The sequence below is a fragment of the Arthrobacter zhaoguopingii genome (assembly GCF_009828595.1).
Taxonomy (GTDB): domain Bacteria; phylum Actinomycetota; class Actinomycetes; order Actinomycetales; family Micrococcaceae; genus Arthrobacter_D; species Arthrobacter_D zhaoguopingii.
Map to the genome: position 1 here is coordinate 57,672 of NZ_WPNY01000003.1, position 111,174 is coordinate 168,845.

The window sequence follows — 111,174 nt, forward strand, 5'->3', positions numbered from 1 at the left end:
TCGGCGCCGTCGTCGTCGACCCGGACGGCACCGTGGTCGGCATTGGGTGGAACCAGCGCGAGGAACTGGGCGACCCGACCGCCCACGCGGAGGTTCAGGCGATCCGGCAGGCCGCCGGGGTGCTGGGAAGCTGGCGGCTCGAGGGCTGCACGCTGGTGGTGACCCTGGAGCCGTGCGCCATGTGTGCGGGGGCCTCGGTGCTCGCCCGGATCCCTCGCGTCGTCTTCGGCGCCTGGGATCCCAAGGCCGGGGCCTCCGGATCGGTGTTCGACGTGCTGCGCGAGCGGCGGCTGAACCACTGGACCGAGGTCTTCCCGGGCGTGCGCGAAGCCGAATGCGCCGCATTGCTCAAGGACTTTTTTGCCGCTCACCGCCCGGGTGCCGCCGACGCGCGCTGATGCCTAGGCTGGAAGTTCAGCACAGTAGTTTCAGCGCAGAAGGTTCAGCGCAGCCGAGAAGCGAAGGAGCACCAATGGATACCCAGCAGGAAGGCATCCAGGAACTGCGGAAGATCCTGGATAAGGCCGACATCGCCATCCTCACCACGACCAACGCGCAGGGGCAGCTGGTCAGCCGCCCGCTGGCGGTGCACGGCAAGGACTTCGACGGCGACTTGTGGTTCTTCACGGAGGACCCCTCGCCGAAGGCCGACGAGATTCGGGCCAATCCGCAGGTGAACGTCTCGATCAGCACGGGGAAGGGCTACCTCTCGATCGCCGGCACCGCCTCCCTGACCCGCGACCAGGCGAAGATCGACGAGCTGTGGGGGCCTTCGGTGTCGGCGTGGTTCGAGAACGGCAGGGACGATCCCGCCGTCGCCCTGATCAAGGTCGACGCCGACACCGCCGAGTACTGGTCGATGGACGCCCCGCGGGTCGTTTCGGCGGTCAAGATGGTGAAGGGGCTTGTTACCGGAAGCAAGCCGGACGTGGGGAAGAACGAGGTCATCGACCTCTGACGGCCGCGTCGTTCGGCCTGCGCGGCGCCGGGTTTTGGGTTCGGGCCCCTCAACCCGGTAAAGTAGCGGCGTTGGTGACGTGTCCGAGCGGCCGAAGGTGCAACACTCGAAATGTTGTTTGGTGTAAAAGCCAACGTGGGTTCAAATCCCACCGTCACCGCCAGCGAAAACCCCCGGTAACCCGGGGGTTTTCTGCATTCTCGGGACCTTCGTGGTGCATTTTGGTGCAGATTTCGAAGAATCATGGCCGGTTCGAGGTCCCACCCCACGCGCTGTAGTGCGCTGATGGTCTCGATGGCGGTGGCACTCACCTGTACCTCAGCCGATCACGGCGGGGCAGATCAGGGGTTTTGTTCCGTGAGGCTCTCGGTCTGCTGGAGGAAGCGGCCCTGCCGGCGGAAGTCACGCACGATGAGGAACATGCCCGTCAGCATGATGATGGCTACGCCGGCAACCATCCACCATAGGTTCTGCGATCCGACGAGGAACAGGTAGGACGGCATGATCAGCAGGAAGGTCCCTGTCCGCTTGCGCATCTGCACGGCGGCGGCCCGCACCACGGTCAGGTGTTCCTGGTCCGGGGGCTCTTTGCCAGCGATCTGCCGCCGCACGGAAGCCTGATCGGTCTTGTTGAGCGCGATCGCGACATCTGCCCTGCCCAAATCAACCCGGAGCTTGAGCCGCTTGGCGTTGTAGACAAGACCGCCAATCATGGAGCCGGTGGCCATCAGTAACACGCCGAACTCAAGCTGCTCGAACCAGGAGATCTGCCTGCCCCACAGCAGGTAGGAACCTACGGTCCCCACAATGAGGAGAAGCAGGGCACCGGCGGGGAAATACCGGGTGTAGTAGATCCGGATTTCCTCGCCCATGCCGTGGTCTTGGGTGCCGGCCGCCCACCGCTCAGCCGTCACCCACCGGCTGGGTGGTTCCTCGCTCTTGTCTGTGCCCGCCACATATCCCCCTGGTTCAGTGCCGTTGCTGGCGCCTAGTCTGGCACGGGCTGGCCCCCCAAGGCGTAGCGCATAATGAACTCGGGCTGCTTTCTGAGCGATTACTTCACTCCCGACCAACGTGAGGTGGGCCCATGCGTGATTACGACTACTTCATCGCCGCCCTGAGCGACGTCACCACCGACATCGCCCGGATCTCCGTGGAGGGTGAAGGAGGGTCTGCCCAGGTAATCGTCCAGGCCATGGATGGGAGGCATCTGCCTTTCGACGGCACGCTTGATGACGTCTACACCGCGGTTGAGAACACGGACGCGGAGGGTTTGTATTCGGGCGAGGACGCCTCGTCGATAGACACCAAGCTCAAGCTCTTCTCGGTTCACATCGATGAGGCGCTGGAAACCGCTTCTGGCAGCGCCAAGCGTCTCAGCCTGCGCCCCTCCGGAGTGAAGGCCGTCTAACAGTGTTCCGCCGGGACCCCAGCCGTGGGTGGCTGGGGGTCCCTTCTGTCCGCGGAGTTCAGGGCAAGTCGGCCGGTTTTCAGGAGGCGTTTCGATTCCTGGGCCATGGGGGCTTGATCCCCAGCTTTAAGGAGCACTTGATCCAGAAGAACGGCCCGTCGATAACACGCACGGCGGCCAGGACTATGTGTGCGGCTGCAATGATTTACCTGCTCGAATTCCTCAAGGGCGCGGCGGGGTGAACGACGTGGCTCCAATACTCTGAATTCGTAGGAATTACCCGTTTTGCCAAGATCTCGGGAATCGCGGTGCGCAGTCGTCCGCCAAGACGTACCGTAATCCGAACCGCACACGACAAAGGAGGGCAATTGGAGGAATTCTTCCTGTGGTGCGGCTACGGATTGACGATATGTTCGGTGACGATGGCCTGCTGGTGGCTGCGACGGGGGACACGCACGAGCGCTCTCCTGTCCCGTGGGCAGTATTTCCTCGTGCTCGGACTTATGGCTGCGGCCATGGGGTCGCTTTTCGCTTGGACGATGGTATGAGCCTGCTGGATGCGCGGGGCGGAGATTCAGGTCTGATTCGGGCTGAGGAAGTCCTGTGATGGCATACCGGCGTCGAGTGGCACTGGTTATCGCTTTGATGTCGCTGGCTGCCCTCGCCATGCTCGTCCTGCCGGATCTCATCGAAGGAGCGCAGGGCCGTGAAGCGCGACCCCGCTATGGGTCCCTAGGCATGCTCGTGATGTGCTTCCTCTTCGCATACTTGATCGCTTTCAGGCAATCGCTGATCTTCACACGATCCGAAAAGAAGTGGAAAAGGATTGCCATCTGGGGACTGCCTGTCCTGGCCCTTGTCTTGCTTCTGATCACTGGGTTCTCTGTCGAATGGATGGGATCCGTTTTAGCACTCGTCACTTTTTCTCTGTGTTGTCTGTGGTTTGACTCGGATGTCGCCAATCCAGAGCCCGAGACGGATTGATGGGAGCGCAGTCAGTAAGAATCAGTCGGGCGAGTGGAGGCGGCTATGGAAGGAATCCTGATCACAGTTTTCGGGGCGGCGTTGATTATCTGGCGCCGGCACTACGAAAAGTTCATGTGGGCCAACTTCAAGGACTACTCGGTCGTAAAGAGACACGAGTCAGCAGTAAAGAAACTCATCGCCCAAACAACCCTGACTTTCGGAATCCTCTGCGTCACCGTCGGGGTTGCCCTCACTGTTCGGGAACTGATGGCTCGATGACGATCTCCACGACACTGGTCGCAGTGAACCTCGACGTAACGCGGGGTGGGACGGTTCCGCGTTGCAAGCCGGAGAGTTCGCGGGGTGAGTCGCGTGACTGATGAAGGGCAGGAGCCAGCGAGAGGGCGGGAGTACTGGATCCGGTCTGCCCGCGGCGGGCTGCGCTTTGGCTGGTTCGTGTGGCTGACAATCGGCCTGATCCTCTGGGCGGAGGGCGGATCACGATCGACCGTGGGAGTCCTGTTGGTTGGGGCGGCAGCCCAGTATGTCCTTGCTCTCTACCTGAGCACGAGACTGCCCCGCCCTGCCCGAAGAAATGGCGCTACCCTGTCTGGCCGATGCACAGCACGTCCCGTCACGCCGACCGAGCGCTTTGCCGCCCGGATCGGGCCATGGGTATCTGCCGTCATGCTGCTCTCCTCATCCGTCACCCTGCTTACCGGTGAGTATGCGCGGGGAACACCTCTGATGATCATCTCGCTCGGCCTCGTCGCTGCAGCGGTGCACGCACGTCGAACAGTCCGAAACAAGGAACCGGGATGAGCCGTCCAGCCCGCGGCCAACCAGGAAAGCCGAAAAACCGAGGAGTTGCAGTGGCGAACCGGAAGATTGCATTGTTCTGCACACAGCTCGCGTTGATCCTCGCGCTGATAGCTACGGGGGCTGGGTGGCCGATTTGATACCGGTTAGCGCCTGGTCCTTGCTGGCGGTGGTTATCGCCGGACTGCTGGTGCTGCACCTCCTACACCGTCCGTCGCGAAACAACCACCACTAGAGAGGAGGTGCGCAGATGCTAGTAACGATTTCACTCCTCATCGGATTCGGAATCGCCTACCTTACTGATATTCGGAGGCCCGGTGAACATCAACTAGCTAGGAAACTCTCCTGGTCAGGAGCCGCAGCCGCCTGGATGGCATTCCTGTTTCTTGCCGCTAGCGGCCCCGGCACTCTCATGGTTCCAATTGTGGCGTTAGGGGTCGGGCTCGCTGGCGGGTACGTGGTGAGACTCCTTCAACATAGGAGTCACCAGCAGCCATCGAAAGGCCGCAGAAAGGAGCGATTGAGGAGGACCTGTGGCAAACCGGACAGCTACCCTGATCTACGCCCTGCTCGGCATGATCCTCGCCTTGGCAGTTATCGGGATACTGATACCGGAGCTGATTCCGGTTATGACCTGGCCCATGGGGGCCGCGGCTTTCGCACAACGACGACTGCTGGGTGCCGCGGATCGCTGACTCGTTCGGTCTCCACTCGGACCGGGTACGCGAGGCGCTCGCCGCCGACGCTACTGCGCCTACCGTCAAGGCCTCCCTCGACGCAACAACCCGCACGGTGAGCGTTGCGGCGGAGGACAACACGGGCATGGCCCGGATCGAGGACTCCTTAAACCGGAACAACGGCTCGTTCGCCGCCTATGAGGCCCATCACCATCGGAGACCAGGCCGTGACGGCCTATGTGCGTGCGGTCGACGCCGCGGGCACCGTGAGCGGCGTTGTCACGGAGAAGTTCCTCTCGTCGAAGGCGCAGGGCGGCAAGCGCTGACCTGCACTGGACAAGCGACCGGCGGCCGCCCCGTTCTTAGGGCGGCCGCCGGTTTCCGTGCTCTGCACGCGTTGGTGCGCTGTAGGCCTAATGCTCCGCTGCTGCGTCAGCCTTCTTGGCTTCTTTCTCCGCGTCCTTTTCGGCACGCAGAGCCGCCGCCTCGTGCTGCTCCTCAGCCTTTTCCTGGTGGATGACCTCCGCTAGGAGCTTTTCCATCTCCTTGGCCACGCCGGCGGCTGAGGCGGGGTTCTGCCCGGTCACCAGGCGCTCGTCCACCACGACCTTCTCCTCGAAGACATCGGCGGAGACATGGGTAGCACCCTGCTCCTCAAGCCGGTCGGCCAAGAAGAACGGGATCACCTTGTCCTTGCCCGCGGCGACCTCCTCCTCGTTTGTGAAGGCCGCGACCCTCCGCCCCTCGACGAGGCGGAACCCGTTGTCCAGTTCCACGTTCACCAGACCGGCCGGTCCGTGGCAGACGGCTCCCACCACGCCGCCGGCGTTGTAGACGCTCGCCACCAGGTTCTGCAGGCCTTCGCTGTCCGGGAAGTCCCACATGGTGCCGTGACCTCCAACGAGGTAGACGCCGTCGTACTGGTCGGCATTGACGACATCGACGCGGGCGGTGTTGTAGAGCCCGGCACGCGTGGTCTCGTCCTCCGTGAAGGCAACCTGGATGGGATCATCCTTATCCACCTCGTCGCGCGGAGGCTGGCCGCCCTTGATTGAGGCAAAGTCGACGAAATGCCCGGAATCCTTGAAGACCTTCCAGGGGTGTGCAGCTTCGGCCACGTTGTAGCCGGTCTTCTCCCCGGTGTCGCCGATCTCGGAAACGCTGGTCAGTACCATGAGGATTTTCTTCATGAAGTGCTCCTTTCGTCCGACCTCCACCCTACGCCCCGCCCTCTCCGGGCTCTCCCTCTCACACTTTCACTCCTGAGGAGTAAGACTTCGCGGGCTGTTCCCTCGGCTGATCTGTGCCGATAGGGTGATCTCAGCGTCATGCACCGCCCAGCGGGGTGATCAGGTACGAGGAGTATTCGACTCTCAGGAGGAAATATGACTGAACCACAGCAGGATCCCAGCGAGCAGGAACTCGCGGCGGGCGGTGACACGACCGGTGTCCCAAGTATTCAGGACGGCGGGGGAGCCGACGGCGGTGCAGACGGCGGTGCCGATGGAGGCGCAGACGGCGGTGCTGATGGCGGGGCCGACGGTGGCGCGGACGGGGGTGCAGACGGCGGCGCTGACGGCGGAGCCGATGGCGGGGCCGATGGAGGTGCAGCCGGCGGTGCCGACGGTGGGGCCGATGGAGGTGCAGACGGCGGCGCCGACGCGGGTGCGGGCATCTGAGCTTGAGTACTCCTCCTGACGACCCCACGCGTTCTGGCGCTGGGGTTCTGGAGTCACGCCTGATCGACATCGACCGCGAGAAGTTCGCCCGCGAGTTCTGGGGGCAAACAGCGTTGCTCACGCGCGGCGCCGGCGACTTCTCGGACCTGTTCTCCGCCGACGCCGTCGACGAACTGATCTCCCGCCGTGGCCTGCGCACGCCCTTCCTCCGCGTCGCTAAGGAGGGCACGACCTTTCCCGACTCATCATTCACAGCACCGGCCGGCGTCGGCGCCACTATCTCTGACCAACTCGACGACACCGCGCTGTGGCGGAAGTTTGCCGACGGCGCCACCCTGGTCCTGCAAGCACTGCACCGCACCTGGGAACCCATCGCGGAGTTCAACGCCCGGCTGAGCACCGAACTCGGACATCCGGTGCAGGCCAACGCCTACATCACCCCGCCGCAGAACCGCGGGTTCGACGACCACTACGACGTCCACGACGTCTTCGTCCTGCAGATCGAGGGCACCAAGCGCTGGATCATCCACGAACCGGTCCTTCCCGACCCGCTACGTGATCAGGTGTGGACCGACCGCCGCGCCGCCGTCGCCGACGCCGCAAAAGGCGAGGCTTACATCGACACCGTGCTCGAGCCCGGCGACGTCCTCTACCTGCCGCGCGGCTGGCTGCATGCCGCCCAGGCGCAGGGCGAGGTTTCCATCCACCTCACGCTCGGCATCCACAGCTGGACCCGCTACGCGCTGGCCGAACAGCTCGCCCAGGCCGCGCTTGCGCTGCTCCGCGACGATCCCGAGATGCGCCGGACGCTTCCCCTGGGCGTCGACGGACCGGCCGGGGAGGTCGACGTCGTCCGGAAACGCCTGGCCGCCGCCGTCGCCGAGGCCGATTCCGCTCCCCTGTTCCACCGCACCCGGCGGGGACAGGGACGCCCGGCCCCGCTGGGACCGCTGGCCCAGCTCGCCGCCGTCGAGGGCCTCGGGCCCGAGTCCACAGTGCGGCTTCGCAGCGCGCTTGACGCACGGCTCGAGGGATCACGCCTGAGCACCCGGGTGGGGTGGCTCGATTTCCCCGAGGCCGATCTGCCATCCGTGGAGCGCCTGCTCGACGGCGGGACTCACACCGTGCACGATCTCGGCAGCGGACTCGTCGAGAGGCTGCTGCGCGCCGGGGTCCTCGTCCCCGCGGAACAATGACGTCGCGGTGACCGCTCCCGAACGCTTTTTCTGCGCCACCAGTGCCCGGGTGCGGGACGACCCGATGGCGGGCACGGCGCCGAACGACGTCGTCTGGGTGCTCATCGAGTACCGCGGCAGGTGGCCGTTCAACGGCTTCGACGGCCTCACCCTTGAGCCGGACGCGAAAGCCCTCGTGATCGCCGCCGCGCAGGCCGCGAGGGCGCGGGTTCTGCTGGTGCGGCGGCACGGCCGCCGTCGGCGCGAAGGGCCTCAGCGATGGGCCGTCCTGCGCTATGACGGTTCCGGTGCCCATCGGCAGCTTTGGGGGTCGTGGACGCAGGAAGAAGACCTGGCGGACATTGCCGCTGCCCTCAGCAGACCGGGCGAACTCGGCCACCCGCCGGTCCTCCTCGTCTGCGCCCACGGTCTGCACGACACCTGCTGCGCGGTTCGCGGACGCCCCGTGGGACGTGCCCTGGAGGAGCGCTGGCCCGAGCTGGTGTGGGAATGTTCGCACGTCGGCGGCGACCGGTTCGCGGCCAATGTCGTCATCGCCCCCGACGGCGTGTACTACGGCGGCCTCGATGCCGAGTCGTCGGTAGCCACGGTCGAAGGGCACCTCGCCGACTCCATCCAGGCAGAGTACCTGCGCGGCTACACCGATCTCCTCCAGCCCCAGCAGGCCGCGGTCGCTGCCGCGCTCGAACGCTTCGGTCCGGCGGGAAGGCTCGACTATACGGTCGTCGGGACCACCCGCCACGGTGACCGCTGGCGGATCCGCCTCACCGCTCCCCCGCCCCATCCGGCACAGATCGACGTCGAACTGCGGACCTACCGCGCCCCGCCGGAACGGCTGACCTGCCGCGCACCGGCGCCCGGCTCGGTCATCGTGTACGAAACGGTTTCGATCACTGCAGAGTGAAGCGTCGGTGCGTCCACCGGCCGGAAGCTTCAGGCTCCTACTCGACCGCACCCTGGTAGAGAGCGTCCTCGCCGGCCGCGGTTGGATCCGTAATCTCCAGCTGGATCAGGTCCGCATCATCAGCGGCGATGCCGTAGGCAAACTGCGCCGTTTGCGTTTCGCCGGGCGGGATCGTCGAAAACAGTTCCCCGCCGATGCCCGTGTCTGAATCAACCACGGGCTGAACCGCTGTTCCGGAGTCGCCGGCGCGAACGGTGGGCAGGTTCATCAGGCCGCCGTCCACTTCTGCCTCTCCGTTGTTGACCACCGTGATCTCGAAGACCGCATAGCGGCCTTCTACCGCGCCGGGGGCACTGCCGGAAGCGGACTGGAAGCCTCGGGATTCGACGGTCACCTCCACGCCCCCTTCGAAAGTCACGGTGTCGCCGAACGCCGCACTCTGATTGGCGGGCATCTCCCCGATGGCGTCCTGGGTCGCGGAAGGCACGCCCCCGGGTGATTCTGTGGGGTCCGCACCGTTGCATGCCGACAGACCGATTCCGAGCAATAGAGCAGCGGTAAGGGCGAATGAGTTCTTCATGATTCCTCCAAGATGGAGCCGCTGACGGGAACCCTGGCAGCGTACCTACATCCTAATTTCCGGATCCTCCGGTTTCACCTACATTTCCCGGCCCACAAAGGTGGAACCGAGAGCCCCTGACTCGCCTGTCAAGGGAACCACCGTACTGCAGCAGCCGTAACCACGGGGCGTAGGCTTCCGCCATGAGAGATGACCGCGCCAATGACGCTGAGGTGTGGGCGAAGCTTTCCCCGCGCACCCAGGACCTCCTCAAAGCCGATCCAAATGCACCGCTGACCGCCGACACCCTGGAAGAGCTCACGCACGTCGGCACAGCAGACTGGTGGACCAGCGTATCCCGGGACTCCGGACAGCTCCGGCTGCCCGGGCACTTCCAGGATTACGTCACGTCTCTGGACCGGCGCGGCGACGACGTCAACAGCTGAGCCTCGGTTCCGGTGGCGGGCAGTTCGGGGGGGGGCCAGCTTCCGGCAGCATCACCGCTTGCGGATCGTGCCGCCCACACCCGCAATCCCCAGCCGCCGCTGCACCTCCTCGGGGGAAACGTACTGCCCCACCGTCGGAAAAGAGCCAATCGGCACCACCGAGTTGATGATCGTACCCGGGTAGACATGCACCAGGTTGAGGGCCTGGGCACCGTCCCGCCCCCGTGATCCACCCAGCTCCACGCTGAGGTCCTGCGTGTAGCAGGTGGCCGAGGCCACCGACACCGGAATCCCGGCGAAGGTCCCGGCGGAGGAGTAGTGGAGGTGCCCGCCGAGGATCAGCCGGACGTCCGAATCGCGAAGCGCCGCCTCAAGCAGGTCCTGGCGCCGCAGCTCCGTCAGGACGGCGAGGTCCTGGATCATCGGCACCGGCGGGTGGTGCATGGCCAGGACGGTTCCCTCCGGGGCGGGATGGGCGAGCTGCTCAGCCAGCCACTCGAACTGCTCGGCGCAGATCTCCCCGTGGTGGTATCCCGGGACCGAGGTGTCCAGCGTGATCACGCGCAGTCCGCCCAGCCGGTAGCTTCCGTAGAGCGGCGCCTCCTCCGGGGGCTGTCCGAGCAGGCCGGTGCGCATCCCGGCCCGGTCGTCGTGGTTTCCCATCAACCAGATCGGCTGCGCACCGAGGCGTTCCGCGATCGGCTCGACGATGCCGCGCAGCCTCGCGTACGCCTCCGGATGCCCCTTGTCCGCCAGGTCGCCGGTGAAGATCAGGGCCTCCGGCTCGATGCCGGAGGCCTCCATCTGCTCAAGGAGCGCAGCCAGCCGCGCCCCGCTGTCAACCCCGCCGTACAGCAGCCCATCCGCCACCATATGGGTGTCGCTGAGATGCAGAATCACGTGATCTGCCGGTGGATGCTCTCGCGACACCGCGGGTCTCACTCGATACTCCTTCTGCTCAGGCCGTCGCTTCCTCCGTCTCGGCGGGATGCATCCGGCGCGAGAACACAAGCTTCTCCATCGAGCCGGCGATCCGGTCCCAGTGGTGGTGTCGAAGCAGCCGTTTCAGCTCGGCTGACGGCGCACGGCCGGCCCGACCCACAAGCCGACGGCACGCGGCGGCGAACCCTTCGCCGTCGTCCTGGAGGTCGACGACGCCGGTGAAGTCGGCGACAACGTCGGGAACCCGGGTCGACACCACAGGCAGCCCGCAGGCGAGGTACTCGAGCGTCTTGGTGGGGCTGATCGAGCGGGTCGCCTCATTGAGGGCGAACGGCATCAGGGCGACGTCGAGTTCGGCCATCAGCCCGGGAAGATCCGCGTAGGACTGTTGCCCGAGGTAGGAGATGTTCGGCGCCTGCGGCAGGTCGGCCGGGTCGATCTTGCACACCGGCCCGATCATGTGGATGTCCCACTCCGGCAGCCGGGCCGCGAGGTCCGCCAGGAGCCCGAGGTCGAGCCTTTCGTCGAGGACACCGACGTACCCGGCCACTGGGCGCTCCCGGTTCCGCTTGGCATGCCGGCCCGCGGCGGCGTAGTGCTCGGTCGAAACGCCGCTGGGCACGAGGTGCGCATCCTCCCGCCCCTGCCTCACCACCGAACGGTGAAGTGAGCGGCCGCCGGCGAAGACGACGTCGGCGCGGCGGAGCGCCTGGCGCTGGCGCACGATGAGCTCCGGTGCCGCGTCCTTGAATGCCGCGAGGTCGTCCATCACGTCGTAGACGAGCGTTGTGGGCGCCAGGGCCAGCGCGGCCTCGAGGGCCAGCGGAGTGTAGATCCAGACGACCCGCTCTCCGGTAGGCTCGCCCATCAGCTGCGGGAGCTGCTCGATGTAGTCCGGCATCACCTCGTCGAAGAAGCCGACGTGTCTTCCCTGTTCGGGAATCTCGAGCCAGACACGGGTCAGCCCATCCATCTCGGAGGTGCCGAGGCGGTTCCGGGTCACCTCGACGCCGGCCGGGGTGAGGGGCTCCTCGACAAACCAGGTGGTGCGGGCCGGAGCCTTGCCCAGCCGCGACATGAGCTGCTGCGGGCGCTGCCAGACCCAATCCCACCGCAGGTGCGACAGCACGATGAGTTCACTTTGCATCGACGATCCTCAATTCCATTCGAGTGGTGGTACGGGGAAGGCTGGAACCGATATCGGTGCTCGGGGGCACCGAGAAGTTCCAGTGGGACATCTGCGGGAAGTACCCGCGCAGCCACGTATTCACGGGCTCCGCGAAGGAGTAGGCCGGCAGGTCGACGGCCCTCACGCCGGCGGCGGCACGGGCATACGCGGTGGACATCACCGATTCACGGCGGTCCAGCTGTTCATCGAGCCAGTAGACGCCGACCGGGTCGATGTGCCCGTCGCAGCGGAACAGCAGCGAGTCCCAGTCGGTCGAGTCGATAACGGGGAACCAGCACAGGCCGTCGACGACGACGCCGCGCGCCTGCGCCTCCTCGCACTGCTCCAGCACATACTTGAGCCAGCTCGCCCGGTCGCCCGTGTGTCCGCGGACGTTCGTTTCGGTGATGGCGCAGGGAAGACCGTAGCGCTCCCAGTACTGCCCGATCTGGTCGGCCAGCGGAAGCGGCGTCGGGGTCGGGGCCGTCCCGCCGTCCACGGAGAAGTTCCACTGGCAGTGGGCGTAGTAGTCGAGGCCGAGCACGTCCACGAAGCCCGGCTCAAGGCCCTGCAGCCGCTCCCCTCCCACCGGGGCGAGGTCGCGGCCGAGCTGGCTCTCGGGGTCATAGCCCCGCCCAAGGAAGCTGTCGAGCACGAGGAAGCGGCGCTCGTTGGCCATGTCGGCGTACGCCCGGCCGGGGGCATCGGATCCGGTATGGAACTCGCAGGTGTCCACCCAGACGTGCCGGGCCTCCGGCAGCAGCTCCCGGTAGAGGCGGCTCGCCTCGGCCACGGCGGGCAGGACGTTGGCGAGAAGGTCGATGAAGCCCTGGAGTCCCGAGTGGTAGGGCGGCCAGATGGCTTCGTGCCCGGACAGGAACAGGGTTGAGAAGGGCTCGTTGAAAAGCGTGTACTCCTCCACCCACGGGTAGCGGCGGGCGAAGGCCTCGGCGTAGCGCAGGTAGGCCGGACCGAACCCGGAATCGGCGAAGCCGCCCTCCAGCCAGGTGGGATAGCTGGTGTGGTGGACGAGGTCGACGATGGGCCGGAAGCCGTTATCGCGCAGGTGGTTCAGCACCTCGTCCGTCGCCGACCAATCGAACACTCCCTGAACCGCCTCGACACGGTGCCACCGGACCGGGTAGCGCAGCCGGGTGATCCCCGAGCGGCGCAGCAGATCGAGGTCCTCCCGCCAACGGACATCGTGTTCGGTGGTTTCAAAGATGTCGCGGTCATGGGCCGGCAGGAACGTGCTCTCGAACCCGCCGATGATTTCGATGGGCGGTCCGGGCGGGTTGGTGCTGAATGCCATGCGGCCCTCCTGACGGTTGCGGAGGCGGAAAGGCCTCCGGCTGAAGCTGAATCTCCGAACAGTGAAATGGCTTACTATTCGAGGGCGAGGAAAAGTCGTGCTTACCTTTCGACCCGGTCACACCGGGCGCCGGCCAAGCTCCTCGTAGACGGTGTCGAGAAGTTCGGCGGCGCGCAGGTTGAGCCGGCGCGACTCGTCCAGATCCGCATCGAGGCGGATCACCTCGGAACGCAGGTCCTCGACCTCCCGCTGGAGGGCGGGGATGGCGTCGACTCTCCCCAGGATCCCGGGAACCGCCGCCCGGAGCAGTTTCCGCCCCGGCCCCCTCAATCTCGCAAGCACAGCATTCACGATTCCATCCTCCTGACAATCACCCTGCGAACCTCGGCCCCTGCCGATTCCGACAACGGAACATCCGCTCGTTCGTCGATCTCCATCCCGTACCGGGCCAGCTGCTCTTCGAACCGGCGCCACTCAACGGGCCGGTACTCGATCCAGCTTGGGGATCCGACCTCGCCGCCGATTCCGACCTCGAAGTGGGCCCGTGCCCCCGGCTCCGCCAGCAGGTTCTTCACGAGTTGGAGGGTCGTGTCCCAGCCGAGCGGGCTGAGCGCGTTGAAGAGCTGGTTTCCATACACCTGAACCGGCCCCGGCAGCTCCGTGCACTGCCTGCGCAGGCGCATCGCGTCCCGGGCCATGTAGAGATTCGTGTGCTCGTACCGGAGCCGCCCGCCCTCGTCCCCCGCGCTGCGGGCGAATACCAGGGCGGGCCTGCTGTAATCCACCCCGAGCACCGCATGTCCCTGCCCGGCGAGGTATCGGGCATCGGCGCCGAGGCCGCAGCCGAGGTCGAGCACGGAGGACCCGGGAGCGAGCCGGCCCGCGGTCGAGCGTGCGAAGGCCGACGGCGGCGGCGGCGGCGTGGGATCGGCGGAGATCTCGGCCCGGTGGTGGTCCTCCCAGTTCTCGCGGTCGACGTCGAAATGGTTGAGCCACCAATAGAACCGCCGCCCGGCCGACGGCGGAGTGACGAACCGGAAGGCCGGGTCGGGGGTCCGCCAGCCGGGACCGTAGATGGCGGTGAGCATCTGTTCCGGCTCCGCGGGACCCGGAAGCATCCTGCCGTTGACGTTCACCGGCTTCAGCGGCAGGACGGTCACCTCGTCGGCGCGTTCACGGGCGTGGAAGGTGCCGTGGAACCAGCCGGAACAGACGAAGTAGGTGAAGATGTCGAGGTAGAAGCGGTCGGTGACGGTTCCGCCCGGGTACATCAGCTGCAGGTGCCCGCTGGAGTGCCGCACCACCTCGTGGCCCTCCGCCACGAGCATCCGCTCAAGCTCATAGCTTTCGAGGGCGACGTCGGAGGGATTTTCGTGCCGGCTGAGGTAAGCAAGGTCGGCGTCGTCGTCGCTGGGGAGAATCCGTCCGTCGCGCACCGGGCCCAGCAGGGTTCCCCCGGTGACGAAGAGCTCGATCCCGGCCCGGTTCCGGACCAGCTCAATGAGCCGTTCGGCTTCGTCAAGGACCCCCTCAAGGAGTGAGGCCTCGCGCCCCTCGAATGAGCGCGCGATCCTGCCCCATTTATTGACCACCAGCGGGATGCCGGTGGCCGGCTCGCACAGCAGCAGCTCGGTGTCGCTCTCGTCGAACTGGACGGGCTGCTCGCCACCGATCAGGGTGCCGTCGCGTTCCACCGCCAGCCGCGCCCTGCCCCGAAGCCGTTCTGCAAGCGCCGGGGGCCATTCGACCGTCACGCCGTCCCAGCCGGAGCCTTCCTCGGGTACCCGGAACGTCCAGATGCGCCGCCCCGCGAGCAGGACCGAGACGGCCGAGCCCGGGGCGAGCTCCGTTCCGGTGACGGTCAGGCTCTTGGTGTCGGCGGCAAAAAAGGCGCTCACTTCGCGGTTTCCAGCGGGACGTGCAGCGGATCGGTTGCGGGCAGCCGGACGTCGAAGACCTGCCCGGTGAGGTCCGAGGCCAGCACCTGCGCGCTGACACGGGCAACCTCCCCGGCCTGGACCAGCGAGTGCTCATCCTCGACGCCGAAGGCCTTCACGCGCATGGGCGTCGCCGTCCGGCTGGGGCTGATGCAGTTCACCCGGACGCGGTCCTCACCCCACTCGTCGGCGAGCGCCTGCGTGAGATTGACGACGGCGGCCTTCGTCGCCGAGTACACGGTGTACTTGGCCCGGCCGCGCGTGTACGAACTCGAGGAGTAGAGCAGCAGCGAGCCCTGCGAACCGGAGAGATACGAATAAGACTCCTGGGCGACGACGAACGCGGCCATCAGGTTGACGTCGACGTCGTGCCGGATCTGCTCGTCGCTGAGTTCGGCCAGGGCCCCGATGGTCAGCACGCCTGCGGTCAGGACGACATGGTCGATCCGCCCATACGTCGCCGACACTCCGGCGAGCGCCCGGGCCACCGAGGTGCGGTCCTCAACGAAGGTGCCCGAGCCGGTGCGGCTGTGGCAGACGACATTGGCACCCTCGGCGTCGAGCTGTCGGGCCAGTTCCTCGCCAATGCCTGAACTGCCGCCGAAGATGACGACGGTGGCACCGCGCAGGCTGGAAACCGGGAACGGCACCGGTTCGGCCGTCTGGTTCTTCAGCTGGAACAGCTTGTCCGCCAAGTGGATGTCGATGGGGTGGGTGATCTTGATGTTCGCCTCATGGCCGGGGACGACGATGATCGGCACGTCCGGGCGGTACTTCAGCACGACGGAGCAGTCATCGGTGGCCGTGAAGTCGGGATCCTGCCGGGCCCGGGTGTAGGCGTCCAGAATGGTGTCCCAGCGGAAGGCCTGGGGAGTCTGCCCGCGGCGCAGCGAGGACCGCGGCGGAACCGCCCGGATGATGTTCGACTCGTCGACCTCGATGATGGTGTCGGCCGACGGGATGCCGGTGTCGACTGCCTCATAGGTGTCGAGGGCTTCAATGCAGGCGCGGATGATTGAGGAATCGACGAGCGGGCGCACCGCGTCGTGGAAGATCACCTTCGCGCCGGGCTCCGCGATGGCCTGCAGCGCCCGGAAGGAGGTGTCGTTGCGGTCGAGGCCCCCCTCCAGGATCGAGGAGAGCCGGGGAAAACGGGAAGCGGGCAGGAGTTCCCGGGCGCGGGCCATGCTGCCGGGGTCCATCATCACCAGGATCTCGTCGATGCCCGGGCAGGTCGAGAAGATTTCGACGGTGTGCTCAAGGCTGGTCCTGCCGGCGATGGGGACGAGCTGTTTGGGGATGTCGAGCCCCATCCGTGTGCCGACTCCCCCGGCGAGGATGACGGCGATCGTCCGCCCGCCGGGCGCTGATCCTCCACCCGGTAGCTGTTTGCTGTCCTTGGAATGCGCCATCTCTCCACCTGCCTTCGGGTTCCATCGGAATTTGGTAAGCGTACTGATATTTTTCTGCGGGGTCATTGTTTTTGTTCACCTCCACGACGGTTGCGCTTTGCCCCCCGTTAACCCTTCGGGGGAGCCCCCTTCCGGGGCGGTAGCCTGAGGAAATGGCAATCCGAGTACTGGCCGTGGGCCGGAAACATGAGAGCTGGGTTTCCGACGGAATTGCCCGCTACGAGAAGCGCCTCAAGAAACCCTTCGACCTGTTCTGGCAGTTCCTCCCGCACTCGGCCCGCGAGGGGGACGCCGCCCGGGCCGAGGAATCGGAGCGGCTCCTGGCCAAGACCACCGAGGCGCGCGAGTACGTGATCCTGCTTGACGAGCGGGGCAGGTCCATCGACTCGCCCGCCTTCTCCCGCACCCTGGGCGGCGCCCTGGACGCCTCCCGTCCGGTGACCTTTCTCATTGGCGGCGCCTACGGCGTCGATGACACGGTGCACCGGCGCGCCGATTTCGTCCTGTCGCTGTCGAAGCTCGTGTTCCCCCACCAGCTGGTCCGGCTCATCCTCGCCGAGCAGGTCTACCGTGCGCAGGAGATCGCCGGGCGGCGCTCCTACCATCACGAGTAGGTCCCTTCCATAACGATCGGGGAACTCAATCGGCGGCACGGGCTCCGCCTCGTGCGTCACACGGGCACCACGTCTAGTGTTGCTTCATGACTTCGGGTAAACCGCACTGGATTATCGCCGCAGCGGCCATCGGCACCGCCACCCTGCTTGGCGCGTGCGCGCCGGCGGCCTCCGAACCGACCGGGGCGCAGGCCCCGGCGGCCTCGGAGACAGCGTCGGCGTCGCCCTCGGAGACAGCGTCGGAGGCGCCTTCGGCAACGCCCGCGCCGTCGCCCTCCTCGTCGCCCTCGTCGACTCCTGAGGCGGATCCCGAACCGACCGCCGGCGACGGCGGGGTGTGCACCGCGGCCGAGCTGTCCGGCGCGGTGACCACCGAGCCGGGTGCAGGCGCCGCCGGCAGTGTCTACCGGACCCTGACGCTCACGAACACCTCCGGTGCCGCCTGCGACGTGGCCGGCTACCCAGGGGTCTCCTACGTTGACGCGGCCGGCGCACAGATCGGCGCGCCCGCCGACCGGGGTGAGCCGGGCACGGCCTTCTCACTCGAGCCCGGCGCCTCAGCGACGGCGGTGCTGCGTCAGGTCAACGCGGGCAACTACGGCGCCGACTGCGGTGCGGTGCCCGCCGCCGGGGTGCGCGTCTACCCTCCCGGCGCCACCGACTCCCTCGTCCTGCCGCAGGAGACCACCGCCTGCTCCGCCTCATCGATCGTCCTGATGACCGTGGGCGCCCTGCAGCCCGCGGGCTGACCCGGCGGCCGCCCCTTCCATCCCACGCCGGGGGGGCCCGGAGTGAGGAATGTCAGCAGACTCGAATGTCGGCGATCTGGGGGATGATGTTGGGGTGACATCGGTGTTGAGCAGGTTCACGCCGGCGACCTCGGAGTGGTTCGCCGGCGCTTTCTCCGCGCCCACCCCGGCTCAGGAGGGCGCCTGGAAGGCCATTTCAGCCGGATCGAATGCCCTGGTGGTGGCGCCGACCGGATCGGGCAAGACTCTCGCGGCGTTCCTCTGGGCCCTTGACCGCCTGCTGGTGGATGGGGAGCATGACGCACCCGCCTCGAACGGCTCCCCCGGCTCGAAGAAGGCACCGGCGGTGCCGGCCCGCAGCACCCGCGTGCTCTATATCTCCCCGCTGAAGGCGCTCGGAGTCGACGTCGAACGCAACCTCCGCGCCCCGCTGATCGGCATCACCCAGACGGCCCGGCGGCTTGGCCTTCCGGCGCCCTCCATCACCGTCGGGGTGCGTTCGGGTGACACCCCGCAGGCCGAACGGCGCGCACTGCTCACCCGCCCGCCCGACATCCTCATCACCACACCCGAGTCGCTCTTCCTGATGCTCACGTCGAAGGCCCGGGAAACCCTTTCCGAGGTCCACACCGTCATTGTCGACGAGGTGCATGCCGTCGCCGGCACCAAGCGCGGCGCGCACCTGGCCGTGTCCCTGGCCCGGCTCGATGCCCTGCTGGGCAAGCCGGTGCAGCGGATCGGGCTCTCGGCCACCGTCGAGCCCCGGGAGACCGTGGCACGGTTCCTCTCCGGCAACGCCCCGGTGGAGATCGTCGCTCCGCCCTCGGCCAAGAAATGGGACCTGACCGTCTCCGTGCCGGTGGAGGACATGACCGAGCTGGGCGGTGCCACCGGGGGTCCCGGCGGGACCGACGGCGACGCGGTCCCGCAGGCGAGCATCTGGCCGCACGTCGAGGAACGCATCGTCGACCTGATCGAGGAGAACCGCTCCACCATCGTCTTCGCGAACTCCCGCCGGCTCGCCGAGCGCCTCACGGCCCGGCTCAATGAGATCCATGCCGAACGCCTCGAGCGCAACTCCGTCTGGGCCGCCGGGGACGCGCCGGCCGGAGACGCGTCCGCCGGAGACGGCCCCGGCGGGGCAGCCGATGCGGTACCGGGTGCCGCAGAACTGGACGCCGCTGGACCGTTTTCCCGCGGCGTACCGGCCGCGGCGCCCGTTTCACCGCCGGCCCAGATTCTGGCGCAGGCAGGCCAGAGCGCGGGCGCCGAGCCGCTGCTCGCCCGCGCCCACCACGGGTCCGTGTCCAAGGACCAGCGCGCCCTGATCGAGGACGACCTGAAGTCCGGGCGGCTGCGCTGCGTGGTGGCGACCAGCTCCCTTGAGCTGGGCATCGACATGGGCGCCGTCGACCTCGTGGTGCAGGTCGAATCGCCGCACTCAGTGGCCAGCGGCCTGCAGCGGGTGGGCCGGGCAGGGCACCAGGTCGGCGAGGTCTCCCAGGGTGTGCTCTTCCCGAAGCACCGGGGCGACCTGGTGAACACCACGGTGACGGTGGAGCGGATGCTGGCGGGAAAGATCGAACCCCTCGCCATTCCGGCCAACCCGCTGGACATCCTGGCCCAGCAGACCGTGGCCGCCGCCGCGCTGGGCACCATCGACGTCGAGGAATGGTTCGACGTCGTGCGCCGGTCCGCGCCGTTTGCCACCCTGCCCCGCTCGGCCTTCGACGCCACCCTCGACCTGCTCGCCGGGAGGTACCCCTCCGATGAGTTTGCCGGGCTGCGCCCACGGATCATCTGGGACCGGACCGAGGGGACGATCACCGGGCGCCCCGGCGCCCAGCGCCTCGCCGTCACCTCCGGCGGCACCATCCCCGACCGCGGCCTGTTCGGCGTCTTCCTCGTCGGCTCTGAGGGTGAGGGGGCGCGTGCCGGCGGCCGGCGGGTCGGGGAGCTGGACGAGGAGATGGTCTACGAATCGCGGGTGGGCGACGTCTTCGCCCTCGGTGCCACCAGCTGGCGGATCGAGGAGATCACCCACGACCGGGTCCTCGTCTCCCCCGCCTTCGGCCAGCCCGGCAAGCTGCCGTTCTGGAAGGGCGACTCCCTGGGCCGGCCCGTCGAGCTGGGCCGGGCGCTGGGCGCCTTCGTCCGCGAGATGTCCTACGCGCCGGAGGACCAGGCCCGCGAGCGCTGCCAGCGGATCGGGCTCGACGAGTGGGCCTCGGGGAACCTGCTGACCTACCTTCGGGAGCAGCGCGAAGCCACCGAGGTGGTGCCGAACGACCGCACGCTCGTCGTCGAACGCTTCCACGACGAGCTCGGCGACTGGCGCGTGGTCCTGCACAGCCCGTTCGGCATGCCGGTGCACGCCCCCTGGGCGCTCGCCGTCGGGGCGCGGCTCGAACAGCGGTACGGCATCGAGGGCTCCGCCATGGCCTCCGACGACGGCATCGTGCTGCGCGTGCCCCTGATGGAGGACGAGCCGCCCGGCGCCGACCTCTTCCTCTTCGACGCCGACGAGCTCGACGGGATCGTCACGGCCGAGGTGGGTGGCTCCGCCCTGTTCGCCTCCCGGTTCCGCGAGTGCGCCGCCCGGGCGCTGCTGCTGCCCCGGCAGAACCCCAGCAAGCGCAGCCCGCTGTGGCAGCAGCGGCAGCGGTCGGCGCAGCTGCTCGACGTCGCCAAGAAATACCCGACCTTCCCGATCGTCCTTGAGACCGTGAGGGAGGTCCTCCAGGACGTCTACGACCTGCCCGCCCTGAAGGAGCTTGCCGCCTCCCTTGAGCGCCGCGAACTGCGGATGGTCGAGGTCACCACGCAGCAGGCCTCCCCCTTCGCCCGCTCGATGCTCTTCGGCTACGTTGCCTCCTTCCTGTACGAGGGGGATTCCCCCCTCGCGGAGCGCCGGGCCGCCGCCCTCTCGCTGGATCCCACTCTCCTCAACGAGCTCCTGGGCCGGGCCGAACTGCGCGAGCTGCTCGACGCGAAGGTCATCGCCGACACCGAAAGCGAGCTGCAGCGCCTCCGCCCGGACCGGCGCGCCCGCGGCATGGAAGGGGTGGCGGACCTCCTGCGCCTCCTGGGCCCGCTGAGCATCGCCGAGATCGCCGAACGGCTCGAAGGCCCCACCGAGCGCCTCGAGGACACTGCGGTGGCCGACGGCGAAGCCGCCGCCGCGCCGCGGGCCACCGAGGCCGAGGCGGCCGCCCTAGTTGAGCCGCTGCTGCGCGCGAACCGTGCCCTTCGGGTGTCCATCGCCGGCGTGGAACGGATCTCGGCCGTCGAGGACGCCGCCCGGCTGCGCGACGCCCTCGGGGTCCCCCTGCCGATGGGGATCCCGCTGGCCTTCATCGAACCCGTCGCCGATCCACTGGGGGACCTTGTCAGCCGGTATGCCCGCACCCACGGGCCCTTCACCGCCGCGGAAGCGGCGGCCCGGCTCGGCCTCGGCGTCGCCATCGTGGCGACCGCCCTGCAGCGCCTCGCCGCCGACGGGCGCACCGTCGAGGGCGAGTTCCGGCCCGCCGAGGCCGCCCCGGATGACGGGGAGACCACCGTCGTCCACCCGGCCGCCCCGAGCGAATGGTGCGACGTCGAGGTCCTGCGCCGGCTGCGGCGGCGCTCCCTTGCGGCCTTGCGGCAGGAGGTGGAGCCGGTCGACCCGGCCGCCTACGGACGGTTCCTTCCGGTCTGGCAGCATGTCGGCTCCACCCTGCGCGGACTCGACGGTGTGGCAACGGTGGTGGACCAGCTCTCCGGCGTGCCGATTCCCGCCTCGGCCTGGGAGCCGCTCATCCTGGGCCAGCGGGTAGCCAACTACTCTCCGGCCATGCTCGATGAGCTCACCGCCACCGGGGAGGTGGTCTGGTCGGGTGCCGGATCGCTCGCCGGAAACGACGGGTGGATCGCCCTGCACCTCGCGGAAAACGCGCCTTTGACCCTCCGCCCCGACCCGGCGTACGAGCCCTCGCCGCTCTCCGCGGCGCTGCTCGAACTGCTCGGCGGCGGCGGAGGCTACTTCCTGCGCCAGCTGAGCACCGCCCTCGACGTCGACAGCGTCCCCTCCGAGGCCGACCTCGTCACCGCCCTGTGGGACCTGGTGTGGGCCGGGCGCGTCAGCAATGACACCTTCACCCCGGTCCGGGCACTGCTGGCCGGCGGCCGGACCGCGCACAAGCAGCGCCAGCCCCCGGCACGCGCCCGCACCTCCCGGGCGGGGCGGCTGGGGCGCGCACCGGGGCGTTCCCTCACGAACAGTTCAATGAGCCTGGCCGGCGGGCCCGACGGCGTCTCCGGGTACCAGCGCGCCACCCCGCCGGTCGCGGCGGGACGCTGGAACCTGCTGCCGCCGGTTGAGCACGAGTCAACCCTCCACGCCCACGCCACCGCCGAACTGCTCCTTGACCGCTACGGTGTGGTCACCCGCGGAGCGGTGGGCAGCGAAGGGGTGCCCGGCGGGTTCGGCCTGATGTACAAGGTGCTTGCACGCCTTGAGGAGATGGGCCGGTGCCGACGCGGCTACTTCATCGAGAAGCTCGGCGCGGCCCAGTTCGCGGTGCCCTCGACCGTGGACCGGCTGCGTTCCTTCAGCGCTGACAACGATCCGCGCTCGGAGGCCGCCGGGGGGCCGTCGCCCACGGCGACGGCCCTGGCCGCGACCGACCCGGCCAACCCGTACGGCGCCGCCCTCGCCTGGCCGCAGGCCGAGGGAGGGCACCGGCCCGGCCGCAAGGCCGGCGCCCTGGTCGTGCTCGTCGACGGTGAACTGGTGCTCTACGTCGAGCGGGGAGGCAAGACGCTGCTGGTCTTCACCGAGGACCAGCCCACCCTCGACGCGGCCGCCGCCGCCCTCGTCGGCGTCATCCGGCGGGGCGCGGCCGACAAGATGGCGCTGGAGAAGGTCAACGGCGGGGAGATCCTCGACACCGGGGTGGGCTCCGCCTTGGCCGCCGCCGGTTTCTACACAACACCCAAGGGGCTGAGGATCCGTGCTTAGAAAACGCATCGGCGTCCGGCGGCACATCAACACTCAAGGGGAAATCCGTGCCTGAGGGGGATACCGTCTGGCGGGCCGCCCGCGACCTTCACGCGGCCCTCGCCGGAAAGGCGTTGACCCGGTGCGACATTAGGGTGCCGCGCTTTGCCACGGTGGACTTCACCGGTGACACCGTCGAGGAGGTGGTCTCCCGGGGCAAGCACCTGCTGATCCGCGGAGGCGGCGGCGGAGACGCGGAAGGGTGGGACATCCACTCCCACCTGAAGATGGAAGGGCTCTGGCACGTGTACGCCCACGGCTCCAAGTGGCGCCGGCCCGGTTTCAAGGCCCGGTGCGTGCTCGAGACGGCCGACAACGTCGTCGTCGGCTTCGAATTGGGTTTCCTGCGGGTCCTGCCTCGCTCGGGCGAGGAGGAGGCCGTGGGCTACCTCGGGCCGGACCTGCTCGGCGCGGACTGGGACCCCGCCGAGGCGCTGCGGCGGCTCTCCCTTCAGCCGGAACGGCCGCTCGGCCTGGCCCTGCTCGATCAGCGCAACCTGGCGGGCATCGGCAACGTCTACCGCTGCGAGCTGTGTTTCCTGGCCGGGGTCCACCCGCTGACGCCCGTCGGCGAGGTCCGGAACCTGCCCCGCATCGTCGACCTGGCCAAGAAGCTGCTCGAGGCGAACAAGCTGCGAAGCACCCGCGCCACCACCGGCAACCTGCGCGGCAACAACCTGTGGGTGTACGGCCGCTCGAACCGCGGCTGTCTGCGCTGCGGCACCCCGGTGGTCCTCGAACAGCTTGGAGACAACGAACTCGAACTGCGGGACCTCTACTACTGCCCCCACTGCCAGCCGCCCGGCGGCGGTGGCCGTACCCTTGAAAGGTGATGAAGTCCCCCCTTCCGGTGCGCAACGGAGTCAATGCGACCCGCCTCCGCCTGCCCGACGAAGGGCCGTGGTCCACGGCCCTCGAGTACATCCTTAACCGCTTCGACCATGTGAACCCCGACGGCATCGCCGAGCGGTTCGACCGCGGCGAGGTGGTGGCCCTGGGTGGAACCGTGCTCACCCGGGAGACCCCGCTGACCGACCACACCTTCATCTGGTACTACCGCGAGCTTCCCGTCGAGGAGCGGCTCCCGGTGGAACTCGGCATCCTCCACCAGGACGATGACCTGCTGGTGGTCGACAAACCCCACTTCCTGCCGACGACCCCCGGCGGAATGTACGTCGCGGAGTCGGCGCTGGTGCGCCTGCGGGTGCAGCTGGGCCTGCCCGACCTGATCCCCATGCACCGGCTCGACCGCATGACCGCCGGCATTTTGATGTTCTCGGTGAACCCGGCGACGCGCGGCAAGTACCAGCTACTCTTCGAGAACCGCCAGATCCGCAAGGAGTACGAGGCAATCGCCCCGGTGCGGCCGGAGCTCGGACTGGATGCGGCGCCCCTCACGGTGCGCAGCCGCATCGTGAAGTCCCGCACCTACCTGCTGGCCCAGGAGGTCGAGGGCGCCCCCAACACCGAGACGGCGGTGAGCCTCCTCGAGCAGGCGGCAGGCGCGGGCCGGTACCGGCTGCAGCCGCACACCGGCAAGACCCACCAGCTTCGGCTGCACATGGCCGGGCTGGGGCTGGGCATCCTCAACGACCCCTTCTACCCCGTCCTGAAGCCGCAGGCGGCCGATGACTACTCGAAGCCGCTGCAGCTGCTCGCCAGAAGCATCTCCTTCACCGACCCGCTCAGCGGCGCCGAGGCCTTCTTCGAATCATCGCTGCGGCTCTCGGAGTTCCCCCCGAATTAACCGGGGCTTGGCCCGACGCCTCTGCTTTCCCCACCGGCGGCCTGTAGGTTGGGTGAGTGGAGATCCCCGGCCCCGACCTGGCTATGCCGCTCTACTTCCTGCTCATGTTCACCATCATCGTCGTGGACGTGATCCTCCCCATCGTGCCCTCGGAACTGATGGTGATCGCCGCCGGCACCATGGCCTCGCATGGGAACCTCTTCCTGCCTGCGGCCGTCCTCGTGGCGACCACCGGCAGCTGGGTCGGCGACCTCGCGCTGTTTGTGCTCTTCCGCCGCCGCCTGACGCACTGGCTCGACCGCTTCCGCTGGGGCCGGTCGGTCCACGGCGGGCTCCGCCGCGCAGTTGAGAAGGCCGGCAAGTCGCCGACCTACGCCGGGCTGGTCGCTGTGCGGTTCCTGCCCGGCGGCCGGACCGCCAGCGTCGCGGCGGCCGGCATCGCCGAGGTCGCGCTCCGCCCCTTCATGGTCCTGACCGCCCTGGGCGCGTGCCTGTGGGCCGCGTGGCTCCTGGGCCTTGGCTACCTCACCGGCGCCTCCACCGGACTGCCGCTCTGGGTGAGCGTCGTGCTGGGAACCGCCGTCGGGACCCTTGTGGGGCTCGTGACCGCAGCCGTTCTTGGCCTGCGCCAGCGCCGGAGGGCCAGGGCCGCCGGCGCCGGGGAGACCGGAGGGACGGCCGGCGCGGATTCGCCATGATCCCGCCCGGCACTTCCGCCCGCCGCCGCGCGGAAGTGGGTAGGCTGAACGCGAGCGCGCCGGACAACCCGCAGCGCAGCACCCGTCGAAAGGGAGGCAGTGAAGCCGACGCATGAGGTGAAGGTCCCGCCTGCGCCCTCGGTTCCTCCGACGGTGTCCGCGGCTGAAGAGGGTCCCAGTGGCCCGGGCGGCGGGGCTCGCCGCCGATTCCGAACCGTGGCCTCCGCCCTTGGAGGGCCCCGGGCTCGCGGACGGATCCACGGCATGACCTCCGCCCTTGGAGGGCACCGGGCTCGCGGACGGATCCGGGCCGCGACCTCCGCCCTTGGAGGGCCCCGGGCTCGCGGACGGATCCGGGCCGTGACCTCCGCCCTTGGACCGGGCGGGGGACGCCGACGGGAATCGTCCCGGCCGGCCGCGCCGCGCGGCAGCGGGCGGGGAAGAATGCCCGCCTGGACGGCCGCGCCTCAGAATCGCCTTGCGGCCGCTGCCGCCCACGTCAGAGCCTGGGATCCGGACCTGCTGCGCGCTGTTCTGGTCTCGCTGGCCGCAGTGGCCTGGCTCCTTGCGCCGGGCGGACGCGCGTGGGATCCATTCCAGTCCGGGCCGCCGCTGCCGGGACCGACCCTGCTTCTTCCCGCCGCGGGTGCCCTGTGGATCCGGGTCCTCATCGACCTGGCTCTATGCGTCTACGTGCTGTACCAGTGGCTGCCCTCGCAGCGCCGTAAGGAGCGTCAGCGCCGGCTCGGCTGGACTCTCGCCTCGGCATTCGTGCTCCTCATCGCGATCCGGCTGAGCGGCCCGGAGGAGCTGCAGACCCTGGCGGCGGCGATCGTCGTCCTGCTTCTCGGCGTGCTGCTGACCACCCTGGGCACCCTGCACCGCTACCCGGCGGAGGGCCGGATTGAAGGCGCTGCAGTCGATGTACCCCTCGGCCTGCTGCTGGGCTGGACCATCATCGAGACAGCGGTGCACGCCGCCGCGCTGGCCGACCGGCAGGGGACGGATCTGTTCGACCTTGGCGCTCAGACCTGGGCCCTGATCGCCGTCGGGCTGGTGACCGTCGGCACGGCGGTCCTGTGCAGCATGGGCAGGGGGCACCTCAGCGTCGCCCTGGCGGTGGTCTGGGGGCTCATCTGGCTCCTCTTCGACCGGCTCTTCGGCGAACCCGCGTCCGCACCGGTTGCCTTCGCGGCCGGCCTCGCCGTCTTCCTGCTGCTGATCACCGCCGGTTCCCGGAGGCACCGGGTGGACCATGAGCGCCGGCGGCGGCTGCGCGCTCTTCAGGACGCCGCCCGGCCTCCCCTCAACCTCGCCGGATAGCACCGGAAGGCCATGGCCCAGTCCGGTGGTTCAGTCCGGTGGTTCAGTCCGGTGCCTCTGTTGCGTCGGGCCGTTTCAGCCAGTCGAGCGCGCTGTCCCGCGAGGTGAAGAAATGGGTGGGGCACGGCGGGCTGTGAAGGCCGAGGAAGAAGTTGGCAAGGAGCCGGTCGACCGGCGAGGAGCCCAGCAGCGCAATCCGTGAGGCACCGCACGGGATGGAAAAAGTGCTGCGGGCTCCCCTGCTGACCGACCGGGTGGTCTCCATGTCGACGAGCATGGGGTGGGAGGTGTCCGCGCAGAGCAGGTTGACGACGTCCATGGCCGCCCGGGCATCGGCCGAGGCGATGTGGATGCCGCGGTCCCACTTCAGGTGCAGGACGCCGTCCGGCCGGAGTTCAAGCGTGCCCTTCCCGCCTTCGATCGGCAGGGGCGCCGTGGATTCTCCCGACGGGGTTTCCATTCAGGCCTCCTTCCGCGGCTGCAGCACCGCAAAGTATCCGGGGATCGGTGTTGACTCGGCGGTCTCGGAGGGAACGGCGTGGATGACGGCCGGTCCGTCGGCGAGAAGCTTCCATTGGTCTTCGGGGAAGGCGGCCCCGCGTTCGGTGGCGCCGAAGTGGCCGGGGCGCGGAAGTCCGGCGATGGCGCGCTTCAGGCCCGCCGGGATATACCCGGGGGCGGCCCCGAGCCGTTCGACGTACTCAAGGGAGCTTCCCGGAAAGTTGGTTTCGGTGAGGAATACCCGCCCGCCGCGCACGGAGGTGCGGAGATTGGCGGCCATCACCGCCTGTGACCGGGGCGGCAGGACGTGAAGGACCCCGCGGACGAAGACATTGCATGCCCCACGGTGGGGGGAGACTGCGGCGCCCGGTTCGGTGGCATCGACGACGGCGAAGGAGACATTGGCCAGGCCCGCGGCCTCCGCCTCGGCACGGGCGATAGCACTGGGAGACACATCGACGCCGAGCGCCTCGGGAAAGATGCCGGCCAGCCAGCGGGTGAACGACCCGTTGCCGCAGCCGACGTCGATGACCGGCAGCGACGTGTCGAGGTGGGCCCGAAGTGCGTCGGCGTACTGTTCCCGCTCCGCATCGGAAGCGGAATCCCAGAGCACCTGCCCGCCGGCACCCGTGGTCCGGATGTCCTTCCAGTACCCCTCCCACGCCCGGTGGGGATCCCGGGGCGCCCGCGCGGCAAGCCACGCGATCCTCGGCACCAGCCGTGCCCTGTTCAGCAGTCGAACGGCCGCGCTATCTCCTTTTGTCACATGCGTCACTTTGCCACTTCGGCAGGGGTGCGGCCAGCCCGACCCGCCGGTGCCTGCCGGGCGGCGGGGTTAGGCTGGCGGGGTGAACACGCAGGCCCGGGCCCTTCCCGCCCGTTCCGGCGGCGCAGCGGAGCGCGGACCGGAGCTGCCGCCCCTCGCCCGCTTCCCGGTGTTCGCCGCGATGGCCGCCCTCGGCGTTCTCCTCACAGTGTCCAGCGCGGCGTACGGCTACCACCGCGATGAACTGTACTTCCGCATGCTTCCCCCGGCGTGGGGCTACGTGGACCAGCCCCCGCTCACCCCGCTGCTGGTGAGGCTGTTCGGCTTCCTCGTCGCCGATGAGGTGTGGGCCATCCGGATTCCGGCGACGCTCGCCGCCGTCACTTCGGTCCTCGTGGTCGTGCTCATCACCCGGGAACTGGGCGGCGGCCGGGCCGCCCAGTCGCTGTGCGCGTGGGCCTACGCGTTCGCGACGGCGCCGCTGCTGTTTGGGCATGTTCTGCTTACCTCTTCCCTCGACCTGGTGTTCTGGCCCGCCGTCGTCCTGCTGATGATGCGCGCCGTCCTGCGGGAGCAGCCGGCGTGGTGGCTTGCAGCGGGCGTCGTCGTCGGACTGGCCATGTACAACAAGCTGCTGATCGCCGGGCTGCTGGTGTCCCTGGCCGTGGGCCTGCTCCTTGCCGGCCCGCGGCGGGTGTTCCGCTCGGGCTGGGTCTGGGGTGCGGCGGCGCTGGCACTCGCCATTGGTTCGCCGAACCTCATCTACCAGGCGGCGCACGGCTGGCCGCAGCTTGAGATGGGGGCGGCGCTCGCGGAGAACAACGCGGCCGAAACCCGGGTGCTGATGTGGCCCTTCTTGTTTCTGACGCTCGGGCCTCCCCTCGCCGCGGTCTGGGCCGCGGGCGCCGTTGCCCTGCTGCGCCGGCCGCAGTGGCGGACGGTCCGGTTCACCGCCGCCGCCCTGCCCGTCCTGCTGGCCCTGACCTTCCTTGCGGGCGGGCAGATCTACTACCCCTCGGGCCTGCTGACAGTGCTGTTCGCGGCCGGCTGCGTGCCCACCGCTGCCTTCCTGGCCGCCGCCCGGGTCCGGTGGCGGGCGCTTGCCGCGGGAGCCGTCGCCCTCAATGCGGCGGTGGCGGCCGTCATCTCCCTGCCGGTGCTGCCGGTGCCCGCCCTGGCTGCGAGCCCGGTTCCGGACATCAACCAGGTGGCTGCGGACTCGGTGGGCTGGCCGGTGTACGTGGAGCAGGTCGCCGCCGTGTACCGCTCCCTGCCCGGGAAGGACGCCGAGGGTGCCGTCCTCATCGCGAGCAACTACGGCGAAGCCGGGGCACTGGCGAGGTACGGACCCGCGCTGGGGCTGCCTCCTGCCTACAGCGGGCACAACGAACTCCAGTTCCGCGGGAGACCGCCGGACACCGGCGGCGCGGTGATCGTCGTCGGGGGCCAGGCGTCGCTGGCGCGCACCCTCCTTGAGAACTGCCGGAGCGCCGGAGTGCTCGATAACCGCGTCAGCGTCGACAACGAGGAGCAGGGCCAGGAAATTCTCGTCTGTTCCTCCCCTACATCCGGCTGGCGGGAGCTGTGGCCGGCCTTCGCCCACTACGACTAACGGTGGAACTGCCGGTAGAGGAGGATGGTCGGATGACACCGACAGCGAATCCCTGGCGTTCCTCCGCGGCAGGGGCCGGGGACGTCCGGCTCGTGCGCCTGCCACCGGCCGCCATCCATGCCCTGGCCGACGGCGACCTTGCCGCCGCGCAGCGCCTGACGCCCGAGGCGCTGACGGACCATGTCGTCTCCACCGGCTGCCGCGCCGTGTGGCGGATGCGCAGCCGTCAGCTCCTCGCGTCCCCGGGCGACGCGGACTGGATCACCCGGCTCATCGTCGATGCCTCCGGGACCACCGTGGGGCGGGCGGGCTTCCACGGACCGCCCGTCGACGGGATGGTCGAGGTTGGATACGAGGTGGATCCCGGGCACCGGCGGCGCGGCCACGCGCGGGCGGCCCTTCGGATCCTCCTCGACATCGCCGACGGCGAACCCGGAGTTCACACGGTCCGCGCCTCGGTCCGGCCGGACAACCTGCCCTCACAGCGCCTGGTCGACGCCTTCGGTTTCCAGGCGGTGGGCCGGCAGTGGGATGAGGACGACGGATGGGAAACGGTGCTTGAACTGGGCCTGGCCTGACCTGGGCGGCAGGGGCCCTATGCCAGCGGGCGGCTGAGCACCACCCGCGGCCACCGGGCCAGACCGGCGGCGGCCTCCTCTGCAACGACCTGTTTCAGGCCGGGCCCCAGCGCGTCGTCCGGCACGTCCCGGAAGCCCAGCCGCCGGTAGTACGGGGCGTTCCAGGGGACCTCACTAAAGGTGGTCAGCGTGAGGTTTCCAAGCCCCTGCCCGCGGCCCCAGTCCGCAGCGGTGTCGAGGAGGCGCCGTCCGACCCCCTGCCGGGCGCAGGAGGGGTGCACGCTGACCTGTTCGACGTGGGCATTGGCGCCGACCCGCTTGACCAGCAGGTAGCCCACCGGGGAGCCGTCGGCATCGACGGCGGCCCAGGCCCGGCCGTCCGCGGAGAACACGGCGAGCTCGCCCACCGACAGCGGCTCGTCCTCGGCGATCTCCACCATGCCGAGCGCCCGGAACGACTCCCCTGCGGCGCGCTCAATCTCGCGCAGGGCCTCAAGCTCGGAGAGTGCCGCGCTCCGGATCCGCACTCCAGGCGGCGCGGCGTCCTGTGTCAGGGGTTCCCCGGCTTGGGGTCGAGTTCCTGGAAGAGGGTGAGCTGGATCCCTGCCGGGGCGTCGAGCCGGGAGTTCAGCGAACGCCACGGCGTCTCGCGTGGTTCGGCGATCAGTTCGGCTCCGGCCTCGACGAGCCGGTGCGTGGTGCCGGCGGCGTCGTCGACCTCAAAAGCGATCCGGATCCGCGCGCTCGGCCGGCCCTCTGCCTCGACGCCGTCGATCAGTCGCACCTGGGCCGGATTCGACAGTTCGAGGGTGGCACGGCCGGCGTCCAGGATGATCACGCGGGCGCCGCCGGCACCCTCGTAGGCCTCCTCCTCGGGCATGCCCAGCACGTCCCGGTAGAACGCCAGCGCCGCGTCGTAGTCCTCCGCACGCACCACGACCCGCAGCTGCCGCACCGGACGGGCGGGCTCCTTCTCCGTCATGGCCGCAGTCTAATCCTCTCCGGCGGCTCAGACGATGGCCGAAAGCCCTGTGAGGGCCCGCCCCACAATGAGGGTGTTGATCTCGTAGGAACCCTCATAGGTGTAGATGGCCTCGGCATCGGCGAAGATTTTCGCCATACCGTAGTCGGTCACGATCCCGTTGCCGCCAAGAATGCTCCGCCCAAGGGCGACAGTCTCACGCATGCGGGCCGTCGTGTAGGACTTCGCCAGGGCCGCCTGGGGCATGCCCGGGCCCTCCGGGGTGCCCGGCGATCCCGGGCCGTCCTGCAGCTGGGCGTTCCGGGCCATGAGGGCCAGGCTCGCCGTCGTATTGCCGAGCATCGTCACCAGCTGGTCCTGGATCAGCTGGAAGCTGCCCAGCGGGCGGCCGAACTGGTAGCGCTCCAGCGCGTACCGGCGGGCGACGTCGTACGCGGCCAGCTGCTGTCCCACCGCCTGCCAGCCCACGAGGATGCGCGAGCCAAGGAGCAGGCGCCGGGTGTCGGAGAAACTGTCGATCCCCTCGAAGCGGTCGGCTTCGGCCACCCGCACATCCTCGAGGACGATATCGGCATTCTGCACGGTGCGCAGGGCGATCTTGTTCTCGATCGGGGTCCGGGTGACGCCGGGCAGGGTGGCGTCGAGGATGAAGCCGCGCACCGCCGACGTCTCGGTGTCGCGCGCCCACAGCAGCATGTAGTCGCAGAACGTCCCGTTGCCGATCCACCGCTTGGCTCCGTTGAGGATCCAGGTGTCCCCGTCGCGGGTGGCCGTGGTGGCCATCCCGCCTGCGATATCGGATCCGTGCTGCGGCTCGGTCAGGGCGAACGCCCCGGTGATGCGCAGGTCCATGGCGGCCTGGAGGAGCCGGCGCTTCTGGTCCGGGGACCCGAACTGGTGGAGCGCCTCGACGAAGAGGTCGTGGTGGACCATGAAGAAGGTGGCCAGGGAGGTATCGGCGCGCGTCATCTCCGCGATGACCATTCCGCCGAAGAGGTGGCTGTAGCCCTGCTGCACCGGTGTGCTCAGTTCGAGTGCCGCAAGTTTCGGCAGGATGTCGTGCGGGAATTCGGCCCGGTTCCACCAATCCCCCGCCGACGGTGCCACCTCCTTGGCGAGGAAGTCGCGCACGTCGTCAAGTTTCGCCCGCTCGGAGGCGCTCAGCAGCGATTCGAAGCCGAGGAAGTCAGCGGCCGGAAGGTTACTGGTGTCGAACTGGCTCTCCATTGAGCAGTCCTTTCGGTTGGGCGGCCGGAGGCCGGGAAGGAGTTACCGCGGACCCATGCGGATGGCGCCGTCGAGCCGGATGGTCTCGCCGTTGAGCATCTGGTTCGCGACGATCGAGGACACCAGCGCGGCGTACTCGGAGGGCTTGCCCAGCCGGGAGGGGTGGGGCACCTGGCTGCCGAGGGAGTCCTGGGCCTCCTGCGGCAGGCCCGCCATCATCGGGGTCTCGAAGATGCCCGGGGCGATGGTGACGACCCGGATCAGGTGCCGGGCGAGCTCCCGCGCCAGGGGAAGCGTCATGGCGGCGACCCCGCCCTTCGAAGCGGCGTAGGCGGGCTGGCCGATCTGGCCGTCGAAGGCCGCGACGGAGGCCGTATTGATGATCACTCCGCGCTCCGGGGAACCTCCAGCCCCCTCAACGGGTTCGACGGCGGCCATCGCCTCGGCCGCCAGCCGGATGACGTTGAAGGTGCCGGTGAGGTTCACGGCAATCACCCGCTCGAACTGCTCCAGCGGCAGCACCCCCTCACGGCCGAGGACCTTCCCGGGGGTGGCGATGCCCGCGCAGTTCACCAGGACCCGCAGGGGTGCCCGTTCCCCCGCGGCCGCGACCGCTGCGCCGACCTGCGCGGCGTCGGCGACGTCGGCCGGGACAAACTGAGCGCGCGGGCCGAGCCGGCCGGCGGCCTCGGCCCCGGCGGAGGAGGGAAGGTCAAGGAGGACGACGAAGGCGCCCTCGTCGATCAGCCGCTGGGCCGTGGCCAGCCCCAGCCCGGAGGCGCCGCCGGTGACCAGTGCCGCCGAACCCGCTACATCCATGAAAGAGCCCCCTGAAGAAATGTGCATGCTGCCCCATTCAGCGTACTGTGATGCCGCCCACACCGCATCCTGGGGAGGCAGAACTGGGCAGAATGCTCAATCCGGCAGCGGAGCCGGTTGGCTAGGGTGGTCTTATGCTCACCCCGCCGGATTCTCCGGGGCCGGACACGCCTGCGTCGCGGGCACAGGCGGCCGCCGAGAGCGTCGAAACCCTCTTCGCCGCCCGCGCGTTCGGCCTGCCCGGCAACCGCCTGGGCCGGATCGCCTTTCCCCGTCCCGGCGGGCGCGGCCTCGCCTGGCACTACTGGTGGCAGGCACACTATCTCGATGCCCTCCTCGACGGGCACCTGCGCCTGCGCACCCCGAATCCGGCAGGTGCGGACGCCGCCCTGCGGCGCGCGGTGCGGCTGGCCCGGGGCATCCGGCTGCGGAACGGCGCACGGTGGACCAACTCCTACTTCGACGACATGGCCTGGCTCGCGCTCGCCCTCCAGCGGCTCGACGGCTGCCTCATCGACGCCGGCCGGCGCCCCCGCCACCGGCGGGCCCGGGCCGCCCTCGGGGCGGCGCTGCGCTCGGCCGTCACGCCGGAGCTCGGTGGAGGGGTCTACTGGAATACGCGGCGCGACTTCAAGAACACCCCGGCAACAGCCCCGGCCGCCCTGTATTTCGCCCGCGCCGGAGATTCGAAGCAGGCCGCCGGGCTTCTGGCCTGGCTGCGCCTGCGGCTCTGGGACGCGCAGTCGGGGCTTTACCTCGACGGCATCCAGCGCACCGCCGACGGCGAAAAACTGAGGCGGGCGGTCTACACCTACAACCAAGGGCCCGTTCTGGGCGCCCTGACCTCCTTAGGCGGCGGGCACAACCTGCGGCAGGCGGAATCCCTCATCGCCGCGGTGCGGGCCCGGCTCACCACCCCGGAGGGTTCCCTCCGCACGCACGGGTCCGGCGACGGCGGCCTGTTCACCGGCATCCTCACCCGCTACCTCGCGGAGGCGGCGCTCACGCCGGGCCTGGCACCCGATGCCGCGGGGACCGCCCGGAGCCTTGTCGAGGCGACGGCGGCCGCCCTGTGGGAGGGCCGCCGCAGCGTTGGGGGCGCTTCGATCTTCCCTTCGGCACCCGGGACCGCCGCCGCCCCGCCGGTCGACCTCTCGACTCAGCTCCAGGCCCTTTTGGTCTTTGAAGCCGAGGCACGGATCGAACGGCAGGCCGTAGGATCTCGCGGGTTCCGCAGGCGCATGGTGGAGGAATAAATACGTCACACGAACGTGACGAAAAAGGTGTGATTTCCGACACCTAAGTGGTGAAATAGGAATAAGTTAGGACATGCTTACCTATGTGTGAGGGTTCACACTCCAGTCCTGCCGGTCCAGCCCAGCCGCTGCCGCCCGCCGTTTTGTTGAAAGGCTCCAATGATTTTCAGTTCCAAGCAGGTTCAGCCCGCCGCGCTCACGGCCGCCCTGCTTCTTGCCCTGACAGCCTGCGGCTCGGGAGCGGCCTCCGAACCCGCCGCCGAAGAGGGTTCGGACTCGGCCGCCGAACTCACCGTGTACAACGCGCAGCACGAGTCGATGACCCAGGCCTGGGTCGATGAATTCACCGAAGAAACCGGGATCGAAGTGACGGTCCGCCAGGGCAGCGACACCGAAATGAGCAACCAGATCCTGCAGGAGGGCGAGAAGTCCCCCGCCGACGTGTTCATCACCGAAAACTCCCCGGCCATGACCCAGGTAGAGAACGCCGGACTGTTCGCCGACATCCCCGCGGCCGTCCAGGAGAACGTTCCCGAGGAGTACCGTCCCACCACCGGCAAGTGGACCGGCGTCGCCGCCCGCTCCACACTGTTCGTCTACAACCCGGACAAGATCTCCGAGGCCGACCTGCCAACGTCGATTATGGACCTCTCCGACCCGAAGTGGGCCGGACGCTGGGGCGCCGCTGCCGGGGGCGCGGACTTCCAGGCGATCGTCTCGGCCATGCTCGAGCTTGAGGGCGAGGAGGCCACCGCCGAGTGGCTCGCCGCCATGAAGGACGGCGCCAAGATCTACCCGAAGAACGGTGCCGCCATGAAGGCAGTGAACGCCGGCGAAGTCGATGCCGCCGTGATCTACCACTACTACTACACCGCCGACCAGGCGGGCACCGGCGAGAACTCAAGCGACCTCGAGCCCTACTACTTCAAGGGCTCCGACGCCGGAGCGTTCGTCTCGATCTCCGGAGCGGGGGTGCTGAAGTCCTCCGACAACCAGGACGCCGCCAACCAGTTCCTTGAGTTCATCACCAGCAAGGAAGGCCAGGAGACCCTGAGCACCGGCAGTGACTTTGAATACCCGGTCAGCGCCGAGGTCACCCCCCGCGAGGGCCTCGTCCCGCTCGCCGAGCTTGAGGCGCCGGTGGTCGATCCGGCCAAGCTCAACGGCGAAAAGGTCGTCGAATTGATGACCGACGCCGGGCTCCTCTAAGGGGCGGGAAGGCACAACCGGGCCACCATGGCCACAGCTGAGCGTATCCGCGAAACGGCGGGCAGGAGCACCGGCTCCCGCCCGCCTTTCGGCGTTTCCGCGACGGCCGTGCTCGTCACCCTGGGAACGCTGATCCCGCTCGGCTTCGTGGTCACGGTCACCGCCACCACCGGCTGGGAGACCGCCGTCGACCTGATCGTGCGGCCCCGGGTGGGTGAGCTGCTGTTCAATACGGTCGCCCTGGTCGTCCTGACGGTTCCGGCCTGCATCGTCCTCGGGGTGGCCGCGGCCTGGCTCGTCGAGCGTACCGACCTCCCAGGGGCGCGGACCGCCTCGCTGCTGCTGGCCGCCCCGCTAGCCGTGCCGGCGTTCGTCAACAGCTACGCCTGGGCCGGCACTGTCCCGTCGCTCTCGGGCATTCCCGGCGGCGTCCTGATCTCGGTGCTGAGCTACTACCCGCTGGTGTACATCCCGGCGGCGGCAATGCTGCGGCGGCTCGATTCCGGCCTTGAGCAGTCGGCGGCCTCCCTCGGAATGGGCCCCTGGCGGGTCTTCTTCCGTGTGGTCCTTCCCCAGCTCCGGCTCGCCGTCGGCGGGGGCGCCCTCCTGGTGGGCCTGCATCTGCTGGCCGAATACGGGGCCTACTCGATGATCCGGTTCGACACCTTCACCACGGCGATCCTCCAGCAGTTCCAGTCGACCTTCAACAGCGCCGCCGCAAACATGCTCGCCAGCGTCCTGGTGGTTCTCTGCCTGCTCCTGCTGCTGGCCGAGTCCACTGCCCGCGGCAACGCCCGCTACGCCCGGATCGGGCCGGGGGTCGCCGCGGCCCCGGCCGCCCGGCCGCTGGCCCGGTGGAAACCCGCGGGGGTCCTGTTCGTGCTGGCGCTCATCGTGCTGGCACTGGGCGTGCCGCTGGTCAACGTGGTCCGCTGGCTCATCGCCGGCGGCACGGCGGTCTGGGAGGTCGACGAGCTCGCCACCGCCCTGTTCCAGACCCTCGGGTACGGCGTCACCGGTGCCGCCGTCACGGTTCTCGCCGCGTTCCCCATCGCGTGGCTCGCCGTGCGCTACGGCGGCCGGTTCGCCCGGTTCCTCGAGAGCAGCAACTACATCACCAGCTCAATGCCGGGGATTGTTGTGGCGCTGGCGTTCGTGACGGTCACCATCAACTTCGCCTACCCGCTCTACCAGGAAACCCCGGTGGTGATCGCGGCCTATGCGCTGCTGTTCCTGCCCAGGGCCCTGGTCAACCTGCGTGCCGGCTTCGCGCAGGCCCCCCGCGAGCTCGAGGAGGCCGCACAGGCGCTGGGCACGCGCCCGCTGGGCGCCTTCATCAAGGTCACCCTGCGCCTCACCGCCCCGGCGGCCGCCGCGGGGGCAGCGCTGGTCTTCCTCGCCGTCTCCACCGAGCTGACCGCCACCCTGGTGCTGGCACCCTCGGGCGTCACGACCCTCGCCACCCGGTTCTGGGCGCTCAGCTCCGAGATCGACTACGCCGGGGCGGCCCCGTACGCCCTGCTGCTGATACTGCTGTCCCTGCCCATGACCTACCTGCTGTACCGGCAGTCCCAGAAGGCGGTTGGCCAGTGAGCGGGGATGGCACGGCATGACCACCTCCCCCCTGCTCCCGGCCGTGAACCACCTCGAACTGCTGGACGTCACCAAGTCCTTCGGCAGTACCGAGGTGCTGCGCGGGCTGACCCTGTCGGTGCAGAAGGGCATCACCACGGCCATTGTTGGACCCTCAGGATCCGGAAAGACGACACTGCTGCGCATCATCGCCGGTTTCGAGTCCCCTGACTCGGGCGTCGTGGAGTTCGAGGGCGGCATCGTCGCGGGCGGGCCCGGGCACCCCGTGCCGGCCCACAAGCGCAACATCGGCTACGTGGCGCAGGACGGCGCCCTGTTCCCCCACCTCTCGGTCGGCGAGAACGTGTCGTTCGGCCTGGACCGCCGCGACTTCCCGCGCCGGGCCGCCCGCGCGCGCGTCGCGGAGCTGCTCGGCATGGTCTCGCTCGAGGCCGGCTACGCGGACCGCCGGCCGGACCAGCTCTCGGGCGGCCAGCAGCAGCGGGTGGCGCTGGCCCGGGCCCTGGCCCGGGAGCCCTCCCTGATGCTCCTCGACGAGCCGTTCTCCGCCCTCGACGCGGGCCTGCGGGTCGCCACCCGCAAGACCGTGGCGAAGACCCTCGCCGAAACCGGCGTGACGACCATCCTCGTGACCCATGACCAGTCCGAAGCACTCTCCTTCGCCGACCAGGTCGCCGTGATGCGCGGAGGTGTCCTGGCGCAGGTGGGAAACCCCTTCGTCGTCTACACCCGTCCGGCCGACCGGGCGACGGCGGAGTTCCTTGGTGACGCCGTCATTCTCGAGGCCCACCTCCAGGGCTCGCTTGCCATGTGCGCGCTCGGTGGCATCCCGGTGCGCCGGCCCACCTGCCAGGGCAGGGTGCAGCTCATGCTGCGTCCCGAACAGATCCGGATTGCCGAGGACGGTAATATCCGCGGCACCGTCGTGGAGACCGATTTCTTCGGCCCCGAGGTGACGGTGAAGATCCGCCTGCACGGCAGCGCAGGGCCCACCGGGGACGGTACGCAGGGCATGAACGGCCAGACGGTGACCATCCGGCACTGGAACGCCGCCATGGCGCGGGTGGGCACCGAACTGCGCCTCCGCGTGGTCGGCGAGGGCGTCGCCTTCCCCGCCTAGGCACGGCGGGGCGGCGCCGAGGCCCTACCGCTTCTGCGGGTACGGTGTTTCCCCGCGCTCGAGCATCCCCACGAAGCGTTCGACCGCCCGCTGCCGCCCCGCCGGGGTGTGTACCTGCCCCAGCCGAAAGATCAGGGCATACCGGTTCTGGGAGGACAGCCCGTCGAAGGCCGCCTGCGCCGGGGGGCTGGCGGCCACCGCGGCGGCGAGGTCGTCGGGCACCACCGCCGTGGCCGGGCCGGCGTACGCGCGGTCCCACCGCCCGTCCGCCCGTGCCGCCTCGACCGCTGCGAGGCCGGCCGGCCGCATCCTCCCCTCGGCGGTGAGCCGCTCGATGGAGGCGCAGTTGCGGATCGACCAGATGCTCTTCGGCGTGCGCGGTGTGAACCGTTGGAGGTAGCTCTCGGAGTCCCTGCCCCGCCGCTGCCCGTCGATCCAGCCGAAGCAGAGCACCTCGTCGAGCGCCTCCGCGTAGGTCAGGGTGGTGAGCGTGCCGCCCTTCTTCGTGAGGATCAGCCACACCCCACGGGAATCCGCGTGCTCCGCCTCAAGCCACTGCGTCCACTCCCGGACGCCGGGGAGGAAAAGTTCGGGCAGATCGTCGGCCATGGCGCCACTGTATGCCCGCCCGGTGCCGCGCGCCAGCGCCGGAAACGCCTGCCGGGAGGACCGAAACTGCACCTCCCGAAACGGAAAGCGGGACGGCCCGGGCTTTCAGCCGAGGGCCGAAGGATAGCGCGCCGCTGTTCTCCGGGGCCGTTCCTGCTATAAAACTTGGTTATGAATGTGCGCACTCCCGACCCCAATCCAGGCTGGCTCTCCGAAGAGGATCTTTACGAGGCCCGCCGCCGGCTCCCGATGGTCTACGTTGAGGCGATCCCGGTCCGGTGCGATGCCCTGGGCTACGTCAACGAGGTCGGGCTGCTCCTGCAGGCCAACGCCGAGGGCGAGATGGTGCGCACCTTCGTCTCCGGGCGGGTGATGTACCGGGAGACCATCCGCGCCGCTCTCCTGCGCCATCTCGAAAAGGACCTCGGCCCCCTCGCCCTGCCGCAGCTCCCGCCGTCGGTGCTGCCGTTCACCATCGCCGAATACTTCCCCTCCCCCTCAGAGACCGGCCTGACCGACGACCGCCAGCACGCCGTCGCCCTGGCCTACCTGATCCCGGTCACCGGGGAGTGCAGTCCGCGCCAGGACGCCCTCGAACTGTCCTGGCTGACGCCCTCGGAAGCCCTCAGCCCCTCCATCCAGGCGGAGCTGTCAGGCGGCCGCGCGGACCTGCTCCGGCAGGCCCTGGCCCATGCCGGGTGGGGCCGCTAGTCGGGCTTCGGGACGCCGTTCCCGTATCTTTATTTAGGCACAGGTCAGCGGAACGCCCTGATGCCACACGCGGGGGCAGCTGAGCGAGGTACGAAAAAAGTGGAAAAAAACACTCTCCAGGCACGGCCCGTCGTGGCCGAGGCTGTCGCCGCCGGCCAGCGCATCGCGCTTCCGGACGGCTCCGGTTACGTCGAGGTGGGCAGCGTCGACATCGAGTCCGATGACTTCGGCGTTCCCGCCGTCGTCGTCGCCACCCTGGCCGGTGGGCGGACGCTGCGCATCGCCAGCGGATCGGTGGTGTCGGTGGAGGCCGCAGGAGGCGCCCCGCTGGTTCCCGCGGTGGCCGCCGACGACGGCTCGCCCGAGGAGCTGGTGGCCCAGGTCGCCGTACTCCACCCCGGCAGTGAGCGCGTCGGCGAACTGGCCGAGCGGCTGGCGCGGGGCATCAACTTCAAGTCGGGCTCGAACCTCCAGGACCTTCACGACCTCGCGCTGACCCTCTTCGTCGACCGGGGCGACACCGACAGCGCCCTGAAGACCGCGGACCTGCTCACGGACCTCGGGTTCGATGGCAACTTCGGCCGCTGGAAGTGGATCGAGAGCGCGCTGGCCATGGCCGCGTACCTGACCCGCGGTGACGAGGCGCGGTCCGCGGCCTACTCCGCGGCGCTGAGGGTGGCCGATGAGTCCGAGACCGACCCGCTGCGCGCCAAGGTCAATGCGGCGGTGCGGCAGCGCCAGCTGAACGACCCCAACCTTTACGACCCGGAGATCCTGCGGGCCACCGCTGCCGGCAACCGGGCGGCCGAGAAGGACTGGCGGGTGCTGCGCCTCGGCGTCCTGCTGTACCTGCGGGCGCACGGCGGCTCCGAGACGCTCAGCCGCGAGGTGCTCGACCGGCGCATCGCCAACGAGCTCAGCGCCGTCGCGGGCCTCGCCAGCGCCTCCTGAGCCGCACCGCGGACGGGAGGGCCCACGGTAGCTGGCAAAATGGACAGGTGCATCCACAGTCCCAGCAGTCCTCCTTCTCGTTCACCGTCGGCGCCCGGTTGGAGGAAACCACCGGCCGCCCCGACGGGCAGGCACGGCGGCACGGCCGCACCGGGGTGATTTCGACCCCGCACGGGGAGATCGCCACCCCGGCGTTCATCCCCGTCGGCACCAAGGCGACCGTCAAGTCCGTCCTGCCCGAGTCGATGAAGGACCTCGGCGCCCAGGCGCTGCTCGCCAACGCCTACCACCTGTACCTGCAGCCGGGCCCCGATATCCTCGACGAGGCCGGCGGCCTGGGCGCCTTCATGAACTGGCCCGGGCCCACCTTCACCGACTCGGGCGGCTTCCAGGTGATGAGCCTTGGATCCGGGTTCAAGAAGGTCATCAATATGGACGTCCCCTCCGGGTCGGAGGCGGCCGGCGCCGACGACCGGGTGGCCGCCGGCAAGGAACGCCTGGCGCACATCGACGACGACGGCGTCTGGTTCAAGTCCCACCTCAACGGCGACCGGCACCGCTTCAGCCCGGAAATCTCAATGCAGGTCCAGCACCAGCTCGGCGCCGACGTCATGTTCGCCTTCGATGAGCTCACCACGCTGATGAACTCCCGCGGCTACCAGGAGGAATCGCTGGAGCGCACCCGGTTGTGGGCAGAGCGGTGCATCGTCGAACACGAGCGGCTCTCCAAGGAGCGCAGCCACCGGCCATACCAGGCCCTCTTCGGGGTGATCCAGGGCGCCCAGTACGAGGACCTGCGCCGGAAGGCCTCCCAAGACCTCGGCTCAATGAACTTCGACGGCTTCGGGATCGGCGGGGCCCTGGAGAAGGAAAACCTTGGCACGATCCTTGGCTGGTGCAGCGAGGAGCTGCCGGAGGACAAGCCACGGCACCTGCTGGGCATCTCGGAGCCGGACGACCTGTTCACCGGGATCGAGAACGGCGCCGACACCTTCGACTGCGTCTCTCCCACCAGGGTTGCGCGGAATTCGGCGTTCTACACCCCCGACGGCCGCTGGAACCTCTCCAACGCGCGCTTCCGGCGGGACTTCACGCCGCTCGTCGAGGGCTGCGACTGCTACACGTGCACCAGCTACACCCGCGCCTACATCCACCACCTGTTCAAGGCGAAGGAAATGGTCTCGGCCACCCTGATCTCGATCCACAACGAGCGCTTCGTGGTGCGGATGGTCGACGACGCGCGGGCCGCCATCGCCGACGGGACGTTCTACGACCTCAAGGCCGAAATCCTCGGGCGCTACTACGCCTCGTCCCCGGCACGCTGATCCGCGGCGCCACCGCTCTCCCGGTTCAGGCCGGCGGTCATTGCGCGGGTGCCGGCGTCGCCGGCGCGAAGCAGACGAGGCCGCCCGGGGCCTTGTCGACGCTCTCCGCGGGGGCGATCGCGGAGAAGCCCGAGCCGAGGACAATGTCGATGGTGCGCCCCTTCCGCTTGTCCACGACATAGACAGATTCGGGAATGGTGCGCTGGAGGGTGAAGGCATTGGCCGTCCCGTCCGGGCCGGAGACGATGATGGCCGTCATCCCGGTGGGATCGACCGCCCGGTTACCGACCTCGGCGACCACGAAGGCGCGCTCCCGCAGCTGGCCCGCGGCGGTGCCGGCAAGGCCCTCGATGTCGGTGCTGTTGTACACATTGACGGTCACCGAACTGGGGTCCTGATAGTCGAACGGGCCGGCCGGGCAGGATTCGGTGGCCCGCGGCGTGGGCTCGAGTGCGGCGATGCGGATGTCCCCGCGGTTGATGCCTACCGCCGTGAAGGCCGCAGCGCCCAGCAGCCCCACCAGCAGCAGCAGGACGATGCCGTGGCGGATCCGTTTTGAGTTGAGGGCGCGCCGGTCCCGCTCCTCCGCGGCGAAGACGGCTCCGAGGTCGGTCTCGGTCACGATCCGCTGTCCGTGCCACTCCGTCGGGTCCCTGCGGGCGAGGGCCCGGGCGCGGCGGCCCGAAGGCTCCTCAGCCATCGATCACAAGCACCCGCGCGTGCAGGATGGTGCGCTGGTGAAGGGCCGTGCGGACGGCCCGGTGCAGCCCGTCCTCGAGGTACAGGGTGTCCTGCCACTGGACGACATGGGGGAAGAGATCCCCGAAGAATGTTGAATCCTCCGCGAGCAGGGCCTCAAGGTCAAGGGTGGTTTTCGTCGTCACCAGCTCATCGAGCCGGACCTGCCGGGGAGGGACCTCTGCCCAGTCCCTTGGGGACACATGTCCGTGGTCGGGGTAGGGTCGGCCATCGCTCACAGCTTTAAAGATCACTGATACAGCCTATGGAAAACAGGCGCGCAATGGAATATAAGCCCCCGCGGCCGCCGATCCGTGGCCAAAGGGTTACCTTTGGCCACGGATCGTCCGCCTAGAAATCCACTCCGGATTGAAGGACCACGTTGGCGTACGGGGTGGCCTCCCCGGTGCGGATCACCAGCCGCGCCGTGGGCAGCAGGGCCTTGAGGTCCTCGTGCGGAATGGCGCGGGGAGTGAGCCCCTCGGCCCGCACCCACTCCCCGGCCACGCCGTCCTGCGCTTCGGTGGCGATGATGCTGTCTTCGACGACGATCTCTGCCAGCACCGCCCGCAGCACTTCCGTGAACCGGGGGATTCCCCGGACCAGGGTGAGGTCGACGGTCTGGACCGTTGCGGGGATGGGCAGGCCGCTGTCGGCGATGACGACGAGGTGGCCGTGGCCGAGGCCCGCGATGGCCGCGCTGAGGGCGGGGTTCAGGATGCCGCTGCGTTTCACTGGACTGGCTCCGCTTTGCTTGGCTGTCCTTCGCCCGGCTCCCCCGGCAGGACTTCGCCCAAGGCCGGGTAGGAGGGCTGCGCGCCCGCGGACCGGACGGCGTATGCCCCCACCCGGGCGGCGAAGGCCGCTCCCTCCATCAGCGAGTCGCCTGCGGCGAGCCGGGCGGCCAGCGCTCCGACGAAGGCGTCACCGGCCCCGGTCGTGTCCACCGCGGCCACCTTGGGCGCCGGGACCGCCCGGATGCTGCCATCGGCGGCCACCAGCGCGCCCTCCGCGCCGAGCGTGACGACGACCGAGGGGAAGCCGGCCGCGGCAAGGCCCTCGATGACGCGGCGGTGATCCCCCGGCGCGGGCGGGTCCGGAACCCCGAGCTGGGCCAGTACCAGCGTGCCCTCGTGCTCGTTGACCACCAGCGGGTCGGCGGCCAGCATCGCTGACCGGTCGAGGTCGATCACCGGGGCGAGGTTGAGGATCACGCGACCCGTCGCCAGCCGGATGGCTTCGGCCACCGCGGCGGCCGGGATTTCGCCCTGCAGCACGACGACGCCGGCACCCGAGATCAGCTCCCCGCTGGCACGCACCACGTCGCTTGTGACCTCGGCATTCGCCCCGGGAATCACGACGATCGAGTTTTCGCCGTCATCGGACACTTCGACCACCGCCACCCCGGTGCCTGCCTCCGCCGGGTGCAGGGCGAGGTCGACGCCGGCGGCCCGCAGCCCGGCCAGGGCCGCATCCGCGTACGCGTCGCCGCCGACGGCGCCGATCATCGTGACCGGCGCCCCCAGCTTCGCGGCCGCTACGGCCTGGTTCGCGCCCTTCCCACCGGGCAGGACGGTCATGGACCGCCCCAGAACGGTCTCACCCGGTTGCGGGTGGCGTTCCAGCGTCACGACGAGGTCCGCGTTGATGGACCCGACGACGACGATGCCCGATGCCTTGGTGCTCATTCGGTGAATTCCCCGACGTTCTCCTCGTTGACGGTGGTCACCGGCACGGGGACCGTGGACTCGACCTCTTCGTCGTTGAGGAGCTGTGCAAGGACCTCGACGGACCGCTTGCCGAGCTCGGCGGGCTGCTGGGCGATCGTCGCCGTCATCGTGCCGGCCTCGATCGCAGCAAGGCCTTCCTCGGTGCCGTCGAAGCCGACAACGCTGACCTCGCTACCGGCCCGGTCACCCAGTGCCTGGATCGCGCCCAGGGCCATCTCGTCGTTTTCAGCGAAGATGCCGGTGACATCGGGGTTGGACTGCAGCAGGTTGGTCGCCACGTTGAGCGCTTCGGCGCGGTCGAAATTCGCCGTCTGCTGTGCCACGACCTCGATGTCAGGGTAGGCCGCGAGCCCTTCGGTGAACCCGGCGCCGCGGTCACGGCTTGCCGAGGTGCCGGCCACGCCCTGGAGGACGATCACCTTCCCCTTCTCGCCCATCGCGCGGGCGAGTTCCTCGGCTGCCTGCTTGCCGCCTGCAACGTTGTCGCTGGAGACGAGCGACTGCACCTCGGCGCCGTTGACCGCACGGTCGACGGCCACGACGGGCGTCCCGTCCTCGACGAGGGGGCTCACCGCGGCCGCTGCGGCGTCGGAGTCGACGGGATTGATGATGACGCCGTCGGTGCCGCTGGTGGCGGCGGTGGCGAGCTGGTTGGTCTGCGTCGCGGAGTCGTTCTGGGCATCGATGACATCCAGGGTGATGCCGGCCTCGTCCGCCGCCTCCTGGGCGCCGTCGCGCAGTTCAACGAAGAAGGGGTTGTTGAGGGTTGAGACAGCGAGGGTGACGCTGTCGCCTTCGGAGGCGGTGTCGCCGCCTCCGCGGTTGCAGGCGGTGGCGGTGAGCAGGAGTGCGACCGACATCGTCAGCGCGGTTGCCTGGGAGGAGGAGAACTTCATTGTTGGATCCTTTGTTGGTGGGTTGGACGGTGGGAAAAGGTCTAGTGGCGTGCGCTCTTTCTCCGCAGCGAGTCGACGCCCACGGCGAGGGCGATCACGACGCCGATGACCACCTGCTGCCAGAAGGAGGAGACGTTGAGCAGGTTGAGGCCGTTGCGGATGACCACAAGGACCAGCGCGCCGATCAGGGTGCCGCTGATCCGGCCCACTCCGCCGGCGAGGGAGGCACCTCCGATGACGACGGCGGCAATGGCGTCAAGTTCGTAACCGACGGCCGCCTGCGGCTGCGCCGAGTCCAGCCGCCCGGACAGCAGCAGCCCCGCCAGCGCGGCGAACAATCCGGAGAGGGCGAAGACGGTGACCAGCACGCGGCGCACCGGGATCCCGGAGAGCCGGGCGGCTTCGGTGTTCCCGCCAACGGCATACATGTAACGGCCGATGACCGTGAAATTGAGGATCGCGGCAGCAACGAGTCCCGCGATAACGAGGACGACGATCGGCATGGGTACCGGTCCGATGTTGCTGCCGAGGAACGACACCGCAGGGGCGGTGGGGATGGGGCGCCCTTCGGAGAGGACGAGAGTGAGGCCACGGGCGATGCTGAGCATCGCAAGGGTGGCGATGAACGAGGGGAGCCGGCCGAACGCCACGGCGAGGCCGCTGACGGCGCCGCTGAGCGCTCCAAAGAGAAGCCCTCCGCCAAGCGCAAGCCATCCGGGCAGATCCGCCTGTGAAAAAATCCACGCCGATCCCATCGCGGAGAGCGCAGCGACGGATCCGACGGAGAGGTCGATTCCACCGGCAACGATCACGAAGGTGAGCCCGAAGGCCAACACCGCGATCACTGAGGCCTGGATCCCGATATTGAGCAGGTTCGGGCCGGTGAGGAAGTCCGGTGTGGCGATGAAGAGCGCGAGCCCGAGGACAAACAGTCCAACCAATGCTCCATTGTTGGCGAGGAACTTCGCGAACGTCGCCCCTCCGAGCCCTCGTCGGGCAGCTACCTTGTTCATGATTCGTCCTTCATCTGCTTGTCTTCGAGTTCGCGCTTTACGTCACGGACGGCAAGGGACATCACGGCGTCCTGGGTGGCGGACTCCGCCGGCACTTCTCCCGCGATATGCCCCCCGCTCATCACCAGGATCCGATCGGCCATGCCGAGCACCTCCGGCAGTTCGCTGGAGACCATGACGACGGCACCTCCGGCCGCGGTGATCGCGTTGATCAGTTCGTAAATTTCGACTTTGGCACCGACGTCGACGCCGCGGGTTGGTTCGTCGAGCAGCAGGACAGTCGATCCTGCGACGATCCACCGGGCGAACACAGTCTTCTGCTGGTTGCCTCCGGACAGTGCTCCGACCGCCTGGTCGAGCCCGGACATCCGGATCCGCAGCCTGTCGGCGACCTCCTGCGCCCGCCGGCGTTGACCTGCAAAGTCGACAATGCCTGCCTTCGCCGTCGCAGCGAGCGTTGCGTAGCCGATGTTCTCGTTGACGGCGGCACCGAGCACGAGTCCCTGCACCTTGCGGTCCTCGGGAACATGGCCGAGTCCGGCGCGGACCGCAGCACCAACGTTGAGCGGTGGGAGCTTCTTGCCCCGGACCCTCACGGAGCCCGAGGTGTACGGGTCGATCCCGGCGATCGCCCGGACCACTTCGGTGCGACCGGCACCCACGAGTCCTGCGAGTGCGACAACCTCGCCTGCGTGCACCGAGAAGGAGACGTTGTTCACCATCCCCTTCGTGCTGAGGCCGCTGACCTCGAGGAGGGTCTCCGGCGCGCCGCTGAACTCCCGGCGCCGAGGGAACTGCTTGTCGATATCACGGCCCACCATCAGGCGCACGAGTTCGTCTTCGCTCGTTGTCGCGGGCACTTCAGCAATAAATTTCCCGTCGCGCAGCACGGAGACCGAATCCCCGATCGCTTCGATCTCGTCGAGGTGGTGGCTGATGAAGACCATGCCCACGCCGCGCTCCCGGAGGTCCTCGACCACCGAAAACAGCGCCGAGATTTCACGCTTGGTCAGTGCCGCGGTGGGCTCGTCGAGGATCAGCATCCGGGCGTTGAGGCTCAGCGCCTTCGCGATCTCGACGAGTTGCTGACGGGCGATGCCCAGTCCGCCCACGTGCTGGTCGACGTCGAGGTCGAGGCCGATGAGGGCCAGGGCCGCACGGGCGTCGTCTTTCATTTTGCGTTTGTCCACGAGGCCGAAGCGGCTGGGCATCCGTCCCAGCGCTATATTTTCGGCGATGCTCATCGACCCCACGAGATTGAGTTCCTGGTGGATGGTGGCGATACCGTGCTTCTCCGACGCTTTTGTGTCGGGGAGGTGGACTTCCTTGCCGTCAATGAGGATCCTGCCGCCGTCGGGCTGGTGGACTCCGGCCATCATCTTGATCAGCGTCGACTTGCCCGCGCCGTTCTCGCCCAGCAGCACCTGCACCCTGCCTGGCAGCACGTTGACGCTCACGCCGTCAATCACTGTCACAGGGCCGAACTTCTTGGTCACATTGTCGAGGGTCAGGATGGGGTTGCCACTCATGGGTGTTGTCCTCTCTCGGGTTCAGGGGTGGAACCGCGGACGATCAGGCGGCTTGGGAGCACGCGGGAGGCGGGCGACCCGCCAGCGATGACGCTCGTGAGCATTTCAACGGCGATCCGTCCCATCGCGTCGACGTCGTGCGCGATGACTGTGAGGGCGGGATTGAGGAGGGTGAAGGCCTCGATGTCGTCGTAGCCGACGAAGGAAATGCCCGAGCCGATGGCCACACCGCGCTGGTTGCAGACAGCGATGGCGCCAATGCTCATCAGGCTGTCCGCCGCGAGCAGTGCCGTGGGAGGGTCTGCCAGCTCGAGGAGCGTCCGCGCTCCCGCCGCTCCGCTCGCGGCCTGGAAGTCTCCGAAGAATATGAGCTCCTCGGCGTCGTCCGCTCCGGTGCCGGCGATCGCCTGCCGGTAGGCGGTAAGGCGTTCCCTCCCGGTGGAGCTTGACTGGGGGCCGGCGATGTAACCGATGCGGCGGTGCCCCTGGGAGGCGAGGTGGCGGACGGCCTCATGGATGCCGGTGACATTGTCGGGGGTGACACTGGGAACGTCGGCGTTGTCGAGGACGCGGTCCACGAACACCACAGGGACGCCGCTGCCCAGCAGATTGGCGAGGTTTTCCTCGTCTCCCTGCGGAGCGGCGATCACGCCGTCGACCCGCTGGGACAGCATGACTTCGATGTAGCGGTCCTGCTGCTCGACACTTTCGTTGGCGTTGCCGAACAGGGTGAGGTAGCCGAAGTCCCGGGCCCGCTGTTCCACGGCGTGGGCGAGGTCGGCGAAGAAGGGGTTGCGGACGTCGGGCAGGAGAAGTCCGATCGTCTGCGTGCGGGTTTTCCGGAGGGATCTCGCCTGCGCATTGGGCCGGAAACCGAGGTGTTCCACGGCGGCCCCGACGGCCTTGCGCGCATTGGGTGAGGTGGCAGGGTGGCCGGAGAGGACGCGGGACGCCGTGGCCTTGGAGACACCGGCCGCCTTGGCGACGTCCTCGATCGTTACGGCCCGCACCTGTGCTCCCTACGCCATTGTGGAATCGATTCCATGGAACCGATTCCACAAGTATGGGCGAGATCACGTGGATCGTCAACTGGGTGCAGGGGCTCGGGCGGAACATAATGGAGCATGCCCTCCTCTTTCGCTCCGCTCGGCCTGCTCCTCGACGTCGACGGCCCCGTCGCCAGCCCCCTCACCCGCACAGTCCCGTCTCAGATCATCGACAATCTACTCACGCTGGCGGCCGCTGGCTGGCCCGTGATTTTCAACACCGGCCGTTCGGATGCGTTCATCCGGGAACAGGTGATGGAACCGATGATGGCCGCCGGAATCCCGGCCGGAGTCCGCTTCCACGCGGTGTGCGAAAAAGGGGCATCCTGGTTCAGCTTCGACGCCGACGGTGCCGATGAAGTGCACGTGGACGGGGAACTTGCCCTGCCCGCAAGCTTCGGCGACGACGTCCGGGACCTCGTGGAGGAGAAGTACTCGGCGCTGATGTTCTTCGATGAGACCAAGCGCGCGATGGTCTCGGTTGAGCAGTCGCTCGACGTCAGCAGCGCCGACTACCTGGCCGGCCAGACCGAATTCGACGCCGATGCACTCGACATCCTTGCGAGCTACGACATGGGCGGAGTCCGGCTGGGCCATGAGCGGCCCGACAGCAACGGAGAGATCGGCTACCGCATCGACCCCACCATCATCTCCACCGACATCGAATCGGTCCGGCTGGGCAAGGACCTCGGCGCGGAGCGGGCACTGACCCTGCTGGCTCCCTTTGGTGAGGTTCCCACCACCTGGCGGACCGTCGGTGACTCACGGACCGACTACGCGATGGCGGACTACCTCTTCGCCAAGGGTTACGACGTCGCCCACGTCGACGTCCGGCCCTCAGACGGAGTGCCGGAGAAGCCGTACCCGATCCTCATCGAGGAGGGCCTGGTCAACGAGGAGGCCGGAGCGGCCTTCCTCGCAGGCTGCGTCACCGTCCTCGCCCGGTAGGGCGCCGCTTAGGCGGCGGCCTTTCGACAGGACTCGATCGCAGCGGCAATCTGGGGGGCGTCGGGCTCCACGGTGGGGGCGAATCGGTCGATGATGACCCCTTCACGGTTGATGAGGAACTTCTCGAAGTTCCACCTCACCAGCCCGGGCAGCACCGACTTCGACAGGCCGGCGCCCTTGTACTCGGTCAGCCGGGCGTACAGCGGGTGCTGGTTCTTCCCGCGCACATCTGCCTTGCGCGTAAGGGGGAAGGTGACGCCGAAATTCATCGAGCAGAAGGACCGGATTTCGTCGTCGCTCGCCGGTTCCTGATTCATGAACTGGTTGCAGGGAACGCCGAGCACGACGAAGCCATCCGCCTCGTACCTCCGGTACAGCCGCTCAAGTCCCTCGTACTGGGGAGTGAACCCGCAGTTCGACGCCACATTGACCACCAGGACGATGCTGCCCCGGAAGTCACCGAAGGACCGCGTGGTGCCGTCATTCATGGCCAACTCGATGTCGTAGAGGTCACTTGTGGGCATGGCTGCTCCTCACTGGTCGTTACCGGTGAAGGATCTTCGTTCTTGGGCGCCCTTCGGATGGGATGCCCGGGCAGGGAACTTAGGGCAGGGAACTCAGGCAGGGAGTTCAGGCAGGGAACTCCGCGGCCGTGGCCTTCGTGAAAGAGGTCAGCGGCATTTCTGCCCGCGCCGGTTTTTCAGGGAGACCTATGCTGATGGATCTTGTTGCGGCATGGCGCACTCAGCTGCGCACCACGTTCACCGCGGGCGATCCTGCTATTCCGCAGTGGCAGTTGGATCTGGAACAGGGCGACGACGTCGGTTACTTCGTTCCCGGGTCGGCTGTGTGGGCGGTTAACGGCTCGATGACCCCGCTCGTCGCCGGGATCCGCGCATTGCTGCTCCAGACCCTCCATCCCGGCGCCATGGCAGGCGTCCATGCGCACTCCTCATTTCGGGAGGACCCCCTGGGGCGGCTGGCCAACACCATCCGGTGGATCTTCACCGTCACCTACGGATCCCGGCGCACAGCGCAGGAGGGATCCGCCTTCGTCCAGCGGCTGCATCAACGGGTCCGTGGCACCTACGTCGACAGCCGCGGCACCACCCGGGAGTATTCCGCCGCTGATCCTGCGCTCATCCGCTGGGTTCACCTCGCATTCACCGATGCGTTCCTCGCCGCGCACAAGGCCTACGGGGGGCCCATCCCCGGCGGGGGCGACCAGTACGTCGCCGAATGGGCGCAGGCCGGTGAGCTCATGGGGGTTGAGTCGCCACCGCGTTCGGAAGCGGAGCTGGCAGCACAACTGTCGGCCTTCGACCCTGAGCTGACGAACAGCGATCAGGTCCAGGAGGCCCTCGCGTACATCAGGCGCCCTCCCCTGCCTGCCTCGCAGCGGCTCGGCTATCGAGTGCTGTTCGCTGCGGCGGTCGCGACCCTTGAGCCGCGCCACCGGGAGATGCTCGGGTTGCGGGTGCCTTCCCTCGGGCCGATCCCGCTACCGGTCAAGGCGGCAACCCATGTTGTCCTGAAGGTGGTGCGACTCGGGCTGGGGCCGGAGGGGCCGAGCGAGGCCGCCGCCCGCCGGCGGATCGCGCGGGTAAGGGCAGCCGGATCCAGCCGACGGACCGCGTGACGGAGGCTCCAGGCCCGGGACGGAGGCTCCAGGCCCGGGACGGACGCCGGACTGAGGACCACGAGTTGATGAATCGAGGCTTCCGGCTCTCAGGTACCTGCCTCCCTGAGGGCATGAAACAAGCCCCGGCCGTTGAAGACCGGGGCTTATTTTCTGCGGAGGATGGGGGATTTGAACCCCCGAGGGCGTTAACCCAACACGCGTTCCAGGCGTGCGCCATAGGCCGCTAGGCGAATCCTCCTAATTTGGAGCAGATACCAGAATACCTAAACATGGGTCAGGTTCCGAATCGGCGCCATCCGCCTGTTTTGTCAGAGGGAGGTGATGGACTATAGGCATGGTCCAGCCAGCACCGGAAACCAAGGCCGACGAAGCCTTCGATCCAGAGTGGACGGCGCCCAGTTCGACCCTCGAGGACGGCTTGTTCTCGTACCTCGAGAACGAGCCGCTGTGGCTTGCGCACGAGCTTACGGCCCTTGACCCTGCCGCCATCGCTGAGCTGAATGCCGGTGAGGCTGTTGGCACCCTTGAGAAGGTTGCGCGGCTGGAGAGGTGGCTTTCCGCCCTGAAGGCCCAAATCGTTCACCGCGTCGGCACCTCGATGACCGAACGCGCGCCGTCCGGAGTCGAGCACCGCCTGGCTTCGATGAACGCCGTCAGTGAGACCGCGTGCGTCCTCAACATTCCTGAGGGTACCGCCGGATTCCTCCTCAATGAATCGACCGCACTGGTCGAAGACTTCCCAACTTCACTCGAGGCGTTGAGCTCAGGGACGATCAACTACCAGCACGCACAGGTGATCATCCGGGAAAGCACTGGCATTCCTGCTGACGAACGGGCCGGGTATGAGGAATCCCTTTTGAGGGTGGCCCCGGACCTGACCCGTCCGCAGCTCGCGGTCCGGGCCCGACGGCTGCGGGAGAAGATGTGCCCTGAGGCAGCCGCCGAACGACGCACCAAGGCCGAGGCCGACCGGGCCGTCTGGCTGGAACCGGCTCCGGACGGCATGGCCTACCTCAGCGCGTTCCTGGGCGCCGAAACTGCCGTTGCCATGTTCGACCGGCTGACCCGTGCCGCACGCGCCGCGCAGGGCCCGAACGAGGCGCGGACCCTGGCCCAGCTGCGTGCGGATGCGCTTGCAGGTCTGGTGATCCAGGACAACCCGTCCCTGCAGGAGGAGGGGATTCTGAGCGGCATTCGGCCCCAGGTGCTCGTAACGGTTCCGGTGCTGTCCCTGCTTGGAGAGAGCAAGATGCCCGGCGACCTTGAGGGGTACGGCCCGATCCCGGCAAGTATCGCCCGGAAACTCGCGGCGAATGCACCTTCCCTGCTGCGGCTGCTCACCGATCCGGTGGATTCGGCGGTGCTCGACGTCGGCCGGCGCCGCTATCGGGTACCGACGGACCTGAAAACCTACCTGCGCGCCCGCGACAAGACCTGCAGGTATCCGGGATGTAACCGGTCAGCGGCCACGGCGGACCTCGACCACACGGTCCCCTGGGAAGACGGCGGAAGCACCCGGCCCGGGAACCTCGCCTGCCTCTGTCCCAAGCACCACCGCATGAAACACGAGGCCGGATGGTCGGTGCGGCAGCATCCCGGAGGGGTGCTCGCCTGGACGTCGCCAACCGGAAGGAACTACTCGACGAGACCGGAGGATCCCCCTGCCGCGGTGCACCCCGATGCCGGACAGGCGTCGGCGTCGGCCCGGGTGTCGGGGCGGACACCCGGGTCGGCCTGGCACCCGCCGCCAGCTGAGGATCCACCGCCGTTCTAGCCTTCTTCGCACCCTCCGGAGACCCATGGATACCCGACCTGACGGTCTCCACGGACTGACGACCCACCGCCGTTCTAGTCTTCTTCGCACCCTCCGGAGACCCATGGATACCCGACCTGACGGTCACCGTCGCCTGACGACCCACCGCCGTCCTAGTCATGTCACCCGCCGGAGACCCATGGACGCCCGACCTGACGGTCGCCGTCGACTGACGACCCACCGCCGTCCTAGTCATGCAACCCGCCGGAATGGTAAGCGCGCGGCCATACCGCCGTCGCCGTTGCCCACTGGAGGTGCCCAAATTGAAGCGCAACGCGGGGCCAGCGTCGGGCTCAGGAGCAGTCCTGAAGTTCCTGTAGACTATTTCCCGGCCCCTCATGTGGTGTCATCCTGTGAACTCCCCCAGGACCGGAAGGTAGCAAGGGTAAGCGGGCTCTGGCAGGTGCATGGGGGGTCTTCACTTTAACCGTCGGCCGAATGGGCCGACCCCCTGGCAGGGAATGCGGCGAGGGAGCTAGACCATGGAGACGATCTCAGGGGCGGGACGCTTTGCGCCAAGCCCTTCCGGCGAGCTGCACCTCGGCAACCTACGGACGGCGATCCTCGCCTGGCTGTTCGCCCGGTCCACAGGACGCCCTTTCCTGCTCCGCATCGAGGATCTCGACACTGCCCGCGCCGGCGCCGAGGAAGCCCAGCTTAGGGAGCTCTCGGACCTGGGTCTGGACTGGGACTCACCGCCCATCCGCCAGAGCGAGCACCTGCCGCGGTACGAGGCGAGCATCGCGGCCCTGACGCAGGCGGGCCTGCTGTACGAGTGCTTCTGCACCCGCCGCGACATCGCGGAGGCCGCTACCGCTCCCCACGCGCTACCGGGCGTCTACCCCGGAACATGCCGGAACCTCACCGACGCCCAGCGCGAGCTCCGCCGCCGTGAGCGGCCGCCCGCGCTCCGGCTGCGCGCCGGCGTCGAGGCCCTCACCATTCAGGACCTGCTGCATGGCGAGTACACCGGTCCCGTCGACGACTTCGTGGTCCGGCGCAATGACGGCGTGCCCGCCTACAACCTCGCGGTCGTCGTCGACGACGCCGCCCAGGGAATCGACCAGGTGGTGCGCGGCGGGGACCTTCTCAGCTCGGCCCCGCGCCAGGCGTACCTCGCCGGCCTGCTCGGCGTTCCGGTGCCGCTGTATGCGCACGTGCCGCTCGCGCTGGGCCAGGACGGGCGCAGGCTCGCCAAGCGGGACGGGTCGGTGACCCTGGAAGCGCTCGGAGCGGAGGGGCTCCCGGTCGAGGCCGTCCGCGCCGTCATCCTGAAATCGTTGGACCTGCCGCCCGGTCCGTTGAATTCCGTCCTTGAAGAATTCGATCCGGACCAGCTCCCCAGCGATCCGTGGATCTTCGAGCCTTCCCTCTTCTCCTCCACCGGAATGCGTTCCGTCACCCCCAACCGATAAGGTTCATCTGTGAGTACAGCCCTTTACCGTCGGTACCGCCCCGAGACCTTCGCGGACGTGATCGGCCAGGAGCACGTCACCGACCCGCTGATGGCCGCCATCGAAAAGGGCCGGGTTAATCACGCCTACCTGTTCTCCGGTCCCCGCGGCTGCGGCAAGACCACCTCGGCACGCATCCTCGCCCGCTGCCTGAACTGCGCACAGGGCCCAACGCCGACACCCTGCGGTGTGTGCGACAGCTGCGTCGAGCTTGCCCGCAACGGCTCCGGCAGCCTCGATGTCATCGAGATCGACGCCGCCAGCCACGGCGGTGTTGACGACGCCCGGGACCTCCGCGAGCGCGCCACCTTCGCCCCGGTCCGTGACCGCTACAAGATCTTCATCATCGACGAGGCCCATATGGTGACCTCGGCCGGCTTCAATGCCCTGCTCAAGATCGTCGAAGAGCCACCGGAGCACATCCTCTTCATCTTCGCGACGACCGAGCCGGACAAGGTGATTGGGACGATCCGCTCGCGGACCCACCACTACCCCTTCCGGCTTGTGCCGCAGGAACCGCTGATGGCTTACCTCGAGCTGCTGTGCCGGCAGGAAAACGTGCCGGTTGCTCCGGGCGTGCTCTCCCTGGTGGTGCGGGCCGGCGGTGGATCCGTGCGCGACTCCCTCTCGGTGCTCGACCAGCTGATGGCGGGCGCGGGCGAGTCCGGCGTTGACTATGAACTGGCCGTCTCCCTGCTCGGTTATACCCACGCGACACTGCTTGACGACGTCGTCGACGCCGTCGCCGCCGGGGACGCCGCGACCGTCTTCACCGCAGTGGACCGGGTGATCCAGACCGGTCACGACCCGCGGCGATTCGTTGAGGATCTCCTCGAGCGTTTCCGCGACCTGATCGTCATCAACGCCGTCCCTGAGGGTGCAGCCTCCGTCCTGCGGGGCATCCCCGAGGACCAGCTGCACCGCATGCGGACCCAGGCGAATCAGCTCGGCGCCGGTGAACTGTCCCGCGCCGCCGACATCACCAACACCGCGCTCACCGAGATGACCGGAGCCACCTCACCGCGGCTGCACCTTGAGCTGCTGTGCGCGCGGATCCTGCTGCCCGCCGCGGACGAGTCGGTGCGCGGAACCCTTGCCCGGGTCGACCGGATCGAGCGCCGGCTCGCCTACGCCGGCTCCGAACCGGCTCCGGTGACAGCGACCCCGCCGGCACGCACAGCGGGTCAGGGACCGGGCCGTCCCGCTGAGACCGCTGCCGCCGATGGCGCGCAGGGCGCCGCACTCGGCACGGCCGGTACACCGTCGGCTCCGGCCGGAGGTGCAACCCGCCCGGCAGCCGGTTCGCCACCCGCCCCGGCATCAAGTGCTTCACCAGTCACGACGGCATCGGGGCCGACGACGGCGGGTGACCGCCCTTCGGACAGCCGGACTGCCGATACTGCGGCGCCGGCCGACCCGACGCCGGACGCCGCGTCACCGGCGGCAGCGTCACCGGCGGTAGCGCGTGGCGAGGCAGCTCGGGCCGGTTCCGCGCCCGAACCACGGCGCGGCCAGGGCAGTGACGCCGCATCCGACGCGACGCCCACCGGTGCTGCCCCAGCGGCTCCTTCGCCCGCACCGGCCGCCGCGTCGGCTGACTGGGGCAACAGCTGGGGCAGCGAACCCCCCGCGCCTGCTGCGCCCGCGGCAGCTGCACCCGCGGCACCCGCGACTGAACCCTCCGCCGACCGTGCACCGGTGAACCGCTCCGCTGCAGACCCCGCCGCGCACAGCCCGGCCCCCGCTGTCGATCCGGGCACCGGGACTCCTTCTGGAGCTCCGGAGCGGCCGGCCCAGGCCACCCCCGCCGAAGCGCCTTCCGCCCCGGGCGGTTCAGGACAGATTGAGATGGTCCGCCGCGCCTGGCCGGAAATCATGGACGAGCTCGCGAAGATCAAGCGGATCACCTGGCTGAATGTGAATGTCGATGCGAAGCCGCGGTCGATGGAGGGCAATAAGCTCATCCTCGCCTTCACCACTCCGGGGAATGCCATAGCCTTCCAGCGCGGGCCGCATATGGACAACGTGCGCCAGGCCATCCAGAAGGTCCTGGGGCTCGACTGCATGATCGAGGCCATCCTCGACGGTCCGGGTCGGGGTGAGTCGGACCCAAAAGTACCGGCCAGCCGGCCAACGCCGGCTAAGGGCACTCCCGACCCGCAGTCGAACCCCGGGGTTGGGTCGCCCTCGGCCGCAGCATCCCTCTCCCAGCGTTCGGGCGCGCCCGTAGCGTCTCCGGCTGGCCCTGCCGCCGCGCCCGACCGACCCGAGGCGCAGCCCCCTGCGCAGCCGTCTGCGCAGGCGGCACCAATGGGCGCTGCTCCTGGTCCGGCAGCCCCATCGACTGCTCCCGGTGTGCCCAACCCGTTGGGAGCCTCTCCCCACCCCCAGCAGCCGCACGAGCGAACGGGCTCGGTGGCCAATCCCGCCAGCCCCGCAAGTGGTGCGGCTGGCCCCGGCTCTCGACCACAGACATCGGACTCATCTGCGGCGGGTTCACGCACGCCGAGTTCACCTAAACCGGGATCATCAGCGCCCGGCTCACCCACGACGGGCCCATCCGCGCCCGGCTCACCCACGACGGGCTTGCCCGCGCCCGATGCGTCCGCGCCCGGCTCACCCACGCCAGGCTCATCCGCACACGGCTCACCTCGAACCAGCGACATGCCTTCCCGTGGAAAACGTCCGTCAGCAGGAGCCCCCACGGTCCCTACCGGCGACCGCAGGGGTCCAACCGACGGCCGCGCTGTGCCGCCGACCGGCCAGGGAGGCCTGGGTGCAGGACCGGTCGCAGGACCGACCGCAGGACCGGGTGCAGGACCGGTCGCAGGACCGACCGCAGGACCGGGTGCAGGACCGCAGGGGAACTCGGCCAGCGGACCGGGTGCAGGACCGACCGCAGGACCGACCGCAGGACCGGGTGCAGGACCGACCGCAGGACCGGGTGCAGGACCGCAGGGGAACTCGGCCAGCGGACCTTCTGCACCCCGGACCGCGCGGAATGACAGCGCGCCGTCACCGAGTTCTGAGCCGCCTCCGTACTGGCAGAACCCGGACCCCGATGACGACTCGTGGGCACTGATCGAGCCCCCCGAGGATGCGTACGATCCGGGTCCCTTATTCAATGGCGCCCCCGGTGCTCCCGGCGCACCCGCCTCTCCATCGCTGCCGCAGGAACCATCGTCAGTCCGCCGTGCACCGGCAGGGCCAAAGGTGCCGGCGCAGACCGCTGGCGCACACGCCGCACCCCACGCTCCGGCGCAGGGCTTCTCCGGCACATCGGCACGGCCGCAGTCACCGGTCCAGCCGAAGGATCAGGCGCAGGTTCAGACGCAGGCACAACGGGTACCACCGCAGGCACAAGGGGTACCACCGCAGGCACAAGGGGTACCGTCACAGGCACAAGGGGTACCGTCACAGGCACAGGGCTCCCAGCCCCAGGGCCACCAGACAGCGAATGGCCCGCAGCCAGCCGCTCCGGCCCAGGCTCATACTGGCGTCCCGGCGCGACCGCAGGCAAAGGCCACCTCCCAGGCACCAGCTTCGGCTTCGACCTCGACCTCGACTTCGACTTCGACTTCGACTTCGACTTCGACTTCGACAGCAACCCCCTTCTCGGGACCAGGCGACGGCCGGCCGCAAGGACCAGCGCAGCCACCAGTCCAACCGCAGACACCGGCACCGGCACCGGTCCAACCGCAGTCGCCCGTCCCGCGGCAGCCCCCAGGCCAGCCACAGACATCGGCTCAGCCCCAGTCTCCGGGTGCCGCTGCACGTGGTTCCCAGGATGCCCCTGCCCCGGCACCCGAGACGTCCGCCAAACCCATCAGCCGGTACCAGCGGTTGCTCGATGAAGCAGCCAGGAAGCGGGCGGAGGAGGCCGCGGCCGGGTCCGGAACCGTAGACTTGAGGTACGTCGAAGACGTTCCCAGCGCCGACGATGAGACGATCGAGGAAACCGGTCTCGTCGGGCGGTCGGCGATCGAACGGATCCTGAACGGCCGGCTCGTCGAGGAGCGTAGAATCGACGCCCAGTAGCAGGCGGGGCACCCCAAAGAATTGGGGGCGGACCGATGCATCGTTCGCCCACCCGCAACATCCAACAATGAAGAAGGTCACGTGTACGAAGGCGCGGTTCAAGAGCTTATCGATGAGCTCGGTCGCCTCCCCGGTGTAGGACCGAAGTCCGCCCAGCGGCTCGCCTTCCACATCCTTGAGGCGGACGGAGACGACATGAAACGGCTCGTCAACGCCATCACCACCGTCAAGGAGCGCGTGAAGTTCTGCGCGATCTGCGGAAACGTCGCCGAGCAGGAAACCTGCGGCATCTGCAGGGATACCCGCCGCGACCCCTCGATGATCTGCGTCGTTGAAGAGTCCAAGGACGTCATCGCGGTGGAGCGCACCCGCTCCTTCCGCGGCCGCTACCATGTGCTCGGCGGCGCCATCAATCCCATCGCCGGAGTCGGACCGGACCAGCTGCGCATCCGGGAGCTCCTCAACCGGCTTTCCGATGATCAGATCAAGGAAATCATCATCGCCACCGACCCCAACCTCGAGGGGGAGGCGACGGCGACCTACCTGGTGCGGATGCTCAAGACCATCGGCATCCCGGTGACCCGGCTCGCGTCCGGCCTGCCGGTCGGCGGAGACCTCGAATACGCTGACGAGGTGACCCTCGGGCGCGCCTTCGAGGGCCGCCGCTCCATGTCCTAGCAGAACCTGGGAGCTCCCAGGTTCTGGCGGTCCCTGCGCGAGGGACCGCCAGAATCATCAGGCGATCCGGGTGCCCTGCGCCAGTCTCCGTACCGGAGTCCGCAGACGGCGGTGGCCCAGCACCAGCAGGCTCCCGGCCAGCAGCGACTGAAGCAGGAGCCCCAGCGGCCAGATCGGGAACTTGTCGTCGACGTCGCGGGCCAGTCCCTGCGACTCAGCACAGGTGACGTTGTAGTCGGGGCCCGCCTGGAAGTCCCGGACCTGCTGGCTGATTCCCTCCATCACGCCCGGAGGTCGATAGCTTTCGACGTAGCCGAAGTCGCCGGACTGACCGGCACCCGGGGTGCTGCGTGAGTAGGGAACCGCGTCGGCCACCACCACGAAGGGGTTGGCGGCAAGCATCCACGTGATCCGTTCGGTGTGGGCCACCGGCTGCACGAAGGTTTCCGTGGTGCACTCAGGGTCCCCGGGCTGCGGCTCCGGGCTCTGGTCGTCGAAGTCTTCGGCCGGCATGGGGTAGCTGTAGTAGGAGGTGGTCACCTCGGCCTCCTCCATCACCAGCGCCGTGCTCAGCCCAAAGGTGATGAGCGTCCCCAGGGACAGCAGCGCCACTAGCATGTAGGTGGCCACAATGGAGAACAGGGGCCGGTTGGCGATAGCGGAAACTCCGACGCCGATGGCACAGACGAGACCCAGCTCAAGGGCGAGCATGCCCAGCGAAATGAAAGCCTCGGAGGCGGGCACCCCACCCAGGGCCAGCGCCCAAAAAATGAACGGTGCGCTGAGCACAAGGAACGCCAGGGAGCCGACCCAGGAGGCCAGCCACTTCCCGGCGAGCAGCTGGCCCGGGGTCAGCAGCGTGACCTGCAGGACCGCCAGGGTACCGGCCGCCCGGTCACCATTGACCGCATTTGCGGAAAGACCGGGCGCCACGAGTAGTCCGAAGAACAGCACGAATCCGACCACGAGGTCGAAGAGCATCGGGCCGATATCCATATACGAGCCCATCGTGGCCAGGGCGAGGAGGAAGACCGCCCCGATCACCACAAACCACACGGCGAGCATGATGTACCAGGCTCGGCCGCGGAGGCGCTGACGCATCTCCAGGCCGAACACCGTTCCGACGGCGGACCGGGTGGAAAGGGTTCGTTCGTCCGCCATCTGCGGCGGCTGCTGCATCTTCACGCTCATCGTCTGTCCGTATCCAGGCTCATGTAGGTTTCTTCGAGCGCGCCACCGGCCGGCGCGAAGGCGGTGACGGCGACGTCCGCAAGCACGAGGGTGCGCAGGAGCCACGCCGCCTGCTGGGTGCTGTCGAGCAGCACCTGGTACTCGACCCGCCGGGAATCCCCGCGCTCCTCGAACCGCATCCCATGGCCGGAGAGTTCCGCGGCGAGGGCGTCCATCGGCTCGGCCTGGATGTTGTAGCGCCGCACCTGGTTTCCGGCCTCGTCAAGGGTCTGGCTGCGGACCGATTCGCCCCTGCTGACGAAGACGGCACGGTCGGCGATCTCGTCAAGCTCCGACAGCACATGGCTTGAGACAACAACCGTCTTGCCTGCGGCGGCAAGGGTCCGCAGCAGGGTCCGCAGATCCACCCGGGAGCCGGGGTCGAGGCCCGATGCCGGTTCGTCGAGAAGGAGGACCTGCGGGTCATGGATCAGGGCACGGGCCAGGCTGAGCCGCTGCTGCTGGCCACGGGAGAGCACCCGCGCCGGCTGGCGGGTGTACTCGGTGAGGCTCACCGTTTCAAGCAGTTCGTGGGCACGGGCGGTCCGTTCCTCCGGAGACATCCCGTAGAGCGCCCCGGTAGTGGTGAGGACCTCGAGTGCCGAGAGGGAGTCCCACCTGCCGAGGGAATCGGGCATCCAGCCGACAAGCCTGCGCACCCCCTGCGGGTCGGCCACCGGGTCGATCCCGCCCACCCGCACCGAGCCGGAGTCGACGGCAAGGAGCGATGCGAGGATGAGCAGGAGGGTTGTCTTGCCGGAGCCGTTGGGTCCGATCAGGGCGGTTACTTCACCGGGTGGGGCCTCGAAATCGATGTGCCGGACGGCCTGCACCGAGCCAAAGCTCCGTGCGGCGGCGTGCACAACGATTCCCCCAAATTCGTTGGTCATCCCGTGACCCTATGCCAACCGGCGCCGAATCGGTGGAGGTTCGCAGAGTTATTTTGACGGGCCGTCCATATTCGGTCATGCAATTGGAGGGCCGCTTCGGCCCGCCGCTAGACTGGCTGCGTGTGGCACTCCGCGGGCGAGGGCCGGCCCGGCCGTTGTGCCGTGCACCGAAGCGCCGCACTGCAGCAGATTCCGACGATGTCAGTGAGCGAGTGCATGAGCCTTCTAGTCCAGAAGTTCGGTGGGTCATCGGTGGCGGACGCCGAAGGTATCAAGCGCGTGGCCCGGCGTCTCGTGCAGTCCCAGGCGGCCGGCAACCAGGTAGTCGCTGTGGTCTCCGCAATGGGCGACAGCACCGACGAGCTTCTCGACCTTGCCGCCCAGGTTTCGGGAACCGCTGACCCGCGCGAAATGGACATGCTCCTGAGCGCCGGAGAGCGCATCTCCATGGCGCTGCTGGCCATGGCGATCCATGGGCTCGGCGCATCCGCCCAGTCCTTCACGGGCAGCCAGGCCGGCATGATCACCGACGCCATCCACGGCAAGGCGCGCATCATCGACGTCTCACCCCACCGGATCCGTACCGCCATCGAAAAGGGCGACATCGCCATCGTGGCCGGCTTCCAGGGCATGAGCCGGGAGAGCAACGACATCACGACGCTGGGCCGCGGCGGCTCCGACACCACCGCGGTCGCCCTGGCGGCGGCGCTGAACGCGGACGTCTGCGAGATCTACACCGACGTCGACGGCATCTACACCGCCGATCCGCGCGTCGTGCCGTCCGCCCAAAAGATCGACACGATCTCCAGCGAGGAAATGCTCGAAATGGCGGCCTCCGGGGCGAAGATCCTTCACCTGCGCAGCGTCGAGTACGCCCGCCGGTTCGGGGTTCCCCTGCACGTGCGGTCCTCCTTCAGCGACCATGAGGGCACCTGGGTTCTGCCCAGCCCCGATGACCAAATCAAGATTCAAGAGGGAGAGCCCTTGGAACAGCCAATCATTTCAGGCGTCGCACACGACCGCTCGGAGGCCAAGGTCACCGTCGTCGGCGTTCCCGACATCCCCGGCAAGGCCGCGGAGATCTTCGGAATCATCGCGGGCGCCCACACGAACATCGACATGATCGTGCAGAACGTGTCGACCCACGGGTCGGGCCGCACCGACATCTCCTTCACGCTGCCCATCGTCGATGGAGCGCAGGCCCTCGCCGCCCTGGGCGAGGCGCAGGCGCGAGTCGGATACGAGTCCGTCGACTACAACGAGCAGATTGGGAAGCTGTCGCTGATCGGCGCCGGCATGCGGTCCAACCCCGGGGTGTCCTACAAGTTCTTCAAGGCGCTTTCGGACGCCGGCGTGAACATCGACATGATTTCGACGTCGGAGATCCGCATCTCGGTGGTCACGAGCGCCGAACTGCTCGATACCGCCGTCCGGGCTGTCCACGCGGCCTTCGAGCTCGACGGCGAGGCCACCGCCACGGTGTACGCGGGCACCGGGCGCTGACGCCCCGGCCCGCACCGTCCTGAGCGGAGCGCGCTGGGCTTTCCGCCGCGCCCCTACGTCTCGTCGGTCGGCCTCCGCACCGCGTAGTGGTGGCCCTCCGAGTCTTCTTTCATCTCGATGCCGGCCAGCTGACTTTCGCTAAGGTCCTCGGCTGCGTCGTGTCGATGGACAACGGGGGTTTCCGATCCGCCGCGGTCGGCGGGGCCCAGGAACAGTCGGACGAACGAGTCGAGGCGGCTGTAAGGGGGGCGCCGGACCCGGCGTCGCTTCTCGTGTTCCGAAAGATTTTCCATGATGCACCTTCTTTCGAGGTACACCTCATTTTACGCCGGGTGGGTGCGGAAAGCGCCGGTCAGGACGGCCGGCGGGGAACGATGTAGGTCGAGCCGTCGGCCCGGGTGATCGTCTCCCACTGATCCGCCTCGGACTGCCTTTGCTTCAGCAGCTCCTGATTTTCGACAGTCATTGGATGGTCGAGGGAGCTTGACTGCGCCGGGCCGAAGAAGGTCCGCGCCCGGCCGGTAAGACGCATGAAGCGCTCGATGAAGCCTTCTCGATTCGGCATGCCCGTCCCTCCCGCATTTCTGCTGTCTTCGGTATTTTCCCACGGCGGGCCCAGAAAAAGGCAGGTGGGGCCGGCGGCCGAAGCCGCCGGCCCCACCTGCCGGTGGTTTGGTACTACTTCTCGGTCAGCGGAGGGTCGAACCTCCCGCGGCCGGCGCGGCCGTGGCGTCCTCGACGAGGACCGGGGACCCGGCCGGTGTCACCGTGGTGGCACCGTTCGCACCCACCTCGAGGCTCACCGCCGTCGAACCGGCGTCGCCGAAGAACACACGTCCCACGTAGCTGCCCGGCTCGAGGCCGGTCCAGGACAGGCTTACCGTGGATTCCTTACCGTTCTTGAACTGGATCGGATCCGGGGAGACCTTGAGGTTCCCCTCGTCACCGCCCAGCACGACGGCGTCGACGGTGGCCCTGGTGGGCCGGTTGTCGGGGCTGCTGTAGAGGTTGGCAACGACCGTGTAGGTTCCCGGAGCCGGGTTGTTCAGCAGCAGCGACTCGCTTGCCGACGCCGTCGCTGCCGAGAGTACCCCTCCTGCAGGAGTGATGACGAACAGGTCGAAGTCGGCATTCGCGTCGGCCGAATTCACAGCGAACCGGGCCAGCGAGGTACCCGCGGGAACCTCGACATCCCTTACGCTGTTACTCGCATCGGCGGTCCCGTTGCTGGGGCCGGGAACCAGTTCGACGGCGGTGCTGTCGGCCTTCGCCAGTCCCTTGACGGAGAGGTCGACGGTGCCCGTCGTCCCCGCCGTGACCTTGAAGGTTCCGGATCCGGTTCCTGCCGCGGACGTGAAGGACACCGCAGCGGGCATCACGGCGGTGACCGGACGGACGGCGATCGGCGAGGCCACCGTGGCGCCCTGAGCTTCGGTCCAGGTCAGCGAGCCCATCGCGAAGGCGTCAAGCGCCGCCGACTTGTTCTCGAAAGTCACCTTGAAGCTCTTGGACTCGCCTGCGGCGGCGAAGTCGAGCCGTGCCGGCGCCACCTTGGTGGCGATGCCGGGGAGGTCCACCGCGGCGGTGTAGCTTCCCGGTGCGGTAGCGGTGACCGTACGGGTCACCGTGACCTTCCCGGTCAGCTTGCCGACTGCGATCGAGGGAACGTTAACGTCCTTCGCTCCCACGACCTGCGGCTTCCGGAGCCCCAGGGGTGCGCCGAGGCTCTGCAGGAAGCCGTTCCAGTGGGCGGCATCCGCGTCGTACACCAGCCCGGGGGTCAGCATCGCGGCGGGGTTCACATGGCCGGCGCCGACGGCGAAGACGTCGTTGTTGGCCGCGCCCTCCTCGGTCAGCACATCACCTGCGGTGGTCATCAGGGCCGATTTCACGGCGGCTGGGGACCAGGCGGGGTTCTTCGCCAGGACCAGGGCGCCGAGACCGGCGACCTGAGGGGCAGCCATGGACGTACCGGAAAGGAATCCGAAGTTCTCCCCGGTCCCGACCGGGGAGACACCGGCCAGGACGTTGACGCCGGGAGCCGTGATGTCGGGCTTCAGGAAGTCCGAGTTCACTGCCAGCGACGGTCCGCGCGAAGAGAACGCAGCGATCTGCGGGTCCTTCGGAGTGGGAAGGTCCGTGGTGTCCTCGTCGACGAGAGCCGCGGTGAGCGCCGGGGTGGCCTTGAGCTTCTCCTTGATTTCGACGCCGTCGATGTGGACGGTCGGCACTGCGTGGAGGTCAAGGTCGAGTGACCCGGGCACCACGTTGACGAGGATCATGCCAACGCCGCCTGCCTTCTCGACGGTTGCGCTCTTGAGCACCCGGTCAACCACGCCGCGGTCGCAGACGACGATCTTGCCCGTCACCTTGGCGGCATCGAGGCTGTCCGTCTTGCACAGGGCCGCGTCGGCCGCAGTCACTCCGGCGGCTGCGGCATCGGCCGCGAGGACGACGGCGGTCTGCGGGACCTCGCGGTTCATCACCGACGTGCCGCGGTACTTGGTGCCGTCCGAGAGTTCGACGGTGCCCTGCAGTTCATGGGAGAACGTGCTTGCGGCCACCGTGGTGAGCCACGGGGAGCTGTGGTTTACGGTGCTGGCGGTCGGCCCGGAGTTGCCTGCCGAGGTGGAGACGAAGATCCCCGCGGAGGCCGCGGAGAGGAAAGCAAGCGCCACCGGGTCGGTGGTGGAGTTGTTGTTGCCGGAGATGGAGTAGTTGAGGACATCCACCCCGTCGAGGATCGACTGCTCGATCGCCTCGACCGCGGAGGAGCTGTAGCAGCCTCCCGAGTTGGGGTCGTTGTCCTCCCAGCAGATCTTGTACACGGACACGGCGGCGGCGGGGGCGACGCCGGCGCCCTTGCCAAAGCTCCTGCCGTCGACGGTGGCCTCTACGTCGGCGTTGCCCGCCGCGGTCGATGCGGTGTGGGTGCCGTGGGAATCCACGTCGATGGGGGAAATCCGCTCATCGGGTGAACGGTCCGTCTCGGGCACGGAGCCGAGGAAGTCGTCGGCGAAGTAGCGGGCGCTGAGGACCTTGGAATTGCAGGCGCTGCCGTCAAAGTCCTGGCCGGTCTGGCACTCGCCCAAGAAGGTGCTGCCGTCGGCCTTGAGCATCGCGATCTTGCCGTCGGGGGTGAGGTAGGGCTCGCCCACCACGGGTTCCCCCTGGAGCGGCTTGACCTCGGCGCCGGTCAAGAAGGCGTTCTCCGGGCGGTAGCCGGTGTCGATCACGCCGACGACCGTTCCCTTGCCCGCGTTGGCGGCTCCACCGAGCTGGGTGGCCCAGAGGCCGTCCTCGCCGGTCAGGCCGAGGAAGTCGGCGCTTGAGTAGTCGGGGCTGTTCTGGGTGTCCGGCGCGACGACGTAGACGTTCGGGTTCTTGGAAAGCAGCGCCGCCTGCTCGGCGGTGAGATTTGAGGTGAATCCGTTGAGGGCTGTGGTGAAGGACTTGCCGACCTCTGCGTTGACCGCGGCCGCAACAGCTGTCTGGCTCTTCTTCAGCCGGGCCTCGTAGGCGCGGGCGTTCGGAGACTCCTTTGTGAGCTTTTCGCCCTTGCCCGGCTTCGTTGCCGGGATGCCGTCCGCGCCGCCCTCGTACATGGCAAGGGGGTGTTCCTTGAGGACGACGATGTAGCGGCCATCCGTGAAACTCGATGGGGAAACGCCTGGAAGCTGCGTTGAAGTCTGCGCGGGTACCTGGGCCGCGAAGACGGCGGGGGTCACTGCCGCAGACGACATCAGTAGCGGCACCCCCAGCGCGATCGCCGTGACGCGGCGGAGCCGTGGGCTCCGCAGTCCGGCTTGTCCTCGTTGGATCATTAGGAGAAGAGCCTTTCATTCAATGCGGGCTCGGCGGGAGTAACCGTGTGCCCCTCATGCTGTGGGCTTCCGCCACCGGATCCCCATCTGTGACAGGAGTCACAAACGCCACAGCAGTATTAATTTACCCGAGGCAACTCACACTTGGATAGCAGAAGAAATCACTTTCCCGGCGAGGCTTGACAGGACGCCCGACGCCGTTTCTAAGGCTGATAATAGAACCATGTCGCCGGTACCCCAACAAGTCCTCGAGCAGGAGGATTGGCTCCCCCAGCAGGAGGAGTATTCGGCGCGCGTCCGGCGCTTCACAGAGCCCTACCTCCAGCGCCGATCTGCCGGAGAGAAACACCCGGTGGAGGACTTCCTCTTCACCTACTACAACCACAAACCCGGCCAGCTGCTGCGCTGGCACCCCGGAGCCGGCACCGCCCTGCGCGGTCCGCTCGCTGGGGAGCGGCGCACCTGGAAGTACTACACCCCCCTTCCCGACGGCGCCGTCACCGTCGACCTCGACGCCTTCCGCTCGGAGCGGGCCGAGACCCTGGCTTTCGTGCGTGTCATCCTCGCGGGGACCCTGCGGCGGCCGGGCCAGTTCGGCTGTTTCGGACTGCACGAGTGGGCCATGGCGTACAAGTCGGAGCTGAACGGCGTCCGCCACGACTACCTCGGCCTGCGCCTCGGCGCCGAGGGCACCGACGCCGTCGTCGAGGAATCCCGGATCCGCTGTTCACACTTCGATGCCTTCCGCTTCTACACCCCGCAGGCCGTCCCGCTCAACGAGCTGGCCCCTACACGGGAAAATCAGCGCCGGCTGGAGCAGCCCGGCTGCCTCCACGCCAATATGGACCTCTATAAGTGGGCCTACAAGCTCAGTCCCCTCCTGCCCAGCACCCTGATCCTCGACTGTTTCGAGCTGTCCTGGCGCATCCGGATCCTCGATATGCAGGCTTCGCCGTACGATCTCAGCAGCTGGGGTTACCCGCCGGTCCGCATTGAGACGCCCGCGGGCAGGGCCGCCTACGTCCGGGAGCAGCGCCGGTTCTCCTCCGAATCCCAGCAGCTGCGCTCCCGGCTCCTTGAGCACCTTGACGCCGCCGAAGCCATGTCCCGCCCAATTACCACCCGGAACGGAGGCACCCCGTGAGGCCCCATCTGACGGCCGCGGCAGCCACGGTATTGCTCCTTGCCGCACTCACCGGCTGCACCGGGGGCGGAACCAACGGCAACGAAACCACCACTTCTCCATCGGCCACTGCTCCGTCGGCGTCGTCCGCTCCCGGCTCCCCTGCGCCCACCACCCTCGGCCCGTCTGCGCCCACCCCACCGTCCGCAAGCCCAGGCCCGACTCCCACGGAGGCACCGACAATGACTTCGAAAACCCCAGCACCGCCGCCATCGGCCGGTGGAACCCGCCTGGCGGTCACCATCCGGGAGTCCCCCGACGTCGAACCCGTCGAGTACATCCTCGAATGCGTTGAGGGCCGGCCCGGCCCCGGCACATCCCTACCCAACGCCGAGGCCGCCTGCGCGGTCGTGTCCCGGCTCGGGGTGAAATTCTTCACGGCCATCCCGGACAAGAACATCGTGTGCACCGAAATCTACGGCGGCCCGCAGACCGCCTCGATCACGGGCACCGTGGACGGCAAACCCGTCAAGGCGCGCTTCGCCCGCACCAACGGGTGCGAAATCTCGCGCTGGGATGCCGTCAAGGAGATCCTCGGCACCGGCGGGGCGTTCTAGGGCCCGCCCGCCCGCTGGTTCGGGCGCCCCGGCCCCGGTTCGGGCCGGGCACCCCGGGCCGGTAGACTGAAGGGGCAAGCTCGCGGAGCGCCGGACCTGTCGACCCCTGGTCCACCCGGCGTGAGACGGCACTTCCGGGCCCCTGCATTTAATGCTGGCACCCCCAGCACTTGCCGCTTCACTCACAGGAGTTGCCGGATGCCCCGGATCGTTGTTGACGTCATGCCCAAACCCGAAATCCTCGACCCGCAGGGCAAAGCCATTGCAGGCGCGCTCCCCCGGCTTGGCCTTACCGGTTTCGCCGGGGTCCGCCAGGGCAAGCGGTTCGAACTCGAAGTCGCCGGGGAAGTCACCCCCGAACTGCTCGAGCAGGCCCGCAGCGCGGCCAGCACGTTGCTCTCCAACCCGGTGATCGAAGATGTGACCCGCGTGGAGGTCATCCAGGAGGACGCCGAGTGAGCGTCGAAACCCCTTTGATCGGTGACTTCCAGCCGTTCCCCTCGGCCTCGACCGAGGGCAGCCTCGCCGGGGTACGGGTCGGCGTCGTCACCTTCCCGGGCACCCTCGATGACCGGGACGCAATGCGGGCCGTGCGCCTGGCCGGCGGGACCGCCATCTCCCTCTGGCACGGCGACCACGACCTTCGGGGCGTCGACGCCGTCATCATCCCCGGCGGTTTCTCCTACGGCGACTACCTCCGCGCCGGGGCCATCTCCCGCTTCGCGCCCCTGATGGAACAGATCACCGCGGCGGCGACCGGCGGGCCGGGTGCGCTGCCCGTCCTCGGCATCTGCAACGGCTTCCAGGTCCTCACCGAGGCACACCTGCTGCCGGGCTCGATGATCAAGAACAACTCCCTCCACTTCCTGTGCCGCGACCAGCGCCTGCGCGTCGAGAACGCCGACACCCTGTGGACCTCCGACTACGCGGCCGGCGAGGAGATCGTGGTGCCGCTGAAGAACCAGGACGGACAGTTTGTCGCCGACGAGCACACCCTCGACGAGCTCGAAGGTGAGGGCCGCGTCGTGTTCCGCTACGTGGGAGACAACCCGAACGGCTCCCGCCGCGACATCGCCGGAATTTCCAACGCCGCAGGCAACGTCGTCGGGCTCATGCCGCACCCCGAACACGCCGTCGAGCCCGGCTTCGGCCCCGACTCCTCGGCCCGCGGCGAGGTCGACCTCCGCGGCGGCACCGACGGCCTCGGCATCTTCACCTCGGTACTCAAGAAACTGGTTGGCTAAGTGACTGCAAAGACAATGTCCAAGAAGTTCAACATCGACACCGTCGCCAACGCCGAGGCAACCCCCGGCCAGGCGCTCCCCTGGGCCGAACTCGGGCTGAAGCAGAACGAGTACGACCGCGTCGTCGAGATCCTCGGCCGCCGCCCCACCGGCGCCGAACTGGCGATGTACTCGGTGATGTGGAGCGAGCATTGCTCCTACAAGTCCTCAAAGGTCCACCTGCGCCAGTTCGGCGACAAGGTCACCGACGCCATGAAGGAACACCTGCTCGTGGGCATCGGCGAGAACGCCGGCGTCGTGGACATCGGCGACGGCTGGGCCGTGACCTTCAAGGTCGAATCCCACAACCACCCCTCTTTCGTGGAGCCCTACCAGGGCGCAGCGACCGGCGTCGGCGGGATCGTCCGCGACATCATCTCGATGGGCGCCCGCCCGGTCGCCGTCATGGACCCGCTGCGCTTCGGCGCGATCGACCACCCCGACACCGCACGCCTGGTTCACGGCATCGTCTCGGGCATCGGCGGCTACGGCAACTCCCTCGGCCTGCCCAACATCGGCGGCGAAGTCGTCTTCGACTCCTCCTACCAGGGCAACCCGCTGGTCAACGCGCTGGCCGTAGGCGTCCTGCGCCACGAGGACATCCGCCTCGCCAACGCCTCGGGCGTCGGCAATCGAGTCGTCCTCTTCGGTGCGCGCACCGGCGGCGACGGGATCGGCGGGGCCTCCGTCCTCGCCTCCGAATCCTTCGACGACGCCAAGCCGTCCAAGCGCCCCGCCGTGCAGGTGGGCGACCCGTTCGCGGAGAAGGTGCTCATCGAGTGCTGCCTGGAACTGTTCAAGGCCTCGGTCGTCGAGGGCATCCAGGACCTCGGGGCGGCCGGCATCTCCTGCGCCACCTCCGAGCTGGCATCGAACGGCGACGGCGGCATGCACGTCGAACTCACGAAAGTCCTCCTGCGGGACCCGACCCTGACCCCCGGCGAAATCCTGATGTCGGAATCCCAGGAGCGGATGATGGCCGTCGTCACCCCGGCCAATGCCGCGGCGTTCGAAGCCATTATGGACAAGTGGAACGTCGAATACTCCTGGCTGGGCGAAGTCACCGACACCGGCCGGCTGGTCATCGAGTGGGACGGCGAGACCATCGTCGACGTCGACCCGCGCACCGTCGCCCATGACGGGCCCGTCTACGAGCGGCCCTACCACCGCCCGGTCTGGCTCGACGGCGTCCAGGCGGACTCCTTTCAGGGCTCCGCCCCGGACCTGCGCGCCGCGGTGCTCGAACTCATGTCCTCCCCCAATATGTGCTCGAAGGACTGGGTCACCAACCAGTTCGACCGCTATGTGCAGGGCAACACCGCGCTGGCCATGCCCGACGACGCCGGCGTGATCCGCGTCGACGAGGAGACCGGCCTCGGCGTCGCCCTCTCCACTGACGCCAATGGCCGCTACTCCTACCTGAACCCGTACGAGGGCGCCCGTCTGGCCCTGGCGGAGGCGTACCGCAATGTCGCCACCTCCGGCGCGAAGCCGCTGGCCGTCACCGACTGCCTCAACTTCGGATCCCCGGAGGACCCCGAGGTGATGTGGCAGTTCGCCGAGACCGTCCGCGGACTCGCCGATGCCTGCCAGGAGCTCGGCGTGCCCGTCACCGGCGGCAACGTCTCGCTCTACAACCAGACCGGGGGCGTGGCGATCCACCCGACCCCCGTGGTGGGCGTGCTGGGCGTGTTCGACGACGTCGCCCGCCGGACCCCCTCGGGCTGGCGCGAGGACGGGCAGGCCATCTACCTGCTCGGCACCACGCGGAACGAACTCGACGGATCCGAATGGGCGAACCTGCGCGGCCACCTCGGCGGCACGCCGCCGGTGGTGGACCTGGCGGCGGAGAAGACCCTCGCCGCGGTGCTGGTCAACTCCTCGCGCGACGGCATGATCGACGCCGCCCACGACCTCTCCGAAGGCGGCCTCGCCGCCGCCCTGTCCGAGGCGGCACTGCGGTTCGGCGTGGGGGCGCGCATCGGCATCGACGAACTGTGCGAGCGCGACGGCATCGACGCGTTCACCGCGCTGTTCAGCGAAAGCCAGGGCCGGGCAATCGTCAGCGTTCCCCGCTCTGAGGAGGTGCGCTTCAACGACATGTGCACCGCCCGGAACTACCCGGCGCTCCGGATCGGCATCGTGGACACCGAAAACCGGGCCCTCGACGTGCAGGGCCACTTCACCCTGCCGCTGGCCGAGCTGAAGGAAGCCCACGAGGGGACCCTCCCCAAGCACTTCGCCTAGGGACCGGGCACTCTGAAACGACAGGGCACTCTGAACAACCGGGCACTCTGAAAGGACAGGGCACTCTGAAACGACAGGAAAGGGCCGGGACCGGGGCGGAGACGCCCCGGTCCCGGCCCGCGTCGGGTTAATTCCTCCCGGCAAGCAGGCGGGCCGCTTGGACGTACCGGGCGGTGACGTGCCGCTGCACCAGCCGCAGCGCCGGAGCCCCGAACCGGTAGATCGCCGAGGCCGGGACGCTGTATGCGCTCACCCGGAAGACCAGCTTCCCGTCGGGAGTGAGCTCGGCGTAAAACCCCTCCTCACCGCGCACCGGGTGGCCCCTCCGCGTGCCGTAGCCGAACCCCGCCCGCTGGCCCGGCACCGGCCGGCCCGAGCCCTCGCGGAGCACCTCCCGCGACCACAGCACCGTGCTCGGGGCGGGCAGCCGGAAAGGACCGACGCCCAGGGCCGTGCTGACCTCCGCTCCGGGAACGGCCCGCGGGGCGACGGTGTCCACCCGCAGGCCTGCGCCGCGGTGCAGCCGCCAGCTAAGAATTCCCTCGGCCAGGGCCTCGAAGGCAGCGGCAGGGTCCCCGGCCTCCAGCGGGTGCGCCCCCACCGCCACCCGGTAGCCCTCCGGCCAGCCGCCGGTCATCGGCTCCGGGAAGGGGCGGTCCGTGCTGCCCTGCTCCGCGTAGCTCAACCCGTTCATCCGCCCGTCTCCCACCACCGTCTCCCACCACCGTCTTCCACTGCCGTCTCGCACCACCGTCCGGCCCCGCCGGAGGGAGCCGTTGCTTCGAGCGTAGCCGCTTGAAAGTACTCCCTCACCGGCACCGCCGGAGGTCGGCAAAGGTGGGAGGATGGTGCCACACACCTGCAGGAGGAAATCATGGGCGAGGCAAAACGCCAGGCAACGAAGGCGGCCGACGCCGCCGAGGACGTTGCCGACTCGAAGGGCTTCCAGCTGGCCGCACGGGCCGGTTACATCGCCGCGGGGCTGCTCCATCTGCTGATCGGCATCATCGCCCTGCGGATCGCCACCGGCGGTTCCGGCGAGGCCGACCAGAGCGGGGCGCTGCAGCAGCTGGCCGGCGGGCCCGGAGGAAGGATCCTCATGTGGGCGTGCTTCCTGGGCTGCATTGCCCTGGCGCTGTTTCTGCTGAGCCAGGTTTTCTTCGGCGTAAAGCACGTCAGCGGCAAGGAACGGACCAAACAACGGCTCAAGTCTGGCGCACAGGCTGTCGTCTACGCGGCGATCGGCGTCGGCTTCGGGCGCTACGCCCTCGGCGGGACGAGTGACAGCGGCCAGTCGACGCAGTCGACCACAGCGTCCCTGATGGCCCACCCCGCCGGGGCGGCCCTGCTGATCGCCATCGGGCTCGGCCTGCTCGCCACCGCCGGCTACTTCGTCTACAGCGGGGCCACCAAGAAGTTCAAGGAGAACCTCACCCGGCTTCCCTCGGGACAGGCCGGTTCGGCGGTCGTCACGCTGGGCCGGGCAGGCTACGTCGCCAAGGGTGTAGCTCTCGCGGTTCTCGGTTTCCTGCTCGTCCTGGCGACCCTACGGAACAACCCGGAGCAGTCAACGGGACTCGACGGAGCCCTAAAGACCCTTGCCGGGCAGCCGTTCGGCATCTGGATCCTAGGCGCTGTCGCCGTCGGCCTGATGTGCTACGGGCTGTTCCTGATGGTCCGCTCGCGCTACCAGCGTATGTGAGTCGCCCCGTCATAGTCCGAAGCGGGGACTTTCGGTGACCGGGCAGGTGTCCATCACGACGTCGAGCCCGGCATCCTTGGCGCGCTGCGCGGCCGCTTCGTCGATGACGCCCTGCTGCAGCCAGACCGCCTTGGCACCGACGGCGATCGCCTGGTCCACCACGGCGCCGACCCGGGTGGAGTTCACGAAGCAGTCGACGACGTCGATGGGGCCCGGGATCTCGCCCAGGGTGGTATAGCCTTTTTGGCCGTGCACGTCGTCGCCCTTGAGGCTCACCGGCACGATCTCCTTGTCCAACCGGTCCATCAGGAACCGGGAGACGCCCAGCGCCACCCGCCGCGGGTTGCTCGAGAGGCCGACGACGGCCCACCGGCCCGGCTCGCTCAGGAGCCGCCGGATCACCGCGGGATCATTGGAGTGCTTCACCGTTGTCCTTCCTTTCCGTGGCCTTCAGCCTATGAGAACCCCTCGAGTGCGGGAGCCGTCAAGAAGGCCGGCGCGTGTCTGTTTATTACGGGGAAGATTTGCCGCCTCCGCGGGGAGAGGCGTTTAGTGGTGCTTGACCATCCCGAGCGGCTGAGAGACCTGGATCGATGAAGCCGCAGCAACCCTGGTTGTCCGTATCCCCCTGATACCGGGCAATAACGAGGAGCAGGCCGCGGGTGCCGGGCGCCGAAAGGCGCCGGGCTAAGGCATGTTCCGTAGGGTGCTACTGCCAGGATCGATGGAGACCTCTATGACTGCTGTTCTGGCATCTTCGACAACCACGGACCCGCGCCGCAGGCCGCCCCTTGAGGTGAGCTTCAGCCGGCTGGGGCGCAGTTTCGGCACCTCAAGCGACCGGCGGGTGGTGCTGCGGGACGTCACCGTGAACATCCGGCCCGGTGAAGTCCTCGCAATCCTCGGCACGAGCGGCTGCGGGAAGTCGACGCTCCTGCGCGCCGCGGCGGGCCTCGACACCCCCGACGCGGGCAGCGTGCTGATCGATGGCACCGAAGTCCGCGGCATCGACGAGCGCTGCGCCGTTGCCTTCCAGGAACCCCGCCTGCTGCCCTGGCACACGCTGCAGGCCAATGTCGCCATTGGCCTACCCAAGTCCTCGAGTGCGAGCGCGGGCAAGGCCAAGGTGGCCGAACTGCTTCACCTTGTGGGCCTTGACCGCTTCGCCAAGCACCGCCCCCGGGAGGTCTCCGGGGGAATGGCGCAGCGGGCCTCGCTCGCGCGCGCCCTGGCCCGCACCCCCGGCGTCCTGCTGCTCGATGAGCCCTTCGGCGCCCTCGACGCGCTGACCCGCCTCAAGATGCAGGACCTGCTCCTGGAGATCCACGCGGCACAGCCCACAACGGTGCTGCTGGTGACCCACGACGTCGACGAGGCGCTCCAGCTCGCCGACCGGATCCTCGTGCTCGGCAGCAGCGGGGACGGGCCGGGGTCAACGGTTAAAGACCTGATCCCCGTCCCCGGGGCCCGGCCCCGCGACCGCAGTTCCCGCGAACTCGCGGAGCTGCGCCGGAACCTGCTCGCCCTGCTCGGCGTCACCGCCCACTGACTGCAGGCCGACCGGCAGAGCTGACCGGCAGGGCCCATCCGCCCGCCTAAAGCTCCCTCCGGTTCCTCCCGCGCTTCGTCGAGCACCGCTCCGCCGTACCTCCTCCAGCCATACCCTCGTTCAGCCATACCCTCCTCAGGCCGTACCCCCTGCGGTTCTGCGCCGCACCTCCACTCCCTCCACCAACCGAAGGAACCCCATGACCCGTCTCACCCTTCTCCGCACCGCCTCCGTTGCCGCAGCCCTGTCCCTTGGGCTGAGCGGATGCATGGCCGGAGAGAACACCGCTACCGGCGGCAACGCAGCCGAGACCGCCACGACAGGCGGCACGCTGAACATCGACTTCGCGACCTACAACCCGCTGAGCCTCGTGATCAAGGAACAGGGCTGGCTTGAGGAGGAGCTCGCCGACCAGGAAATCACGGTGAACTGGGTCCAGTCCGCCGGCTCGAACAAGGCCAACGAGGCCCTGCGGGCCGGGGCGATCGACGTCGGATCCACCGCAGGGTCGGCTGCGCTGCTCGCACGCTCCAACGGGTCACCGATCAAGACCATCGAGATCTACTCGCAGCCGGAGTGGGCGGCGCTCGTCGCCTCCCCCGATTCGGGAATCACCACGGTGGAGGACCTTCGCGGCAAGTCGGTCGCGGCCACCAAGGGCACCGACCCCTACTTCTTCCTGCTTCAGGCCCTCGAGTCCGCGGGAGTCGATCCGGCCGAGGTGACGGTGCAGAACCTTCAGCACGCCGATGGCCGGACCGCCCTTGCCAACGGCGCCGTGGACGCGTGGTCCGGACTTGACCCGATCATGGCGGCGGCCGAACAGGACGGCGCCGAACTGTTCTTCCGGAACATCGACTTCAACAGCTACGGGTTCCTCAACGCCACCGAGAGCTTCCTCGAGGAAAAGCCCGACGTCGCGCAGACGGTGGTAAACGCCTACGAGAAGGCCCGCGAGTGGGCCTCGGACAACCCCGAGGACACTGCGGCGATCCTTGCGGAAGTCGCCGCGATCGACCCGGCGGTCGCCAACTCGGTCATCCTTGAGCGCACCAACCTGGACGTGGATCCCGTGCCCGGCGACGCCCAGCGGGAGGTCCTCGAGAAGATCGGCCCGGTCTTCGTCGAGTCGGGGGATGTCAGCTCCCAGGAGCAGGTCGACACGGCCCTGAACTCCCTGTTCGATGACTCCCTGGTGAAGAAGGCCGACGCCTCCGCCGTCGGGGCCTCCTCATGACAGCGCCCACCACTTCGGAAGTGGCGGCACCGCCGCGGTCAAGGAACCGCGGCTCCGGCAGCGCCCGGCGGGTGCGGGGTGCCCTGCTGGGGCTGATCGTCCCTGCGCTGCTGCTTGGGGCCTGGCAGCTGAGCTCGGTGACGGGAACCAACACCCCCGCGCAGCTGCCCCCGCCGGGCGCCGTAGCGGCCGCCGGGGCCGAACTTCTCGAGCGCGGCGAACTCGGCGTCCACCTCGGCATCAGCACCCAGCGCGTCCTGCTGGGCTTCGCCGCCGGAGCCGCGCTCGGCCTGACCGCGGGGGCGGTGCTGGGGCTCTCCCGCACGGCGGACGCCCTCCTTGGCCCCACGATCGGCGCCGTGCGCGCCGTCCCGTCGCTGGCCTGGGTTCCCCTGCTGATCCTCTGGATCGGCATCAACGAGGACTCGAAGGTCACCCTGATCCTGATTGGAGCGTTCTTCCCGGTCTTCACGACGGTGTCCCTCGCGCTGCGCCACGTCGACCGGAACCTCGTCGAGGCGGGTCGGGCCTTCGGCCTTACCGGGTTCCGGCTCCTCACCACCGTCCAACTGCCAGCCATCATCCCGGCGGTGTTCTCCGGACTGCGCCTCGCCCTGGCCCAGTCCTGGCTGTTCCTCGTCGCCGCCGAACTCATCGCAGCCTCAATGGGCCTGGGCTGGCTGTTGAGTGACTCCCAGAACAACGGCAGGGTCGATCGGATCTTCCTGGCCATCGTGCTCCTCGCCGTCCTCGGCAAGACCACCGACGCCCTCCTGGGGCTCGCCCAGCGCTGGGCGGTGCGGCGGTGGGCCTGAACGCACCCGACCCTCAGGCCGTACCGGCGGCGGACCCGGCCCCGGACCTCGACACCGACCGCATCCGCTTTTGGGAGGAGCAGGCCCGGCGCCTGAACTGGGAGGCGGACTGGCAAACGGCGCACACTTTCGAGCCGGCCCGGCCGGGCCCGGACGGCGAGCTCTCGGTGCCACGGATCGAGTGGTTCTCCGGCGGCCGCCTCAATGTCGCCGCCAACTGCGTGGATCGGCATGTTGCCGCCGGCCACGGCGCCCGGCCGGCCCTTCACTTCGAGGGTGAGCCGGGGGACCGCCGGAGCGTCTCCTACGCCGAGCTGCTCGAGCAGGTGAGCCGGGCGGCCAACGCCCTGCTGGCCCTGGGTATCGGCAGGGGCGACCGGGTGGTGATCTACCTTCCGGTGCTCGTCGAGACGGTCGTCGCCGCCCTCGCCTGCGCCCGGATCGGAGCGGTCCACTCCCTCGTCTTCGGCGGGTTCTCCGCCGAGGCCCTGCGCTTCCGGGTGAAGGACACCGGGGCGAAGCTGCTCATCACCAGCGACGGCCAGTTCCGGAGGGGAACCGCTGTCCCGGTCAAGGACATCGCCGATGCCGCGGTCGAGGGCATCGCGGGCCTCGACCATCTGCTCGTGGTCCGGCGCACCGGCTCGGACATCGCCTGGACCGCCGGCCGCGACGTCGACTGGCACGAGGCGCTCGCGGCCGCCTCGCCGGAGCATTCCCCCGAGGCGTTCGACGCCGAAACCGCGCTGTTCATTATGTACACCTCGGGAACCACCGGCCGGCCCAAGGGGCTGCTCCACACTTCGGGCGGCTACCTGACCCAGGCGTCGTGGAGCTTCCAGCACCTCTTCGGCCCGCCGGTCGGCGTGCGGCGGGACGGCGAGGTCCACTGGTGCACCGCGGACCTCGCCTGGGTGACGGCCCACACCTACGTGCTGTACGGGCCGCTGTCCAATGGCGCCACGCAGGTCCTCTTCGAGGGGACACCGGACACCCCGCACCCGGGCCGGCACTTCGAAATCATCGAACGCTACGGGGTGACCAGCTACTACACCGCGCCCACGCTGGTGCGCGCGCTTCGCTCATGGTTCCCCGCCGGCGTCCCGGACTCCTACGACCTCTCGAGCATCCGTGTGCTCGGCACCGTCGGTGAGGCCGTCAACCCGGTGGCCTGGAACTGGTTCCGGGACCAGCTCGGCCGGCGCGCCGTGCCGGTGGTTGACACCTGGTGGCAGTCCGAGACCGGCGCCGCAGTCCTCTCCCCGAGCCCGTCGGACTCCGCCTTCAAGCCCGGGTGCGCAGCCCGGGCCCTGCCCGGAGTGAGCACCCGCATCGTCGATGAGGAGGGCGCAACCGTGCCGCCAGGCGTGCCCGGGCTGCTGGTGGTCGACCGTCCCGGCCCGGCTCTTGCCCGCACGGTGTGGGGCGACCCGCGCCGCTACCTGGACTCGTACTGGCGCAAATTCGCCCACCAGGGCTGGTTCCTGTCCGGGGACGGCGCCCGCTACGACGACGACGGCGACACCTGGATCCTGGGTCGGGTCGATGACGTCATCAATGTCTCCGGGCACCGGCTCTCGACGATCGAGATCGAGTCGGCCCTCGTCGCCCACCCGCTGGTCGGCGAGGCGGGTGTCTGCCCGGTGGGCGACCCGATCACCGGCCATGCCATCGCCGCCTTCGTTGTGCCCGCGCCCGGCGCGTCCGGTACGCCCGGCATCGAGGACACGCTGCGCCGGCACGTCGCCGCCCGGATCGGCCCGGTCGCCCGGCCCGCGGCCGTCGTCGTGGTGAAGGACGTGCCCAAGACGCGCTCGGGAAAGATCCTGCGCCGCGTGCTGTCCGAACTGTACGAGGGCAGCCCGCTCGGGGACACCACCTCCCTGCAGAACGAGGAGTGCCTGCCCGGCATTGCTGAGGCACTCGCCGCCCACCGCTGAGGCACCCGCCGCCCACCGCTGAGGCACCCGCCGCCCACCGCTGAGGCACCCGCCGCCCACCGCTGAGGCACCCGCCCGGTAAATCTCCCTCCGCCGATAAACTTCCCCGTCGAGACTGCACTTCACCACGCTTCACCGACGCCACAGCGTGGTGAGCTGCAGTTTCGGCGGGGCCGGCAGAGCGGCGGAGCCAGCCGGGGTGGCCGGAGTGGCGGGTGGCAGCCCGGGCGGAGGACCTAGCGGTCCAGCGGCTCCGTCCGCGGCCAAGTCCACGCCTCAAAGGTCGGGGTGGGGATGTGCACGTGTTTCATGTCGTCGGGTTTGGGCGTGCTGGGGATGTGCGCAACCGGCGAATCGCCGTCGGCGGCCGCGGCTGCGGCGTCGACGAGGCCGAAACGGTCGCGGACCCGGCCGAAGAAGTCGGGTTCCTGAAGCCTGAGCATCCGCACCTCCGTTGGCCGGGCGTAGACCGACACCCAGTCCCCCGGGTCGAGGACCCCGACGATCCGGCCGTCGATCGACATCGAAACCTGTCCGCTGCGTTCGAGCACCCGCACCGAGACGAGCTCATCGGCGGCGACGATCAGGCTCCGGTCGAAGACCATGTGCGCAGCGACCGGGGTAAACACCAGGACCTGGGCACGGGGCGACACCACCGGGCCTCCCGCCGCGAAGGAATAGGCGGTCGAACCGGTGGGCGTGGCGATGATCAGCGCGTCGGCCGAGTAGGAGACGAAATGGCGGGACCCGACGTAGACCGCCACGCTGGCCTGCCGGTCGCGGGTGAGTTTTTCAAAGACGACGTCATTGAGGGCGGTGACGTCCATGCCGATGCCCCAGCCGGTCTCCTGGGCGGCGTCCGCGCGGACCTCGGGCGGCTCCGTCGTCGGCCCCCGCTCATAGTGAAGCAGTGCGCCGAGTTCCTTGGGGATCCGCAGCGGCCGGCTTGAGCGCATGGTGAGGGTGAGGCGCCGCTCTTCAAGTGCCTCGTTCGCCATGACCGCGTTCAGGGCTTCGATCAGGTGCTCCGGTTCCACCTCGGTGAGGAAGCCCACCCGGCCCACGTTGACTCCCAGGATCGGAGAGTTTGAGGCCTGCGCCACTGCAACCCCGCGCAGGAAGGTGCCGTCGCCGCCGATGGTGACAACGAGGTCGAACGTGCCCGGCGGGGAGTGCTCGATCCTCAGGTGTCCGTGTTCGTCCGGAGACCAGACGTCGATCTCCGCGACGTCGATACCGTGCTCCCCGGCCCAGGCCGTCAGCCCTTTGGCCGCCTCGATGGCCCGCCGTTTGCCCCCGTGCACCACGAGCCCCAGCCTGCGTAATTCCACCGGCAGCTCCTTCGAATCGTCCGCGTGAGCAAACCTTACCTGCAATGCCGCGACCCGCAACGACACATTTCTTGGTTCCCGCGCCGCGTCCCTGTCAGACTCGGGGGGAACCATCCCGAGCGGCCGAGAGATCTGGCTCTATGACGCCGCAGCAACCCTGGCCAGCGCCTCCAGCGCTGACAGTAGGGTGCTACCGCCAGAATCGATGGAGGAATAATGAGCACTGCCGATTTTTCGCAACCCCTGAAGTTCGCCTACTGGGTGCCGAACGTGAGCGGCGGGCTCGTCGTCTCAACGATCGAACAGCGCACCGGCTGGGACTTCGAGTACAACCGGAAACTTGCGCGGATCGCCGAGGACGCCGGGTTCGAGTACGCGCTGTCCCAGACCCGGTATTCCGCTTCCTACGGCGCCGACAAGCAGCACGAAGCTACGGCCTTCTCACTGGCCCTGCTCGCGGCGACGGAAAAACTCAAGGTCATTGCGGCCGTCCACCCGGGCATGTGGCATCCGGGTGTGCTCGCGAAGTTCATTATCACCGCAGACGTCATCTCCAACGGCAGGGCGGCGGTCAATATCGTCTCGGGCTGGCTGAAGAGCGAATTCACCGGCTTCGGACTCCCCTGGCTGGAGCACGACGAACGATACGTGCGCACCGAGGAGTTCATCCGCGTGCTGCGCGGCCTGTGGACCCAGGAGCACTACAGCCAGGCCGGAAAGTACTACAACATCACCGACTTCACGCTGAGCCCGGCGCCCGTCGGGGTGCCCGGACGGGTACACCCCGAGATTTTCTTCGGCGGAAACTCGACGGCGGCACAGGCCACCGCCGGCCGGGTGGCCGACTGGTACTTCTCCAACGGGAAGGACCTCGAGGGCTTCCGGGAGAACATCGCCGGCGTGCGGACCTCGGCCGCCGCGGCCGGGCGGCACCCGCGCTTCGGCCTCAACGGGTTCGTGATCGCCCGGGACTCCGAGAAGGAGGCCCGCGAGACCCTCCGCGAAATCGTCGCCAAGGCGCACCGGCCGGCCGTCGAAGGGTTCCGGGACGCGGTCCAGGAGGCCGGCCCCTCGACCCGTGACGGCAAGGGCATGTGGGCGGACTCCAGCTTCGAGGATCTGATCCAATACAACGACGGCTTCCGCACCCAGCTGATCGGCACTCCCGAGCAGATCGCCGAGCGGATCATCGAGTACAAGAAGCTGGGTGTGAACCTGATGCTCACCTGCTACCTGCACTTCCAGGAGGAGGTCGAGGCGTTCGGCCGGGATGTCCTTCCAATCGTCCGCGCGCTCGAGGCGGACCTCGCGGACCGGGCCGGCGTCGACTTCCACCTCCCCACCCCCTCAACCGTGAAAGCAGGGCTCTGATGGCCGAGCGAACCTTTGGATTCCGGACGCGGGCGCTCCACGCCGGCGGTACCCCCGATGCGGCGCACGGGGCCCGTGCAGTCCCCATCTACCAGACGACGTCGTTTGTCTTCAAGGACACCAACGACGCCGCCAGCCTCTTCGCGCTCCAGAAGTACGGCAATATCTACTCCCGGATCGGCAACCCCACGGTTGCGGCGTTCGAGGAGCGCATCGCCTCCCTGGAGGGCGGGATCGGCGCGGTGGCGACGGCGTCGGGCATGAGTGCCGAGTTCATCACCTTCGCTGCACTGTGCCAGGCCGGCGATCACATCGTCGCCGCCTCCCAGCTGTACGGCGGAACCGTGACGCAGCTCGACGTCACGCTGCGGCGCTTCGGCATCGACACGACCTTCGTTCCCGGGACGGATCCGGCCGACTATGCTGCCGCCATCCGGCCGAACACGAAGGCCGTCTATGCGGAGGTCATCGCCAACCCCTCCGGCGAGATTGCCGACCTTGAGGGCCTCGCGGCGGTGGCCCACGACGCAGGGGTGCCGCTGATCATCGATTCCACCCTCAGCACCCCCTACCTCATCCGGCCGATCGAGCACGGGGCGGACATCGTGATCCACTCGGCCACCAAGTTCATCGGCGGCCACGGGACGACCCTTGGCGGCGTCGTCGTCGAGAGCGGGAAGTTCAACTGGGGCAACGGCAAGTTCCCGGGGATGACCGAGCCCGTTCCCTCCTACGGGAACATCCAGTGGTGGGCGAACTTTGGTGAATACGGCTTCCTGACGAAGCTGCGCACCGAGCAGCTGCGCGACATCGGGCCGTCGCTGTCGCCGCAGTCGGCTTTCCAGCTGCTGCAGGGCGTCGAGACCCTTGCCCAGCGGCTCGACGAGCACCTGAAGAACGCCAAGGCCGTCGCCGAATGGCTGCAGGCCGACCCTCGGGTCGCCTACGTCAACTACGCCGGGCTACCCAGCCATCCGCATCACGGGCGGGCGGGAAGGTACCTGCCCCAGGGCCCGGGCTCGGTGTTCAGCTTCGGCATCCGCGGCGGCCGCGAAGCCGGTCAGCGGTTCATCGAGGCGTTGCAGCTCGCATCCCACCTGGCGAACGTTGGGGACTCGCGCACGCTCGTGATCCACCCCGGGTCCACGACCCATCAGCAGCTCTCGCCCGAGCAGCTGAGCGCGGCGGGCATCCCCCAGGATCTGGTCCGCATCTCGGTGGGCCTTGAGGACCTCGAGGACATCCTGTGGGACCTCGACCAGGCGCTGACCGAAGCCGTCGAGCGCGATGGCTCCGCGTCCCTGCCGCAGGTACCGGCGGAGGGCGGCACCGGGAACTCCGCCGACGGGCAGGCCCCGACGTGCGCGGTGGGGGTCGGGGCATGAGCGCGGCAGAGCGGACGTGGGAAGGTCCCTCCGCACCGGAGCGGCTCGCCCTGCTGCGCGGCGCCAAGTCGGTGGCAATCGTCGGGGCCTCGGACAAGCCCTCGCGCGCCTCGAACTTTGTCGCGACCTACCTTCAGTCCTCGTCGCCCTACCGGCTGTACTTCGTCAATCCAGTGGCCACGCAGATCCTCGGTCGGCCGGCGTATGCCTCGCTTGCCGACCTTCCAGAGGTTCCCGACGTGGTCGACGTCTTCCGCAGGCACGACGACCTCCCCTCGGTGCTCGAGGAAACCCTCGACGTCGGCGCTCGAACGCTGTGGCTGCAGCTGGGGTCCTGGCACGAGGACGTGGCCCGGCGGGCCGAGGGCGCAGGGCTAACGGTGGTGATGGACCGCTGCCTGAAGATCGAGCACGCCCGCTTCCACGGCGGACTGAACCTCGCCGGGTTCAACACCGGCGTCCTCTCCTCGAAGCGGCAGCTCCTCTCCTGACCGCGGCGCGGATTCCCGCGACGGCGGTGACGGCACCGGGAACTGCAGTGCTGGTTCCGGCGCGGGTTCCGGCTCCGGTGCGTCCCCGACCCGGGGCAAGGGTCCTCCGAGAGCGGCGGGGCCCGAAATCCCGCCGATCGACGGTTTCTCCGGGTCTGAAGTCTCCAGCGCTTCTGGATTCTCGGGGGCTGGTGGCTCGAGGTGCGAAGCATCCGAACCTGGGACTTCCAGGCCTGATGGCTCTGGTTCTGATGGTTCTGGTTCTGACAGCTCCGGCGTAGCCGGGTCCGGGGCCGAGGGATCGAGGTCGAGCCAGCCCCCGGTTTCCGGCCCTGCCGGCGTCCACAGCTCCGGCCGTCGATCGGCGCCCTGGTCCACTTCGGCCCCGGGCTCCTTCGACGCGGGCAGCGCCGGACGCTTCCGCGCCCATTCCGGCGCCTCTCCGGGCGCCTCGAGCTCCGGTCTGGCTTCTCCGCCGGCGCCTCGTCTGTCTCCGGGCGCAGCAGGCTGCGGCTTGGCCGGCTTCGCCTTCGTCGGCTTGGGCTTCGACGGGTTTGACCCCGCAGGCTTCGGCCCGGTGGGTTTCATTTGTGCCGGCGTGGATTCCTCCGGCTGGGATTCCGCAGGCCGGGATTCCGCAGGCTGGGATTCCGCAGGCTGGGATTTCGCAGGCCGGGATTCCGCAGGCTGGGATTCCGCAGGCTGGGATTTCGCAGGCCCGGATTGTCCCGGCTTCGGTCCCGGCTTGGCAGCCCCCCGGTGCCCCGCCTCCGGCGCTGGAAACGACCTGTCGGGCGCCGCCTCAGGGGTGTCGCCTTCCCGGTCTCCACCCGTCGCACCGGATCCACCGGAGGAGGGACGTGTCGGTTTGTGCCATGGTCCGGTACTCCCGGCGGCGCCTGACGCTTCCGGCCCGGTCTGCCCAGTGACTCCCTCGGCCTCCGTTCCCGTGGGCCCGGCGGCACCGGCAAGTCCGTTTCGATTAGCAGTATTCTGGGCCGCCGGCCCGCCCTGAGGTCTGGCGAGGTCCGGCAGATCCGATGCAGATGGCCGCTGCGCGGGGTCAATGAGTGCGGGTCCCGCCGCCGTCCCGCCCGGCCGGCCCATGACGGAATGGACCGCGCTGCCGAGGTCGTCGGCGAAGGTGCCCGGCCCGGCGGCCACGCCGGAAATGCCCAGGCCCATCGAGACCGCAAGGGTGCCGCCGATGATTGGACCCCGCAACCGCTTCCGGCGCCCACGGTCCGGCGCATCCGCTGGAGTAAAAAAGGCCAGGAGGTCCGCTCCCGGAGCGGGAACCGGCCGCTCCCCCAGGCTCTTCACGCAGCCCAGCACCCCAAGGAGCTCCGGAGCCACGGGAAGCGCCGCCTCATCGAACAGCTGGGAAAGGCCCTCGTCATCGGCCGGTGGCTTGCCCGCCGTCATGACGCCTCTTTCTGGTTGAGTTCCACAAGTTCCTTTAGACGGAGCAGCCCCCGCCGCTGTAGCTGCTTGATCGAACCTGTCGACCTGCCCATCACGTCCCCGACCTGCTCAAGTGAAAGCCCGGCAACGACGCGCAGCAGCAGGACCTCCCGGTGCTCGTCCTTGAGCGCCGTCAGGAGTTCCTCGATATTGCCTTCACCGAACCGGTCGAGTGCCACGGATTCCGCCGACGCGCTGGTGCGGGAATCGGCGTCGGGCTCGTACCCGGTGAGCACGGGGCCGCGCGCCCTTCTGCGGACCTCATCGACCCACCGTGCATGGGCGACTGAGAAGACGAACGTCCGCAGCGCACCCGGCCCGCCCTGAAGCGACGTGAGCTTGGTGAAGACAGTGAGGAAGACCTCCTGGGTGAGGCCTTCCGGATCCTCGGCACCCCGGCCCGAGAAGTAGCCGAGCACCAGCGGGCTGAGCTGCGAGTAGATCCACTCAAAGGCCGCCGGGTCCCCCTTCTGAGCGCGTGCGAGCGCTTCGTCGGGCAGCATGCGGACCATGGATTTCCTCGCGAAAGGTGGGTGGAGAAGTCAGCTTATCCGCTGGGTACCGCAGGGGGTGGAAGGCCTGCCGCACATCGGCGGGCGCGTCGCGCTGCGCAGAAGGACGTTCCGCACTGGCGGGTCTGCACGGGCCGGCGGTACCGGCAGGTCTGTACCGGCAGGTCTGTACCGGCTGGCTGTACCGGCCGGCTGTACCGGCCGGTCGGGCGGGCGGGCTGTACCGGCTGGCCGAACGGGCGGGCTGTACCGGCCGGCCCAACGGGCGCGGCGACGGCGGCCCCACACAAGAAAGGCCGCACCGAGACCCAATGGGGGATAAGCCTCGGTGCGGCACTTACACACAGGTAATCGTCGGCGGGGCCGGAAAGGTTACGCGGTCGGAGAACTACTTTTCGGGCCCGCTTCCGGGGTGCATCGTGAACCTGCATACCGTTTGCCCGGTCCGCCAGCCCGTCGGACGGTGAAATGCCGCTTCGAGTGGCGTCGATGGCAGAGTTGTTCGAGACCAAAGTGGCGATGAAGAAAGACTGGTGACCGATGACGTCGGAATACAACTGGGCCGGCAATCTGGTGTACCGGCAGGAACGCCTTGAACGCCCCACCGAGGTGCACGCCCTTCAGGAAATTGTCGCCGCGGCGTCCTCGGTGCGTGCGCTCGGCAGCCGCCATTCCTTCAACGACATCGCCGACACCACCGGCACGCTGGTATCCCTTGAGAAGCTGCCTTCGGACATCAGGGTCGACGGCGCGGGACGAACCGTGAGCGTCGGCGGAGCGGTCCGCTACGGTGAACTCGCCGCCGAGCTCCAGCGGCAGGGTTTTGCCCTCGCCAACCTCGCCTCCCTGCCGCACATCTCCGTGGCCGGAGCGGTCGCCACGGCCACCCACGGTTCGGGGAACCGCAACGGGAACCTCGCCACTGCCGTAGCAGCCATCGAGTTCGTCACGGCCTCCGGGGACCTGCGTACCGTGCGGCGGGGCGAGGACGTGGATTTTGAGGGCATGGTGGTGAACCTTGGGGCGCTCGGGATCATGACCCGGCTCACGCTCGACATCGAGCGGTCCTTTGCAGTGCGCCAGGACGTCTACTCCGACCTTCCGTGGGCCCGGGTGCTTGGAAATTTTGAGGAGATCACCGGCGCCGCCTACAGCGTCAGCCTCTTCACTGACTGGGGCGGCGACACCGTCAGCCAGGCCTGGCTGAAGTTCCGGACCTCGGCGGGCGACGGCGCCCCGGCCGCGGAGGCGTTCTCCGGCGGAACGAGGGCCGAGGAGCCGCTGCACCCGGTCCCCGGCATGTCCCCGGTGAACTGCACGCAGCAGCTGGGCGTGCCCGGGCCCTGGTCGGACCGCCTCGCCCATTTCCGGCTCGCCTTCACCCCCAGCAGTGGAGCGGAACTGCAGTCCGAATACCTGGTCGGCTCCGAGCACGCCCTCGCGGCGATCGACGCCGTCCGCTCCCTCGCGCCGAAGCTCGCACCGCTGCTCCAGATCTCGGAGATCCGCACAATGGCGGCCGACCACCTGTGGCTGAGCAGCAACTACGGCCGTTCGGGGATCGGCCTGCACTTCACGTGGAAGCCCCTGCAGCGCGACGTCGAGGCCTTCCTTCCCGAGCTCGAGTCCAGCCTTGCCCCCTTTGCGGCCCGACCGCACTGGGGCAAGCTGTTCACCGGGCAGGCCGGCCCGCTCGAGCGCCTGTACCCGCGCCTCGCGGACTTTCGGGCGCTGGCCGACGACTGGGATCCGCAGGGCAAGTTCCGCAACGGCTTCCTTGAGCGGACGGTGTTCGCCCCGGCCGCGTCCCCGGTGTCCTGAGCGGAGGCCGCGGCCCTACTGCGCGTCGACGATGGCCTCGTTGGGACCGAAGCGGCGGTTGCGCAGCACGGGGAGGAACTCGCGGACGTCGTCGACCCGGTGCCGGGTGACCTCCGTCGTCACGACGGCCTCCGACTCGTGTTCGAGGAAGGCATGCGCCACCCCCATCGGGTCGAGGATCGCCGAGTGGCCGATGGTGTGGTCGCTCGAGGTGCCGGCCGCGGCGATCCAGACGGTGTTCTCGATGGCGCGGGCCTTGAGGAGGGTCTCCCAGTGCTCGATCTTGTGCTCGCCCTGGAACCAGGCCGCGGGCACGCAGATCAGGTCGGCACCGGCGTCGGCGAGCGCCCGGGCCTGCTCCGGGAAGCGGATGTCGTAGCAGGTCATCAGGCCCACGGACATCTCCCCGAGCGGCACGACGGTGAGGCCGCCGTCGCCCGGTTTGATCCGCTTCGACTCCTGGTAGCTGAACGCGTCGTAGAGGTGAAGCTTCCGGTAGGTGTCGGTGATCCGGCCGGTCCGGTCGATCAGCACGAGCGTGTTGTAGGGGCGTTCCTCCCCGCTTGACTCATAGCCGCCGGCCACGATCGCGATGTCGAGTTCCGCGGCCAGAAAGGAGAGCTGCTGCACGAAGGTGCTCCAGCTGCCGTCGACGGCGGCCTGCAGCGGGCCGGTGACCTTGCCGATCGTGAACATCGACTCTTCCGGGAACACGATGAGCTCCGCGCCGTCGGACGTGGCCTTCCGGGCCAGCTTCCGCATCACCAAAAGGTTCGCCTGCACGTCCCCGCCCGGCCGGAACTGTCCTACGCTGACTTTCATATTCCCCGCCTCCGCGTCGCTGTCCCCTGCGCACCAGCCTACAGACTGCGCGGGGGGTTGCTAAAGGCTAGCGTTGAGCCATGAGTATTCGACGCGCAGTCCCCGGACCCGGTCAGGAATCCGTCTGGGACTACCCGAGGCCACCACGGGCGGAGGCGAGCACCGAGGAGATCGTCGTGCGGTTCGGCGGCGAGGAGATCCTGCGGACCTCCTCGGCCCTGCGGGTCCTCGAGACGAGCCATCCGCCCGTGTACTACCTGCCGGCCGCGGACTTCGTGCCCGGGGCGCTGGAGGCGGCGGAGGGGAGCTCCTTCTGCGAGTACAAGGGCACCGCGGGCTACTTCGACGTCGTCGGCGGCGGGCGGCGCGCGGCACGGGCGGCCTGGACCTACCCCTCCCCCTCAGCCGGCTATGAGGAACTCGCCGGCCGCGTCGCCGTGTACCCGGGGGCGATGGATTCCTGCACCGTCGACGGTGAACAGGTCACCGCGCAGGCCGGCGACTTCTACGGGGGCTGGGTCACCGCGCGGATCGTCGGGCCCTTCAAGGGCGGGCCGGGAACCCGGGGCTGGTAACGCCCCGGGCCCGCGTCAGGGGTGCCGCGTCAGCCGGTGATGAGGTCGTTCACGACGATGGTCTGGTCGCGGTCCGGACCGACGCCGATGGCCGAGAACCGGGCCCCCGACATCTTTTCGAGCGCCCGCACGTAGACCTGCGCGTTGTCCGGCAGGTCCTCGATGCTGCGGGCACCGGTGATGTCCTCGGTCCACCCTTCGAAGTACTCGAAGATCGGCTTCGCGTGGTGGAACTCGGTCTGGGTCATGGGCATCTCGTCATGGCGTACGCCGTCGACGTCGTAGGCGACGCAGACGGGGATCCGCTCGATGCCCGTGAGCACGTCAAGTTTCGTCACAAAGTAGTCGGTGAAGCCGTTGACGCGGGACGCGTGGCGCGCGAGCACGGCGTCGTACCAGCCGGTGCGGCGCGGACGCCCGGTGTTCACACCGAACTCCCCGCCGGTCTTCTGCAGGTAGAGGCCCATATCGTCGAAGAGCTCGGTGGGGAACGGTCCGGCACCGACGCGCGTGGTGTAGGCCTTGATGATGCCCACGGCCCGGGTGATGCGGGTCGGCCCGATGCCCGAGCCGACCGAGGCGCCGCCCGCCGTCGGGTTGGACGAGGTGACGAACGGGTAGGTGCCGTGGTCGACGTCGAGGAAGGTGGCCTGACCGCCCTCCATGAGCACGACCTTGCCCTCGTCGAGCGCCTCATTGAGGGCGAAGGTCGAATCGATGACCAGGGGCCGCAGTCGCTCGGCATAGGACAGGAAGTACGAGACGATCTCGTCCACCTCCACGCTGCGGCGGTTGTAGACCTTCACGAGCAGTTCATTCTTCTGCTTCAGGGAGCCTTCGACCTTCTGGCGCAGGATCGACTCGTCGAAGACGTCCTGGACGCGCAGGCCAAGCCGGGCGACCTTGTCCATGTAGGCCGGGCCGATGCCGCGGCCAGTCGTGCCGATGGCGCGCTTGCCCAGGAAACGCTCGGTCACCTTGTCGAGCACCTGGTGGTACGGCGCGACGAGGTGCGCGTTGGCCGAGATCCTCAGCTTGGAGGTGTCTGCACCCCGGGCCTCGAGTCCGTCGATCTCATCGAACAGCGCCTCGAGGTTGATCACGCAGCCATTGCCGATGATGGGGATGGCGTTCGGGCTGAGAATGCCGGCGGGAAGGAGCTTCAGCTCATACTTCTCGCCTCCGACGACCACCGTGTGCCCGGCGTTGTTGCCTCCGTTGGGCTTGACCACGTAGTCGACACGGCTGCCGAGCAGGTCGGTGGCCTTGCCTTTACCTTCATCGCCCCACTGGGCTCCGACAATCACAATCGCAGGCATGGGATCCTCCCCCATTGTGGCGGCGCGGTGCGCGGTTGGAGTGCAGCCGCTGCCGTCATGAGAATGCCCCCGGTCATGCGCCCGTTCCCGGCCGCATCAGGGGCTCTTACGTCCCAAGTTTAGCCGAGCGCGCGGTAACGGCGCTGCACAATGGTCTCATGGACCGATTTACAGGACATATCGCCGGCATCGGCACCGCCTCGGGCACCCGGCTGGTGGTGGGCCGGTGGGACGAGGCGCCCTTCGGCGCCTTCACCGACGTCATGATGGAGGACGCCGGCGGCCTCCGGACCCTGCTGGCCCCCTCGGAGGACATCGCCGCCTACGTCGGGTCGACCTACTCCTTCGACGAGGTCCGGGTGGTCCCGGTCCGGTCGACGCTGTCCGCCTCGCGCCTCACGGTCGAAGCCGGCGGCCTGCACCTCAGCGCCGACCTGGGAGCGCCCACCCCGCTCGGACGGCTGCTTGGGCTGGTCCCCCGAGCCCTCGCCACGAGTCCCCGGTGGCTCACGCTGATCTCCCCGGCGGCGGCGCTTCTCCTGCCGGGGGTCCGTACCGCAGGCTCGGCCGGCAACAGCCGCCGCGAGTACTACGGAGTCACCTCCGCCCGCAGCATCACGGCCGCCTCGGCCGAACTCCACGGGGTGGACCTAGGGGCACTCGCACCGCTGCGGCCTGCGGTCCGGTTCGGCTTCAGCTCCGCGCCTGCAGCGCCCCAGCTCGTCAGCGTGGTGACGACCATATCGCACACCGGCTGAACCAATTGTTCGACCACTCAGGTTCAATCACTAGTTCAATCACCCGGGTTCAATCACCCCGGGTCGACCATCCGGGCCGCTGCACTCCTCGGAAGGGTTATCCCACAAAAGGGTTATCCCACAGAGCGCCGCTCCGGATTCATCGCATCCAGGTACTGCTGCACCGCGTCCTCAGGGACCCGGTAGGAGCGCCCGAAACGGATCCCGTGAATCGCCCCCGACTGCACCAGCCGGTAGACCGTCATCTTGGAGACCCGCATCATGGAGGCCACCTCCGATACGGTAAAAAGGTGGGTTGGAATTGTCTTGTTGTCCGCCACGGCACACCCGCTTCCACAAACCCAGCCGCCACTTTGGCGACTCCCTTAACTGTGTTGGTTCCAGTGGAGGCCTCACAAGGGATCGCGCTACTCGTTTCCCGATACAGCAAAGACGAGTAGTTCGGTGGAGCGGGTGCGCACCGGCGGAATCAGGACCCGAGCTGGGCGCTTGCCTCGGGGTCGGACTCCCGCAGGAACACCGCAATCCGCTCCGCTTCCTCGATCTCACCGATCGAGGCGGCGGCCCGGCCCAGGGCGTAGAGGGACCTCAGGAAGCCCCGGTTGGGCGCATGGGAGTACGGCACCGGCCCGGCGCCCCGCCAGCCGTTGCGGCGCAGCGCGTCCAGTCCCCGGTGGTAGCCGGTGCGGGCGTAGGCGTAGGACTCGATGGTGCGGCCCTCGGCGTAGGCCTCGTCGGCGAGGATGGCCCACACCAGCGACGACGTCGGGTGCTTCGCCGCCAGGTCCACCGCCTCGTCGCCCGCCTTGAGCCGGGCCTCGACCTCGGGTTCCTCGGGCAGGTACGTCGGCTCGGGCCCGAGCAGGTTCTTGCGGAATTCGTCGGACATCTCTAGAGCTTCTTTCCTGCCGAGCCCAGCGACTGAGCCGCTTCGACGACGCGGGCGGCGAGGGCCGCTTCGGCCGAGGCGCCCCAGACGCGGGGATCGTACACCTTCTTGTTGCCCACTTCGCCGTCGACCTTCAGGACGCCGTCATAGTTGCGCAGCATGTGGTCCGCCACCGAGCGGGTGAACGCGTACTGGGTGTCGGTGTCGATGTTCATCTTGATGACCCCGTACGACACGGCGTCGGCGATCTCCTGCTCGCTTGAGCCGGAGCCGCCGTGGAAGACCAGGTCGAACGGCTTGTCCTTGCCGAGCTTGGAGCCGACCTGCTGCTGGATGTCCTTGAGGATCTCCGGGCGTAGCTTGACTCCACCTGGCTTGTAGACGCCGTGGACGTTGCCGAAGGTCAGGGCGGTGATGTAGCGTCCGTGCTCGCCGGAGCCCAGTGCGTCGACCGTGGCCAGGGCGTCTTCGACGGTGGTGTAGAGCTTGTCGTTGATGGCGTTCTCGACGCCGTCCTCCTCACCGCCGACGGTGCCGATCTCCACCTCGAGGATGATCTTGGCGGCAGCCGCCCGGGGCAGGATCTCGCGGGCGATCCGGAGGTTCTCCTCAAGGGTCTCGGCGGAGCCGTCCCACATGTGGGACTGGAACAGCGGGTTGCCGCCGGCCTTGACCGCTTCCTCGGAGGCCGCAAGGAGCGGCAGCACGAAGTCGTCGAGCTTGTCCTTGGGGCAGTGGTCGGTGTGGAGGGCGATGTTGACGTCGTACTTCTTCGCCACTTCGTGGGCGAAGGCCGCGAAGCCCCGGGCTCCTGCCACCATGTCCTTCACGCTGGCCCCGGACCAGTAGGCCGCCCCGCCCGTCGAAACCTGAACGATGCCATCGGAACCCGCCTCGGCGAAGCCGCGCATGGCGGCGTTGAGGGTCTGCGACGAGGTGACGTTCACCGCCGGGTACGCGAAGCCACCGGCCTTCGCGCGGTCGATCATGTCGGCGTAGATTTCGGGTGTGGCGATGGGCATGGTCGACTCCTTGTAGCTGGGTTCGTGGACGCCGGGCGGAAAGCACCCTGTGCGGTCGTTCCCATCCTAGCCATCCGCCCGTGCCCCCGGGGGGCTAATCGGTGCGGCGGCCTACCGCCTGCGCTCAGCCCTCCTGCCCAGAAACCCGGCTGCGCGCAGCCCCGGCCGCGCCTAGACCCGCTGGTCGAACACGTGCCGGCGGATCCACCCGTGCATGGCGATGGCCGCGGCCGCCGAGGCGTTGATCGACCGCGTTGAGCCGAACTGGGCGATGGAGAGGGTCGCCTCCGCGGCGGCATGGACCTCCGGGGTCAGCCCTGGACCCTCCTGCCCGAACACGAGGACGCACCGCTCGGGCAGGTCGTAGGTCTCCAGCGGCACCGAGTCGGGGAAGTTGTCGATGCCGATCACCGCCAGGCCCTCGGCGTCCGCCCAGGCCACGAAGTCCTCGACCGTCGGGTGGTGGCGGACGTGCTGGTAGCGGTCGGTCACCATGGCCCCGCGGCGGTTCCAGCGGCGCCGGCCGATGATGTGCACCTCGGCGGCAAGGAAGGCGTTGGCGGTGCGGACCACCGAGCCGATGTTGAGGTCGTGCTGCCAGTTCTCGATGGCGACGTGGAACCCGTGCCGGCGGGTGTCAAGGTCGGCGACGATCGCCTCGTGGTTCCAGTACCGGTAGGCGTCCACCACGTTGCGGGTGTCCCCCGCTTCGAGCAGCTCCGGATCCCACTGCGGCCCCGAGGGCAGCTCGCCCTCCCAGGGCCCCACGCCCACCGGTGCGGCAGCGTCCGTGGTCCCTGCCGGCGGGGTGTCCTGCCCGTGCCCCTGCGCGGCGGCGTCGTCGTTTTCGCCTCGATTTTTCACCTCTCAAGCCTAAGGTGAAAGACTGATGCGGATTCCCGCCCGGCCCACCGAAGGAAGCAGATGCGCAACAACGACTACATTGAGTGCTGGCTGACGGACATGGACGGCGTACTGGTTCACGAGAACCATCCGATCCCCGGAGCCGCGGAGCTGATCGAGCGCTGGGTCGCCACCTCCAAGCGGTTCCTCGTGCTGACGAACAATTCGATCTACACCCCGCGCGACCTCGCGGCACGTCTTGCGGCGTCGGGCCTTGAGATCCCCGAGGAAAACCTGTGGACCTCCGCGATGGCCACCGCCGAATTCCTCAAGGGCCAGCTGCCGGGCGCCCGCGCCTACGTGATCGGCGAGGCCGGCCTCACGACGGCCCTTCACGAGGCCGGCTTCGTGCTCACCGACACCAACCCCGACTACGTGGTGCTCGGGGAGACCCGCACCTACTCGTTCGAGGCCATCACCATGGCCATCCGGCTGATCCTCGAGGGGGCGCGGTTCATCGCGACGAACCCAGACGTCACAGGCCCGTCCAAGGAGGGCGTGCTTCCCGCCACCGGCGCGATCGCGGCGCTCATCACCGCGGCGACGAACCGGGACCCCTACATTGTGGGAAAGCCCAACCCGATGATGTTCCGTTCGGCCATGAACCAGATCGAGGCGCACTCGGAGACCACCGCGATGATCGGCGACCGGATGGACACCGACATCATCGCCGGCATGGAAGCGGGTCTCCACACCGTCCTCGTGCTCAGCGGGATCACCCAGCGTGCAGACATCGATGCCTACCCCTTCCGGCCGGATCAGGTGATCAACTCGGTCGCGGACCTGATCGACACCTTCTAGCGCCCGGTACCTACCCACCCGTACGGCACCAGGTCACTGCGGGTCGGGTCACTGCGGGTCGGGTCACCGCGGCTCAGGTCACTGCGGGTCAGGTCACTGCGGCGCGGCCGCCGCCGCGGGGAAGCGGAATGAGCTGCTCCTGAATCCGCTGCAGCAGCGGACGGTAGGTCAGCGGATTCCACTGGGGGCTCGCGTGGGCCGGACGGGCCCCTTCGGTCACCAGGTCGCTCAGAATGAGGTTCCTCGGGAAGATCTCGGCCCAACCGGCCCGCGCCGTGCCGTAGTTGACCACGGTGTCATGCGGATTCCCAAGGAAAGCCAGCTGCGTGGGACCCAGGGCGTCCCGGAACCGCGTCGGGTCGAAGTGGTAGATGTAGGACGCCTGCGACTGGATCAGGACACTGCTGGGCGCCAGCGGCGAGAGCTGTTCGAGGCTCTGGTCAATGATCTTGCGCCACGTGCGTTCGTTCTTGTGGACGATGCGCTCACCGAGTTCGTACCCGCCCCGCACCACCGTGGGGATCTGGTAACCGGCCTCGTACAGGAACACCACGCCCTCGAACATCTCCTGTTCGAGCACGTCGAACTTCGTGTGGGGGCTCGAGTCGAGCACGATCAGCTCGACGGGGATGCCGCGGGCGGCGAGCCGCGCCGCGACCTCGACGGCGACCATCCCGCCGAAGCTGTGCCCGTAGAAGTAGAGCTTTTCAAGCTGGAAGTTCCGCACGTACCGGTTCAGCTCCGCGACGATATTGCTCACGTCCAGTCCGCGGTTCGAGTACCCCACGGCAGCCATCTGCGCCCGCCGTGACAGCGTGGGCCGCAGCGAATTCAGGATCCACAGGGCCTCCTCCCAGCTGGTCTTGTAACCGGGAAAAAGCACCCAGCGGGAGTGCGGGAAGGCGGCCCGGGCGCCGTCGTCGGGCACGGGGAGCAGGCGCAGGGTTTCGCGCTCCTGCTGGATCCTGCGGGTGAGGACGAGGTCCGCGGCGAGCGCCAGGCCGAGTGAGGAGCCGGTCAGGAACGCCCTGCGGGAGAAGGCACCGACCTCACTCGCGTCCCCCAGCAGGCGGCGGGCATCATCCATGGCGGATTGATCGCCTCCCGTCTCTCCTGATGTTGTCCCTCCGCACTTCCGCCGGCGGCTGCCGGCACCTCAGCCGAGGCCGAGTTCTTCCTTCCCGAAGGCGTAGAGGTAGGGGACCCCCGCTTCGGCTTCAATCCGCTCCCGCGAACCGGTGTTCCGGTCGACAATAACGGCGACCGCGCGCACGTCGCCGCCGGCCTTCCGGACGCCTTCGACCGCGGTCAGCGCCGACCCCCCGGTGGTCGAGGTGTCCTCAAGGACCACCACGGGCCTGCCGTCGACGTCGGGCCCCTCGACCTGGCGTCCCATGCCGTGGCTCTTTGAGGTCTTCCGGACGACGAAGGCGTCGATCGGGCGCCCGGCCTGCGACGCGGCGTGCATCAGCGCGGTGCCTACCGGGTCCGCGCCCATGGTGAGCCCGCCCGCGCTCTGGAATTCAATTCCCGCGTCATCCAGGAGCCGGAGCATGACGCGCCCAACGAGCCGGGAGGCCTCGTGGTGGAGGGTGATCCGGCGCAGGTCGATGTAGTAGTCGGCCTCGACGCCGCTTGAAAGCGTCACCTTCTCATGCACCACGGCGAGCTCCTTAATGAGTTCGAGGAGCCGGGCGCGGTCGGCGGCGGGTGCTGAGGTGTCGGCGGGCGAGATGTCGGCGGTCATGGACCGAGTCTATCGAGTCCCTGGGCCCGCTGCGCCCGGCCCGGGAGGGCCGGACGGCCCCGCTCGGCAGACCGGTCCGACTTCCTCTGTCTTGAGGAGTCCCCCCGCCTGCCACGCCCGAGGAACCCGCGCCGCCGCCGCGTAACGCCCCCGAAATCTGCGCGTAGTAGCCTGAGCGCATGCGCGAACTCCAGGCGAAGATCATCGAGGAAATGGGCGTGCGCCCCACCATCGACCCTGCGGGGGAAATCCGGACCCGGGTCGGGTTCCTGAAGGACTACCTCCGGGCCAGCCGGACGAACGGGTTCGTCCTCGGCATCAGCGGCGGACTCGACTCGACCCTCGCCGGCAAGCTCGCCCAGCTCGCCGTCGATGAACTGCGCGCCGAAGGCGAAGACGCCGACTTCCTCGCCGTCCGCCTGCCCTACAACGCCCAGAAGGACGAGGAGGACGCCCAGGCCGCCCTCGCGTTCATCGAGCCGCGCAGCACGCGCGAGTACAACGTCGCCCCCGCGGTCGACGGCTTCCAGGACGAGTATGTCAAGACGACCGGCGAGAGGATTTCCGACTTCAACAAGGGCAACATCAAGGCCCGGGCCCGGATGGTGGCCCAGTACGCCCTCGCCGGCCAGCACAACCTCCTGGTCCTCGGCACCGACCACGGCGCGGAGTCCGTCACCGGCTTCTTCACCAAGTACGGAGACGGCGGCGCCGACATCCTGCCGCTGTTCGGGCTGAACAAGCGCCAGAACCGGGCGCTGCTGAAGGAACTCGGAGCCCCCGAGGCGCTGTACAACAAGGTTCCGACGGCGGACCTGCTCGACGACGCACCGGGGCAGGCGGACGAGAAGGAACTCGGCCTGACCTACGACCAGATCGATGACTACCTCGAGGGGCGCGAGGTCGGCGAGGCGGCCGCGGCGGCCATTGAACACCGTTACTGGATCACCCGCCACAAGCGCACCGTCCCGGTCACCCTTTTTGATTCCTGGTGGCGGGGCTGAAGCAACCCGTTGATAACCTAGTGCCCGTGAAGATCGCCACCTGGAACGTCAACTCCCTCCGTGCCCGTGCCGACCGTGTCGAGGCGTGGCTCGGCCGCTCCGACGTCGACGTCCTGGCCATCCAAGAGACCAAGTGCAAGGACGAGAACTTCCCGTGGGAGATGTTCGAGAACGCCGGCTACGAGGTCGCCCACTTCGGGCTGAGCCAGTGGAACGGCGTGGCCATCGCCTCGCGGGTGGGGCTCGACGACGTCGAACGCACCTTTCCGGGCCAGCCCCCCTTCGCCAAGCCCGGGATTGAGCCCGTGCAGGAGGCCCGCGCCATCGGCGCGACCTGCAACGGGATCCGCGTCTGGAGCCTCTACGTGCCCAACGGCCGCTCCCTCGACGACCCGCACATGCCCTACAAGCTTCAGTGGCTTGACGTGCTCCGCCAGCACGCGAAGGAGTGGGTGACCGCCAACCCGGAGGCCCAGATCGCCCTCATGGGCGACTGGAACATCGCCCCGCAGGACGAGGACGTCTGGGACATCGACTTCTTCGTCAACGGCGGCCACACCCACGTCAGCCCGCCCGAACGCAGTGCCTTCAAGGGGTTCCTCGACGCCGGCTTCGCCGACGTGGCCCGCCCCTTCACCCCCGGGCCCGGCGTCTACACCTACTGGGACTACACGCAGCTGCGCTTTCCGAAGAAGGAGGGCATGAGGATCGACTTCGTGCTCGGCTCCCCCGCCCTCGCGGCGCGGGTCGCCAATGCCTCGATCGACCGGGAGGAACGCAAGGGCAAGGGCGCCTCCGACCACGCGCCCGTGATTGTGGAGCTCGACGGACAGTGACCCGCCGCCGCCCCACCGGAATCGCCCGGCCGTTTCCATACGTCTCGTTCCTGCGGGTGTACGAGCCCCTCGACGCGTTCGACGACGCCCAGCAGCTTGTCATCCTCGAACAGCGCTCGCGCGGACGCCGCATCACCGAGCAGCTCGACTACGAGCAGTCGCTGCGCCGGGTGACCCGCACTGTGTCCGACCCGTTCCCGCATCACGAACCCGATCTGGTCCGGGTCCTCCACTTCCCCGGGAACAGCGGGAGCACCACGCCCTACTACTGCCCGAACCAGCTCTCGGTCCGCACCACCCTCGCCGCCGAGTCCCTCGACGCGACCCTGCGGGGCCCGCTCGTCGACGTCCTCGTGCCCGAGGCGGCCCGCGAGGCCCAGCAGGCCCGGCTCGACCCGGACACGTTCGCGGACTCCGTGGCGAAGCTCCACACCCGCTCGGCCACGTGGGGCGTGCCCTTCGCCTGGTTCGTCCTCATCCACGAGGACGACCTGACGGAGGTCATAGAGGACAACGGCAGGGTGAGTACCGTCCGCATCTCGGCGCGGGTGCACGAATGCATCGACCGGGCCCGGCACGCCATCGCGCAGCTCGCCATCGGCGCCCCCGAACTGGACCTGCTCGAGGAGCTGACCGAGCTCACGCAGTGGCTCGAGGTGTTCCGCCGGGACGCCATCGTGGAGATCGACTACGGTGCCGTCGCCGACCGGGTCTTCCCCGATGAGTCGCCGCACGATGTGCGGATCGGGATCGAAAGCCTCGCCGAGGCGGACATGACCGGGGCAGCCGCGTCCTACCGCAGGCTGGCCTCACGCTGGATTCCGATCCGGCAGCTCGCGCGCGCCTCCTGACGCCACGCGCAGCCCCCTGACCGGCCCTGGTCGGTGGGCAGCTTCGACCGCAACACCCCGGCTCAGCGCGGAACGGGCCCGGTCGAGCCGCGCACGATCAGCTGGTGCGGCTGGACCGGAATGACGGCGGCCGCGGGCTGGCCCTGAAGTTCGTCCAGGAGGATGCCCGCCGCGAAGTCACCCTGGTCGACGGGACTCTGCCGGACGGTGGTCAGGCCCATCGGGTCGGAGAACTCGTGATCGTCGATACCGATCACCGAAAGCTCGCCCGGCACGTCGATGCCCAGTTCCACGGCCGCCCGAAGCACGCCGAAGGCCATCTCGTCGGAGGAGCAGAAGACCGCCGTCGGCCGGTTCCCGGGATCGGCGAGCATCTGCAGGGCCCCGGCGAGGCCTTCCTTGAACCGGAAGTCGCCGAAGACCTCCCACTCCGGACGGATTCCGAGCCCGTGGTCGGCCATGGTGCGCCGGTAGGCCGTTTCGCGGATCCGCGGAACCTGGAAGTCGATGCCGAACGACCCCCCGCCGCGCAGGTGCCCGATGCGGGTATGCCCGAGGCCGATGAGGTGTTCGACGGCGTCGCGGGCCGCGGCGCCGTCGTCGATGCCGACGTGGCGCACCCCCTCGACCGCGCCGCCCACCACGATGGTGGGCGACTCGAGCTCGAGGAGGGAGGCGCGCTCGGAGTCGGTCAGTTCAAGGCAGAGCACCAGCAGCCCGTCGATGCGCTTGCGCAGGATGGAGCGGTGGAACACCCGCCCCCGGTTGACACCGGACCCGCCGAGGCTGAACAGCACCAGGTCGTAGCCCGCCGCCCGCAGCCGCCGGTCAACCCCCTCGAGGACGGCCGAGAAGTACCACCGCTCGATCTGCGGCAGCAGGACCCCCAGAGCCATGGTGCGCCCCGAGGCCAGCCCTGCTGCCGCCGACGACGGGACATACCCGAGGTTCTGCGCCTCCCGCTCCACGCGGGAGCGGGTGCTCGGCGACACCCCGGGCAGTCCCCGAAGGGCGCGCGAGACCGTGGCGGTGGAGACCCCCAGCGACTTCGCAACATCTTCGATGCTCGTCACCGGAGTTACCCCTTGAGGCCACCCGCCAGCAGCCCACGGACGAAGTACCTCTGCAGCCCGAAGAAGACCGCCAACGGAATGAGGATCGAGACGAACGCACCGGCCGTAAGCCGCTGCCATTCACCGCCCCGGGAACCCTGGAGCTCGGCGAGCCGCTGGGTGATCGGCGCGACGTCGGCACCGCCGCCGGAGAAGACCAGCGCGACCAGCAGGTCGTTCCACAACCACAGGAACTGGAAGATCCCGAAGGAAGCGAGCGCCGGTGTGGCCAGGGGGATGATGATCCGCCAGAAGATGGTGCTGTGCCCGGCGCCGTCGACCCGCGCGGCCTCAATCACCTCGCCGGGGATTTCTGCGATGAAGTTGTGGAGCAGGAAGATGGCCAGCGGGAGCCCGAAGATGGTGTGGGCGACCCAGAGCTGGGCGTACGTGCCGCTGGGGAACAGCTGCAGGTCCCCGATCTTCAGAACCTGGGTGAACAGCTGCAGCAGCGGGATCAGTGCCATCTGCAGCGGCACGATCTGCAGGGCGAAGACGAAGATGAACAGTCCGTCCTTGCCGCGGAATTTGCCCCACGCGAACATGTACGCCGCCATGGCGCCGATGACCAGGGTGAAGATGGTCCCGGGAATGACGATGGCGAGGGAGTTCACGAAGTAGGAGCCGAGGTTCGGCGACTGGCTTCCGCCCGGAGCGAGGACGTCCTGGTAGTTGGCGAGGGTGAACTGCCAGTCCGTGAAGACGTTCCACCAGCCGTTGCCCTTGATATTGTCCTCGGGGCGGAAGGATGAGACGAACAGGCCGAAGGTCGGAATCGTCCAGATGACGGCGATGATGACGGCGGCCGCCGTCGCGCCCCGGGAGGTCAGCCGCTGGCGGACCCGCCGCTGGATCGGCGGGCGTTCCGCCGTCTCGATGTCCTTGAGTTCCGGGAAGACCTTCTTGGTGTTCTCGGCGGGGATGGCGCTCATCGGATCTCCTTCTGCTGGCGGAGCAACCGCGCGTTGTAGACGACGACCGGCAGGACCATCAGGAACAGGACCAGCGCGAGGGCGGCACCGCGGCCGGGCTCGCCGGCGCGGAACGCCTGGGTGTACATCTCATTGGCCACGACCGAGGTTTCGTACTGTCCGGCCGTCATGGTGCGCACGATGTCGAACACCTTGAGGGTGCCGATGGTGATGGTGGTGACGACGACGATCAGGGACCCGCGGATGGTGGGGATCGTGACGTTCCTGAACTGCTGCCACGCGCTGGCGCCGTCGAGGCGGGCGGCCTCGACGATTTCGGTGGGGATTCCCTTGATCGCGGCGGAGAGCACCACCATGGCGAACCCGGTCTGGATCCAGATCATGACGGCAATCAGGAAGAAGGTGTTCTCGGGGGCGTCGAGGAGGAACTGCTTGGGGGTCTGCCCGAACCAGACCAGGATCTGGTTGACCAGGCCGATCTGGTCCGCCTCGGCACCCTTGTAGGCGTAGACGAAGCGCCAGATGACGCCGGCCCCCACGAAGGAGATGGCCATGGGCATGAACACCAGCGCCTTGAGCGCCTTCTCGCCGCGGGCCTTGTCGATGAAGACCGCGTAGGCGAGGCCGATGGATGAGGCGAGCAGGGGCACCAGTACCACCCAGATGACGGTGTTGCGCAGGGTGATCAGGGCCTCGGGCTGGGTAAACATCCACACGAAGTTGTCCAGGCCGATGAACTCTCCGGCCGCGTTGGTGAACGAGAGGTAGGTCGTCTGCAGCGCCGGGTACACCAGCCCGACCGCGAGCAGGACCAGGGCCGGGGCCAGGAACCCGGCGATCTGGACCTTTTCCCGGGCGGATTTCGGAGCCCGGTCGACGATGAGCATGATCACGCCGATGATGGCGGCGAAGATGGCCAGCGCCACCACCACCTGTAAACCTTTTTCTGCTATATCTTCCACAGCCCAGCCTCCTTGGTGCGCCTGGCGGATGAAACGATGAACGGTCCGGACGCGGGCGCCTGCGCATGTGTGCGGCAGCCGGCGCGGCGCCGGAGGGCACTAACGCCGCCGGCCCTCCCTGCGGGGATCGGCCGGCGGCGTTAGATGCATCGAACTACGAGCTGGGCCAGCTGCTTTCGACCGAGTCGGTGACCTTCTTGGTCTCGTCGCCGTTGATCCAGTTCACGATGCCGCTCCAGAAGGAGTTGGCGCCCACGGCTCCGGGCATGAGGTCGGAGGCGTCGAAGCGGAAGACCGTTTCGGGATCCTGGAGCAGCTCGATCGACTGGCGGTCGAGGTCAGATCCAGCGAGCTCGGGATCGAGTCCCTTGTGGGCGCTGATCGCACCGCCCTGCTCAACGCGGGCGTTGGCGAACTCGGCGCTCGCCATGTACGACTGCAGGGCAACGACCTCGGGGCTGTCCGAGTAGGCGCCGACCATTTCGCCGCCGCCGGTGATGGCGGTGCCATCGGCGGGGTCAACGGGAGGGGTCATGAAGGCCCAGACGTCGCCGTCTTCGGCCACCTCGGTGCCTTCGGGCCAGTTGGCTGCCTGGAAGGACGCCTGGTGGTGCATGGCGCAGGAGCCGTCGAGAACGGGCTGGCCGGCCTCGGCGAACGCCGTCGACAGGATGGAGCGCGAGTCGCCGAAGCCGCCGTTGACGTAGTCGTCGTTCTTGAGGATTTCCCCGACCTTGTCGAAGGACTCGACGATCTTCGGGTCGTTGAACGGAATCTCGTGGGCGACCCACTGGTCGTAGACCTCAGGGCCGTGATCGCGGAGCACTGCGTCCTCGACCCAGTCGGTTCCCGGCCAGCCGGTTGCCTCGCCGGATTCGAAGCCGGCGCACCAGGGCTTCATTTCCTCTTCTTCGCTGGCGATCGTCTCGGTCAGCTCCATCATCTCGTCCCAGGTCGTGGGAACTTCCCAGCCCTTCTCTTCGAAGGTGGCCGGGACGTACCAGACGTAGCCCTTGATGTTCGCGAGCATGGGGGCTGCGTAGAAGGTTCCGTCGACCGTGCCGTACTTCTTCCAGTCCTCGGACCAGCCCTCATCAACGAGGTCGGAGACCTCCTGGGGTGCCGGCTTCAGGTTCTCCGCCTGGGCGGCGAGCAGGCCCGGCTGCGGGAAGATGGCGAGGTCCGGCGGGTTGCCGGCCTTGGCGCGGACGCCGATCTGGGTTTCGAATTCCTTCGAGCCTTCGTAGGCGACCTCGATGCCGGTGCATTCGGCGAAGTCGGCCCAGGAGTTTTCGAGCAGCTCTGCCTCGACGTCGACGATCGTGGAGTAGACGCTTACCTCGGTGCCCTCGTGTTCTCCGTAGGCTTCGTAGAGGGAGCAGTCGGCGTCTCCGCCGCCGCCGGCTTCACCGGATCCGCCGGATCCGCAGGCGGAGAGTGCGAGCGTCAGGACGCTCAGAGCCGCGAGCGGCGCCAGCGCTTTCTTGGTGCGAAACTGTGGCATTAAAGAGACTCCTTTGTCTGGCAGCACGCATCGGTGTGCTCCGGGCCATTCGACCCTGAAACCCAACCGTGCCGCCGCCTCACCAGATTGATCTCCCGAGAGTAAGCGCTTACGTAAGACCGCGGCAACTCACGATGGCCCCGGGCGCCCCTTCGATACCGAATCGTGACTCTAGTCACTCAGATCTCAGGTGCCCCACCGGCTGGGGAACCGGGCACGGTGGAACGGCGGAACGACGGCCGGACGACCGCAGGACCGGGGCTGGCTCAGCTGACCCGGTCGGCGTGGGTGAAGCGCGCGCGGGCGCCGGCGCTTATGCTGATCAGCACCGGCGCCCGGTGGCCCAGGACGGCGTCGAGCGCCTCGACGAGGGCCGCGACTTCCTCCGCGACCCGTGCGGGCGCGGCTCCCTGCCGCGGATAGACCCGGATGCGCAGCGCGGAGGTGCCCCGGAACCGCCAGGTCGTCACGGCGGCGTTCACGAGGTCGCGCCGGTCCTGCAGTGCCACCTTGAGCGCCTGCTCGGCTGCGGCCGCGGTGATGGTGACCGTTCCGGCGGCCTCCCCGGGTTCCTGCCCGCGGTCCCGGAGAAAGTCGCCGGTCCTGCCCCGTCCCTGTACGGCCAGCCAGATGATCATCAGCGTGGCCAGCAGCAGGAACACCAGGGCCAGCAGGATCCACAGCCAGTCCTCGCCGCCGCGCACTCCGAGCGAGCGGATCCAGGCCGCGGCGCTGGAGGAGACGGCCCGCCAGGTCCGGGCGGCCTCCGGGATCAGCGCCGCGGCCGCTGCGGCGGCGCCGGCGGCCATCAGCACCAGGCCGAACAGCCCCAGCAGGATCCGGTTGAGTGCGCGGGGGGTCGAATTCACTGCCCGATCACCCCGCTTGGGGCGATCGACACCTGAACTGTGGGGAACGGCTCTGCCACTGTGTCGCGGAGATCCTCCTCGACGGCCCGCCGCACCGCCTCGGCGTCCACTGGAATGCCGGAGGTCGGGCGCACGGAGACCTCGACCCGACGCCGCCCCACGGTGACCAGGACCTGCTCGGGTCCGACGCCGGCGGCCAGACGGGCACGCCGGGCCAGTGTCGCGGCAAGGATTTCCGAGTCGACCACGACGGCGGCCCTGGCATTGGGCACCGCAAAGCGGGCCCGCCGGCCCGGAAGGACGGCCGCGAGGACAAGGACCAGACCCAGAACGAACACCAGCAGTCCGGCGGGAACCAGGACGGACGCGGGCAGGAGGCCGGGCAGGCGGCCCAGCGCCGCGGCCACCTCGTCGAGGTCGATCAGGAACGGCGGGTCCCCGACCGCCTCCAGGACGGCTTCGAGGAACAGCAGGATGCAGGCGGCGGCGACGAAGATGCCCGTGATGACCGAGGGGACGGCACGGGAGGCGTGGAGTTCCCGACGAAGGGCACGGGCCGTCACCCCGTCATTGGAGGCGGTGGTCGCGCTCATTGGACCCGGCCCTGCACCGAGGCCGTCCCAATGATCCGGATATCGACACGGCTGAGCCGGGTGCCGGTGAGGGTGGCCACCGTCGCCAGGATGCCTGCCTTCGCCTGCCGGGCCCGCTCAAGGACCGATCCGCCGGACGGCGCAGAGAGGAAAGGCTCCGCGGCCAGGCGCGCCAGCGGCGGGATGGGCACGGGCAGTGACAGCTCAAGGGCGAGCAGGCCGCCGTCGTCGGTGTACACCGCGCGGACCTGCGCTGCCTGTACCCCGAAGTGCTCCGCCGCGGCGGCCTGTGCCGTACTGACGAGGGCCTGGGTGGTGATCCGGTTGTGCCCGGCGACCCGCGGGAAGGCCGCAGGCTCGGGCGTGCGGACCGCTGCGGTGCTCACGAGGACGATCGGCGCCCGGTGAGGGCATCCCGGACGCCGCGGAAGTCGAGTTTGCCTTCGGCGCTGCGTCCCAGCAGCGCCCCGGTCCCCATCAGCAGGGCTGTCAGCAGGAAGCCCCAGAATCCGAAGGCGAGGCCGGCGAAGGCGAGAACCGCCCCGGCGGCCATGCCGGTGACTGTCGGTGTCATGAAAAGTCCTTCGTTGGACGGGTCAGAGCTGGGAGGAGCCGAGGGCTCGGGTTTTCTCGCTGGAGCGTACGTCGTTCAGCCCCGGCACGTGCACGTCGCAGACCTCGACGTTGACCTCGATCACCTCGAGGCCGACGAGGTCGCTGACGGCCTCGTACACGGCCACCCGGACGGCGTCGGCCAGCCGGTGCAGCGGGTAGCCGTATTCGGCGACGAGGCTGACATCGACCGCGACCTGGGTCTGGCCCACCTCCACCCGGACGCCCTGGACCGGCTCGGTCGCACCGACGGCGTCGCGGAGCGCCCCCAGCGCCCGGCCCGCGCCGCCGCCGAGGGCGTAGACGCCCGGCACCGAGCGCGCCGCCACGGAGGCGATCCGGACGGCCGCCGGGTCGGCGATCACCGTCCGCCCGGGTGCCGATCCCGAAGCGGTGGAAGGAACAGGGGGTTCAGTGGGAAGCGGGTCCATGCGCGCGCACCTTTCGTCTGTGCCCAGCCTAAGCCCTTGTCCCGGTCGGAGGAGAGGACCCAAGGCCGCGCCGGATCCTGCGTCGGCGGACCGGGCCGGGACAGCGGCCCGTTCGGCACCGCGGGGTCCGGCTTAAACAAGAAAACCCCGGATTTCCGAGAAGGAAACCGCGGGGTATTCAGTGGTGGCTCCGACCGGCGTCGATCCGGTGACCTTTCGATTTTCAGTCGAACGCTCTACCAACTGAGCTACAGAGCCGTGCAACCATCTTCCGATGATCACCGCATCAAACCGGCACTGCTTTCGCCTGCCGCCTGAGCGACCCTGACGGGACTTGAACCCGCGACCTCCGCCGTGACAGGGCGGCGCGCTAACCAACTGCGCTACAGGGCCTTGCTAACTTGCACTTTCATTTTTGCAAGAGTTTCATCCTACCAGCATCCCTGCCGGGAGAATGACCACCAAAACCGGCGGATCCTGCGTACCCCCAACGGGATTCGAACCCGTGCCGCCGCCGTGAAAGGGCGGTGTCCTAGGCCGCTAGACGATGGGGGCCTTGTCCACACTGGGCGAAAACCCCCCGCTGTGGACCTATAAAACTATAGGTCCTTCCTCTGGAATTTCCAAAATGCATCGGCGCCGCGTTTCGCGCCGCCGAAACCGGCAGGCAGCGCGGATACAGTCGAAGCGTGCCTATCGACATGAGCCTTGCCGACTTCGAGGCGGCCGTGGATGACGCCATCGACTCGATCCCCGAGGACCTCGCCCGTGCCATGAACAATGTGGCGATCTTCGTCGTGGAGGAGTACGAGCCGGGCCCGGGCGATGAACCGGACCCGGACCTGCTGGGCCTGTACGAGGGGGTGCCGCTGACCGAACGGGACTCCTGGTGGGACGCAGGATCCCTGCCGGACTGCATCAGCATCTTCCGTCAGCCGCTGATGCGCATGTGCTCCACCCGGGAGGAACTCGTCGAGCAGATCCTGATCACCGTCATCCACGAGGTGGCCCACCACTTCGGCATCGACGACGACCGCCTGCACGAGCTCGGCTGGGGGTAGCCGGGCTCGACGCCGGGTTTCCGGGAGCGGCTCAGCCCACCGGCGGGATCATGGGCCCGAAGGAACTGCGGTCCAGCAGGCGCGGGTCCTCGCTGTCCGGAACCACCATCACCGGCCCCTTGGCATGGTGCAGCACGCCCTGGCTGGTCGAGCCCATCAGCATCCCGGTGAATCCTCCGCGGCCGCGCGTGCCGACCACCAGCAGCTCGGCCGTGCGCGAGGCGTTGATGAGCACCTCCGCCGGCGGCCCGTCGAGCTGCTCCACGGTGATCTCCAGGCCCGGGAAGTGACTCTGCAGCCAGTTCCGGCCCGCCTCGAGCTGGACGGTGATGTCCGCGTGAAGCGCCTGCCGGTCCAGGGGCGCCGGCACCCAGGCCAGCGAGCCGTTGAACGGGGGGATGGAGCAGATGACCCGCAGGGGGATGCCACGGGAGACGGCTTCCTCGGCGGCCGCGAGCGATGCCCGCCGTGCCTGCTCGGAGCCGTCGACGCCGGCGACAACGACCCTTTCGATCCCCGACGCCGGCGGGCCGGGCTCGCCCTTGGACCTGCCCGCAAGCTGCGGCTGCCCGAAGCGCGGCGCGCACGAGAGCGGGACGATCACCGTTGGGCTCTTGGCGTGGGCCGGGAGGGCGCTGCTGACCGACCCCAGGAGCCGCCCGACGAAGCCTCCCCGGCCGCGGGAACCCACAACGACGAGGTCGGCCTCGGCCGAGAGGTCGAGGAGCACTCCGGCGGCGTCTCCGGTCTCGATCCGCGGGATGACCTCGATTCCCCTGCCGGACAGGTGGGCCACCGCCTCATCGAGGACCGCGCGGGCCCCTTCGCGGATGACCGAGTCGTCAACCGTCGCGTAGCCGGCGTCCATGCTTGAAGCGGCGAACACCGGCACGGTGTAGGCGGTCACCACGTACAGGGGTGAACGGCGCCGCTCGGCTTCCTGCGCCGCCCACAGCAGGGCGCACACGCTTTGGTCGGAGCCGTCAACCCCCACCACAATTCCGGATCGGACCGACGCTTCGGTCGGATGATCGCCCTGCGAGGTACTCATGGCACGCCCCTTTGCTCACCGCCCGACCCCGACCCGGGGCCGGTTGTCAATATTTGTAGCCTACTCCGGGGCACTGGTCTATTCATGGTGCAAAAAGTTATATAGGCTTCGTGAAATCGAGACCCGGAGGTCCGCCGTTCGGCGTGCTGCTCCGCGCTTCGGTTCCCGTCCGACCCGTTCGCGGCCGGGAATCAGTACGGCCCGGAAGAGGCGCCGGTCCGTACTGTGCTCTCCTTCGAACCGGAGGTACTTCGTCGTGGATTTGCTGCCGCCGGACCCAGCGCATGCCCTGCCGGAGGCGTCCACGGCGGCAGAACTGACCACCACCGTTGTGATCGGCTCCGGGCTGCCGGGGCTCGCCGTCGCCAGCGAACTGAGCCGCCATGGCATCGATTCGATCGTCGTCGAAGGGCTCGACTGCCTCGACTCGGGCCCGATGCGCACAGTGATGAGCGATTCCGTGTCCCTCTCGGAGAGGTCCGAACTGCTGCGCCTGCTCCGGGCCTATGCCTCAAGCCACAGCCTCGATGTCCGGAGCGCGACCCGCTGTGAGGAGCTCAGCATCATCGGGCACTCCACCGTGCTTCCGGCGCGGGTCCCGTCAAGCAAGAAGTGGGCCATCCAGACCGCCGACGGTGTGCTGCTGGCCGACCACGTGGTGCTGACCAAGTACCCCCAGAACCAGCTGCGCCGGTTCCTGCGCTCGCTTGGAATCGCCATCGGCGCCGACTTCCGCGCGGCCCTGGCCGCGATCGGCCTTCACCTCGTGGGTGTGGGCGAGGTCCTCACCCCGACCACGCGGGAGATCGTGCGTCAGGCGAAAGTCGTCAGCGACACCATCGCCGCCTCAGGCCAGGCCGGCGGGGACCACCTCGCCCGTCACGCCTAGGCGTTCCCGGACCGGGCTACCGGTTGGCGCCCAGCCGCTTCCGGGCCGTTGTGGCAAGCACCGCGGCGAGGGAGAGCAGCACGATGGCCATGACGGCGATGCTCCAGGGGAAGTCACTTGTTCCCGCAGCCTGCGGCGAATCCTCCTCCGCCTCGGCGGGCGTAATCGGCACCGCGGTGCCGGCCGAATCCGGTGCGGCCGAGGTTCCGGACTCGGCGGTGAAGGTCAGGACTCCCTCGATGGGGTGGGAGTCCGAGGACACCACCCGCCAGTTGACCGTGTACTCCCCTGCCGGGGCCCCCGGGCGCACGCTCTGCTCCGCAGTGTTGTCCGTGATCCGGACGGGTCCGTCGGACCAGGACCTGCCCTCGGCGTCGAGCACCTCAACCTGCGCGCCAAGGCCCGAGGGGACACTCGAGAAGGTGAGTTCGATGGCCCCGGGAACTGCGGCAACGGTTGCGCCGTCGGCCGGGTTGCTGCCCGACAGCTCGTCATGGGCGGCCGCCGGTCCGGCCACCAGGCCGAGGAGGACCAGCAGGATGAGCCCCGGGGCCAGGACGGCGCGGGTCAGGACGGTGCGGGCCCGGCCGCCGGAGGTCCGCCGGCGGCGCCGCGGACGGGAGGGGGTGAATGCGGAGAAAGCCATGGCTTCAGCCTACGCTCCGCGCCGGCGTAACCCGTGGGTGATTGGCCGGCGCCGGGATAGAATCTGCTCGGTTTCCCTTCCTCCTCTCCAAGGATTGATCATGCTCAAGACGGGTTCGGCGCTCGACCGCTACTTCGAGGTCACCTCCAGGGGGTCCACCTATTCGCGGGAGATCCGCGGCGGCGTGGCGACCTTCTTCGCGATGAGCTACATCGTCGTCCTGAACCCGCTGATCCTCTCTGGGGCCGACGCCTCGGGCACCGAGCTCGGCTTCGAACGGGTTGCCGCGGTGACGGCCCTGATCGCGGGCATCCTCACCATCACCATGGGCGCCTGGGCCCGGTACCCCTTCGCGCTGGCAACTGGCCTCGGGGTCAACGCCTTCGTCGCGATCACCGTCGCGACCAACCCCGGACTGACCTGGCCCGACATCATGGGCCTGGTGCTGCTGGCCGGGCTCACGATGCTGCTGCTGGTGCTCACCGGCTTCCGCACCGCCGTGTTCAACGCGGTGCCGGAGAGCCTGAAGACGGCCATCGTCGTCGGCATCGGGCTGTTCATCGCGCTGATCGGGCTAGTCAACGCCGGCTTCGTCCGGCGCATCCCCGACGAAGCCCAGACCACCGTGCCTGTCGGCCTGGGCTTCGAGGGCGTCCTGCTCGGCTGGCCGACGCTCGTTTTCATTTTTGGCCTGGTCCTGACCATCGCCCTCGTGGTGCGGCGGGTCCGGGGCGCGATCCTCATCGGCGTCCTCGCCGCCACCGCCCTAGCCGTGATCATTGAAGCCGTCGCCGATGTCGGCCCGAGCTTCATCCCGGGCCAGGACCCGAACCCGCAGGGGTGGTCGCTTGTGGTTCCCGAACTGCCCACGGGCGCCTGGGTCGGCGCGCCCGACCTCGGGCTGCTTGGCAACGTCAGCCCGTTCGGCGCGTTCGGCCACCTGGGAGCCACGGCCGCGCTGCTGCTGACCTTCACGATCCTGTTGAGCATCTTCTTCGACGCCATGGGCACCATGGTCGGGCTGGCCAACGAGGCGAAGCTCGTCGACGCCCGCGGCAATATCCCCGGCGTCAACCGGGTCCTGATCGTCGATGCCCTCGGCGCCGTCGCCGGCGGCGCCGGCTCGGTGTCCTCCAACCAGATCTACGTCGAGTCCGGGGCGGGCATCGGCGAAGGCGCCCGCACCGGCATCGCGAACATCGTCACCGGCGTCCTGTTCCTGCTGGCGATGTTCGTCACCCCGTTGATCAGCCTCGTGCCCTTCGAGGCCGTGGCGCCCGCCCTGGTGGTCGTAGGCTTCATGATGGT

Annotated in this window: 110 protein-coding genes, 5 tRNA genes, 1 other RNA gene and 1 riboswitch (2 of these 117 running past the window's edge); of the genes, 58 read left to right on the plus strand and 58 right to left on the minus strand. The window is 68.6% G+C overall.

What is annotated here, in order from left to right; all coding sequences use genetic code 11:
• The 3 genes from GVV86_RS04865 to GVV86_RS04875 all read left to right on the plus strand — a co-directional run.
• Positions 1-398: the 3' portion of a nucleoside deaminase gene (locus GVV86_RS04865; protein ID WP_201291363.1), read on the plus strand. It extends 115 nt beyond the left edge of the window; only the last 398 of its 513 coding nucleotides appear in the window; its start codon lies off the left edge, out of view; the stop codon is at positions 396-398.
• Between the two features lie 74 nt (positions 399-472).
• Positions 473-958: a pyridoxamine 5'-phosphate oxidase family protein gene (locus GVV86_RS04870; protein ID WP_159801734.1), complete on the plus strand. Its 486-nt coding sequence runs from the start codon at positions 473-475 to the stop codon at positions 956-958.
• Positions 959-1,031: 73 nt separating this feature from the next.
• A tRNA-Ser gene (locus GVV86_RS04875) sits at positions 1,032-1,121 on the plus strand.
• A 178-nt stretch (positions 1,122-1,299) separates the two neighbouring features.
• Here the strand turns inward: GVV86_RS04875 and GVV86_RS04880 are convergent.
• On the minus strand, positions 1,300-1,914 hold the full coding sequence (locus GVV86_RS04880) for a hypothetical protein (protein ID WP_159801736.1): 615 nt from the start codon (positions 1,912-1,914) through the stop codon (positions 1,300-1,302).
• Positions 1,915-2,045: 131 nt separating this feature from the next.
• On the opposite strand from GVV86_RS04880, the gene GVV86_RS04885 reads away from it, so the two are divergent.
• The 5 genes from GVV86_RS04885 to GVV86_RS18845 all read left to right on the plus strand — a co-directional run bounded on the left by GVV86_RS04885 (position 2,046) and on the right by GVV86_RS18845 (position 5,157).
• A complete protein-coding gene (locus GVV86_RS04885; protein WP_159801738.1) occupies positions 2,046-2,369 on the plus strand; it encodes a hypothetical protein in 324 nt (107 codons plus the stop codon).
• A gap of 624 nt (positions 2,370-2,993) precedes the next feature.
• Positions 2,994-3,353 carry a hypothetical protein gene (locus GVV86_RS04890; RefSeq protein ID WP_159801740.1) on the plus strand — a complete coding sequence of 120 codons (360 nt, stop codon included), beginning with the start codon at positions 2,994-2,996 and terminating at the stop codon, positions 3,351-3,353.
• Between the two features lie 45 nt (positions 3,354-3,398).
• Positions 3,399-3,614, plus strand: coding sequence for a hypothetical protein (locus GVV86_RS04895; protein WP_159801742.1), 216 nt, complete (start codon positions 3,399-3,401; stop codon positions 3,612-3,614).
• 1,073 nt (positions 3,615-4,687) lie between these two features.
• Positions 4,688-4,849, plus strand: a complete 162-nt coding sequence (locus tag GVV86_RS04900; protein ID WP_159801744.1) for a hypothetical protein — start codon at positions 4,688-4,690, stop codon at positions 4,847-4,849.
• A 179-nt stretch (positions 4,850-5,028) separates the two neighbouring features.
• The gene (locus tag GVV86_RS18845; RefSeq protein ID WP_281406915.1) at positions 5,029-5,157 is read left to right on the plus strand and encodes a hypothetical protein; all 129 of its coding nucleotides are present in this window, start codon (positions 5,029-5,031) and stop codon (positions 5,155-5,157) included.
• Between the two features lie 87 nt (positions 5,158-5,244).
• On the opposite strand, the gene GVV86_RS04905 is transcribed toward GVV86_RS18845, so the two are convergent.
• Together GVV86_RS04905 and GVV86_RS04910 are read right to left on the minus strand one after the other, a co-directional pair.
• The gene (locus tag GVV86_RS04905) at positions 5,245-6,021 is read right to left on the minus strand and encodes a type 1 glutamine amidotransferase domain-containing protein (protein WP_159801746.1); all 777 of its coding nucleotides are present in this window, start codon (positions 6,019-6,021) and stop codon (positions 5,245-5,247) included.
• Between the two features lie 183 nt (positions 6,022-6,204).
• Positions 6,205-6,567 carry a hypothetical protein gene (locus tag GVV86_RS04910; protein WP_159801748.1) on the minus strand — a complete coding sequence of 121 codons (363 nt, stop codon included), beginning with the start codon at positions 6,565-6,567 and terminating at the stop codon, positions 6,205-6,207.
• On the opposite strand from GVV86_RS04910, the gene GVV86_RS04915 reads away from it, so the two are divergent.
• Together GVV86_RS04915 and GVV86_RS04920 are read left to right on the plus strand one after the other, a co-directional pair.
• On the plus strand, positions 6,507-7,706 hold the full coding sequence (locus tag GVV86_RS04915) for a cupin domain-containing protein (protein ID WP_159802188.1): 1,200 nt from the start codon (positions 6,507-6,509) through the stop codon (positions 7,704-7,706). The two genes, GVV86_RS04910 and GVV86_RS04915, sit on opposite strands and share 61 nt — an antisense overlap.
• Before the next feature lie 7 nt (positions 7,707-7,713).
• A complete protein-coding gene (locus tag GVV86_RS04920) occupies positions 7,714-8,610 on the plus strand; it encodes a sucrase ferredoxin (protein ID WP_343206284.1) in 897 nt (298 codons plus the stop codon).
• 37 nt (positions 8,611-8,647) lie between these two features.
• On the opposite strand, the gene GVV86_RS04925 is transcribed toward GVV86_RS04920, so the two are convergent.
• Positions 8,648-9,190, minus strand: a complete 543-nt coding sequence (locus GVV86_RS04925) for a DUF4352 domain-containing protein (protein ID WP_159801750.1) — start codon at positions 9,188-9,190, stop codon at positions 8,648-8,650.
• Positions 9,191-9,372: 182 nt separating this feature from the next.
• On the opposite strand from GVV86_RS04925, the gene GVV86_RS04930 reads away from it, so the two are divergent.
• Positions 9,373-9,615, plus strand: coding sequence for a hypothetical protein (locus GVV86_RS04930; RefSeq protein ID WP_159801752.1), 243 nt, complete (start codon positions 9,373-9,375; stop codon positions 9,613-9,615).
• Between the two features lie 51 nt (positions 9,616-9,666).
• Here GVV86_RS04930 and GVV86_RS04935 read toward each other — a convergent pair whose 3' ends face one another.
• From GVV86_RS04935 to GVV86_RS04960, 6 genes are all read right to left on the minus strand, one after another.
• Positions 9,667-10,515, minus strand: coding sequence for a phosphodiesterase (locus tag GVV86_RS04935; RefSeq protein WP_281406916.1), 849 nt, complete (start codon positions 10,513-10,515; stop codon positions 9,667-9,669).
• A gap of 58 nt (positions 10,516-10,573) precedes the next feature.
• Entirely contained in the window at positions 10,574-11,704 is a 1,131-nt protein-coding gene (locus GVV86_RS04940) for a glycosyltransferase (protein ID WP_159801754.1), read from the minus strand.
• On the minus strand, positions 11,694-13,037 hold the full coding sequence (locus GVV86_RS04945) for a family 1 glycosylhydrolase (RefSeq protein WP_159801756.1): 1,344 nt from the start codon (positions 13,035-13,037) through the stop codon (positions 11,694-11,696). Before GVV86_RS04945 ends, GVV86_RS04940 begins: the two co-directional genes overlap by 11 nt.
• A gap of 117 nt (positions 13,038-13,154) precedes the next feature.
• A complete protein-coding gene (locus GVV86_RS04950) occupies positions 13,155-13,388 on the minus strand; it encodes a hypothetical protein (protein WP_159801758.1) in 234 nt (77 codons plus the stop codon).
• Positions 13,385-14,935 carry a class I SAM-dependent methyltransferase gene (locus GVV86_RS04955; RefSeq protein WP_159801760.1) on the minus strand — a complete coding sequence of 517 codons (1,551 nt, stop codon included), beginning with the start codon at positions 14,933-14,935 and terminating at the stop codon, positions 13,385-13,387. The genes GVV86_RS04950 and GVV86_RS04955 overlap by 4 nt, the downstream gene beginning before the upstream one ends.
• Positions 14,932-16,386, minus strand: coding sequence for a bifunctional cytidylyltransferase/SDR family oxidoreductase (locus GVV86_RS04960; RefSeq protein ID WP_159801762.1), 1,455 nt, complete (start codon positions 16,384-16,386; stop codon positions 14,932-14,934). The genes GVV86_RS04955 and GVV86_RS04960 overlap by 4 nt, the downstream gene beginning before the upstream one ends.
• Before the next feature lie 152 nt (positions 16,387-16,538).
• Here GVV86_RS04960 and GVV86_RS04965 point away from each other — a divergent pair, with 152 nt between their 5' ends.
• From GVV86_RS04965 to GVV86_RS04995, 7 genes are all read left to right on the plus strand, one after another.
• Positions 16,539-17,000, plus strand: a complete 462-nt coding sequence (locus GVV86_RS04965) for a 23S rRNA (pseudouridine(1915)-N(3))-methyltransferase RlmH (protein WP_159617163.1) — start codon at positions 16,539-16,541, stop codon at positions 16,998-17,000.
• Positions 17,001-17,086: 86 nt separating this feature from the next.
• A complete protein-coding gene (locus GVV86_RS04970; RefSeq protein WP_159801764.1) occupies positions 17,087-17,749 on the plus strand; it encodes a DUF4232 domain-containing protein in 663 nt (220 codons plus the stop codon).
• Positions 17,750-17,798: 49 nt separating this feature from the next.
• Positions 17,799-22,751 carry a DNA glycosylase AlkZ-like family protein gene (locus GVV86_RS04975; protein WP_159801766.1) on the plus strand — a complete coding sequence of 1,651 codons (4,953 nt, stop codon included), beginning with the start codon at positions 17,799-17,801 and terminating at the stop codon, positions 22,749-22,751.
• Between the two features lie 47 nt (positions 22,752-22,798).
• Positions 22,799-23,623 carry a DNA-formamidopyrimidine glycosylase family protein gene (locus GVV86_RS04980; protein WP_159617166.1) on the plus strand — a complete coding sequence of 275 codons (825 nt, stop codon included), beginning with the start codon at positions 22,799-22,801 and terminating at the stop codon, positions 23,621-23,623.
• Positions 23,623-24,537, plus strand: coding sequence for an RluA family pseudouridine synthase (locus tag GVV86_RS04985; protein ID WP_159802194.1), 915 nt, complete (start codon positions 23,623-23,625; stop codon positions 24,535-24,537). Before GVV86_RS04980 ends, GVV86_RS04985 begins: the two co-directional genes overlap by 1 nt.
• 56 nt (positions 24,538-24,593) lie before the next feature.
• On the plus strand, positions 24,594-25,235 hold the full coding sequence (locus tag GVV86_RS04990; protein WP_159617167.1) for a DedA family protein: 642 nt from the start codon (positions 24,594-24,596) through the stop codon (positions 25,233-25,235).
• A 444-nt stretch (positions 25,236-25,679) separates the two neighbouring features.
• Positions 25,680-26,558: a hypothetical protein gene (locus tag GVV86_RS04995; RefSeq protein WP_159801768.1), complete on the plus strand. Its 879-nt coding sequence runs from the start codon at positions 25,680-25,682 to the stop codon at positions 26,556-26,558.
• A 43-nt stretch (positions 26,559-26,601) separates the two neighbouring features.
• Here GVV86_RS04995 and GVV86_RS05000 read toward each other — a convergent pair whose 3' ends face one another.
• Positions 26,602-27,018 (minus strand): DUF7793 family protein, encoded by a 417-nt coding sequence (locus GVV86_RS05000; protein WP_159801771.1) that lies wholly within the window; start codon positions 27,016-27,018, stop codon positions 26,602-26,604.
• On the minus strand, positions 27,019-27,825 hold the full coding sequence (locus tag GVV86_RS05005) for a class I SAM-dependent methyltransferase (RefSeq protein ID WP_246669880.1): 807 nt from the start codon (positions 27,823-27,825) through the stop codon (positions 27,019-27,021).
• Positions 27,826-27,907: 82 nt separating this feature from the next.
• Here GVV86_RS05005 and GVV86_RS05010 point away from each other — a divergent pair, with 82 nt between their 5' ends.
• Positions 27,908-29,437 carry a glycosyltransferase family 39 protein gene (locus tag GVV86_RS05010; RefSeq protein ID WP_159801773.1) on the plus strand — a complete coding sequence of 510 codons (1,530 nt, stop codon included), beginning with the start codon at positions 27,908-27,910 and terminating at the stop codon, positions 29,435-29,437.
• Positions 29,438-29,469: 32 nt separating this feature from the next.
• Positions 29,470-30,015: a GNAT family N-acetyltransferase gene (locus tag GVV86_RS05015; protein ID WP_159801775.1), complete on the plus strand. Its 546-nt coding sequence runs from the start codon at positions 29,470-29,472 to the stop codon at positions 30,013-30,015.
• A 17-nt stretch (positions 30,016-30,032) separates the two neighbouring features.
• Here the strand turns inward: GVV86_RS05015 and GVV86_RS05020 are convergent, their stop codons facing one another.
• From GVV86_RS05020 to GVV86_RS05035, 4 genes are read right to left on the minus strand one after another with little or no spacing between them, the layout of a single operon-like run.
• Complete coding sequence (locus GVV86_RS05020; RefSeq protein ID WP_159801777.1) at positions 30,033-30,542, minus strand: GNAT family N-acetyltransferase; 510 nt, start codon at positions 30,540-30,542, stop codon at positions 30,033-30,035.
• 23 nt (positions 30,543-30,565) lie between these two features.
• Positions 30,566-30,997: a VOC family protein gene (locus GVV86_RS05025; protein WP_159801779.1), complete on the minus strand. Its 432-nt coding sequence runs from the start codon at positions 30,995-30,997 to the stop codon at positions 30,566-30,568.
• Between the two features lie 27 nt (positions 30,998-31,024).
• On the minus strand, positions 31,025-32,224 hold the full coding sequence (locus tag GVV86_RS05030; RefSeq protein ID WP_159801781.1) for an acyl-CoA dehydrogenase family protein: 1,200 nt from the start codon (positions 32,222-32,224) through the stop codon (positions 31,025-31,027).
• A gap of 42 nt (positions 32,225-32,266) precedes the next feature.
• Positions 32,267-33,043 (minus strand): SDR family NAD(P)-dependent oxidoreductase, encoded by a 777-nt coding sequence (locus GVV86_RS05035; RefSeq protein ID WP_159801783.1) that lies wholly within the window; start codon positions 33,041-33,043, stop codon positions 32,267-32,269.
• Between the two features lie 134 nt (positions 33,044-33,177).
• Here GVV86_RS05035 and GVV86_RS05040 point away from each other — a divergent pair, with 134 nt between their 5' ends.
• From GVV86_RS05040 to GVV86_RS05055, 4 genes are all read left to right on the plus strand, one after another.
• A complete protein-coding gene (locus GVV86_RS05040) occupies positions 33,178-34,299 on the plus strand; it encodes a glycoside hydrolase family 76 protein (protein ID WP_159801785.1) in 1,122 nt (373 codons plus the stop codon).
• 159 nt (positions 34,300-34,458) lie between these two features.
• A complete protein-coding gene (locus tag GVV86_RS05045) occupies positions 34,459-35,508 on the plus strand; it encodes an iron ABC transporter substrate-binding protein (RefSeq protein ID WP_159617177.1) in 1,050 nt (349 codons plus the stop codon).
• Between the two features lie 27 nt (positions 35,509-35,535).
• Positions 35,536-37,101 carry an ABC transporter permease gene (locus tag GVV86_RS05050; protein WP_159801787.1) on the plus strand — a complete coding sequence of 522 codons (1,566 nt, stop codon included), beginning with the start codon at positions 35,536-35,538 and terminating at the stop codon, positions 37,099-37,101.
• A 16-nt stretch (positions 37,102-37,117) separates the two neighbouring features.
• The gene (locus tag GVV86_RS05055; protein ID WP_201291365.1) at positions 37,118-38,221 is read left to right on the plus strand and encodes an ABC transporter ATP-binding protein; all 1,104 of its coding nucleotides are present in this window, start codon (positions 37,118-37,120) and stop codon (positions 38,219-38,221) included.
• Between the two features lie 24 nt (positions 38,222-38,245).
• Here GVV86_RS05055 and GVV86_RS05060 read toward each other — a convergent pair whose 3' ends face one another.
• On the minus strand, positions 38,246-38,830 hold the full coding sequence (locus GVV86_RS05060) for a YdeI/OmpD-associated family protein (RefSeq protein WP_159801789.1): 585 nt from the start codon (positions 38,828-38,830) through the stop codon (positions 38,246-38,248).
• A gap of 171 nt (positions 38,831-39,001) precedes the next feature.
• Here GVV86_RS05060 and GVV86_RS05065 point away from each other — a divergent pair, with 171 nt between their 5' ends.
• The 3 genes from GVV86_RS05065 to tgt all read left to right on the plus strand — a co-directional run bounded on the left by GVV86_RS05065 (position 39,002) and on the right by tgt (position 41,817).
• A complete protein-coding gene (locus tag GVV86_RS05065; protein ID WP_120165723.1) occupies positions 39,002-39,541 on the plus strand; it encodes an NUDIX hydrolase family protein in 540 nt (179 codons plus the stop codon).
• Between the two features lie 99 nt (positions 39,542-39,640).
• Positions 39,641-40,492: a DUF6707 family protein gene (locus GVV86_RS05070; protein ID WP_201291366.1), complete on the plus strand. Its 852-nt coding sequence runs from the start codon at positions 39,641-39,643 to the stop codon at positions 40,490-40,492.
• A 47-nt stretch (positions 40,493-40,539) separates the two neighbouring features.
• Positions 40,540-41,817: a tRNA guanosine(34) transglycosylase Tgt gene (tgt, locus tag GVV86_RS05075; protein ID WP_159801791.1), complete on the plus strand. Its 1,278-nt coding sequence runs from the start codon at positions 40,540-40,542 to the stop codon at positions 41,815-41,817.
• Positions 41,818-41,854: 37 nt separating this feature from the next.
• Here tgt and GVV86_RS05080 read toward each other — a convergent pair whose 3' ends face one another.
• The 8 genes from GVV86_RS05080 to GVV86_RS05115 form a co-directional block, all read right to left on the minus strand.
• Entirely contained in the window at positions 41,855-42,517 is a 663-nt protein-coding gene (locus GVV86_RS05080; RefSeq protein ID WP_159801793.1) for a LytR C-terminal domain-containing protein, read from the minus strand.
• A complete protein-coding gene (locus GVV86_RS05085; protein WP_120165727.1) occupies positions 42,510-42,809 on the minus strand; it encodes a type II toxin-antitoxin system VapB family antitoxin in 300 nt (99 codons plus the stop codon). The genes GVV86_RS05080 and GVV86_RS05085 overlap by 8 nt, the downstream gene beginning before the upstream one ends.
• A 97-nt stretch (positions 42,810-42,906) precedes the next feature.
• Positions 42,907-43,290, minus strand: coding sequence for a D-ribose pyranase (gene rbsD / locus GVV86_RS05090; protein ID WP_159617183.1), 384 nt, complete (start codon positions 43,288-43,290; stop codon positions 42,907-42,909).
• Entirely contained in the window at positions 43,287-44,243 is a 957-nt protein-coding gene (locus tag GVV86_RS05095) for a ribokinase (RefSeq protein ID WP_159801795.1), read from the minus strand. Before GVV86_RS05095 ends, rbsD begins: the two co-directional genes overlap by 4 nt.
• Positions 44,240-45,181, minus strand: coding sequence for a substrate-binding domain-containing protein (locus tag GVV86_RS05100; protein ID WP_159617185.1), 942 nt, complete (start codon positions 45,179-45,181; stop codon positions 44,240-44,242). The genes GVV86_RS05095 and GVV86_RS05100 overlap by 4 nt, the downstream gene beginning before the upstream one ends.
• A gap of 41 nt (positions 45,182-45,222) precedes the next feature.
• Positions 45,223-46,194 carry an ABC transporter permease gene (locus tag GVV86_RS05105; RefSeq protein WP_159617186.1) on the minus strand — a complete coding sequence of 324 codons (972 nt, stop codon included), beginning with the start codon at positions 46,192-46,194 and terminating at the stop codon, positions 45,223-45,225.
• A complete protein-coding gene (locus tag GVV86_RS05110) occupies positions 46,191-47,723 on the minus strand; it encodes a sugar ABC transporter ATP-binding protein (RefSeq protein WP_159617187.1) in 1,533 nt (510 codons plus the stop codon). The genes GVV86_RS05105 and GVV86_RS05110 overlap by 4 nt, the downstream gene beginning before the upstream one ends.
• The gene (locus tag GVV86_RS05115) at positions 47,720-48,733 is read right to left on the minus strand and encodes a LacI family DNA-binding transcriptional regulator (RefSeq protein WP_159801797.1); all 1,014 of its coding nucleotides are present in this window, start codon (positions 48,731-48,733) and stop codon (positions 47,720-47,722) included. Before GVV86_RS05115 ends, GVV86_RS05110 begins: the two co-directional genes overlap by 4 nt.
• A gap of 114 nt (positions 48,734-48,847) precedes the next feature.
• Between GVV86_RS05115 and GVV86_RS05120 the strand changes: the two genes are divergently transcribed.
• A complete protein-coding gene (locus tag GVV86_RS05120) occupies positions 48,848-49,717 on the plus strand; it encodes a hypothetical protein (RefSeq protein WP_159801800.1) in 870 nt (289 codons plus the stop codon).
• 8 nt (positions 49,718-49,725) lie between these two features.
• Here GVV86_RS05120 and GVV86_RS05125 read toward each other — a convergent pair whose 3' ends face one another.
• Entirely contained in the window at positions 49,726-50,241 is a 516-nt protein-coding gene (locus GVV86_RS05125) for a glutathione peroxidase (RefSeq protein ID WP_159801803.1), read from the minus strand.
• A gap of 191 nt (positions 50,242-50,432) precedes the next feature.
• On the opposite strand from GVV86_RS05125, the gene GVV86_RS05130 reads away from it, so the two are divergent.
• Entirely contained in the window at positions 50,433-51,356 is a 924-nt protein-coding gene (locus GVV86_RS05130) for an oxygenase MpaB family protein (protein WP_425513919.1), read from the plus strand.
• Between the two features lie 156 nt (positions 51,357-51,512).
• Here GVV86_RS05130 and GVV86_RS05135 read toward each other — a convergent pair.
• Positions 51,513-51,597: transfer RNA gene (locus GVV86_RS05135), tRNA-Ser, on the minus strand.
• Positions 51,598-51,693: 96 nt separating this feature from the next.
• On the opposite strand from GVV86_RS05135, the gene GVV86_RS05140 reads away from it, so the two are divergent.
• The 5 genes from GVV86_RS05140 to recR all read left to right on the plus strand — a co-directional run bounded on the left by GVV86_RS05140 (position 51,694) and on the right by recR (position 59,342).
• Positions 51,694-53,133, plus strand: a complete 1,440-nt coding sequence (locus GVV86_RS05140) for an HNH endonuclease signature motif containing protein (RefSeq protein ID WP_159801808.1) — start codon at positions 51,694-51,696, stop codon at positions 53,131-53,133.
• 366 nt (positions 53,134-53,499) lie between these two features.
• Positions 53,500-53,595, plus strand: an RNA gene (gene ffs / locus GVV86_RS05145) — signal recognition particle sRNA small type.
• Between the two features lie 68 nt (positions 53,596-53,663).
• Complete coding sequence (gene gluQRS / locus GVV86_RS05150) at positions 53,664-54,587, plus strand: tRNA glutamyl-Q(34) synthetase GluQRS (RefSeq protein WP_201291377.1); 924 nt, start codon at positions 53,664-53,666, stop codon at positions 54,585-54,587.
• Positions 54,588-54,596: 9 nt separating this feature from the next.
• Entirely contained in the window at positions 54,597-58,664 is a 4,068-nt protein-coding gene (locus tag GVV86_RS05155) for a DNA polymerase III subunit gamma and tau (RefSeq protein ID WP_159801813.1), read from the plus strand.
• An 81-nt stretch (positions 58,665-58,745) separates the two neighbouring features.
• Positions 58,746-59,342, plus strand: coding sequence for a recombination mediator RecR (recR, locus tag GVV86_RS05160; RefSeq protein WP_159617195.1), 597 nt, complete (start codon positions 58,746-58,748; stop codon positions 59,340-59,342).
• Positions 59,343-59,399: 57 nt separating this feature from the next.
• Here the strand turns inward: recR and GVV86_RS05165 are convergent, their stop codons facing one another.
• Positions 59,400-60,533, minus strand: coding sequence for an ABC transporter permease (locus tag GVV86_RS05165; RefSeq protein ID WP_159617196.1), 1,134 nt, complete (start codon positions 60,531-60,533; stop codon positions 59,400-59,402).
• A complete protein-coding gene (locus tag GVV86_RS05170; RefSeq protein WP_159617197.1) occupies positions 60,530-61,462 on the minus strand; it encodes an ABC transporter ATP-binding protein in 933 nt (310 codons plus the stop codon). The genes GVV86_RS05165 and GVV86_RS05170 overlap by 4 nt, the downstream gene beginning before the upstream one ends.
• A gap of 216 nt (positions 61,463-61,678) precedes the next feature.
• On the opposite strand from GVV86_RS05170, the gene GVV86_RS05175 reads away from it, so the two are divergent.
• Positions 61,679-62,965, plus strand: a complete 1,287-nt coding sequence (locus GVV86_RS05175; RefSeq protein ID WP_201291367.1) for an aspartate kinase — start codon at positions 61,679-61,681, stop codon at positions 62,963-62,965.
• 53 nt (positions 62,966-63,018) lie between these two features.
• On the opposite strand, the gene GVV86_RS05180 is transcribed toward GVV86_RS05175, so the two are convergent.
• The 3 genes from GVV86_RS05180 to GVV86_RS05190 form a co-directional block, all read right to left on the minus strand.
• Entirely contained in the window at positions 63,019-63,258 is a 240-nt protein-coding gene (locus GVV86_RS05180; RefSeq protein WP_159617199.1) for a hypothetical protein, read from the minus strand.
• Between the two features lie 59 nt (positions 63,259-63,317).
• Positions 63,318-63,530, minus strand: a complete 213-nt coding sequence (locus tag GVV86_RS05185; RefSeq protein ID WP_159617200.1) for a hypothetical protein — start codon at positions 63,528-63,530, stop codon at positions 63,318-63,320.
• 124 nt (positions 63,531-63,654) lie between these two features.
• A complete protein-coding gene (locus tag GVV86_RS05190; RefSeq protein ID WP_159801815.1) occupies positions 63,655-66,789 on the minus strand; it encodes a S8 family serine peptidase in 3,135 nt (1,044 codons plus the stop codon).
• A 223-nt stretch (positions 66,790-67,012) separates the two neighbouring features.
• Here GVV86_RS05190 and GVV86_RS05195 point away from each other — a divergent pair, with 223 nt between their 5' ends.
• The 5 genes from GVV86_RS05195 (at position 67,013) to purL (ending at position 72,059) form a co-directional block, all read left to right on the plus strand.
• Positions 67,013-67,933, plus strand: coding sequence for a 3-methyladenine DNA glycosylase (locus GVV86_RS05195; RefSeq protein WP_159801817.1), 921 nt, complete (start codon positions 67,013-67,015; stop codon positions 67,931-67,933).
• A gap of 221 nt (positions 67,934-68,154) precedes the next feature.
• A complete protein-coding gene (locus GVV86_RS18435; RefSeq protein ID WP_201291368.1) occupies positions 68,155-68,529 on the plus strand; it encodes a subtilase-type protease inhibitor in 375 nt (124 codons plus the stop codon).
• Between the two features lie 198 nt (positions 68,530-68,727).
• Positions 68,728-68,988 carry a phosphoribosylformylglycinamidine synthase subunit PurS gene (gene purS, locus GVV86_RS05205; protein ID WP_133404448.1) on the plus strand — a complete coding sequence of 87 codons (261 nt, stop codon included), beginning with the start codon at positions 68,728-68,730 and terminating at the stop codon, positions 68,986-68,988.
• Positions 68,985-69,773, plus strand: a complete 789-nt coding sequence (gene purQ, locus GVV86_RS05210) for a phosphoribosylformylglycinamidine synthase subunit PurQ (protein WP_201291369.1) — start codon at positions 68,985-68,987, stop codon at positions 69,771-69,773. Before purS ends, purQ begins: the two co-directional genes overlap by 4 nt.
• 15 nt (positions 69,774-69,788) lie before the next feature.
• Positions 69,789-72,059 (plus strand): phosphoribosylformylglycinamidine synthase subunit PurL, encoded by a 2,271-nt coding sequence (gene purL, locus GVV86_RS05215; RefSeq protein WP_425513920.1) that lies wholly within the window; start codon positions 69,789-69,791, stop codon positions 72,057-72,059.
• A gap of 127 nt (positions 72,060-72,186) precedes the next feature.
• On the opposite strand, the gene GVV86_RS05220 is transcribed toward purL, so the two are convergent.
• Positions 72,187-72,753, minus strand: a complete 567-nt coding sequence (locus GVV86_RS05220) for a DUF1990 domain-containing protein (RefSeq protein ID WP_159801822.1) — start codon at positions 72,751-72,753, stop codon at positions 72,187-72,189.
• Between the two features lie 180 nt (positions 72,754-72,933).
• Between GVV86_RS05220 and GVV86_RS05225 the strand changes: the two genes are divergently transcribed.
• Positions 72,934-73,761: a DUF1206 domain-containing protein gene (locus GVV86_RS05225; RefSeq protein WP_159801824.1), complete on the plus strand. Its 828-nt coding sequence runs from the start codon at positions 72,934-72,936 to the stop codon at positions 73,759-73,761.
• A 9-nt stretch (positions 73,762-73,770) separates the two neighbouring features.
• On the opposite strand, the gene GVV86_RS05230 is transcribed toward GVV86_RS05225, so the two are convergent.
• Positions 73,771-74,187: a CoA-binding protein gene (locus tag GVV86_RS05230; RefSeq protein ID WP_159801826.1), complete on the minus strand. Its 417-nt coding sequence runs from the start codon at positions 74,185-74,187 to the stop codon at positions 73,771-73,773.
• 310 nt (positions 74,188-74,497) lie between these two features.
• Between GVV86_RS05230 and GVV86_RS05235 the strand changes: the two genes are divergently transcribed.
• The 4 genes from GVV86_RS05235 to acs all read left to right on the plus strand — a co-directional run bounded on the left by GVV86_RS05235 (position 74,498) and on the right by acs (position 79,302).
• A complete protein-coding gene (locus GVV86_RS05235; RefSeq protein WP_159801829.1) occupies positions 74,498-75,310 on the plus strand; it encodes an ABC transporter ATP-binding protein in 813 nt (270 codons plus the stop codon).
• A gap of 199 nt (positions 75,311-75,509) precedes the next feature.
• Positions 75,510-76,547 (plus strand): aliphatic sulfonate ABC transporter substrate-binding protein, encoded by a 1,038-nt coding sequence (locus tag GVV86_RS05240; RefSeq protein WP_159617208.1) that lies wholly within the window; start codon positions 75,510-75,512, stop codon positions 76,545-76,547.
• On the plus strand, positions 76,544-77,362 hold the full coding sequence (locus GVV86_RS05245) for an ABC transporter permease (RefSeq protein WP_159617209.1): 819 nt from the start codon (positions 76,544-76,546) through the stop codon (positions 77,360-77,362). The genes GVV86_RS05240 and GVV86_RS05245 overlap by 4 nt, the downstream gene beginning before the upstream one ends.
• Positions 77,359-79,302 carry an acetate--CoA ligase gene (gene acs / locus GVV86_RS05250; protein ID WP_343206285.1) on the plus strand — a complete coding sequence of 648 codons (1,944 nt, stop codon included), beginning with the start codon at positions 77,359-77,361 and terminating at the stop codon, positions 79,300-79,302. The genes GVV86_RS05245 and acs overlap by 4 nt, the downstream gene beginning before the upstream one ends.
• Positions 79,303-79,538: 236 nt before the next feature.
• On the opposite strand, the gene GVV86_RS05255 is transcribed toward acs, so the two are convergent.
• Positions 79,539-80,633 carry an NAD(+)/NADH kinase gene (locus GVV86_RS05255; protein WP_159617210.1) on the minus strand — a complete coding sequence of 365 codons (1,095 nt, stop codon included), beginning with the start codon at positions 80,631-80,633 and terminating at the stop codon, positions 79,539-79,541.
• A 107-nt stretch (positions 80,634-80,740) separates the two neighbouring features.
• Positions 80,741-80,845, plus strand: a riboswitch (SAM riboswitch).
• Between the two features lie 4 nt (positions 80,846-80,849).
• Between GVV86_RS05255 and sfnG the strand changes: the two genes are divergently transcribed.
• The 3 genes from sfnG to GVV86_RS05270 are packed head-to-tail and all read left to right on the plus strand — an operon-like array spanning position 80,850 to position 83,880.
• Complete coding sequence (gene sfnG / locus GVV86_RS05260) at positions 80,850-82,004, plus strand: dimethylsulfone monooxygenase SfnG (RefSeq protein WP_159801831.1); 1,155 nt, start codon at positions 80,850-80,852, stop codon at positions 82,002-82,004.
• Positions 82,004-83,389, plus strand: coding sequence for an O-acetylhomoserine aminocarboxypropyltransferase/cysteine synthase family protein (locus GVV86_RS05265; protein ID WP_246669882.1), 1,386 nt, complete (start codon positions 82,004-82,006; stop codon positions 83,387-83,389). Before sfnG ends, GVV86_RS05265 begins: the two co-directional genes overlap by 1 nt.
• Positions 83,386-83,880, plus strand: coding sequence for a CoA-binding protein (locus GVV86_RS05270; protein ID WP_159801834.1), 495 nt, complete (start codon positions 83,386-83,388; stop codon positions 83,878-83,880). The genes GVV86_RS05265 and GVV86_RS05270 overlap by 4 nt, the downstream gene beginning before the upstream one ends.
• A 1,421-nt stretch (positions 83,881-85,301) precedes the next feature.
• Here the strand turns inward: GVV86_RS05270 and GVV86_RS05275 are convergent.
• Entirely contained in the window at positions 85,302-85,856 is a 555-nt protein-coding gene (locus GVV86_RS05275; RefSeq protein WP_159801836.1) for an RNA polymerase sigma factor, read from the minus strand.
• A 540-nt stretch (positions 85,857-86,396) separates the two neighbouring features.
• Here GVV86_RS05275 and GVV86_RS05280 point away from each other — a divergent pair.
• Positions 86,397-87,677, plus strand: coding sequence for an FAD-binding protein (locus tag GVV86_RS05280; RefSeq protein ID WP_159801839.1), 1,281 nt, complete (start codon positions 86,397-86,399; stop codon positions 87,675-87,677).
• A 15-nt stretch (positions 87,678-87,692) separates the two neighbouring features.
• Here the strand turns inward: GVV86_RS05280 and GVV86_RS05285 are convergent, their stop codons facing one another.
• Complete coding sequence (locus GVV86_RS05285) at positions 87,693-88,499, minus strand: carbon-nitrogen hydrolase family protein (protein WP_159801842.1); 807 nt, start codon at positions 88,497-88,499, stop codon at positions 87,693-87,695.
• Positions 88,500-88,579: 80 nt separating this feature from the next.
• On the opposite strand from GVV86_RS05285, the gene GVV86_RS05290 reads away from it, so the two are divergent.
• A complete protein-coding gene (locus tag GVV86_RS05290; protein ID WP_159801845.1) occupies positions 88,580-89,074 on the plus strand; it encodes a DUF427 domain-containing protein in 495 nt (164 codons plus the stop codon).
• Between the two features lie 29 nt (positions 89,075-89,103).
• Here the strand turns inward: GVV86_RS05290 and GVV86_RS05295 are convergent, their stop codons facing one another.
• Positions 89,104-90,393, minus strand: a complete 1,290-nt coding sequence (locus GVV86_RS05295) for an adenylosuccinate synthase (RefSeq protein WP_159801846.1) — start codon at positions 90,391-90,393, stop codon at positions 89,104-89,106.
• Between the two features lie 158 nt (positions 90,394-90,551).
• On the opposite strand from GVV86_RS05295, the gene GVV86_RS05300 reads away from it, so the two are divergent.
• Positions 90,552-91,151: a hypothetical protein gene (locus tag GVV86_RS05300; RefSeq protein WP_159801848.1), complete on the plus strand. Its 600-nt coding sequence runs from the start codon at positions 90,552-90,554 to the stop codon at positions 91,149-91,151.
• Positions 91,152-91,264: 113 nt separating this feature from the next.
• Here the strand turns inward: GVV86_RS05300 and GVV86_RS05305 are convergent, their stop codons facing one another.
• The 4 genes from GVV86_RS05305 to GVV86_RS05320 form a co-directional block, all read right to left on the minus strand.
• Positions 91,265-91,471 (minus strand): helix-turn-helix domain-containing protein, encoded by a 207-nt coding sequence (locus GVV86_RS05305; protein ID WP_246018982.1) that lies wholly within the window; start codon positions 91,469-91,471, stop codon positions 91,265-91,267.
• Between the two features lie 149 nt (positions 91,472-91,620).
• Positions 91,621-92,040, minus strand: coding sequence for a DUF3151 domain-containing protein (locus tag GVV86_RS05310; protein ID WP_159617219.1), 420 nt, complete (start codon positions 92,038-92,040; stop codon positions 91,621-91,623).
• A gap of 2 nt (positions 92,041-92,042) precedes the next feature.
• Entirely contained in the window at positions 92,043-93,062 is a 1,020-nt protein-coding gene (gene fbaA / locus GVV86_RS05315; RefSeq protein WP_133404418.1) for a class II fructose-bisphosphate aldolase, read from the minus strand.
• Between the two features lie 171 nt (positions 93,063-93,233).
• On the minus strand, positions 93,234-93,836 hold the full coding sequence (locus GVV86_RS05320) for a TrmH family RNA methyltransferase (protein ID WP_246669895.1): 603 nt from the start codon (positions 93,834-93,836) through the stop codon (positions 93,234-93,236).
• A gap of 150 nt (positions 93,837-93,986) precedes the next feature.
• Here GVV86_RS05320 and GVV86_RS05325 point away from each other — a divergent pair, with 150 nt between their 5' ends.
• Complete coding sequence (locus tag GVV86_RS05325; RefSeq protein WP_159617221.1) at positions 93,987-94,766, plus strand: HAD-IIA family hydrolase; 780 nt, start codon at positions 93,987-93,989, stop codon at positions 94,764-94,766.
• An 88-nt stretch (positions 94,767-94,854) separates the two neighbouring features.
• Here the strand turns inward: GVV86_RS05325 and GVV86_RS05330 are convergent, their stop codons facing one another.
• Together GVV86_RS05330 and pyrE are read right to left on the minus strand one after the other, a co-directional pair.
• Positions 94,855-95,853 (minus strand): thioesterase domain-containing protein, encoded by a 999-nt coding sequence (locus GVV86_RS05330; protein ID WP_159801854.1) that lies wholly within the window; start codon positions 95,851-95,853, stop codon positions 94,855-94,857.
• Positions 95,854-95,922: 69 nt separating this feature from the next.
• Positions 95,923-96,513, minus strand: coding sequence for an orotate phosphoribosyltransferase (gene pyrE, locus GVV86_RS05335; protein ID WP_159801856.1), 591 nt, complete (start codon positions 96,511-96,513; stop codon positions 95,923-95,925).
• A gap of 179 nt (positions 96,514-96,692) precedes the next feature.
• On the opposite strand from pyrE, the gene nadE reads away from it, so the two are divergent.
• The 3 genes from nadE to GVV86_RS05350 are packed head-to-tail and all read left to right on the plus strand — an operon-like array spanning position 96,693 to position 99,204.
• The gene (nadE, locus tag GVV86_RS05340; RefSeq protein WP_159801859.1) at positions 96,693-97,517 is read left to right on the plus strand and encodes an ammonia-dependent NAD(+) synthetase; all 825 of its coding nucleotides are present in this window, start codon (positions 96,693-96,695) and stop codon (positions 97,515-97,517) included.
• A 26-nt stretch (positions 97,518-97,543) separates the two neighbouring features.
• A complete protein-coding gene (locus tag GVV86_RS05345) occupies positions 97,544-98,353 on the plus strand; it encodes an exodeoxyribonuclease III (protein ID WP_159801862.1) in 810 nt (269 codons plus the stop codon).
• Positions 98,350-99,204: a DUF8083 family protein gene (locus tag GVV86_RS05350; protein WP_246669883.1), complete on the plus strand. Its 855-nt coding sequence runs from the start codon at positions 98,350-98,352 to the stop codon at positions 99,202-99,204. Before GVV86_RS05345 ends, GVV86_RS05350 begins: the two co-directional genes overlap by 4 nt.
• 62 nt (positions 99,205-99,266) lie before the next feature.
• Here GVV86_RS05350 and GVV86_RS05355 read toward each other — a convergent pair whose 3' ends face one another.
• The 12 genes from GVV86_RS05355 to GVV86_RS05410 form a co-directional block, all read right to left on the minus strand.
• Positions 99,267-100,277, minus strand: a complete 1,011-nt coding sequence (locus GVV86_RS05355; protein WP_246669884.1) for a LacI family DNA-binding transcriptional regulator — start codon at positions 100,275-100,277, stop codon at positions 99,267-99,269.
• Between the two features lie 5 nt (positions 100,278-100,282).
• Complete coding sequence (locus GVV86_RS05360) at positions 100,283-101,248, minus strand: carbohydrate ABC transporter permease (RefSeq protein ID WP_159617227.1); 966 nt, start codon at positions 101,246-101,248, stop codon at positions 100,283-100,285.
• Complete coding sequence (locus GVV86_RS05365; RefSeq protein ID WP_159801868.1) at positions 101,245-102,210, minus strand: carbohydrate ABC transporter permease; 966 nt, start codon at positions 102,208-102,210, stop codon at positions 101,245-101,247. The genes GVV86_RS05360 and GVV86_RS05365 overlap by 4 nt, the downstream gene beginning before the upstream one ends.
• A gap of 154 nt (positions 102,211-102,364) precedes the next feature.
• Positions 102,365-103,714, minus strand: a complete 1,350-nt coding sequence (locus GVV86_RS05370; RefSeq protein WP_159801871.1) for an ABC transporter substrate-binding protein — start codon at positions 103,712-103,714, stop codon at positions 102,365-102,367.
• Positions 103,715-103,980: 266 nt separating this feature from the next.
• Positions 103,981-104,583 carry a hypothetical protein gene (locus GVV86_RS05375; RefSeq protein ID WP_159801874.1) on the minus strand — a complete coding sequence of 201 codons (603 nt, stop codon included), beginning with the start codon at positions 104,581-104,583 and terminating at the stop codon, positions 103,981-103,983.
• Positions 104,580-105,176 carry a DUF6286 domain-containing protein gene (locus GVV86_RS05380; protein ID WP_159801877.1) on the minus strand — a complete coding sequence of 199 codons (597 nt, stop codon included), beginning with the start codon at positions 105,174-105,176 and terminating at the stop codon, positions 104,580-104,582. Before GVV86_RS05380 ends, GVV86_RS05375 begins: the two co-directional genes overlap by 4 nt.
• Positions 105,173-105,562, minus strand: a complete 390-nt coding sequence (locus GVV86_RS05385; protein ID WP_159801880.1) for a hypothetical protein — start codon at positions 105,560-105,562, stop codon at positions 105,173-105,175. The genes GVV86_RS05380 and GVV86_RS05385 overlap by 4 nt, the downstream gene beginning before the upstream one ends.
• A complete protein-coding gene (locus GVV86_RS05390; RefSeq protein ID WP_133404402.1) occupies positions 105,559-105,750 on the minus strand; it encodes a DUF2273 domain-containing protein in 192 nt (63 codons plus the stop codon). The genes GVV86_RS05385 and GVV86_RS05390 overlap by 4 nt, the downstream gene beginning before the upstream one ends.
• Before the next feature lie 22 nt (positions 105,751-105,772).
• The gene (locus GVV86_RS05395) at positions 105,773-106,219 is read right to left on the minus strand and encodes an Asp23/Gls24 family envelope stress response protein (protein WP_159801882.1); all 447 of its coding nucleotides are present in this window, start codon (positions 106,217-106,219) and stop codon (positions 105,773-105,775) included.
• A 182-nt stretch (positions 106,220-106,401) separates the two neighbouring features.
• Positions 106,402-106,477: transfer RNA gene (locus tag GVV86_RS05400), tRNA-Phe, on the minus strand.
• Positions 106,478-106,538: 61 nt separating this feature from the next.
• Positions 106,539-106,612, minus strand: a tRNA-Asp gene (locus GVV86_RS05405).
• Between the two features lie 89 nt (positions 106,613-106,701).
• Positions 106,702-106,774: transfer RNA gene (locus GVV86_RS05410), tRNA-Glu, on the minus strand.
• Between the two features lie 146 nt (positions 106,775-106,920).
• Between GVV86_RS05410 and GVV86_RS05415 the strand changes: the two genes are divergently transcribed.
• Entirely contained in the window at positions 106,921-107,280 is a 360-nt protein-coding gene (locus GVV86_RS05415; protein ID WP_159802201.1) for a metallopeptidase family protein, read from the plus strand.
• A 31-nt stretch (positions 107,281-107,311) separates the two neighbouring features.
• On the opposite strand, the gene GVV86_RS05420 is transcribed toward GVV86_RS05415, so the two are convergent.
• Complete coding sequence (locus GVV86_RS05420; protein WP_159801885.1) at positions 107,312-108,331, minus strand: universal stress protein; 1,020 nt, start codon at positions 108,329-108,331, stop codon at positions 107,312-107,314.
• A gap of 256 nt (positions 108,332-108,587) precedes the next feature.
• Here GVV86_RS05420 and GVV86_RS05425 point away from each other — a divergent pair, with 256 nt between their 5' ends.
• On the plus strand, positions 108,588-109,220 hold the full coding sequence (locus GVV86_RS05425) for an FAD-dependent monooxygenase (RefSeq protein ID WP_246199667.1): 633 nt from the start codon (positions 108,588-108,590) through the stop codon (positions 109,218-109,220).
• Positions 109,221-109,236: 16 nt separating this feature from the next.
• On the opposite strand, the gene GVV86_RS05430 is transcribed toward GVV86_RS05425, so the two are convergent.
• Positions 109,237-109,866: a copper resistance CopC family protein gene (locus tag GVV86_RS05430; RefSeq protein ID WP_159617258.1), complete on the minus strand. Its 630-nt coding sequence runs from the start codon at positions 109,864-109,866 to the stop codon at positions 109,237-109,239.
• A 100-nt stretch (positions 109,867-109,966) separates the two neighbouring features.
• Here GVV86_RS05430 and GVV86_RS05435 point away from each other — a divergent pair, with 100 nt between their 5' ends.
• On the plus strand, positions 109,967-111,174 hold the 5' portion of the coding sequence (locus GVV86_RS05435; RefSeq protein WP_159617259.1) for an NCS2 family permease. 241 nt of this gene lie beyond the right edge of the window; 1,208 of the gene's 1,449 nt are visible here — the first part of the coding sequence; its start codon is at positions 109,967-109,969; its stop codon lies off the right edge, out of view.

What these genes read in the sequence shown, in the direction of transcription:
- GVV86_RS05065 (WP_120165723.1), top strand. Translation starts at nt 39,002, where the DNA reads ATGAATGTGCGCACTCCCGACCCCAATCCAGGCTGGCTCTCCGAAGAG.
- GVV86_RS05100 (WP_159617185.1), bottom strand. Translation starts at nt 45,181, where the DNA reads ATGAAGTTCTCCTCCTCCCAGGCAACCGCGCTGACGATGTCGGTCGCA.
- GVV86_RS05110 (WP_159617187.1), bottom strand. Translation starts at nt 47,723, where the DNA reads ATGAGTGGCAACCCCATCCTGACCCTCGACAATGTGACCAAGAAGTTC.
- GVV86_RS04995 (WP_159801768.1), top strand. Translation starts at nt 25,680, where the DNA reads ATGCCCGCCTGGACGGCCGCGCCTCAGAATCGCCTTGCGGCCGCTGCC.
- GVV86_RS04985 (WP_159802194.1), top strand. Translation starts at nt 23,623, where the DNA reads ATGAAGTCCCCCCTTCCGGTGCGCAACGGAGTCAATGCGACCCGCCTC.
- GVV86_RS05330 (WP_159801854.1), bottom strand. Translation starts at nt 95,853, where the DNA reads ATGGATGATGCCCGCCGCCTGCTGGGGGACGCGAGTGAGGTCGGTGCC.
- GVV86_RS04945 (WP_159801756.1), bottom strand. Translation starts at nt 13,037, where the DNA reads ATGGCATTCAGCACCAACCCGCCCGGACCGCCCATCGAAATCATCGGC.
- GVV86_RS05060 (WP_159801789.1), bottom strand. Translation starts at nt 38,830, where the DNA reads ATGGCCGACGATCTGCCCGAACTTTTCCTCCCCGGCGTCCGGGAGTGG.
- GVV86_RS05390 (WP_133404402.1), bottom strand. Translation starts at nt 105,750, where the DNA reads ATGACACCGACAGTCACCGGCATGGCCGCCGGGGCGGTTCTCGCCTTC.
- GVV86_RS05000 (WP_159801771.1), bottom strand. Translation starts at nt 27,018, where the DNA reads ATGGAAACCCCGTCGGGAGAATCCACGGCGCCCCTGCCGATCGAAGGC.
- fbaA (WP_133404418.1), bottom strand. Translation starts at nt 93,062, where the DNA reads ATGCCCATCGCCACACCCGAAATCTACGCCGACATGATCGACCGCGCG.
- GVV86_RS04965 (WP_159617163.1), top strand. Translation starts at nt 16,539, where the DNA reads ATGGCAATCCGAGTACTGGCCGTGGGCCGGAAACATGAGAGCTGGGTT.
- purS (WP_133404448.1), top strand. Translation starts at nt 68,728, where the DNA reads ATGCCCCGGATCGTTGTTGACGTCATGCCCAAACCCGAAATCCTCGAC.
- GVV86_RS05035 (WP_159801783.1), bottom strand. Translation starts at nt 33,043, where the DNA reads ATGGATGTAGCGGGTTCGGCGGCACTGGTCACCGGCGGCGCCTCCGGG.
- GVV86_RS05430 (WP_159617258.1), bottom strand. Translation starts at nt 109,866, where the DNA reads ATGGCTTTCTCCGCATTCACCCCCTCCCGTCCGCGGCGCCGCCGGCGG.
- GVV86_RS05055 (WP_201291365.1), top strand. Translation starts at nt 37,118, where the DNA reads ATGACCACCTCCCCCCTGCTCCCGGCCGTGAACCACCTCGAACTGCTG.
- GVV86_RS05030 (WP_159801781.1), bottom strand. Translation starts at nt 32,224, where the DNA reads ATGGAGAGCCAGTTCGACACCAGTAACCTTCCGGCCGCTGACTTCCTC.
- GVV86_RS05270 (WP_159801834.1), top strand. Translation starts at nt 83,386, where the DNA reads ATGAGCGCGGCAGAGCGGACGTGGGAAGGTCCCTCCGCACCGGAGCGG.
- GVV86_RS05415 (WP_159802201.1), top strand. Translation starts at nt 106,921, where the DNA reads ATGAGCCTTGCCGACTTCGAGGCGGCCGTGGATGACGCCATCGACTCG.
- GVV86_RS04940 (WP_159801754.1), bottom strand. Translation starts at nt 11,704, where the DNA reads ATGCAAAGTGAACTCATCGTGCTGTCGCACCTGCGGTGGGATTGGGTC.
- GVV86_RS05245 (WP_159617209.1), top strand. Translation starts at nt 76,544, where the DNA reads ATGACAGCGCCCACCACTTCGGAAGTGGCGGCACCGCCGCGGTCAAGG.
- GVV86_RS05275 (WP_159801836.1), bottom strand. Translation starts at nt 85,856, where the DNA reads ATGGTCCGCATGCTGCCCGACGAAGCGCTCGCACGCGCTCAGAAGGGG.
- GVV86_RS05190 (WP_159801815.1), bottom strand. Translation starts at nt 66,789, where the DNA reads ATGATCCAACGAGGACAAGCCGGACTGCGGAGCCCACGGCTCCGCCGC.
- GVV86_RS05220 (WP_159801822.1), bottom strand. Translation starts at nt 72,753, where the DNA reads ATGAACGGGTTGAGCTACGCGGAGCAGGGCAGCACGGACCGCCCCTTC.
- sfnG (WP_159801831.1), top strand. Translation starts at nt 80,850, where the DNA reads ATGAGCACTGCCGATTTTTCGCAACCCCTGAAGTTCGCCTACTGGGTG.
- GVV86_RS05280 (WP_159801839.1), top strand. Translation starts at nt 86,397, where the DNA reads ATGACGTCGGAATACAACTGGGCCGGCAATCTGGTGTACCGGCAGGAA.
- GVV86_RS05285 (WP_159801842.1), bottom strand. Translation starts at nt 88,499, where the DNA reads ATGAAAGTCAGCGTAGGACAGTTCCGGCCGGGCGGGGACGTGCAGGCG.
- GVV86_RS05185 (WP_159617200.1), bottom strand. Translation starts at nt 63,530, where the DNA reads ATGCCGAATCGAGAAGGCTTCATCGAGCGCTTCATGCGTCTTACCGGC.
- GVV86_RS05360 (WP_159617227.1), bottom strand. Translation starts at nt 101,248, where the DNA reads ATGAGCGCCATCCCCGCCGAGAACACCAAGAAGGTCTTCCCGGAACTC.
- GVV86_RS04895 (WP_159801742.1), top strand. Translation starts at nt 3,399, where the DNA reads ATGGAAGGAATCCTGATCACAGTTTTCGGGGCGGCGTTGATTATCTGG.
- GVV86_RS05180 (WP_159617199.1), bottom strand. Translation starts at nt 63,258, where the DNA reads ATGGAAAATCTTTCGGAACACGAGAAGCGACGCCGGGTCCGGCGCCCC.
- GVV86_RS05015 (WP_159801775.1), top strand. Translation starts at nt 29,470, where the DNA reads ATGACACCGACAGCGAATCCCTGGCGTTCCTCCGCGGCAGGGGCCGGG.
- GVV86_RS05080 (WP_159801793.1), bottom strand. Translation starts at nt 42,517, where the DNA reads ATGGCTGAGGAGCCTTCGGGCCGCCGCGCCCGGGCCCTCGCCCGCAGG.
- GVV86_RS04930 (WP_159801752.1), top strand. Translation starts at nt 9,373, where the DNA reads ATGAGAGATGACCGCGCCAATGACGCTGAGGTGTGGGCGAAGCTTTCC.
- GVV86_RS05240 (WP_159617208.1), top strand. Translation starts at nt 75,510, where the DNA reads ATGACCCGTCTCACCCTTCTCCGCACCGCCTCCGTTGCCGCAGCCCTG.
- GVV86_RS05105 (WP_159617186.1), bottom strand. Translation starts at nt 46,194, where the DNA reads ATGAACAAGGTAGCTGCCCGACGAGGGCTCGGAGGGGCGACGTTCGCG.
- pyrE (WP_159801856.1), bottom strand. Translation starts at nt 96,513, where the DNA reads ATGACCGCCGACATCTCGCCCGCCGACACCTCAGCACCCGCCGCCGAC.
- GVV86_RS04870 (WP_159801734.1), top strand. Translation starts at nt 473, where the DNA reads ATGGATACCCAGCAGGAAGGCATCCAGGAACTGCGGAAGATCCTGGAT.
- GVV86_RS05420 (WP_159801885.1), bottom strand. Translation starts at nt 108,331, where the DNA reads ATGAGTACCTCGCAGGGCGATCATCCGACCGAAGCGTCGGTCCGATCC.
- GVV86_RS18845 (WP_281406915.1), top strand. Translation starts at nt 5,029, where the DNA reads ATGAGGCCCATCACCATCGGAGACCAGGCCGTGACGGCCTATGTGCGT.
- GVV86_RS04970 (WP_159801764.1), top strand. Translation starts at nt 17,087, where the DNA reads ATGACTTCGGGTAAACCGCACTGGATTATCGCCGCAGCGGCCATCGGC.
- GVV86_RS05310 (WP_159617219.1), bottom strand. Translation starts at nt 92,040, where the DNA reads ATGTCCGACGAATTCCGCAAGAACCTGCTCGGGCCCGAGCCGACGTAC.
- GVV86_RS04960 (WP_159801762.1), bottom strand. Translation starts at nt 16,386, where the DNA reads ATGGCGCATTCCAAGGACAGCAAACAGCTACCGGGTGGAGGATCAGCG.
- GVV86_RS05380 (WP_159801877.1), bottom strand. Translation starts at nt 105,176, where the DNA reads ATGAGCGCGACCACCGCCTCCAATGACGGGGTGACGGCCCGTGCCCTT.
- GVV86_RS05290 (WP_159801845.1), top strand. Translation starts at nt 88,580, where the DNA reads ATGAGTATTCGACGCGCAGTCCCCGGACCCGGTCAGGAATCCGTCTGG.
- GVV86_RS05370 (WP_159801871.1), bottom strand. Translation starts at nt 103,714, where the DNA reads ATGCCACAGTTTCGCACCAAGAAAGCGCTGGCGCCGCTCGCGGCTCTG.
- nadE (WP_159801859.1), top strand. Translation starts at nt 96,693, where the DNA reads ATGCGCGAACTCCAGGCGAAGATCATCGAGGAAATGGGCGTGCGCCCC.
- GVV86_RS05050 (WP_159801787.1), top strand. Translation starts at nt 35,536, where the DNA reads ATGGCCACAGCTGAGCGTATCCGCGAAACGGCGGGCAGGAGCACCGGC.
- GVV86_RS05325 (WP_159617221.1), top strand. Translation starts at nt 93,987, where the DNA reads ATGCGCAACAACGACTACATTGAGTGCTGGCTGACGGACATGGACGGC.
- GVV86_RS05025 (WP_159801779.1), bottom strand. Translation starts at nt 30,997, where the DNA reads ATGACGGAGAAGGAGCCCGCCCGTCCGGTGCGGCAGCTGCGGGTCGTG.
- GVV86_RS05140 (WP_159801808.1), top strand. Translation starts at nt 51,694, where the DNA reads ATGGTCCAGCCAGCACCGGAAACCAAGGCCGACGAAGCCTTCGATCCA.
- GVV86_RS05175 (WP_201291367.1), top strand. Translation starts at nt 61,679, where the DNA reads ATGAGCCTTCTAGTCCAGAAGTTCGGTGGGTCATCGGTGGCGGACGCC.
- GVV86_RS05170 (WP_159617197.1), bottom strand. Translation starts at nt 61,462, where the DNA reads ATGACCAACGAATTTGGGGGAATCGTTGTGCACGCCGCCGCACGGAGC.
- GVV86_RS04975 (WP_159801766.1), top strand. Translation starts at nt 17,799, where the DNA reads ATGTCAGCAGACTCGAATGTCGGCGATCTGGGGGATGATGTTGGGGTG.
- GVV86_RS05295 (WP_159801846.1), bottom strand. Translation starts at nt 90,393, where the DNA reads ATGCCTGCGATTGTGATTGTCGGAGCCCAGTGGGGCGATGAAGGTAAA.
- GVV86_RS05300 (WP_159801848.1), top strand. Translation starts at nt 90,552, where the DNA reads ATGGACCGATTTACAGGACATATCGCCGGCATCGGCACCGCCTCGGGC.
- GVV86_RS05265 (WP_246669882.1), top strand. Translation starts at nt 82,004, where the DNA reads ATGGCCGAGCGAACCTTTGGATTCCGGACGCGGGCGCTCCACGCCGGC.
- GVV86_RS05235 (WP_159801829.1), top strand. Translation starts at nt 74,498, where the DNA reads ATGACTGCTGTTCTGGCATCTTCGACAACCACGGACCCGCGCCGCAGG.
- purL (WP_425513920.1), top strand. Translation starts at nt 69,789, where the DNA reads ATGTCCAAGAAGTTCAACATCGACACCGTCGCCAACGCCGAGGCAACC.
- GVV86_RS04885 (WP_159801738.1), top strand. Translation starts at nt 2,046, where the DNA reads ATGCGTGATTACGACTACTTCATCGCCGCCCTGAGCGACGTCACCACC.
- GVV86_RS18435 (WP_201291368.1), top strand. Translation starts at nt 68,155, where the DNA reads ATGACTTCGAAAACCCCAGCACCGCCGCCATCGGCCGGTGGAACCCGC.
- GVV86_RS05040 (WP_159801785.1), top strand. Translation starts at nt 33,178, where the DNA reads ATGCTCACCCCGCCGGATTCTCCGGGGCCGGACACGCCTGCGTCGCGG.
- GVV86_RS04925 (WP_159801750.1), bottom strand. Translation starts at nt 9,190, where the DNA reads ATGAAGAACTCATTCGCCCTTACCGCTGCTCTATTGCTCGGAATCGGT.
- GVV86_RS04905 (WP_159801746.1), bottom strand. Translation starts at nt 6,021, where the DNA reads ATGAAGAAAATCCTCATGGTACTGACCAGCGTTTCCGAGATCGGCGAC.
- GVV86_RS05195 (WP_159801817.1), top strand. Translation starts at nt 67,013, where the DNA reads ATGTCGCCGGTACCCCAACAAGTCCTCGAGCAGGAGGATTGGCTCCCC.
- GVV86_RS05225 (WP_159801824.1), top strand. Translation starts at nt 72,934, where the DNA reads ATGGGCGAGGCAAAACGCCAGGCAACGAAGGCGGCCGACGCCGCCGAG.
- GVV86_RS05395 (WP_159801882.1), bottom strand. Translation starts at nt 106,219, where the DNA reads ATGGACCCGCTTCCCACTGAACCCCCTGTTCCTTCCACCGCTTCGGGA.
- GVV86_RS05125 (WP_159801803.1), bottom strand. Translation starts at nt 50,241, where the DNA reads ATGCCCACAAGTGACCTCTACGACATCGAGTTGGCCATGAATGACGGC.
- GVV86_RS05095 (WP_159801795.1), bottom strand. Translation starts at nt 44,243, where the DNA reads ATGAGCACCAAGGCATCGGGCATCGTCGTCGTCGGGTCCATCAACGCG.
- GVV86_RS05165 (WP_159617196.1), bottom strand. Translation starts at nt 60,533, where the DNA reads ATGAGCGTGAAGATGCAGCAGCCGCCGCAGATGGCGGACGAACGAACC.
- GVV86_RS05120 (WP_159801800.1), top strand. Translation starts at nt 48,848, where the DNA reads ATGCCCTCCTCTTTCGCTCCGCTCGGCCTGCTCCTCGACGTCGACGGC.
- GVV86_RS05045 (WP_159617177.1), top strand. Translation starts at nt 34,459, where the DNA reads ATGATTTTCAGTTCCAAGCAGGTTCAGCCCGCCGCGCTCACGGCCGCC.